Source organism: Micromonospora siamensis, from assembly GCF_900090305.1.
In the GTDB taxonomy this organism is placed as follows: Bacteria; Actinomycetota; Actinomycetes; order Mycobacteriales; family Micromonosporaceae; genus Micromonospora; species Micromonospora siamensis.
Window position 1 is genome coordinate 5,553,604 of record NZ_LT607751.1, and the last position, 111,479, is coordinate 5,665,082.

General features: G+C 73.8%; 112 protein-coding genes, 1 tRNA gene and 3 pseudogenes (2 of these 116 only partly in view). 56 read left to right on the plus strand and 60 right to left on the minus strand.

All coding sequences use genetic code 11. The features are described from left to right. The 3 genes from GA0074704_RS25330 to GA0074704_RS25340 form a co-directional block, all read left to right on the plus strand. Positions 1-156, plus strand: the final stretch of a protein-coding gene (locus tag GA0074704_RS25330; protein WP_088973970.1) for a mechanosensitive ion channel family protein. The gene continues 891 nt to the left of window position 1, outside the view; the window shows 156 of its 1,047 coding nt (coding positions 892-1,047); the start codon falls outside the window, past its left edge; the stop codon is at positions 154-156. A gap of 243 nt (positions 157-399) precedes the next feature. Then, positions 400-1,758, plus strand: coding sequence for an MFS transporter (locus GA0074704_RS25335; RefSeq protein WP_377471875.1), 1,359 nt, complete (start codon positions 400-402; stop codon positions 1,756-1,758). A 61-nt stretch (positions 1,759-1,819) separates the two neighbouring features. Beyond that, positions 1,820-2,242: a globin gene (locus tag GA0074704_RS25340; protein WP_088972804.1), complete on the plus strand. Its 423-nt coding sequence runs from the start codon at positions 1,820-1,822 to the stop codon at positions 2,240-2,242. Between the two features lie 19 nt (positions 2,243-2,261). Here GA0074704_RS25340 and GA0074704_RS25345 read toward each other — a convergent pair whose 3' ends face one another. From GA0074704_RS25345 to ettA, 4 genes are all read right to left on the minus strand, one after another. Continuing rightward, on the minus strand, positions 2,262-2,846 hold the full coding sequence (locus GA0074704_RS25345; protein ID WP_088972805.1) for a type III secretion system chaperone family protein: 585 nt from the start codon (positions 2,844-2,846) through the stop codon (positions 2,262-2,264). A 131-nt stretch (positions 2,847-2,977) separates the two neighbouring features. Next, complete coding sequence (locus GA0074704_RS25350) at positions 2,978-3,691, minus strand: hypothetical protein (protein ID WP_088973971.1); 714 nt, start codon at positions 3,689-3,691, stop codon at positions 2,978-2,980. A gap of 35 nt (positions 3,692-3,726) precedes the next feature. Beyond that, positions 3,727-4,173 carry an acyl-CoA thioesterase gene (locus tag GA0074704_RS25355; RefSeq protein ID WP_088972806.1) on the minus strand — a complete coding sequence of 149 codons (447 nt, stop codon included), beginning with the start codon at positions 4,171-4,173 and terminating at the stop codon, positions 3,727-3,729. Further along, entirely contained in the window at positions 4,166-5,842 is a 1,677-nt protein-coding gene (gene ettA, locus GA0074704_RS25360) for an energy-dependent translational throttle protein EttA (RefSeq protein ID WP_088972807.1), read from the minus strand. The genes GA0074704_RS25355 and ettA overlap by 8 nt, the downstream gene beginning before the upstream one ends. A 300-nt stretch (positions 5,843-6,142) precedes the next feature. Between ettA and GA0074704_RS25365 the strand changes: the two genes are divergently transcribed. Then, complete coding sequence (locus GA0074704_RS25365; RefSeq protein ID WP_088972808.1) at positions 6,143-7,546, plus strand: alpha,alpha-trehalose-phosphate synthase (UDP-forming); 1,404 nt, start codon at positions 6,143-6,145, stop codon at positions 7,544-7,546. Then, positions 7,543-10,149, plus strand: coding sequence for a trehalose-phosphatase (gene otsB / locus GA0074704_RS25370; RefSeq protein WP_088972809.1), 2,607 nt, complete (start codon positions 7,543-7,545; stop codon positions 10,147-10,149). The genes GA0074704_RS25365 and otsB overlap by 4 nt, the downstream gene beginning before the upstream one ends. A 229-nt stretch (positions 10,150-10,378) precedes the next feature. On the opposite strand, the gene cobA is transcribed toward otsB, so the two are convergent. Genes cobA through cobC form a run of 3 tightly spaced genes read right to left on the minus strand, consistent with a single transcriptional unit; the run spans position 10,379 to position 13,850 of the window. Beyond that, complete coding sequence (gene cobA, locus GA0074704_RS25375; RefSeq protein ID WP_088972810.1) at positions 10,379-11,647, minus strand: uroporphyrinogen-III C-methyltransferase; 1,269 nt, start codon at positions 11,645-11,647, stop codon at positions 10,379-10,381. Further along, positions 11,644-12,756: a nicotinate-nucleotide--dimethylbenzimidazole phosphoribosyltransferase gene (gene cobT, locus GA0074704_RS25380; protein ID WP_088973972.1), complete on the minus strand. Its 1,113-nt coding sequence runs from the start codon at positions 12,754-12,756 to the stop codon at positions 11,644-11,646. Before cobT ends, cobA begins: the two co-directional genes overlap by 4 nt. Then, a complete protein-coding gene (cobC, locus tag GA0074704_RS25385; RefSeq protein WP_088972811.1) occupies positions 12,756-13,850 on the minus strand; it encodes an Rv2231c family pyridoxal phosphate-dependent protein CobC in 1,095 nt (364 codons plus the stop codon). The genes cobT and cobC overlap by 1 nt, the downstream gene beginning before the upstream one ends. A 123-nt stretch (positions 13,851-13,973) precedes the next feature. Here cobC and GA0074704_RS25390 point away from each other — a divergent pair, with 123 nt between their 5' ends. Beyond that, positions 13,974-16,106, plus strand: coding sequence for a transglycosylase domain-containing protein (locus GA0074704_RS25390; protein ID WP_088972812.1), 2,133 nt, complete (start codon positions 13,974-13,976; stop codon positions 16,104-16,106). A gap of 205 nt (positions 16,107-16,311) precedes the next feature. Here the strand turns inward: GA0074704_RS25390 and GA0074704_RS25395 are convergent, their stop codons facing one another. Beyond that, positions 16,312-16,881 carry a GNAT family N-acetyltransferase gene (locus tag GA0074704_RS25395; RefSeq protein ID WP_088972813.1) on the minus strand — a complete coding sequence of 190 codons (570 nt, stop codon included), beginning with the start codon at positions 16,879-16,881 and terminating at the stop codon, positions 16,312-16,314. Further along, positions 16,878-18,257, minus strand: a complete 1,380-nt coding sequence (locus tag GA0074704_RS25400; RefSeq protein WP_088972814.1) for a cobyrinate a,c-diamide synthase — start codon at positions 18,255-18,257, stop codon at positions 16,878-16,880. The genes GA0074704_RS25395 and GA0074704_RS25400 overlap by 4 nt, the downstream gene beginning before the upstream one ends. Before the next feature lie 172 nt (positions 18,258-18,429). Here GA0074704_RS25400 and GA0074704_RS25405 point away from each other — a divergent pair, with 172 nt between their 5' ends. Continuing rightward, complete coding sequence (locus GA0074704_RS25405) at positions 18,430-19,248, plus strand: SURF1 family cytochrome oxidase biogenesis protein (protein ID WP_088972815.1); 819 nt, start codon at positions 18,430-18,432, stop codon at positions 19,246-19,248. Positions 19,249-19,340: 92 nt separating this feature from the next. Here GA0074704_RS25405 and GA0074704_RS25410 read toward each other — a convergent pair whose 3' ends face one another. The 5 genes and pseudogenes from GA0074704_RS25410 to GA0074704_RS25430 all read right to left on the minus strand — a co-directional run bounded on the left by GA0074704_RS25410 (position 19,341) and on the right by GA0074704_RS25430 (position 23,597). Next, on the minus strand, positions 19,341-20,957 hold the full coding sequence (locus tag GA0074704_RS25410) for an ATP-dependent DNA ligase (protein ID WP_088972816.1): 1,617 nt from the start codon (positions 20,955-20,957) through the stop codon (positions 19,341-19,343). Positions 20,958-21,014: 57 nt separating this feature from the next. Next, positions 21,015-21,221: a hypothetical protein gene (locus tag GA0074704_RS25415; RefSeq protein ID WP_088972817.1), complete on the minus strand. Its 207-nt coding sequence runs from the start codon at positions 21,219-21,221 to the stop codon at positions 21,015-21,017. A 78-nt stretch (positions 21,222-21,299) separates the two neighbouring features. Further along, positions 21,300-22,652, minus strand: coding sequence for a dipeptidase (locus GA0074704_RS25420; protein ID WP_172880987.1), 1,353 nt, complete (start codon positions 22,650-22,652; stop codon positions 21,300-21,302). Then, a pseudogene (locus tag GA0074704_RS25425) lies at positions 22,642-23,345 on the minus strand (uridine kinase family protein); the annotation flags it as partial. The gene GA0074704_RS25420 and the pseudogene GA0074704_RS25425, both read right to left, overlap by 11 nt. Positions 23,346-23,402: 57 nt before the next feature. Beyond that, positions 23,403-23,597, minus strand: coding sequence for a hypothetical protein (locus tag GA0074704_RS25430; RefSeq protein ID WP_088972819.1), 195 nt, complete (start codon positions 23,595-23,597; stop codon positions 23,403-23,405). 175 nt (positions 23,598-23,772) lie between these two features. Between GA0074704_RS25430 and GA0074704_RS25435 the strand changes: the two genes are divergently transcribed. Further along, the gene (locus GA0074704_RS25435) at positions 23,773-24,174 is read left to right on the plus strand and encodes a rhodanese-like domain-containing protein (protein WP_088972820.1); all 402 of its coding nucleotides are present in this window, start codon (positions 23,773-23,775) and stop codon (positions 24,172-24,174) included. 100 nt (positions 24,175-24,274) lie between these two features. Here GA0074704_RS25435 and GA0074704_RS25440 read toward each other — a convergent pair whose 3' ends face one another. Together GA0074704_RS25440 and GA0074704_RS25445 are read right to left on the minus strand one after the other, a co-directional pair. Then, positions 24,275-25,813: a cobyric acid synthase gene (locus tag GA0074704_RS25440; RefSeq protein WP_088972821.1), complete on the minus strand. Its 1,539-nt coding sequence runs from the start codon at positions 25,811-25,813 to the stop codon at positions 24,275-24,277. After that, positions 25,810-26,874 (minus strand): cobalamin biosynthesis protein, encoded by a 1,065-nt coding sequence (locus tag GA0074704_RS25445; protein ID WP_088972822.1) that lies wholly within the window; start codon positions 26,872-26,874, stop codon positions 25,810-25,812. Before GA0074704_RS25445 ends, GA0074704_RS25440 begins: the two co-directional genes overlap by 4 nt. Positions 26,875-27,079: 205 nt before the next feature. On the opposite strand from GA0074704_RS25445, the gene GA0074704_RS25450 reads away from it, so the two are divergent. Beyond that, on the plus strand, positions 27,080-27,646 hold the full coding sequence (locus tag GA0074704_RS25450; RefSeq protein ID WP_157743796.1) for a MauE/DoxX family redox-associated membrane protein: 567 nt from the start codon (positions 27,080-27,082) through the stop codon (positions 27,644-27,646). On the opposite strand, the gene GA0074704_RS25455 is transcribed toward GA0074704_RS25450, so the two are convergent. After that, a complete protein-coding gene (locus GA0074704_RS25455) occupies positions 27,591-28,313 on the minus strand; it encodes an ABC transporter ATP-binding protein (RefSeq protein ID WP_088972824.1) in 723 nt (240 codons plus the stop codon). The two genes, GA0074704_RS25450 and GA0074704_RS25455, sit on opposite strands and share 56 nt — an antisense overlap. Before the next feature lie 143 nt (positions 28,314-28,456). Between GA0074704_RS25455 and GA0074704_RS25460 the strand changes: the two genes are divergently transcribed. From GA0074704_RS25460 to GA0074704_RS25480, 5 genes are all read left to right on the plus strand, one after another. After that, positions 28,457-29,008, plus strand: a complete 552-nt coding sequence (locus GA0074704_RS25460; RefSeq protein WP_088972825.1) for a TlpA family protein disulfide reductase — start codon at positions 28,457-28,459, stop codon at positions 29,006-29,008. Next, entirely contained in the window at positions 29,005-30,807 is a 1,803-nt protein-coding gene (locus GA0074704_RS25465) for an ABC transporter ATP-binding protein (RefSeq protein WP_197697573.1), read from the plus strand. The genes GA0074704_RS25460 and GA0074704_RS25465 overlap by 4 nt, the downstream gene beginning before the upstream one ends. A 130-nt stretch (positions 30,808-30,937) precedes the next feature. Beyond that, a complete protein-coding gene (locus GA0074704_RS25470) occupies positions 30,938-31,159 on the plus strand; it encodes a hypothetical protein (RefSeq protein WP_088972826.1) in 222 nt (73 codons plus the stop codon). 79 nt (positions 31,160-31,238) lie between these two features. After that, a complete protein-coding gene (locus GA0074704_RS25475) occupies positions 31,239-34,022 on the plus strand; it encodes an ABC transporter permease (RefSeq protein ID WP_088972827.1) in 2,784 nt (927 codons plus the stop codon). A gap of 21 nt (positions 34,023-34,043) precedes the next feature. Further along, positions 34,044-34,517, plus strand: coding sequence for a S26 family signal peptidase (locus GA0074704_RS25480; RefSeq protein WP_088972828.1), 474 nt, complete (start codon positions 34,044-34,046; stop codon positions 34,515-34,517). Between the two features lie 236 nt (positions 34,518-34,753). Here the strand turns inward: GA0074704_RS25480 and ssb are convergent, their stop codons facing one another. Next, the gene (ssb, locus tag GA0074704_RS25485) at positions 34,754-35,539 is read right to left on the minus strand and encodes a single-stranded DNA-binding protein (RefSeq protein WP_088972829.1); all 786 of its coding nucleotides are present in this window, start codon (positions 35,537-35,539) and stop codon (positions 34,754-34,756) included. A 332-nt stretch (positions 35,540-35,871) separates the two neighbouring features. Between ssb and GA0074704_RS25490 the strand changes: the two genes are divergently transcribed. Beyond that, positions 35,872-36,294 (plus strand): HPF/RaiA family ribosome-associated protein, encoded by a 423-nt coding sequence (locus GA0074704_RS25490; RefSeq protein WP_088972830.1) that lies wholly within the window; start codon positions 35,872-35,874, stop codon positions 36,292-36,294. A 95-nt stretch (positions 36,295-36,389) separates the two neighbouring features. Further along, positions 36,390-37,502: an alpha/beta hydrolase gene (locus GA0074704_RS25495; RefSeq protein WP_231926681.1), complete on the plus strand. Its 1,113-nt coding sequence runs from the start codon at positions 36,390-36,392 to the stop codon at positions 37,500-37,502. Positions 37,503-37,524: 22 nt separating this feature from the next. On the opposite strand, the gene GA0074704_RS25500 is transcribed toward GA0074704_RS25495, so the two are convergent. Both GA0074704_RS25500 and GA0074704_RS25505 read right to left on the minus strand, forming a co-directional pair. Then, entirely contained in the window at positions 37,525-38,055 is a 531-nt protein-coding gene (locus GA0074704_RS25500; RefSeq protein WP_088972831.1) for a GNAT family N-acetyltransferase, read from the minus strand. A 69-nt stretch (positions 38,056-38,124) separates the two neighbouring features. Further along, positions 38,125-38,808, minus strand: coding sequence for a serine/threonine-protein kinase (locus GA0074704_RS25505; RefSeq protein ID WP_088972832.1), 684 nt, complete (start codon positions 38,806-38,808; stop codon positions 38,125-38,127). A 144-nt stretch (positions 38,809-38,952) separates the two neighbouring features. Between GA0074704_RS25505 and GA0074704_RS25510 the strand changes: the two genes are divergently transcribed. Continuing rightward, positions 38,953-39,025 (plus strand) — tRNA-Arg (locus tag GA0074704_RS25510). A 17-nt stretch (positions 39,026-39,042) separates the two neighbouring features. On the opposite strand, the gene GA0074704_RS29240 is transcribed toward GA0074704_RS25510, so the two are convergent. Continuing rightward, positions 39,043-39,288, minus strand: coding sequence for a hypothetical protein (locus GA0074704_RS29240; RefSeq protein ID WP_088972833.1), 246 nt, complete (start codon positions 39,286-39,288; stop codon positions 39,043-39,045). A 141-nt stretch (positions 39,289-39,429) separates the two neighbouring features. Here GA0074704_RS29240 and GA0074704_RS25525 point away from each other — a divergent pair, with 141 nt between their 5' ends. Continuing rightward, positions 39,430-39,948, plus strand: a complete 519-nt coding sequence (locus GA0074704_RS25525) for a GNAT family N-acetyltransferase (protein ID WP_157743797.1) — start codon at positions 39,430-39,432, stop codon at positions 39,946-39,948. Positions 39,949-40,215: 267 nt separating this feature from the next. Beyond that, on the plus strand, positions 40,216-40,584 hold the full coding sequence (locus GA0074704_RS29555) for a hypothetical protein (protein ID WP_088972835.1): 369 nt from the start codon (positions 40,216-40,218) through the stop codon (positions 40,582-40,584). Here the strand turns inward: GA0074704_RS29555 and GA0074704_RS25535 are convergent. After that, positions 40,572-40,997 (minus strand): DUF2550 family protein, encoded by a 426-nt coding sequence (locus tag GA0074704_RS25535; RefSeq protein ID WP_088972836.1) that lies wholly within the window; start codon positions 40,995-40,997, stop codon positions 40,572-40,574. The two genes, GA0074704_RS29555 and GA0074704_RS25535, sit on opposite strands and share 13 nt — an antisense overlap. A gap of 175 nt (positions 40,998-41,172) precedes the next feature. Here GA0074704_RS25535 and GA0074704_RS25540 point away from each other — a divergent pair, with 175 nt between their 5' ends. Together GA0074704_RS25540 and GA0074704_RS25545 are read left to right on the plus strand one after the other, a co-directional pair. Beyond that, a complete protein-coding gene (locus tag GA0074704_RS25540; RefSeq protein ID WP_088972837.1) occupies positions 41,173-41,742 on the plus strand; it encodes a GNAT family N-acetyltransferase in 570 nt (189 codons plus the stop codon). A 35-nt stretch (positions 41,743-41,777) separates the two neighbouring features. After that, positions 41,778-42,452 (plus strand): nucleoside/nucleotide kinase family protein, encoded by a 675-nt coding sequence (locus GA0074704_RS25545; RefSeq protein ID WP_088972838.1) that lies wholly within the window; start codon positions 41,778-41,780, stop codon positions 42,450-42,452. A 6-nt stretch (positions 42,453-42,458) separates the two neighbouring features. On the opposite strand, the gene GA0074704_RS25550 is transcribed toward GA0074704_RS25545, so the two are convergent. After that, positions 42,459-43,172 carry an alpha/beta fold hydrolase gene (locus GA0074704_RS25550; protein WP_088972839.1) on the minus strand — a complete coding sequence of 238 codons (714 nt, stop codon included), beginning with the start codon at positions 43,170-43,172 and terminating at the stop codon, positions 42,459-42,461. 116 nt (positions 43,173-43,288) lie between these two features. Between GA0074704_RS25550 and GA0074704_RS25555 the strand changes: the two genes are divergently transcribed. Beyond that, complete coding sequence (locus tag GA0074704_RS25555) at positions 43,289-43,723, plus strand: hypothetical protein (RefSeq protein WP_088972840.1); 435 nt, start codon at positions 43,289-43,291, stop codon at positions 43,721-43,723. 57 nt (positions 43,724-43,780) lie between these two features. Here GA0074704_RS25555 and GA0074704_RS25560 read toward each other — a convergent pair whose 3' ends face one another. Beyond that, positions 43,781-44,944 carry a hypothetical protein gene (locus tag GA0074704_RS25560; RefSeq protein ID WP_088972841.1) on the minus strand — a complete coding sequence of 388 codons (1,164 nt, stop codon included), beginning with the start codon at positions 44,942-44,944 and terminating at the stop codon, positions 43,781-43,783. After that, a pseudogene (locus GA0074704_RS25565) lies at positions 44,941-45,463 on the minus strand (SigE family RNA polymerase sigma factor). Before GA0074704_RS25565 ends, GA0074704_RS25560 begins: the two are co-directional and overlap by 4 nt. 114 nt (positions 45,464-45,577) lie before the next feature. Here GA0074704_RS25565 and GA0074704_RS25570 point away from each other — a divergent pair. The 3 genes from GA0074704_RS25570 (at position 45,578) to GA0074704_RS25580 (ending at position 47,716) form a co-directional block, all read left to right on the plus strand. Further along, a complete protein-coding gene (locus GA0074704_RS25570) occupies positions 45,578-45,853 on the plus strand; it encodes a hypothetical protein (RefSeq protein WP_197697574.1) in 276 nt (91 codons plus the stop codon). 73 nt (positions 45,854-45,926) lie between these two features. Continuing rightward, the gene (locus GA0074704_RS25575) at positions 45,927-46,448 is read left to right on the plus strand and encodes a SigE family RNA polymerase sigma factor (RefSeq protein WP_088972842.1); all 522 of its coding nucleotides are present in this window, start codon (positions 45,927-45,929) and stop codon (positions 46,446-46,448) included. Then, on the plus strand, positions 46,445-47,716 hold the full coding sequence (locus GA0074704_RS25580) for a hypothetical protein (protein ID WP_157743798.1): 1,272 nt from the start codon (positions 46,445-46,447) through the stop codon (positions 47,714-47,716). Before GA0074704_RS25575 ends, GA0074704_RS25580 begins: the two co-directional genes overlap by 4 nt. 170 nt (positions 47,717-47,886) lie before the next feature. Here the strand turns inward: GA0074704_RS25580 and GA0074704_RS25585 are convergent, their stop codons facing one another. From GA0074704_RS25585 to GA0074704_RS25595, 3 genes are all read right to left on the minus strand, one after another. Then, entirely contained in the window at positions 47,887-48,402 is a 516-nt protein-coding gene (locus GA0074704_RS25585; RefSeq protein WP_088972844.1) for a hypothetical protein, read from the minus strand. 203 nt (positions 48,403-48,605) lie between these two features. Next, the gene (locus tag GA0074704_RS25590; protein WP_088972845.1) at positions 48,606-48,968 is read right to left on the minus strand and encodes a hypothetical protein; all 363 of its coding nucleotides are present in this window, start codon (positions 48,966-48,968) and stop codon (positions 48,606-48,608) included. Between the two features lie 62 nt (positions 48,969-49,030). After that, positions 49,031-49,918, minus strand: a complete 888-nt coding sequence (locus GA0074704_RS25595) for an NAD(P)-dependent oxidoreductase (RefSeq protein WP_088972846.1) — start codon at positions 49,916-49,918, stop codon at positions 49,031-49,033. Positions 49,919-50,108: 190 nt separating this feature from the next. Between GA0074704_RS25595 and GA0074704_RS25600 the strand changes: the two genes are divergently transcribed. The 4 genes from GA0074704_RS25600 to GA0074704_RS25615 all read left to right on the plus strand — a co-directional run bounded on the left by GA0074704_RS25600 (position 50,109) and on the right by GA0074704_RS25615 (position 54,192). Continuing rightward, positions 50,109-51,287, plus strand: coding sequence for a sensor histidine kinase (locus tag GA0074704_RS25600; protein ID WP_088972847.1), 1,179 nt, complete (start codon positions 50,109-50,111; stop codon positions 51,285-51,287). Positions 51,288-51,573: 286 nt separating this feature from the next. Then, positions 51,574-52,668, plus strand: a complete 1,095-nt coding sequence (locus tag GA0074704_RS25605; protein ID WP_157743799.1) for a hypothetical protein — start codon at positions 51,574-51,576, stop codon at positions 52,666-52,668. After that, on the plus strand, positions 52,638-53,354 hold the full coding sequence (locus GA0074704_RS25610; RefSeq protein ID WP_088972849.1) for a response regulator transcription factor: 717 nt from the start codon (positions 52,638-52,640) through the stop codon (positions 53,352-53,354). The genes GA0074704_RS25605 and GA0074704_RS25610 overlap by 31 nt, the downstream gene beginning before the upstream one ends. A 76-nt stretch (positions 53,355-53,430) precedes the next feature. Continuing rightward, positions 53,431-54,192, plus strand: a complete 762-nt coding sequence (locus tag GA0074704_RS25615) for a hypothetical protein (protein WP_088973976.1) — start codon at positions 53,431-53,433, stop codon at positions 54,190-54,192. Between the two features lie 69 nt (positions 54,193-54,261). On the opposite strand, the gene GA0074704_RS25620 is transcribed toward GA0074704_RS25615, so the two are convergent. Then, a complete protein-coding gene (locus GA0074704_RS25620; protein ID WP_088972850.1) occupies positions 54,262-55,011 on the minus strand; it encodes a lysophospholipid acyltransferase family protein in 750 nt (249 codons plus the stop codon). A gap of 113 nt (positions 55,012-55,124) precedes the next feature. On the opposite strand from GA0074704_RS25620, the gene GA0074704_RS25625 reads away from it, so the two are divergent. After that, positions 55,125-55,484 (plus strand): VOC family protein, encoded by a 360-nt coding sequence (locus GA0074704_RS25625; RefSeq protein WP_088972851.1) that lies wholly within the window; start codon positions 55,125-55,127, stop codon positions 55,482-55,484. Between the two features lie 39 nt (positions 55,485-55,523). On the opposite strand, the gene GA0074704_RS25630 is transcribed toward GA0074704_RS25625, so the two are convergent. From GA0074704_RS25630 to GA0074704_RS25670, 9 genes are all read right to left on the minus strand, one after another. Further along, on the minus strand, positions 55,524-57,584 hold the full coding sequence (locus GA0074704_RS25630) for an amylo-alpha-1,6-glucosidase (protein WP_088973977.1): 2,061 nt from the start codon (positions 57,582-57,584) through the stop codon (positions 55,524-55,526). Next, positions 57,584-57,955, minus strand: a complete 372-nt coding sequence (locus GA0074704_RS25635) for an SCP2 sterol-binding domain-containing protein (RefSeq protein ID WP_088973978.1) — start codon at positions 57,953-57,955, stop codon at positions 57,584-57,586. The genes GA0074704_RS25630 and GA0074704_RS25635 overlap by 1 nt, the downstream gene beginning before the upstream one ends. Positions 57,956-58,117: 162 nt before the next feature. Then, entirely contained in the window at positions 58,118-58,534 is a 417-nt protein-coding gene (locus tag GA0074704_RS25640) for a CBS domain-containing protein (protein ID WP_088972852.1), read from the minus strand. An 88-nt stretch (positions 58,535-58,622) separates the two neighbouring features. Then, positions 58,623-59,063, minus strand: a complete 441-nt coding sequence (locus GA0074704_RS25645; RefSeq protein ID WP_088972853.1) for a PPOX class F420-dependent oxidoreductase — start codon at positions 59,061-59,063, stop codon at positions 58,623-58,625. A 318-nt stretch (positions 59,064-59,381) separates the two neighbouring features. Continuing rightward, positions 59,382-60,407 carry an aspartate-semialdehyde dehydrogenase gene (locus GA0074704_RS25650; RefSeq protein ID WP_088973979.1) on the minus strand — a complete coding sequence of 342 codons (1,026 nt, stop codon included), beginning with the start codon at positions 60,405-60,407 and terminating at the stop codon, positions 59,382-59,384. A 72-nt stretch (positions 60,408-60,479) separates the two neighbouring features. Beyond that, on the minus strand, positions 60,480-61,826 hold the full coding sequence (locus tag GA0074704_RS25655) for a M16 family metallopeptidase (RefSeq protein WP_088972854.1): 1,347 nt from the start codon (positions 61,824-61,826) through the stop codon (positions 60,480-60,482). Beyond that, positions 61,823-63,115, minus strand: a complete 1,293-nt coding sequence (locus GA0074704_RS25660) for a M16 family metallopeptidase (protein ID WP_088972855.1) — start codon at positions 63,113-63,115, stop codon at positions 61,823-61,825. Before GA0074704_RS25660 ends, GA0074704_RS25655 begins: the two co-directional genes overlap by 4 nt. Before the next feature lie 144 nt (positions 63,116-63,259). Then, on the minus strand, positions 63,260-63,475 hold the full coding sequence (locus GA0074704_RS25665; protein WP_088972856.1) for a hypothetical protein: 216 nt from the start codon (positions 63,473-63,475) through the stop codon (positions 63,260-63,262). Between the two features lie 70 nt (positions 63,476-63,545). Next, positions 63,546-64,697 carry an alkaline phosphatase PhoX gene (locus tag GA0074704_RS25670; protein WP_088972857.1) on the minus strand — a complete coding sequence of 384 codons (1,152 nt, stop codon included), beginning with the start codon at positions 64,695-64,697 and terminating at the stop codon, positions 63,546-63,548. A 315-nt stretch (positions 64,698-65,012) separates the two neighbouring features. On the opposite strand from GA0074704_RS25670, the gene GA0074704_RS25675 reads away from it, so the two are divergent. The 4 genes from GA0074704_RS25675 (at position 65,013) to GA0074704_RS25690 (ending at position 68,155) form a co-directional block, all read left to right on the plus strand. Continuing rightward, on the plus strand, positions 65,013-66,098 hold the full coding sequence (locus GA0074704_RS25675; RefSeq protein ID WP_088972858.1) for a 3-deoxy-7-phosphoheptulonate synthase: 1,086 nt from the start codon (positions 65,013-65,015) through the stop codon (positions 66,096-66,098). Between the two features lie 85 nt (positions 66,099-66,183). Further along, a complete protein-coding gene (locus GA0074704_RS25680; protein WP_088968606.1) occupies positions 66,184-67,287 on the plus strand; it encodes an IS30 family transposase in 1,104 nt (367 codons plus the stop codon). A 356-nt stretch (positions 67,288-67,643) separates the two neighbouring features. Then, positions 67,644-67,868, plus strand: a complete 225-nt coding sequence (locus tag GA0074704_RS25685) for a hypothetical protein (RefSeq protein ID WP_088972859.1) — start codon at positions 67,644-67,646, stop codon at positions 67,866-67,868. A 77-nt stretch (positions 67,869-67,945) separates the two neighbouring features. Further along, positions 67,946-68,155 (plus strand): hypothetical protein, encoded by a 210-nt coding sequence (locus GA0074704_RS25690; RefSeq protein ID WP_088972860.1) that lies wholly within the window; start codon positions 67,946-67,948, stop codon positions 68,153-68,155. A gap of 116 nt (positions 68,156-68,271) precedes the next feature. On the opposite strand, the gene GA0074704_RS25695 is transcribed toward GA0074704_RS25690, so the two are convergent. The 3 genes from GA0074704_RS25695 to GA0074704_RS25705 are packed head-to-tail and all read right to left on the minus strand — an operon-like array spanning position 68,272 to position 69,483. After that, entirely contained in the window at positions 68,272-68,814 is a 543-nt protein-coding gene (locus GA0074704_RS25695; protein ID WP_088973980.1) for a DUF1360 domain-containing protein, read from the minus strand. Between the two features lie 31 nt (positions 68,815-68,845). Further along, complete coding sequence (locus tag GA0074704_RS25700; RefSeq protein WP_088972861.1) at positions 68,846-69,169, minus strand: hypothetical protein; 324 nt, start codon at positions 69,167-69,169, stop codon at positions 68,846-68,848. Beyond that, positions 69,169-69,483, minus strand: a complete 315-nt coding sequence (locus GA0074704_RS25705) for a DUF6158 family protein (RefSeq protein ID WP_088972862.1) — start codon at positions 69,481-69,483, stop codon at positions 69,169-69,171. Before GA0074704_RS25705 ends, GA0074704_RS25700 begins: the two co-directional genes overlap by 1 nt. Before the next feature lie 137 nt (positions 69,484-69,620). On the opposite strand from GA0074704_RS25705, the gene GA0074704_RS25710 reads away from it, so the two are divergent. Continuing rightward, positions 69,621-70,040, plus strand: a complete 420-nt coding sequence (locus tag GA0074704_RS25710; RefSeq protein WP_088972863.1) for a hypothetical protein — start codon at positions 69,621-69,623, stop codon at positions 70,038-70,040. Between the two features lie 26 nt (positions 70,041-70,066). Continuing rightward, positions 70,067-70,393, plus strand: coding sequence for a DUF3817 domain-containing protein (locus GA0074704_RS25715; protein WP_088972864.1), 327 nt, complete (start codon positions 70,067-70,069; stop codon positions 70,391-70,393). A gap of 3 nt (positions 70,394-70,396) precedes the next feature. Here the strand turns inward: GA0074704_RS25715 and GA0074704_RS25720 are convergent, their stop codons facing one another. Continuing rightward, positions 70,397-70,918, minus strand: a complete 522-nt coding sequence (locus GA0074704_RS25720; protein ID WP_088973981.1) for a DUF6232 family protein — start codon at positions 70,916-70,918, stop codon at positions 70,397-70,399. A gap of 496 nt (positions 70,919-71,414) precedes the next feature. On the opposite strand from GA0074704_RS25720, the gene GA0074704_RS25725 reads away from it, so the two are divergent. Then, a complete protein-coding gene (locus tag GA0074704_RS25725) occupies positions 71,415-72,467 on the plus strand; it encodes a C40 family peptidase (RefSeq protein ID WP_088972865.1) in 1,053 nt (350 codons plus the stop codon). A 69-nt stretch (positions 72,468-72,536) separates the two neighbouring features. On the opposite strand, the gene GA0074704_RS25730 is transcribed toward GA0074704_RS25725, so the two are convergent. From GA0074704_RS25730 to GA0074704_RS25745, 4 genes are all read right to left on the minus strand, one after another. Continuing rightward, positions 72,537-73,526, minus strand: coding sequence for a sigma-70 family RNA polymerase sigma factor (locus GA0074704_RS25730; RefSeq protein WP_172880780.1), 990 nt, complete (start codon positions 73,524-73,526; stop codon positions 72,537-72,539). Between the two features lie 443 nt (positions 73,527-73,969). Then, the gene (locus tag GA0074704_RS25735) at positions 73,970-74,926 is read right to left on the minus strand and encodes an N-acetylmuramic acid 6-phosphate etherase (protein ID WP_088972867.1); all 957 of its coding nucleotides are present in this window, start codon (positions 74,924-74,926) and stop codon (positions 73,970-73,972) included. Then, positions 74,923-75,837: a MurR/RpiR family transcriptional regulator gene (locus GA0074704_RS25740; protein ID WP_088972868.1), complete on the minus strand. Its 915-nt coding sequence runs from the start codon at positions 75,835-75,837 to the stop codon at positions 74,923-74,925. Before GA0074704_RS25740 ends, GA0074704_RS25735 begins: the two co-directional genes overlap by 4 nt. 31 nt (positions 75,838-75,868) lie before the next feature. Further along, complete coding sequence (locus tag GA0074704_RS25745) at positions 75,869-76,564, minus strand: dTMP kinase (RefSeq protein WP_088972869.1); 696 nt, start codon at positions 76,562-76,564, stop codon at positions 75,869-75,871. Between the two features lie 120 nt (positions 76,565-76,684). Here GA0074704_RS25745 and GA0074704_RS25750 point away from each other — a divergent pair, with 120 nt between their 5' ends. The 5 genes and pseudogenes from GA0074704_RS25750 to GA0074704_RS25765 all read left to right on the plus strand — a co-directional run bounded on the left by GA0074704_RS25750 (position 76,685) and on the right by GA0074704_RS25765 (position 79,148). Continuing rightward, a complete protein-coding gene (locus GA0074704_RS25750) occupies positions 76,685-77,302 on the plus strand; it encodes a nucleotidyltransferase (RefSeq protein ID WP_269458930.1) in 618 nt (205 codons plus the stop codon). Then, on the plus strand, positions 77,299-77,574 hold the full coding sequence (locus GA0074704_RS25755) for a hypothetical protein (RefSeq protein ID WP_088972870.1): 276 nt from the start codon (positions 77,299-77,301) through the stop codon (positions 77,572-77,574). Before GA0074704_RS25750 ends, GA0074704_RS25755 begins: the two co-directional genes overlap by 4 nt. 10 nt (positions 77,575-77,584) lie before the next feature. After that, positions 77,585-78,359 (plus strand): annotated as a pseudogene (locus GA0074704_RS25760) (metallophosphoesterase family protein). Further along, the gene (locus GA0074704_RS29115) at positions 78,350-78,493 is read left to right on the plus strand and encodes a GPGG-motif small membrane protein (RefSeq protein ID WP_018786997.1); all 144 of its coding nucleotides are present in this window, start codon (positions 78,350-78,352) and stop codon (positions 78,491-78,493) included. The pseudogene GA0074704_RS25760 and the gene GA0074704_RS29115 overlap by 10 nt, the downstream one beginning before the upstream one ends. A gap of 157 nt (positions 78,494-78,650) precedes the next feature. Continuing rightward, positions 78,651-79,148, plus strand: coding sequence for a TspO/MBR family protein (locus tag GA0074704_RS25765; protein WP_088972872.1), 498 nt, complete (start codon positions 78,651-78,653; stop codon positions 79,146-79,148). 45 nt (positions 79,149-79,193) lie between these two features. Here GA0074704_RS25765 and GA0074704_RS25770 read toward each other — a convergent pair whose 3' ends face one another. Next, on the minus strand, positions 79,194-79,970 hold the full coding sequence (locus GA0074704_RS25770; protein ID WP_088972873.1) for a M23 family metallopeptidase: 777 nt from the start codon (positions 79,968-79,970) through the stop codon (positions 79,194-79,196). Positions 79,971-80,247: 277 nt separating this feature from the next. On the opposite strand from GA0074704_RS25770, the gene GA0074704_RS25775 reads away from it, so the two are divergent. From GA0074704_RS25775 to GA0074704_RS25795, 5 genes are all read left to right on the plus strand, one after another. Next, on the plus strand, positions 80,248-81,588 hold the full coding sequence (locus GA0074704_RS25775) for an ABC transporter substrate-binding protein (RefSeq protein WP_088972874.1): 1,341 nt from the start codon (positions 80,248-80,250) through the stop codon (positions 81,586-81,588). A gap of 70 nt (positions 81,589-81,658) precedes the next feature. Further along, positions 81,659-82,711: a carbohydrate ABC transporter permease gene (locus GA0074704_RS25780; protein ID WP_088972875.1), complete on the plus strand. Its 1,053-nt coding sequence runs from the start codon at positions 81,659-81,661 to the stop codon at positions 82,709-82,711. A 1-nt stretch (position 82,712) separates the two neighbouring features. Then, positions 82,713-83,681 (plus strand): carbohydrate ABC transporter permease, encoded by a 969-nt coding sequence (locus GA0074704_RS25785; RefSeq protein WP_088972876.1) that lies wholly within the window; start codon positions 82,713-82,715, stop codon positions 83,679-83,681. A gap of 66 nt (positions 83,682-83,747) precedes the next feature. Continuing rightward, positions 83,748-84,824 carry a LacI family DNA-binding transcriptional regulator gene (locus GA0074704_RS25790; RefSeq protein ID WP_088972877.1) on the plus strand — a complete coding sequence of 359 codons (1,077 nt, stop codon included), beginning with the start codon at positions 83,748-83,750 and terminating at the stop codon, positions 84,822-84,824. An 83-nt stretch (positions 84,825-84,907) separates the two neighbouring features. Next, on the plus strand, positions 84,908-86,578 hold the full coding sequence (locus GA0074704_RS25795) for a glycoside hydrolase family 13 protein (protein ID WP_088973983.1): 1,671 nt from the start codon (positions 84,908-84,910) through the stop codon (positions 86,576-86,578). A gap of 48 nt (positions 86,579-86,626) precedes the next feature. On the opposite strand, the gene GA0074704_RS25800 is transcribed toward GA0074704_RS25795, so the two are convergent. From GA0074704_RS25800 to xylA, 4 genes are read right to left on the minus strand one after another with little or no spacing between them, the layout of a single operon-like run. Continuing rightward, positions 86,627-88,039, minus strand: coding sequence for an MFS transporter (locus GA0074704_RS25800; protein ID WP_088972878.1), 1,413 nt, complete (start codon positions 88,037-88,039; stop codon positions 86,627-86,629). Positions 88,040-88,091: 52 nt separating this feature from the next. Next, on the minus strand, positions 88,092-89,177 hold the full coding sequence (locus tag GA0074704_RS25805) for a DUF5925 domain-containing protein (protein WP_088972879.1): 1,086 nt from the start codon (positions 89,175-89,177) through the stop codon (positions 88,092-88,094). 41 nt (positions 89,178-89,218) lie between these two features. After that, positions 89,219-90,682, minus strand: a complete 1,464-nt coding sequence (gene xylB, locus GA0074704_RS25810; RefSeq protein ID WP_088972880.1) for a xylulokinase — start codon at positions 90,680-90,682, stop codon at positions 89,219-89,221. An 11-nt stretch (positions 90,683-90,693) separates the two neighbouring features. Further along, positions 90,694-91,881, minus strand: a complete 1,188-nt coding sequence (xylA, locus tag GA0074704_RS25815; RefSeq protein WP_088972881.1) for a xylose isomerase — start codon at positions 91,879-91,881, stop codon at positions 90,694-90,696. A 61-nt stretch (positions 91,882-91,942) separates the two neighbouring features. On the opposite strand from xylA, the gene GA0074704_RS25820 reads away from it, so the two are divergent. The 3 genes from GA0074704_RS25820 (at position 91,943) to GA0074704_RS25830 (ending at position 96,017) form a co-directional block, all read left to right on the plus strand. Then, on the plus strand, positions 91,943-93,196 hold the full coding sequence (locus GA0074704_RS25820) for an ROK family transcriptional regulator (RefSeq protein WP_172880782.1): 1,254 nt from the start codon (positions 91,943-91,945) through the stop codon (positions 93,194-93,196). Between the two features lie 131 nt (positions 93,197-93,327). Continuing rightward, the gene (locus GA0074704_RS25825; protein WP_172880784.1) at positions 93,328-95,004 is read left to right on the plus strand and encodes a PP2C family protein-serine/threonine phosphatase; all 1,677 of its coding nucleotides are present in this window, start codon (positions 93,328-93,330) and stop codon (positions 95,002-95,004) included. After that, positions 95,001-96,017: a cobalamin B12-binding domain-containing protein gene (locus GA0074704_RS25830; RefSeq protein WP_088972883.1), complete on the plus strand. Its 1,017-nt coding sequence runs from the start codon at positions 95,001-95,003 to the stop codon at positions 96,015-96,017. The genes GA0074704_RS25825 and GA0074704_RS25830 overlap by 4 nt, the downstream gene beginning before the upstream one ends. A gap of 85 nt (positions 96,018-96,102) precedes the next feature. Here GA0074704_RS25830 and GA0074704_RS25835 read toward each other — a convergent pair whose 3' ends face one another. Next, positions 96,103-96,681 (minus strand): MarR family winged helix-turn-helix transcriptional regulator, encoded by a 579-nt coding sequence (locus GA0074704_RS25835; protein ID WP_231926682.1) that lies wholly within the window; start codon positions 96,679-96,681, stop codon positions 96,103-96,105. A 57-nt stretch (positions 96,682-96,738) separates the two neighbouring features. Between GA0074704_RS25835 and GA0074704_RS25840 the strand changes: the two genes are divergently transcribed. Next, positions 96,739-97,872, plus strand: coding sequence for a PP2C family protein-serine/threonine phosphatase (locus tag GA0074704_RS25840; protein ID WP_088972884.1), 1,134 nt, complete (start codon positions 96,739-96,741; stop codon positions 97,870-97,872). A 10-nt stretch (positions 97,873-97,882) separates the two neighbouring features. On the opposite strand, the gene GA0074704_RS25845 is transcribed toward GA0074704_RS25840, so the two are convergent. From GA0074704_RS25845 to GA0074704_RS25875, 7 genes are all read right to left on the minus strand, one after another. Beyond that, on the minus strand, positions 97,883-99,367 hold the full coding sequence (locus GA0074704_RS25845; protein WP_088972885.1) for a sugar transferase: 1,485 nt from the start codon (positions 99,365-99,367) through the stop codon (positions 97,883-97,885). Positions 99,368-99,597: 230 nt separating this feature from the next. Then, complete coding sequence (locus tag GA0074704_RS25850; RefSeq protein ID WP_088972886.1) at positions 99,598-101,343, minus strand: VWA domain-containing protein; 1,746 nt, start codon at positions 101,341-101,343, stop codon at positions 99,598-99,600. 198 nt (positions 101,344-101,541) lie between these two features. Then, entirely contained in the window at positions 101,542-102,579 is a 1,038-nt protein-coding gene (locus GA0074704_RS25855) for a lactonase family protein (RefSeq protein WP_172880787.1), read from the minus strand. A 115-nt stretch (positions 102,580-102,694) separates the two neighbouring features. After that, complete coding sequence (locus GA0074704_RS25860) at positions 102,695-103,297, minus strand: GTP-binding protein (protein WP_088972888.1); 603 nt, start codon at positions 103,295-103,297, stop codon at positions 102,695-102,697. Continuing rightward, positions 103,278-103,664, minus strand: coding sequence for a DUF742 domain-containing protein (locus GA0074704_RS25865; RefSeq protein ID WP_088973986.1), 387 nt, complete (start codon positions 103,662-103,664; stop codon positions 103,278-103,280). Before GA0074704_RS25865 ends, GA0074704_RS25860 begins: the two co-directional genes overlap by 20 nt. Continuing rightward, positions 103,654-104,073: a roadblock/LC7 domain-containing protein gene (locus GA0074704_RS25870; protein ID WP_088972889.1), complete on the minus strand. Its 420-nt coding sequence runs from the start codon at positions 104,071-104,073 to the stop codon at positions 103,654-103,656. The genes GA0074704_RS25865 and GA0074704_RS25870 overlap by 11 nt, the downstream gene beginning before the upstream one ends. Further along, positions 104,070-106,541, minus strand: a complete 2,472-nt coding sequence (locus tag GA0074704_RS25875; RefSeq protein ID WP_088972890.1) for a sensor histidine kinase — start codon at positions 106,539-106,541, stop codon at positions 104,070-104,072. The genes GA0074704_RS25870 and GA0074704_RS25875 overlap by 4 nt, the downstream gene beginning before the upstream one ends. A gap of 264 nt (positions 106,542-106,805) precedes the next feature. On the opposite strand from GA0074704_RS25875, the gene GA0074704_RS25880 reads away from it, so the two are divergent. From GA0074704_RS25880 to GA0074704_RS25900, 5 genes are all read left to right on the plus strand, one after another. Further along, positions 106,806-107,399, plus strand: a complete 594-nt coding sequence (locus tag GA0074704_RS25880) for a hypothetical protein (protein WP_088972891.1) — start codon at positions 106,806-106,808, stop codon at positions 107,397-107,399. A 12-nt stretch (positions 107,400-107,411) separates the two neighbouring features. Then, on the plus strand, positions 107,412-108,446 hold the full coding sequence (locus GA0074704_RS25885; protein ID WP_088972892.1) for a hypothetical protein: 1,035 nt from the start codon (positions 107,412-107,414) through the stop codon (positions 108,444-108,446). A 141-nt stretch (positions 108,447-108,587) separates the two neighbouring features. After that, a complete protein-coding gene (locus GA0074704_RS25890; protein ID WP_088972893.1) occupies positions 108,588-110,252 on the plus strand; it encodes a sodium:solute symporter family protein in 1,665 nt (554 codons plus the stop codon). 14 nt (positions 110,253-110,266) lie between these two features. After that, positions 110,267-110,602 (plus strand): hypothetical protein, encoded by a 336-nt coding sequence (locus GA0074704_RS25895; protein WP_088972894.1) that lies wholly within the window; start codon positions 110,267-110,269, stop codon positions 110,600-110,602. 104 nt (positions 110,603-110,706) lie between these two features. Then, on the plus strand, positions 110,707-111,087 hold the full coding sequence (locus tag GA0074704_RS25900; protein ID WP_088972895.1) for a hypothetical protein: 381 nt from the start codon (positions 110,707-110,709) through the stop codon (positions 111,085-111,087). Between the two features lie 182 nt (positions 111,088-111,269). Here the strand turns inward: GA0074704_RS25900 and GA0074704_RS25905 are convergent, their stop codons facing one another. After that, a protein-coding gene (locus GA0074704_RS25905) for a glycoside hydrolase family 6 protein (protein ID WP_088972896.1) crosses the window boundary here: on the minus strand, positions 111,270-111,479 show its 3' end. It continues 1,602 nt past the right edge of the window; only the last 210 of its 1,812 coding nucleotides appear in the window; its start codon lies off the right edge, out of view; it ends in the stop codon at positions 111,270-111,272.

A 111,479-nucleotide genomic window follows, 5' to 3' on the forward strand; every position in this document is an offset into this window, starting at 1 on the left:
GCCGAGGGGCAGTTCGCGGTGGGCCGGGAACTGCGCCGACGGCTGGCCGAGGCGCTGGAGAACTCGGGCATCACCGCGCGGATCGCCGCCGCCCGGCTCTATCCGGGCGTACCCGTGGCGGGCGCCGGCGAGACGGGCCGCGGCGGCAGCACCTGACCGGTCACCCGGCGGACCTTGCGGCCGGGGGTCGCGGTCCGTGCGACCCCTCGGGTATCGTCCGTTCGTTCCGTCGGGGATATGACGATCAATCCGTTCGCCCTAGCCAGTCTTCAGACGATCGGGCAGAATCCGGAGAAACGCGCTCCTGCCGAATCGCGATCACGTCCTCGGTGATCGGTAGATCTGACGACGACCCCGGCCCGCCATCACGAGTGGCCTGCGGGGACGATGGAGGCCACGGTGTCCGACGAGCGACCCGATCCGGAAGGGCCAGCCACCTTCCGCGAGGTGTTCGCCCAGGGTGAGTACCGGGCCGTCTTCAGCGCCAGCGTCCTGTCCTGGATCGGCGACTACATCGCCAAGGCGGCGGTCACCGTCCTGGTCTACCGGGAGACCGACTCGGTCGCCCTCTCGGCGGCGGCGTTCGCCATCAGCTACCTGCCCTGGCTGGTCGGTGGACCACTGCTCACCACGCTCGCCGACAGATACCGCTACCGCCAGGTGATGGTGGTCTGCGACCTGGTCCGGATGGCGCTGATGGTGCTGGTGGCCGTCCCGCACCTGCCGGTGCCGGCGGTGCTCGGGCTGCTCTTCCTCACCACGCTGGCCAACCCGCCGAGCCAGGCGGCCCGCTCCGCGCTGATGCCGGTGATCCTCACCGGCGACCGGGTGGTGCTCGGGCTCTCCCTGCACGCCAGCGCCGGCCAGGCCGCGCAGGTCGGCGGCTACCTGATCGGCGCCGCCATCGCCGCGGTGAATCCGACGGCCGCGCTGCTGATCAACGCCGCCACCTTCGGCGCCTCGGCGCTGGTGGTCCGGCTCGGGGTGCGAAACCGCCCGGCCGCGACGGCCGCCGCGCACCGCAGTCACCTGCTGCGGGAGACCGCGCAGGGCTTCCAGCTGGTCTTCGGTACGCCGGTGCTGCGGGCCATCGCGCTGCTGGTGTTCAGCGCCATGCTCTTCTCCATCGTCCCCGAAGGGCTCGCCGCGGCCTGGGCCGGCGAGCGCGACGGCAGCGGGGACGCCGGCCTCGCCCAAGCGCTGATCATGGCCGCCAATCCGGTGGGGTTCATCCTCGGCGGTCTGGTGATCGGGCGCGCCTGCGGGCCGGCCCGACGGTTGCGGGTGATGCGTCCGCTGGCGGTCCTCGCCCCGCTGGTGCTGGTGCCGGCGCTGCTCGACCCACCGCCGCCGGTGGTGGCCCTGCTCGCCGCCGGCTGCGGCTTCGCGGTGGCCGGCCTGCTGCCCACCGCGAACGGCCTCTTCGTCCGGGCCCTGCCCGACGGCTACCGGGCCCGCGCGTTCGGCGTGATGGCCACCGGCGTCCAGGTGATCCAGGGCGCCGCGGTGCTGATCACCGGCGTGCTCGCCGACCGGTTCTCGGTTCCGCTGGTGGTCGGGGTGTGGAGCGCCGCCGGGGTGCTGCTGATGCTGCTGATCACCGTTCGCTGGCCCGACGCGTCCTCGGTCGACGCGGCCGTCCGCGCCGGCGCGCAGGCGCGGACGGGCGGAGCGGCCACCCGGCCGCCGGTCGTGACGCAGCGGTCCGCGCCGGCCCAGGAGGGCCCGGCGAGCGGGGTCAGCGCCGCCACCCGCTGACCGCGCGGGCGCCGGGCCGGCGGGTCCGGCCGCCGGGCGGGACACCTGGCAGGATGGAAGGGTGAATCCCGCAACCGGAGCCGACCGTCCCCGCCCGTCGATCACCCTCTTCGAGGCGGTCGGCGGCGAGCCCACGTTCCGCAAGCTGGTGGACGAGTTCTACGCCGGAGTCGCGACCGATCCGCTGCTGCGCCCGATGTACCCGGAGGAGGACCTCGGGCCGGCCGCCGACCGCCTCGCGTTGTTCCTGATGCAGTACTGGGGCGGCCCCAACACCTACTCGGCCCAGCGGGGGCACCCCCGGCTGCGGATGCGGCACGCCCCCTTCCGGATCGGCACCGCCGAGCGGGACGCCTGGCTGCTGCACATGCGCCGGGCCGTCGACCGGCTCGACCTGGAGCCCGAGGTGGCCGCCGCGCTCTGGGACTACCTGGAGCGGGCCGCGTACTTCATGGTCAACGTGATGGAGGACCCGGCCGGCTGAGCCGCCGGCCCGGCGCCGGTCAGAGCAGGGCGCCCTCGTCGTGCAGCCAGTCCACGAAGGTCGTCGCGACCGCCGCGCCGCAGTCGAGCATCTCGATCAGGAGCGCGTCGTGGGTGCCGGCACCCAGCGGCACCTGCAGCTCCGCGTAGATCGGCAGCTGGCCGCGCTCGGTCGGGTCGCCGATGTACGCCTTGCAGAAGCGGCGGGTGTGGTTCCACTCGTTGACCACCCGGTAGGCGCGGTCGGCCCAGTCCGGCGGGACCGTGGCGTGCGGGCGGGCCCGCATCACCAGGATCTCGTCCTCCGGACCCTCCAGGGTGACCAGGACGGCGTGCCGCTCCCACATGGCCAGCAGGTTGCCGTCCCCGTCGGCCAGGTAACGCACGTCGAGCAGGTCGAGCGCGTCACAGACCCGGCGCAGGGTCACCGGCTCCACGGTGGCCGGCATGTCGGCGAGGGGCGACCGCTCGCCGACCGGCGCGTCGTCCCCCGGCTGGCGTGGGGCCGGTGGACCGACCCGGACGCCGCCCTCCACTGTGACCCCGCTCCGACTGTCCGGATCGCCGCCACCGGCGGGACCGGGGCGCCATGACCACCACGGCATCGCTCGCGCACCTCACTCCCCAGCGGATCCACTCGCATACCGTGCGTTGGATCCGAGGATGGACGGTACCCGGACAGTCGGGATGAGGCATCCCCCCAACGACAGCCCCAACCCAGAAGAATGATCGTGGCTCATCCGTTCGGCCGACCGCCCGTCGGCCGCACCACCAGCTCACCCGGCCGTTGCCACCAGGCGGCCCCGTACGGTCCGACCAGGCCGACCCAGCGGCCGGCGACCCGCACCTGCACCCCCGCCGCCTCCGGCGCGGGCGCGCCCGGGCCGAGGAAGCCCATCCGGACCAGACCCTGGATCAGCCGCTGCGACACCTCCACCGGCGCCGCCGGCGTGTCCCCCTCGGGCGTGACCAGCACCGCGACGTGGTCCAGCAGCGCGTCCCGCAGCGCCCGCTGGCCGACCGCGCGACCGCCCACGCCGTGCGTGGCCGCTTCGCGCAGCGCACCTGCCGCCGCCGCCGCGATCCGCGCCACCTCGGCCGCCGGCAGCAGCTCCACCGGCCGGCTCACCGGCGGCGGCAACGGCCAGCGCCACTGCGCGTCCCGGTTGGTGGGCAGCGTGTCCCGACCGGACTCCAGCTCGGCGAGCAGCTCGCGGGCGGCGACCGTCGCGTCACCGGGCGCCGCGCCGGCCACCGTGCGGACCACCAGCACTCCCCAGGGCAGCCGGGCCCACAGCGCCGTCCGGCCGGCCGTCGTGGCCGGCCGGAGCCGGACCAGGGCGGCCGGGTCCAGCCGGACCAGCCGGGCCAGGAAGGCGCCCGCGTCGGACACCCCGGCCAGCCCGTGCCCGCCGGTCCGCGTGGTGGGTCCGTCGGCCGGCGCGCTCACGCCGGCCGACGTCGCGGGTCCGTCCGCCGGCGCGCTCACGCCGGCCCGGCCGGCAGGGCGTAGCGGGACAGGAACTGCCGCTCCTCGTCGCTGATCCGGCGGGGCATCTGCCGGGACAGGTCGAACGGCACCAGCACCGAACGGGCCCGACTGGCCAGCACCTCGCCGTCGTACAGCTCGTAGTCGACGGTGAACCGGGAGGCCCGGATCTCGGAGATCCACAACTCGATCCGGACGGTCGGCGCGGCCTCCGCGCTGGCCCGGCCCAGGGCGTAGTCGACCGGGCGCAGGTAGTCGACCTCGTGCCGGCGGATGACCACTCCGTCGGCGAGCGAGCCCACCCCCCACGCCCGACCACCGGCGAACATCAACGCCACCCGGGCCTCCTCGTAGAGAGTGAGGAAGCGGGCGTTGTTGACGTGGCCGTACGCGTCCAGGTCGGACCAGCGCAGCGCGCAGTGGTAGACGAACCTCTCAGTCACGGGTGAGCTTGCGGTACGTCACCCGGTGCGGCCGGGCGGCGTCCGCACCGAGCCGGTCGACCTTGTTCTTCTCGTACGCCTCGAAGTTGCCCTCGAACCAGAACCACTTCGACGGGTTCTCCTCGTCGCCCTCCCAGGCCAGGATGTGCGTGGCCACCCGGTCCAGGAACATCCGGTCGTGGGAGATGACCACGGCGCAGCCGGGGAACTCCAGCAGCGCGTTCTCCAGGCTGGAGAGCGTCTCGACGTCGAGGTCGTTGGTCGGCTCGTCGAGGAGGATCACGTTGCCGCCGATCTTCAGCGTCAGCGCCAGATTGAGCCGGTTCCGCTCGCCGCCGGAGAGCACCTTGGTCGGCTTCTGCTGGTCCGGCCCCTTGAAGCCGAACGCCGCGATGTACGCCCGCGACGGCATCTCGACCTTGCCCACCATGAGGTGGTCCAGCCCGTCGGAGACGACCTCCCAGACGGTCTTGTCGCCGTCGAGGCCCTGCCGGTTCTGGTCGACGTACGACAGCGAGACGGTCGGACCCACCCGGACGTCGCCACCGGTCGGCTGCTCCAGCCCGACGATGGTCTTGAACAGGGTGGTCTTGCCGACGCCGTTCGGGCCGATGATGCCGACGATGCCGTTGCGCGGCAGCGAGAAGGAGAGGTCGTCGATCAGCAGCCGGTCGCCGAAGCCCTTGCTCAGGTCGTGCGCCTCGATGACGGTGCTGCCCAGGCGCGGGCCCGGCGGGATCTGGATCTCCTCGAAGTCCAGCTTCCGGGTCTTCTCCGCCTCGGCGGCCATCTCGTCGTAGCGGTCCAGGCGGGCCTTGGACTTGGTCTGCCGGGCCTTGGCGTTGGAGCGGACCCACTCCAGCTCGTCGGAGAGGCGCTTCTTCATCTTGGCGTCGCGGCGACCCTCGACGGCCAGCCGGGCGGCCTTCTTCTCCAGGTAGGTGGAGTAGTTGCCCTCGTACGGGTAGGCCCGGCCGCGGTCCAGCTCGAGGATCCAGTTGGCGACGTTGTCCAGGAAGTACCGGTCGTGGGTGATGGCGATGACGGTGCCGGCGTACTTGGCGAGGTGCTGCTCCAGCCACTGCACGCTCTCGGCGTCCAGGTGGTTGGTGGGCTCGTCGAGCAGCAGCAGGTCGGGCGCCTCGAGCAGCAGCTTGCAGAGCGCGACCCGACGACGCTCACCACCGGAGAGCTGGGTGACGTCGGCGTCCGGCGGCGGGCAGCGCAGCGCGTCCATGGCCAGTTCGAGCTTGGAGTCGATGTCCCAGGCGTCGGCGTGGTCCAGCTCCTCCTGGAGCCGGCCCATCTCCTCCATGAGCTCGTCGGAGTAGTCGGTGGCCATCTGCTCGGCGATGGAGTTGAACCGCTCCAGCTTCGCCTTGGTCTCGGCGACCGCCTCCTCGACGTTGCCGAGGACGGTCTTGCTGTCGTTGAGCGGCGGCTCCTGGGCGAGCATGCCGACGGTGAAGCCGGGCATCAGCCGGGCCTCGCCGTTGCTCGGCCGGTCCCACCCTGCCATGATCTTGAGGAGGCTGGACTTACCGGCGCCGTTCGGGCCGACCACACCGATCTTGGCCCCCGGCAGGAAGTTCAGCGTCACGTTGTCGAGCACGACCTTGTCGCCGTGCGCCTTGCGCGCCTTTTCCAGGACGTAGATGAACTGGGCCACGGTGCGGGCTACCTCCGTCGGTTGCTGTCGCGAGCTTCAGGGCGCGGGCCGCGAGTTCCGCCGGCCGCCGCCGGCCGGGGGCCGGGCGCGCGCACGCCGCCGTCAATCCTGACAGGTACGCCCCGCTCCGCCCACATCACCCCGCCCCAGGAGTACGCGCCGGACGCTGTTGACAAGATCACGATGAGGGTTCGGCCGTCGTGGGACGGGTAGGTGACTCCGGCACGGGGCATCAGACGCCGCAGCTACGCTCAGTACGCTCAACGCGGTGGACCCGTCAGCACCCGGAGGTGGCCGATCGTGACCGTCCGTAGCTCCTTTGTCGTAGTGGCGAACCGACTGCCGGTCGACGAGGTGAGCACACCCGAGGGGCGGCAGTGGCGACGCAGCCCCGGCGGGCTGGTCACCGCGCTGCACCCCGTGCTCGCCGAGCACCAGGGCACCTGGGTCGGTTGGGCGGGCGGCACCGGCGCCGCGCCCGAGCCGTTCGACCTCGAGGGCATCCGGCTGCACCCGGTGCCGCTGAGCGCCGAGGAGCTGGAGCGCTACTACGAGGGCCAGTCCAACGCCACGATCTGGCCGCTCTACCACGACGCGGTGGAGACCCCGGCCTACAAGCGCCGCTGGCGTGAGGCGTACCGGCTGGTCAACGCCCGGTTCGCGGAGGCCGCGGCGGAGGTCGCGGCCGAGGGCGCGACGGTCTGGGTGCAGGACTACCAGCTCCAGCTGGTGCCGGCGATGCTGCGCGAGCTGCGCCCCGACCTGAAGATCGGTTTCTTCCTGCACATCCCGTTCCCGCCGATCGAGCTGTTCATGCAGATGCCGTTCCGCACCGAGATCCTGCGCGGCCTGCTCGGCGCGGACCTGATCGGCTTCCAGCAGCGGCTGGCGGCGCAGAACTTCGTCCGGCTGGCCCGGCACCTGCTCGGCCTGCGCTACGAGGGCCAGATGATCCAGGTCGACGGGCGGCAGGTGAAGGCCGGCGCCTTCCCCATCTCCATCGACACCAGGGAGATGGAGCGGCTGGCCGAGGACCCGGCGATCCAGGCCCGGGCCAAGCAGATCCGCGAGGAACTGGGCAACCCGAAGACCATCATCCTGGGCGTGGACCGGCTCGACTACACCAAGGGCATCGAGCTGCGACTCAAGGCGTTCCGGGAACTTCTGGCTGACGGAAAGTTGACAGTTCCCGAGGCGGTTATGGTGCAGGTGGCGACACCGAGCCGGGAGCGGGTCGAGCACTACCAGGCACTTCGTGTGAAGGTCGAGCGCGAGGTTGGTCGGATCAATGGTGAATTCGGCAGGGTCGGCGTGCCGGCGGTGCATTACCTGCATCAGTCGTACAGTCGCTCTGAACTGGCCGCGATGTACGTCGCAGCCGACGTGATGATGGTGACCCCGCTGCGAGACGGAATGAATCTGGTGGCCAAGGAGTACGTCGCATCGCGCGCCGACCAGGGTGGCGCGCTCGTGCTCAGTGAGTTCGCCGGCGCCGCCACCGAGCTGCGCCAGGCATTTTTGTGTAACCCGCACGACCCGGACGCGGTCAAGGACGCCCTGCTGAAGGCCGTGCACGTCGAGAAACCAGAGGCCCGCCGCCGGATGCGGACAATGCAGCGCCACCTGCGCACCCACGATGTCGGCCACTGGGCCAAGTCCTTCCTGTCCGAGCTCGGGGTGCCCGATACGGAGGCAACCGCGTGACCCCTGCCGTCAACACCCCGGCCACGCCCACAGCCGGGGTGCTGGATTCCGACCTGCGCACCGCCATCGGCCGGATCGCCCGGGTCCCCCAGCTCCTGATCGCCTGCGACTACGACGGCACCCTCGCGCCGATCGTGGAGGACCCGACCAAGGCCGTGCCCCTGCCGGAGTCGGTGGCCGCCATCCGCGCGCTGGCCTCGCTGCCGCAGACCACCGTCGCGGTGGTCTCCGGCCGGGCGCTGCGCGACCTGGCCGCGCTCTCCCGGTTGCCCAGCGAGGTGCACCTGGTCGGCAGCCACGGCTCCGAGTTCGACATCGGCTTCGTCGAGCGGCTCTCCCCCGAGCTGATCGCCGTGCGGACCCGGCTGCGGGACGCGCTGCGCGAGATCGCCGCGGCCCACCCCGGCGTACGCCTGGAACGCAAGCCGGCCAGCGTCGCCGTGCACACCCGCGGGGTGGACCCGCAGGTCGCCGCCGCCGCCATCGAGGCGGTCCGCAGCGGCCCCGCCACCTGGGAGGACGTCACCGTCACCCAGGGCAAGGAGGTCATCGAGCTGTCGGTCGTGGCGACCCACAAGGGCACCGCCGTCGACCAGTTGCGGACCCAGCTCTCGGCGAGCGCGGTGCTGTTCATCGGCGACGACGTCACCGACGAGAACGCCTTCGGCAACCTGCACGGACCCGACGTCGGCATCAAGATCGGCCCGGGCGACACGAAGGCCGACTACCGGGTCGCCGAGCCGATCGAGGCGGCCCGGGCGCTCGCACTACTGCTGGAGACCCGCCGGCACTGGCTCTTCGGCGAGCGGGCCGTCCCGATCGAGCGGCACTCGATGCTGGCCAACGGCCGCACCGTCGCGCTGCTCACCCCCGAGGCCAAGGTCACCTGGCTCTGCCACCCCAAGCCGGACTCGGCGGCGATCTTCGCCGACCTGGTCGGCGGCGGCCCGGCCGGGCACTTCACCGTCGGCCCGGAGCGCGGTGGCATCCCGCTCGGCCAGCGTTACCGCAACGGCACCATGACCGTGGAGACCCGCTGGTCCGGGCTCACCGTCACCGACTGGCTGGACCTGCCCGCCCGGGAGACCACCCCGGACGGCCCGGCCGTGGTCACCGGCGACTCGACCCTGGTCCGGGTGCTCTCCGGCTCCGGCCGGGCCCGGATCGAGTTCGCGCCCCGGCCCGAGTTCGGCCAGGTGCAGGTGCAGCTCCAGCCGCTCGACGACGGGCTGCTGGTGCTCGGCTCCAACGAGCCGGCAGCGCTCTACTCCCCCGGCGTGCAGTGGGAGGTCGTCGACGACGGCGGCTACGAGACCGCCCGGGCCGTGGTCGACCTGCGGGCCGCCGGTGGCCAGGTGGTGCTGGAGCTGCGCTTCGGCACGCAGAGCCTGGAACACCACCGGGTGCCGATCCACGAGCGGCAGGCCACGGCCGAGCAGCCGTGGAAGGACTGGGTGGCCACCCTGCGGCTGCCCGCCACCGCCCGCGACCTGGTCGCCCGCAGCGCGCTCACCCTGCGGGGGCTCGCCCACGAGGCGACCGGCTCGATCCTCGCCGCGGCGACCACCTCGCTGCCGGAGGAGCTGGGCGGCGTCCGCAACTGGGACTACCGCTACTGCTGGCTGCGCGACGCGGCGATGACCGCCCGCGCCCTGGTCGACCTGGGGTCGACCGAGGAGGCCGAGGGGCTGCTGCGCTGGATCGACGGCGTCGTCGAGCGAACCGGCGGGCACCCGGAACGGCTGCACCCGCTCTACACGGTCGACGGCTACGAGCTGGGCGCCGAGGCGGTCATCGACACGCTGCCCGGCTACGCCGGCTCCCGCCCGGTACGCGTCGGCAACCTCGCCAACCACCAGCTCCAGCTGGACGTCTTCGGCCCGATCGCCGACCTGATCGCCGCCGTCGCCGACGCCCGGGGCTCGGTCCGCGAGGACGAGTGGCGGGTGCTGGACAACATGGTCGAGGCGGTCCGCCGCCGCTGGCACGAGCCGGACCACGGCATCTGGGAGGCCCGCCTCCCCCCGCGGCACCACATCTTCTCCAAGGTGATGTGCTGGATGACGGTGGACCGGGCGTTGCACGTGGTGCGGCAGCACGGCGGCGAGGACCGCCCGGAGTGGGTCGAGCTGCGGGAGCGGATCGGCGCCAACGTCCTGGAGAACGGCTGGCACGACGAGGCCGAGGCGTACAGCGTCGCGTACGGGCACGACGAGATGGACGCGTCGTCGCTCTGGATCGGCCTGTCCGGGCTGCTCCCCGGCGACGACCCGCGCTTCCTGTCGACGGTGCTGAAGATCGAGGCGGAGCTGCGCAGCGGTCCGGTCGTCTACCGGTACCACTGGGACGACGGCCTGCCCGGCCGGGAGGGCGGCTTCCACATCTGCACGGCGTGGCTGATCGAGGCGTACCTGCGCACCGGCCGGCGGACCGACGCGGAGGAGCTGTTCGCCCAGATGGTCGACACCGCCGGCCCCACCGGCCTGCTCCCCGAGCAGTACGACCCGCTCGCCGAGCGCGGCCTGGGCAACCACCCGCAGGCGTACAGCCACCTCGGCCTGGTCCGCTGCGCCCTGCTCCTGGACAACATGCTCAAGCACTGAGCGGATCGAGCACGACGGCGGCCCGGGACCGGCTGGTCCCGGGCCGCCGTCTCTTCGTCTCCCGGCCACCGGCGAGGGCCACCGACCGGCACTGCTCTGCTCGCGCGCCTTTGCTCTGCTCAACCCCACGCGACACTCGACCGCCTCCAGTGTCGCGTCCGCCGCAGCAGAGCAAAGGGGGGGACGGAGGGCCTGGTCGGGCCGGCGGGCCGGCCGGGCCCGCACGGTGTCAGTGCCCGGAGAGATCCGGGTCGAGAGCGCCGACCACGTCACCGACCACGACGATCGCGGGCGGGCGCAGCTCCGCGGCGACCACGTCGGCCGCCACCGCGCCCAGGGTCGAGCGGAGGATGCGCTGGGCGCCGGTCGTACCCTCCTGGATCACCGCGGCGGGGGTCGCCGCCGGCTTCCCGTGGGCGACCAGGGTCGCGGCGATCGCCGGCAGGTTCTTCAGGCCCATCAGGATCACCAGGGTGCCGCGCAGCCCGGCGAGGGCCTCCCAGCGGACCAGCGAGGCCGGCGAGTCCGGTGCGACGTGCCCGGAGACCACGGTGAACTCGTGCGCCACGGCCCGGTGGGTCACCGGTACGCCGGCCACCGCCGGCACGGCGATCGCGCTGGTCACCCCGGGGACCACGGTGACCGGCACCCCGGCCTCGGCGCAGGCCAGCAGCTCCTCGCCGCCGCGACCGAAGACGTACGGGTCGCCGCCCTTGAGCCGGACCACGAACCGGCCGGCCAGGGCCCGGTCGACCAGGATCTTGTTGATCTCCTCCTGGGTTCGCGACGGCCCGTACGGGATCTTGGAGGCGTCGACCAGCTCGACGTCGGGGCGCAGTTCGTCCAGGAGCAGCCCGGGAACCAGCCGGTCGGCGACCACCACGTCCGCCTCGGCGAGCAGCCGCCACCCCTTCACGGTGATCAGCTCGGGGTCACCCGGTCCGGCGCCGACCAGCGCCACCCGGCCACCGGTGGCGTCGGCCGGGGTCCCCTGCTCCACCGGAGGCGTCACCAGGAGGCCCTGCCGTGCACCCAGGAGGTCGCGGATCGCGTCGCGGACGGTCATCGCGCGCCGGGGGTCGCCGCCGCCGAGCACGGCGACGGTGACCGGGCCGTGCCGGGTGACCGCCGGGGTCCAGGCGGTGGCCGCCGCCCGGTCGTCGGCCCGGACGCAGAAGATCCGCCGTTCGTCGGCGGCGGCGCTGACCGTGACCGCGGCGGCCGGGTCGTCGACCGCCACCTGGACCAGCCAGGCGCCGTCCAGGTCCTCGGGCGCGAAGCGGCGCCGGACCCAGCGCAGCCGGCCCGCCTCGGCGTGTCCCTGCAGCGCCGGGGTCAGCTCGGGCGAGACGAGCAGCACGTCCGCGCCGGCGTCGAGCAGCGCGGGCACCCGTCGGGTGGCGACCGCTCCCCCGCCGACGACGACCACCCGCCGGCCGGCCAGGCGCAGCCCGAGCGGGTACGGGCTACCGCCCGTACCGCCGCCGGTTCCGCTCACTTCTCGGCCACCCCTGCGGAGTCGAACGTCGCCACCTCGTGCAGTACCCGGACCGCGCCGGTCACCACCGGCAGGGCCAGCAGGGCGCCGGTCCCCTCGCCGAGGCGCAGCCCGAGGTCGATCAGCGGGTCCAGGCCCAGGTGCCGCAGGGCCACACCGGCGCCCGGCTCGGCCGAGCGGTGCCCGGCGACCATCGCGGCGACCGCGTCGGAGGCGAAGGCCGCCGCGGCGAGCGCGGCGCTGACCGCGATCACGCCGTCCAGCAGCACCGGGACCCGGCGCGCGGCGGCGCCGAGGACGAAGCCGGCCAGTGCCGCGTGCTCCAGGCCGCCGACGGCGGCCAGGACGCCCAGCGGGTCGGCCGGGTCGGGGGCGTGCCGGCGCAGCGCGGCCCGCACCACGTCGATCTTGTGCTGGTACGTCTCGTCGTCCACGCCGGTGCCCCGGCCGGTCACCTCGGCGGCGTCCACGCCGGTGAACGCGGCGATCAGGGCGGCGGCCGGGGTGGTGTTGCCGATGCCCATGTCGCCGGTGAGCAGGATCCCGGCCCCGGCGTCGACCAGCCGCCCGGCGACCGCGATGCCGGTCTCCACGGCGGCGCGGGCCTCGTCCCGGGTCAGCGCGGCGGTCACCGTCAGGTCCCGGGTGCCGGGCCGGACCTTCGCCACGATCAGCCTGGGTGCACCGGGGCCGCCCGGTCCCTCGGCGTCCGGGCCGGCAGCGTCCGGGTCGCTGGCGTCCGGGTCGGTGGGCAGCGGGGTGGCGACACCGACGTCGACCACGGTGACCGAGGCGCCGGCCTGCCGGGCGAACGCGTTGACCACCGCCCCGCCGGCCAGGAAGTTGGCCACCATCTGGGCGGTGACCTCCTGCGGCCAGGGGGTGACCCGCTGGGCGTGCACCCCGTGGTCGCCGGCGAAGACGGCCACCGCCGCCGGTTCGGGCAGCGGCGGCGGACAGGTGCCGGCCAGTCCGGCGAGGCGTACCGAGAGTTCCTCCAGGGCGCCCAGCGAACCGGCCGGCTTGGTCAGCCGGCCCTGAAGGTCGCGGGCCGCCGTCATCGCTTCCGCGTCGGGCGGCCGGATCGCCGCGAGCGTGGTTTCCAGCATCATGCCTCCAGGATCCCTGCCAGTGCCTCGACGAACGCGTCGGTGGTCGCCCGGTCCCGCACCGCGAGCCGCAGCCAGTCCGGGCCGAGCCCCGGGAAGGTGTCGCCCCGGCGTACCGCCCAGCCCCGCTCCCGCAGGATCTCGCGCACCCGCGCCGCCCCGGGCAGGTGGATCAGCACGAAGGCGCTGGCCGGGCGGCCAGCGACGCGTACCCCCGGCAGGGCCGACAGGCGGTCGACCAGGTGGTCGCGGTCGGCGGCCAGCCGGGCGGCGAGGTCGCGTTCGGCCGCGACCGCGGCCGGCGACGCGCATGCGGTGGCGGCGGCGAGCGCCGGGGTGGAGACCGCCCAGAGCGGCTGCACGGCGGCCAGCCGGTCGACCAGGTCGGCCGGCGCGAGGAGATAGCCGATCCGCAGGCCGGCCAGCCCCCAGGTCTTGGTCAGGCTGCGGACCACGACCAGGCCGGGCAGGTCGCGCCGGTCGGCCAGCGACTCCGGCTCGCTGTCGGCCCCGGGGGTACGGGTGGTGTCGGCGAACGCCTCGTCGACCACCAGGATCCGGCCGGGCCGGGTCAGGGCGGCCAGGTCGGCGGCGGGGTGCAGCACCGACGTGGGGTTGGTCGGGTTGCCGATCACCACCAGGTCGGCGTCGGCGGGCACCCGGGCCGGGTCCAGCCGGAAGCCGTCGGCGGGGTCGAGCAGCACCCGCTCCACCGGGTGCCCGGCGGCCCGCAGCGCCGCCTCCGGCTCGGTGAACTGCGGGTGCACCACGACCGGCCGGTGGACGCCGGCCAGCGCGCGGGCGAGCAGCACGAAGCCCTCCGCGGCACCGGCGGTGAGGAGTACCTCCTCCGGGGGACGGCCGTGCCGGGCGGCGACGGCGGCCCGGGCCGGCCGGGGGTCCGGGTACGCCGCCAGCTCGCCCAGGGCGGCGACCAGCGGGTCGGCCAGCCAGTCCGGCATCGGGTCCCGGCGGACGTTGACCGCCAGGTCGACCAGTCCGGCTTCGACCTCGGCGTCCCCGTGGTGACCGAGGTCCGGTTCGGGCGCTCCGGGGTCCGTCTGCGGCCCGGCGTCGACGAGTTGACCACGCATGTCCGCGATCCTGCCGGGAAGGCGACGTCGGGGACAGCGGATCCCGGCGTGGGTCGCGTCACCCGCCCGCCGGTTTATGAGTTCTTCTCATTTCTGAATCGGAAATGTCATAGCTTGGGCCTCGTGAGCAACCGACCCTTCGCTGCCGCCGGTCGATCCGTTCCTCTCCTCCGCGCCGGACTCATCGCCGGAATCGTCGTCACCGCCGCCCTCTATCCGTTGGCCGCCCTCACCGGCCTCGGCGCCAAGGCCACCGCGCACGCCGTCGAGCAGAAGACCGACATCCTGCGCACCGCGCTGCCCGCCGAGACCTCCTACCTGTACGCGCCCGACGGCAAGACCGTCCTGACGATGTTCTACGAGGAGTACCGGCAGTACACCAAGCTGTCGGACATGTCCCCGAACATCCAGCAGGCGATCGTCGCCGCCGAGGACAACCGCTTCTACCAGCACCACGGCGTCGACCCGAAGGGCGTCGCCCGCGCCTTCGTGGCGAACGCCCGCTCCAGCGGCGTCTCCCAGGGCGCCTCCACGCTGACCATGCAGTACGTCCGGATGGCCCTGCGGGACAGCGCGAAGACCCCCAAGGAGGTCCAGGAGGCGACCCAGCAGACCAGCCTGCGCAAGGTCAAGGAGATGCGGATGGCGCTGGACATCGAGAAGGAGCTCACCAAGGAGCAGATCCTGGAGCGCTACCTCAACTCGGCGTACTTCGGCCACCGCGCGTACGGCATCTACGCCGCGTCGCAGATCTTCTTCTCCAAGACCCCGGCCACCCTCACCCCGGTCGAGGCGGCCACCCTCGCCGGCCTGGTCAAGTCCCCGTCCGAGTACGACCCGATCACCTCGGACCAGAAGGACGCCACCGGGCGGCGCAACTACGTGCTCGACAACATGACCCGGCTCGGGTTCATGTCGCCGGACGTGGCCGCGGCGTACAAGAGCGAGCCGATCCAGCTCAAGCTGACCGACCCGCCCAACGACTGCGCCTCGATCCCCAAGAAGTACAACAGCTGGGGCTTCGCCTGCGACTACGTCAAGAACTGGTGGAGCGCGCAGCCCGCGTTCGGCGAGAACCGGCTGGAACGGATGGACAAGCTCCGCCGCGGCGGCTACCGGATCGTGCTCAGCATCGACCCGAAGATCCAGGCGGCGGCCGAGCAGAACGTCGGCGCCCAGGACAACACGGGCAGCCCGTTCGCCAACGGGATCGTGGTCTCCGAACCGGGCACCGGCCGGGTCAAGGCGATGGCGGTGAACCGCACCTACTCCCTGGACCTCAGCCAGAACGGCCCGACCTCCAACCCGGAGGCCGACCCCAACGTCAAGGCGAACTACCCGAACACGGTCGCCCCGCTGCTCGGCGGCGGCACCCTCCCCGGGTACCAGGCCGGATCGACGTTCAAGATGTTCCCGATGCTCGCCGCCCTCGACTCGGGCATGAAGCTGTCGACGTCCTTCAACGCGCCGTACACCTACAAATCGTCGGTGTACGACGGCTGGGCCCCGTCGAACGCCAGCGGCGCGATGACCGGCAACCAGACCATGTGGTCCGGCTTCGGCAAGTCGGTGAACACCTACTTCGTCTGGCTGGAGGAACAGGTCGGCGCGGACCGGGCGGTCCGGATGGCCGAGCAGCTCGGGCTGCGCTGGCGCACCGACGTCGACAAGGAACAGGCATCGCCGGCCAAGGCGAAGAAGTGGGGCTCGTTCACCCTGGGCGTCTCCGACGCCACGCCCCTGGAGATGGCCAACGCGTACGCCGCCGTGGCCGCCGACGGCCGGTACTGTGAGGCCATCCCGGTCCTGTCGATCAGCAACCGGGACGGCACGCCCGCCACGTACACCACCCCGGGTGGGGTGCAGCGGGAGATCGCCAAGCCGCGCTGCCGGCAGGTGGTCAGCGCCGACGCCGCCCGGGCCGCCACCGACGCCGCCCGCTGCCCCACCGGCGACACCCCGGCCAAGGGCAGCTGCGGGGGCTGGTCCACGGCGGACAGCGTCCGGGGCACCGTCGGCCGTCCGGTCGCCGGCAAGACCGGTACCACCGACAGCACCCGGTCGGCCTGGTTCGCCGGGTTCACCCCGGAACTGGCGGCAGCGAGCTTCATCGCCGACCCGGACAACCCGTTCAACGCCGTCGGCGACGGGCAGTCCCAGATCCCGGTCAACGCGGTGGCCCGAACGCTGCGCGACGCCCTCAAGGGCCAGCCGGTACGCCAGTTCACCCCACCGTCCGACGAGATCGTCGGCTGAGCGCCGGCAACCGACCACCCGGGGGTGCGCCCGGGTAACGATCAGGAGGTTCGCGTCAGCCGACGCGGACCTCCTGATCGACTCCCCTCCCCCACCCCGCCCCTCCCCGCTGCGCGTTGATCAAGAGATTTTCGTCAGGGAGAGCGCTTCCCGGTGACCAGAACTTCTTGATCAACGAGCCGGGAGGAGGGCCGGAGAGAGGGGGTCAGTGGAGGTCGGCGGCGACGAACGACCACAGCTCCAGGTCGACCCGGGCGCCCCGGACGAAGCCGGCGTTGCGCAGCAACCCCTCGTAGCTGAAGCCGGCCTTCTCGGCGACCCGCCGGGAGGCGACGTTGCCCGGCGCCACCCGCAGCTCCACCCGCTGGAAGCCGTGCTCCAACAGCAACGCCACGGCCGCGGCGTCCACCGCCTCGGCGGCCAGCCCGAAGCCACGGGCGTCCGGCGCCAACGCGTACGAGACCTCCGTCGACCGGGCGCCCCAGTCGGTGCGCCGGGTCCACAGGCAGCCCACCACCCGGCCGTCCTCCCGGCGGACCAGCGCGAAGTGGTCGCCGTCGCCGCTGTCCCGCCGCTGCCGGGCCAGGTCCGTGCACCAGGACCGGCCCTCGATCCGCCCGGCCGGCTCGGCCAGCGGCAACCAGCGCTGCGTCTGCCGGTCGGCGAAGACCTCGTCCACCGCCCCGGCGTCCGCCGGCACGTGCCGGCGGACCTCCAGCCGTGGGGTGGAGACGGTCAGCTCCGGGAACCGGCGGATCGCCACCTGGCCGATCACCGGGTGGCCGCCACGTCGGTCGGTGTGTCGGCGACCGCCGCGGCGGCCAGCCGGCCGGCGATGCCCGGCACGGCGGCCCAGTGCAGGCCCAGCTGTGAGGCGTGCACCCCGCGCCAGACGAAGCCCTCGGGCGCGCCACCCTCCCAGCTCCACGCCGGCGCCTGCCCGGCCCGGGGGGTCAGCACGGCGGCGTGCTGCTTGTGGCCGACCAGCACCGTGCCGGCCGCGGCGACCACGCTGGCCGTCCGGGCCGTCGCCTCGCGGTAGCCGACGACCAGGCCGTCCCGGCGCCGGCCGGTCGCGTCCAGCACCCCGCACATCGGCAGCCCGTCCAGCTCGCGGGCCAACCAGAGCAGGCCGGCCCCCTCGGCGACCACCGGCCGGCCGGTACGGGCCAGCTCGGCCACCGCGATGCAGAGCCTGCGATTGGCGGAGAGCTCCACCGCGTACCCCTCGGGCAGCCCGGCGCCGACGACCAGCGCCCGGGTCCCCGCGGGCAGCTCCTCGTCGCGCAGCGGGTCGACCGTCACCACCTCGGCCCCGGCGGCCCGGAGCAGCTCCGCCGTCTCGGGGTGGCTGTAGCTGCCGCCCGCCGCCCCGGCGACCGCCACGACCGGCCGGCCGGCGACGGGCTCGCCCTCCCCCGGCTCCGGTGACCAGGCGGGGCCGGCCAGCGGCGGCGCCGAGCGGGCCAGCGCGAGCAGCCGGTCCAGGTCGACCGTGGCGGCAACCGCCTCGCCCAGCCGGCGCACCGCCCGGACGGCCTCCCCGTCGCCGCCGATCGCGGGTAGCATCCCGTGCCGGCGGGCCGGCAGCACCGGGGGCAGCTCGTGCCGGCGCAACGCGCCGTAGACCGGCACCCCGATGTCGTCGAGCGCCTCCCGCAGCATCGCCTCGTGCCGGGGCGAGGCGACCCGGTTCAGGATCACCCCACCCAGCCAGAGCTGCTCGTCGTACGCCCGGAAGCCGTGCACCAGCGCGGCCACCGACTGGCCCATCGCCGCCACGTCCACGGTCAGCACGACCGGGCTGCGCAGCCGGACGGCGACCGCCGCGGTGGAATCCTCGTCGGGGCGGCCGGAGACCGAGTCGTAGAGGCCCATGGTGCCCTGCACGACGGCCAGCGACGCCCCGGCGGCGCCGTTCGCGAAGAGCGGGCCGAGGCGTTCCACCCCGGCCAGCCGGGCGTCCAGGATCCGCCCCGGACGGCCGGCGGCGAGCCCGAGGTAGGCGGCGTCGACCTGGTCGGCCCCGACCTTGAAACCGGCCACGGCCAGCCCCCGGTCGGCGAGCGCGGCGAGCAGGCCGATGGAGATCGCGGTGGTCCCGTGCCCCGAAGCGGGCGCGCTGAGCACGAGGCGAGGCACGGCGGTCATCATCGACTCCTCGGTGCGACGGGTGGTGGGTCCGTGGCGGCGCGGTCGCCGGCGTGACGATACCCGTCGGGTGCGACGCGTGGCGGCCGTCGTACGGTCGGTCCGGCGGGCGTGACGCACCGTCACCGGGCCACCGGCCGGGTGGCGTCGGTCATACGGGTAGCCTCGAGGCGTGTACCGGTTCCTGCTGACCCCCCGATGGCTGGGCTATCTCGCCCTGGCGCTCGCTGCCGCCGCGGTGATGGTGCTGCTCGGCAACTGGCAGCTGCACCGCTACCACGCGCGCACCGAGGTCAACGAGCGGATCGACGCGGGCGCGCGGATGGCGCCGGTGCCGCTGGCCGACGCGCTGGCCGCCCCCACCGGCGGTCCCGGCACGGCGGGGCCCGCCCCGGCCGAGAAGGTCACCTGGAGCCGGGTCACCGCCACCGGCAGGTACGACACCGGCAACCTCGTCCTGGTCCGCGGCCGGACCGTCGACGACGGCGTCGGCTTCGAGGTGCTCACCCCGCTGGTGCTCGCCGACGGCACCGCCGTGCTGGTGGACCGCGGCTGGATCCCGCCCGCCCCGGGCGGCGCGATCGCCCGGCCCGACGTGCCCGCCACTCCGACCGGCGAGGTCACCGTGGTGGGCCGGGTGCACCCCAGCGAGGACGGCGGCGCCGTGGACCGGCGCGACGGGCAGCTGGAGACCCGGCGGATCGACGTGCCCCGGCTGGCCCGGGAACTGCCCTACCCGGTGCGCGGGGCTTACCTGCTGCTGGACGAGCAGACCCCGGCCGCCGACCCGACCTTCCGGGCGGTCCCGATCGGGCACACCAACAACTGGCAGAACTTCGGCTACGTGTGGCAGTGGTGGATCTTCGCGGTGATGACGCTGGTCGGCTACGGCTGGGCGGCCCGCCGCGAGGCCCGTGACCGAACCGGCCTGGACCGCCCCGGCCCGCCCGTCGACCGGGCCGCCGAACCCGCCACCGGCACCCCGGCCTGACCCGCCCCACCCGGGTCGTGGCGGTCGCGCCCGGCCGGTTTCGTGCGGTCGCGCTCAGCCGGTGACCCGGCCGGCGTCTCGGGCGGTCGCCCTCAGCCGGTGACCCGGCCGGCGTGGATGGCGCGGACGGCGTCGATGGTGTCCGCCTCGGCGGCGGACTTGTCGTCGCGGTAGCGCACCACCCGGGCGAAGCGCAGCGCCATCCCGCCCGGATAGCGGGAGCTGGTCTGCACCCCGTCGAAGGCGATCTCCACGACCTGCTCGGGGCGGACCCGGACCACCCAGTCGCCGCGTTCCACCGCCAGGGACAGGAACCGCTCGGTCTGCCAGCGCAGCACCTCGTCGGTCAGCCCCTTGAAGGTCTTGCCGAGCATGACGAAGCCGCCGGTGGCCGGGTCCCGTGCCCCGAGGTGCAGGTTGGAGAGCCAGCCCTTGCGCCGGCCACTGCCCCACTCCACGGCCAGCACCACCAGGTCGAGGGTGTGCCGGGGCTTCACCTTGACCCAGGCGGCGCCCCGCCGGCCCGCGTCGTAGGGCGCCGCCGGATCCTTCACCACGACGCCCTCCTGGCCGGCGTCGACCGCGGCGGCGAACGCCGCTCCGGCCTGCTCCGCGTCGTCGACCTCCACCCGGCCGACCAGCAGCGACGCGTCCACCGCGCCGGCCAGGGCGGCCCACCGGTCCCGGCCGGGCCGGTCGATCAGATCCTCGCCGTCGAGGTGCAGCAGGTCGAAGAAGTACGGAGTGAGCACCTGCGCGCCGGTGCTCTCGGCGGCGGCGAGGACCGCCGGGGCGACCGGGACGGCACCCGTGGTGCTGGGCGTGGTCCGCCGGGCGGCGCTGCCGGTGCTCGACGTGCCGCGCCGGGCGGCCCGGCTGGAGGTCTCCTGGAACGGCAGCGGCCGGCCGGTGGCGTCCAGCCCGATCGCCTCGCCGTCGAGCACCAGCTCGCGGGCGGGCAGCGCGCGCACGGCGGCCACCACCTCGGGCACCCGGCCGGTGATCTCGTCCAGGCTGCGGGTGAAGACGGCGATGTCCGACCCGGACCGGTGCACCTGGATGCGGATGCCGTCGAGCTTGACGTCGACCACCGCGGGAACACCGGTGGCGGTGAGCGCCTCGTCCACCGAGGGTGCGCTCTGCGCCAGCATCGGCGCGAGCGGCCGGCCCACCTGGAGCCCGAACCCGGCCAGCGCGTCGGCGCCGCCGGAGAGCGCGGCGACCGCCACCGTACGCAGGTCGCCGGCGAGCAGCAGGGCGCGCCGGACGGCCGTCACCGGCACCTCGGCCGCCCGGGCCACGGCGTCGGCGAGCAGCCCCGCCTGGGCCCCCTGCCGCAGCTCGCCGCTGAACAGCCCGACCAGCAGGCGCTGCTCGTCGGCGGTGGCGGCGGCGAAGAGCCGGTGCAGCAGCTCCCGGCGTCGGGCCTGGGAGCCGGCGCCGGCGACCGCCGCGATCTCGTCGACGGCGGCGTCGACCCCGGCCACGGTCAGCGTCGGAGACTGCGCCGGTGGCGGCAGGTCACGCAGGGCGGCGAAGCCGACCCCGGTCTGCCGCTGGCGCAGCTCGCCGGCGAGCCAGCCGGCACCCGCCGGCACCTCGGCCGGGTCGAGCGACCGGAGGGCGGCGGCGAGCAGCTCCACCTTGGCCCGCCGGCCACTGGTGGCGCCCACGGCGGCCGAGGTGGCCGCCAGATCGAGGAACCGCACGACCTCATCCTGCCAGCCACCCCCGACACCGCCGCCCAGCTCGCCGCACGGGACGGGTCAGGCGGAGACCGGCTCCTCGATCCGCAGGCCCCGGGCGCGGACCTCGTCCGCGACCCGGGTGAGCTGCGAGTCGAGGGCGACCAGCGCGGCGGAGAGCTCGCCGAGCTGGTCCTTGAGCGTGTCCTCGGGCCACGCGGAGACGTCGAGGTCCCCCAGAGCGCTGGCGGCGGCCGTGAGCCGCACCATCAGGTCATTCGTACGCATGTTCGAAAGGCTATAACACCTCTGCGTCCGACACACCGCAAACTTCCCATCGACGGCGGAAGTTACGGTTCCGACACCTCAGACCGGGGCGCCACCGGCCCGGGCCACCTTCGCCAGCAGCAGCGCCTCGGCCAGGCAGACCCGGGCGAACTCGCCCAGGTGCAGGCTCTCGTTCGGCCCGTGCGCCCGGGCGTGCGGGTCCTCCACGCCGGTCACCAGGATCGCCGCCTTCGGGAACATCTCCTGGAAGGTGGCGATGAACGGGATGGAGCCGCCGACGCCGATGTCCACCGGGTCGGTGCCGTCCCACGCCTCCCGGAAGGCGGAACGGGCGGCGTCGAACATCGGCCCCGAGGCGTCGATGACGCACGGGTCACCGTCGTGCTCGAAGGTCACCGTCACCCGCGCACCCCACGGGGCGTGCTTCTCCAGGTGGTCGCGCAGGGCCGCGTACGCCCGCTTCGGGTCGTCGCCCGGCGCCAGCCGTACGCTGAGCTTGGCCTTCGCCGACGGGACCAGGGCGTTCGGCGCCTCCCCGGTGGCCGGGGCGTCCACGCCGAGCACCGCCAGGGCCGGCTTGGTCCAGAGCCGGTCGGTGATCCGGCCGGTGCCGATGAAGTCGACCCCCTCGGCCAGCCCGGCCTCGGCGCGCATCCGGTCCTCCGGATAGTCGACGACCGCGCCCTCCCGCCCGACCAGGCCCTCGACGGCCACGTCACCGGCGTCGTCGTGCAGGGTGGCCAGCAGCCGGACCAGGGCGGTCAGCGCGTCCGGGACCGCCCCGCCGAACATGCCGCTGTGCACCGCGTGCTCCAGGGTGCGGACCTCGACGAAGCAGTTCACGATGCCGCGCAGCGACGTGGTCAGCGCCGGTACGCCGACGTCCCAGTTGCCGGAGTCGGCGATCACGATGACGTCCGAGGCGATCTCGTCGCGGAACTCGGTGAGCAGCGTCTCCAGCGAGTCCGAGCCGTACTCCTCCTCGCCCTCGATGAAGAGGACCACGCCGACCGGGAGCTGGTCGCCGAAGGCGCGCAGGGCGGCGACGTGCGCCATGATGCCGGCCTTGTCGTCGGCGGCGCCCCGGCCGTAGAGGCGCCCGTCGCGCTCGACGGGCTCGAACGGGTCGGACTCCCACAGCGACAGGTCGCCGACCGGCTGCACGTCGTGGTGGGCGTAGAGCAGCACGGTCGGGGCGCCCGCCGGGGCGGCCTTGCGGCCGATGACGGCGGGCTGGCCGCCGCGGCGCACGATCTTGACATCGAGGTCGCAGGCGCGCAGCAGCTCGGCGACCGCCTCGGCGGACCGCTCCACGTGCGAGTGGTCGAAACCCTCGAAGGCGATCCCGGGGATGCGGACGAGACGCTCCAGGTCGGCGCGGACACCGGGCAGCTCCCGCTCGACAGCGGCCCGGATCTCGGACTCGGACATGATCGGTGTGGTCATGACCGGCATCGTATGCCGGCCTTACCGAGCGCCACCGGCCGAGCCGGCCCGGTCGCCCCGCGGTTGGCGTACGAAGTAGCGCCGGCCGTCGTGCGGCAGCCGGGGCGCGCCGTCGACCAGCAGGTCCACGGCCGCCTGCGTACCGTCGGCGGCGAAGTGCGCGCGTTCCCCGGCGTGCCAGCGACCCAGGTCGGGCAGGATCGCCGGCCCGTCCCGGGCCACCGCCCGGTCCCGCCGCAGCTCGGCCGGCGCGCTGACCAGGGCCGACAGCGTCGCCTCCGGCCGGATCACCGCCCGCGCCGCGCTGACCCCCTCGACCAGCAGCACCGGCGCCACCGGCACCGGCACCGGCCGGTCCAGGAACCGCCGGCGGACCCAGCTGTACCGCTGGTAGGACCCGGCTCGCCCGGCGCGCAGCGGCGCCAGCACCCGCTCCTCCAGCCGGGACCAGAAGGTGAGCTGGTCGTCCCACCCGTCGAGCAGGTCGTCGGTGTGCACCACCGGCGGCCGGCCGCCGCCGGTGGACTCCAGGGCGTCCGCGAGGCGGTTCGCGAAGACGCTCTTGCCCGCGCCGCTCGGCCCGTCGACGACCACCAGTCGGGTACGCCCCAGCCGGGCCGGCCGGTCGAGCACCTGCCGGGCCAGCCGGGCGTACGCCTCGAACACCGCCACGGTCACGTCCGAGAGGCTAGCCGCGGCACTTCGCGGCGGATCGGCCGATCCTCGGTCGGCAGCTCAACCGAGGACCACCACCACACCGGCGCCCAGCAGCGCGGCGGCGACCATCAGGTGGACGATCACGACCAGGGGTCTCGCGGCGGCCCGGCCGACGACGGGTTGATACTGCTCCTGCTCGTCCCGGGAGCGATGAACGCCGTACCAGGCCACGGCGCAGGCCGACAGGATCAGCAGAACTCCGACCAAGGACATGTCTCCCCCCCTCCGAACAGCATCGCCCACGGGTCGCCCAGCCGCATCCGCAGACCTCAGTTGCGCGCCGTCGGAGGGCGGTGCGCACCCCCGGGTGAATTGCGAAGTCGTTCCGTCGCACCGGCTCGCGTCCCCCGGTCCCGGACTGCATGATCGGGAGGTGTTCCCTGACGTGATGAGCCCGGGCGTCGACGCCCTGCTGGAGCAGGCCCGGGCCGGGCTGCGCCGACTGACCCCGCACGAGACCGTCGAGGCGGTCCGGGCGGGCGCGCTGCTGATCGACACCCGGACCGACGCGCAGCGTCGTGAGCAGGGCGACCTGCCGGGCGCGATCGTGATCGACCGCACGGTGCTGGAGTGGCGGCTGGACCCGGCCAGCACGTGGCGGATCCCCGAGGCGACCGGGTACGACCGGGAGATCGTGGTGGTCTGCCGGCAGGGCTACAGCTCCAGCCTGGCGGCGGCGAGCCTCCAGGTGCTGGGGCTGCGGGCGGCGACCGACATGGTCGGTGGGGTGGAGGCGTGGCGGGAGGCCGGGCTGCCGATGTCCGACGGCCCCGCCGACATCCGCTACTGACCGCCCGCCGGAGCCACCTCCGCCCGTCACGCCGCTGACCGGGCCCGCACACAGGCCGGGCCCGCACGCCGGCCGGGCCCGCACGCCGGCCGGACGCGGGTCAGGCCCGCGGCGCGCCCGGCGGGACGAACGGCAGGTCGGCCGGCGGGCCGGACTCGATCAGCCGGCACAGCGCGTCGGTGTCGAGGTGCTCCTCGACCAGGTCGCCGAGGAGGTCCAGGGTCCGCTCGCGAGCCGCCGCGAAGGAGTTGGCCGGGGCGACCCGGAAACCGGTCCGGCCCGCCGCCCGGGCCGCCTCGGTGAGGAACCGGCGGCGGAACCCGTCGGACTCGAACGTGCCGTGCCAGTGGGTGCCGTACACCGCACCCAGCCGTGCTCCTTCGCCGGCGCCGTCGGCGTAGGTGAGCAGCGGCGGCAGCGCCGGGTCGGCGGCGGAGACCTGCCCGTGGTGGATCTCGTAGCCGTGCACCGGTTCCCCGTCGGCGACGCCGGCCGACCGGCGGACCGTCTTGCGCCGGTCGAAGGTGACCTCGACCGGGAGCAGCCCGAGGCCGGGTACGCTGCCGCGTCCGCTCTCCACCTCGTCGTGGATGGCGCGACCGAGCATCTGGAAGCCGCCGCAGATGCCGAGCAGCGGCCGGCCGGCCGCGGCGTGCGCCAGCACCGCGTCGGCCAGGCCGGTCTCCCGCAGCCAGGCCAGGTCGGCGACGGTGGACTTCGAGCCGGGCAGCACGATCAGGTCGGCGGCGGCCAGTTCGGCGGGCTCGACGGTGAGCCGGACCCGGACGCCGGGCTCGGTGGCGAGCGCCTCCACGTCGGTGGCGTTGCTGATCCGGGGCAGCCGGACCACCGCGACGTCCAGCCAGTCGGCGCCGTACGGGGCGGCGGGCCGGCCGAGCACCCGGCCGTAGGCGAGCGAGTCCTCCGCGTCCAGCCACAGGTCCAGGTGCCAGGGCAGCACCCCGTACGTGGGCCGGCCGGTGACCTGGCGCAGCATGTCCAGCCCCGGGCGGAGCAGGCCGAGGTCGCCCCGGAACTTGTTGATCACGAAGCCGGCGACCAGGGCCTGGTCGGCCGGGTCGAGCAGGGCCACCGTGCCGAACATCGAGGCGAAGACGCCGCCCCGGTCGATGTCGCCGACCACGAGGGTGGGCAGTCCGGCGTGCCGGGCCAGCCCCATGTTGACGTAGTCCCCCGCGCGCAGGTTGATCTCGGCGGGGCTGCCGGCACCCTCGCAGATCACCACGTCGTACGCGGCCCGCAGCTCGGCGAGCGCGTCGTACGCGGTCCGCGCCAGCCGGGGCCGCAGAGTGCGGAAGTTGCCGGCGGTGACGGTGTCGACGGCCTCGCCGAGCAGCACCACCTGGCTGGCCAGGTCGCTGCCGGGCTTGAGCAGCACCGGATTGAACCGCAGGTCCGGCGGGAGCCCGCAGGCTGCCGCCTGCATGGCCTGCGCCCGGCCGATCTCGCCGCCCCGACCGTCCGGACCGACCACCACGGCCGAGTTGTTGGACATGTTCTGGGCCTTGAACGGCGCGACCTTGACCCCGCGCCGGTGCAGCCAACGGCAGATGCCGGCGGTGAGCACGCTCTTGCCGGCGTCGGAGGTGGTGCCGGCGACCAGCAGCCCGCCGCTCACCGCCCGGCCCGCCCCGCGACCACGACGCGCCGCCCGGCGGCCCGTCCCGCGATCACGGCGCCCCGCCCGGCGGCCCGCGCCGCGCCGGCGACGCCCCGCCCGCCGAGGACGGTGAGCCGCCCGGCGACGGGGGCGGCGGCGACGGCCAGCCCGAGGGCGGCCAGTCCGACCGCGCGGGAGATCCGGGCCGCCCGCTTCAGGTGCCGGGCCTCGGGTCGGGGCCCGTCGCCGAGGAACGGACGCACCTCGGAGCGCCCGAAGTAGACGTTGCGGCCACCGAGCCGGACGCCGAGGGCCCCAGCCATGGCGGCCTCGCACTGCCCGGCGTTGGGGCTGGGATGGTCGTTGCGGTCCCGCCGCCAGACCCGCCAGGCCCGCCCCCGGTCGCCGCGCGCCACCGGGGCGACGGCGATGGTGAGCATGCCGGTGAGCCGCGCCGGGACGAGGTTGAGCAGGTCGTCGAGGCGGGCGGCCGGGGTGCCGAACCGCGCGTACCGGGGTGAGCGGTGGCCGACCATGGCGTCCAGGGTGTTCGCGGCCCGGTAGCCGAGCAGCCCGGGCAGCCCGGCGACGGCGCCCCAGACCAGCGGGGCGACCACGGCGTCGGAGGTGTTCTCCGCGACGGACTCGACGGTGGCCCGGGCCAGCTCAGGCTCGTCGAGGGCGGACGGGTCCCGTCCGCAGAGGTGGCCGAGCCGGCCGCGGGCGGCGGGCAGGTCACCGCGGCGCAGCGCGGCGCCCATCACGGTCGCCTCCCGGCTCAGGGTGCGCCCGCCGAGCACCGTCCAGGTGGCGGCGGCCGTGAGCACCACCCGGGCCACCGGCCGGTTGCGGGTGGCCAGCGTGGCGGCGGCGCCGACCAGCACCGGCACGCCGACGGCCAGCGCGGTGAACGCCGCGCCGGCGACCGGGTCGGGCCGGTACAGGCGGCGCTCCAACGCACCCGCCGCCCGCCCGAAGCCGGCCACCGGATGCCAGCGCCGGGGGTCACCCAGCCAGGCGTCGAGGGCGTACCCCGCCACCAGTCCCGCCGCGTTCGTCACCGCGGTCGACCGTCGCACCCTCACCACCTCCGGCCCGCCAGCCTATGGCCTGCCCGGCCGGCGTCATGGGGACGGGCGGCGAAACGGCGCTCGTCGACCGCCCGAGTGGCACCCGGGCCGCGGCGGCCGGGTGCACGGCTCGGGGTGGCTCGCCGGTCCGCGCTGGCCGGACCCGCCCGGGACCGGGTTGTTGGGCGGTACCGGAGCCGATAGGTTGCGGACTGTGCGGCTTATCGATGTCATGTGCCGGTCCCTGCTCGCGACGGTGTTCGTCGTGGCCGCGCTCAGCAAGATCGCCGGTCGTCCGGCGTGGCTGGGCTTCGTGCAGTCGCTCCGTGAGCTGAACCAGGTGCCGGATGCCGCCGTACGACCCGCGGCGATCACCACGGTGACCACCGAGGCGCTGGTCGTCGTGCTGCTGCTGGTGCCGTCACCTACCGCGGGAATGGTCGGCTCCGCCATCGCGGCCGGCCTGCTCGCGGCCTTCGTCGTGGTGATCGGGCTGGCCATCGCGCGCGGCAACCGCACGCCGTGCCGCTGCTTCGGCACCTCGAACGTGCCACTCGGTTGGCCGCACGTCGTTCGCAACCTGGTGCTGATCGGGGTGGCCGGGCTCGGCCTGTTGAGCGCGTCAGCCGCCGGAACGACCCCGGCGGCGACGGTGTTGCTCGCCGGGGCCGGCGGCCTGGTGGCCGGGATCCTGATCACCGCGGCGGAGGACATCGTGGCCCTGGTCAGGCCGGCAGGGCCGCCCCGTCCGACGTCAGTCTCCCGTCGCGCATCGAGATGACGTAGTCGCAGGACTCCGCGACGTCCCGGTCGTGGGTGGCGACGACCATGGTGGCGGACCGCTCGCGGCCGACCCGGCGTAACAGGCCCAGGATCTCGACGCCGGTGGCGGAGTCGAGACTTCCGGTCGGCTCGTCGGCGACGATGAGCGTGGGATCGCCGATCAGCGCCCGGGCGATCGCCACCCGCTGCTGCTGGCCGCCGGAGAGCTGGGCCGGGGTCGCTGACTCACGCCCGGCCAAGCCGACGGCGTCCAGCAGCTGCCGGGCCCGCGCCACCTTGTCGAACGGCACCCTGAGGGGCACCACCGGCACGAGGACGTTGTCCAGCACGGACAGTGCCGGAAGCAGATGAAAGCGTTGGAAGACCAGGCCGACCCGGCGCCGGTGGTCGAGCAGCGCACGCCGGCCGGCCCGGGCGAGGTCCACCCCGTCGACGACGAGCTGCCCGCAGTCGGGACGCTCGATCCCGGCGAGCAGGTGCAGCAGCGTCGACTTGCCGGATCCGCTGGGACCGCAGAGCGCCACCACAGCACCGGACGCGATCTCCAGCGAGAGGTCCCGTACGGCGGCGATCCGGGCGTCTCCCGCGCCGAAGGACCTGCCGAGCCCGCTGATCCGGATCGCGGCCCCGGCGGTGGCACCCGCCCCTTCCGCATCGACCGCCATGCGCCCGACACCCACCTCTCCGGCCCCAATGGAATCAGCCTGAGCAGCCTACCGTTCCGTACGCGAACGGGGCTGCCCCGCGGCCCAGGGTTGGATTATCCTGGCCGCTCTACCGAAACCTGTCGATGCTTACGGGGACAAACATGCCTATTCTCTGGGCGGCGCTGGCCGTCGTCGGTGCCATCTGCCTCGTCGACCTGCTACTCACCGTCGGCGTGATCCGCCGGCTTCGCGAGCACACCGAGCTGATCAGCCAGCTCAACCGGCAGCCCTCCGTCCAGGGCGAGATCACCAAGCCGGCCGGCTCCGAGGTGGATACGTTCCAGGTCACCACGATCGACGACCGCCCGCTCACCCGCGACGACCTCCGGCAGGGCATGCTCGTCGCCTTCCTCTCGCCCCGCTGCCCAGCCTGCGAGGAGCAGCGGCCGGCCTTCAGGGAGTACCTGAGCCGTCACCCGGGTGGCCGCGGCGAGGCCGTCACCGTCCTACTGGGTACGCCGGCCGACGTCGCCGAGCTGGTCGACGAGCTGAAGGACCTGACGCAACTCGTCATCGAGCCGAACACCGACGGCCCGTTGTCGGCGGCCTTCGCGCTGAGCGGGTACCCGGCCTTCTGCCTGATGGGGCAGGACGGCGTCATAGCCGTGACCGGCTTCCAGGTCGACGTCCTTCCCGAGGCCGCCACCCGGTGACCAGGCTCCTCCGGGTGGCCTCGGCCGCCTGGCTGATCGCCTGGCGGGCGGCGCGGGGCCTCACCCTGGCCCAGGTGGCGGCGGCCGTGCTCGGCGCCGCCACCCCCCTGGCGGTGGCATGGCAGACGAAGGTCGTCTTCGACCGGCTGGCCGCCCCCGGTGATGCGACCCGCCTGGCCTGGCCGATCACCGGGCTCGTCGCGGCCACGGTGCTGACCGCGGTGCCGCCCCAGGTGCTGCGCTACCTACGGGCAGAGCACGGCCGGCGGGTCGGCCTCGTCGCGCTGGAGCGCCTCTACACGGCCGTCAACCGGCTCGTCGGGCTCGGCCGGTTCGAGGATCCGCAGTTCGCCGACCGGCTCCGGTTCGCCCGGCAGGCGGGAGCGGCGGGACCGGGCCACACCGTGGCCGTCGGTCTGAACCTGCTCCAGCAGGTACTGGTGACCGTCGGCTTCGCGGTGTCGTTGGTCGCCGTCCGGCCCATGTTGGCCGCCGTCGTGGTGCTCGGAGCGCTGCCGGCGATCGGCGCGGAGTTCGCCCTGTCCCGACGACGGGCCCACGCCGCCAACCGGGTCGGTCCGGTCGAGCGGCGCGAGCTGTTCTACGGGCAGTTGCTCTCGGACGTGGACGCCGCCACCGAGGTGCGGCTCTTCGCCGCCGGGGCCTTCCTGCGGGACCGGATGCTGGGCGAGCGGCGGGCTGCGGACCGGCTGCTGCGATCGCTGGACCGGCGAACCATGGCTGTGGAAGTGGCCCTCACCGTACTGTCCACCGCCGTCGCCGGCGGGTGCCTCGCCTGGACGGTGTGGGCCGCTGCAGCCGGCCGGCTCTCCATCGGGGACGTCGCCATGCTGGTCGCGGCCGTCGCCGCCGTCCAGGGCGCGCTGCTCGGCATGGTCCGGGACGTGGCCGGGGCGCACACCCAGCTGATCATGTTCGACCACTACCTGACGGTGGTCGAGGCGGGGTCGGATCTCCCGGTGCCGGCGGCGCCGCTGCCTGTCACCGGACTACGGGAGGGCATTGAGTTCCGCGACGTCTGGTTCCGCTACCGGGAGGATCTGCCCTGGGTGTTACGCGGGGTGAGCTTCACGATCCCGCACGGCCGGTCCGTCGCGCTCGTGGGGCACAACGGTGCCGGCAAGAGCACCGTCGTCAAGCTCCTGTGCCGCTTCTACGACCCGGGCCGCGGGGCGATCCTCTGGGACGGTGTCGACCTGCGCGACCTGGATCCGGTCGCGCTGCGGGCCCGGATCGCGGCGGTGTTCCAGGACTTCGTCTCCTACGAGCTGTCCGCCGCGGAGAACATCGGCATCGGTGACGTGGACGCCCTGCCGGACCGGGCGAGGTTGGAGGCCGCCGGCCGGCAGGCCGGTGTCCACGAGGTCCTGCGGGAGTTGCCACACGGCTACGACACCCTGCTCAGCCGCACGTTCTTCGCCGGGGACGAGTTCGACGGCGCCGAACGCGGCACGATCCTCTCCGGCGGGCAGTGGCAACGGGTCGCGGTGGCCCGGGGTTTCCTACGGGGTCGACGGGACCTGATGATCCTCGACGAGCCGAGCGCCCGCCTGGACGCCGAGGCCGAGCACCAGATCCACCAGGGCCTCCAGCAAATGCGCGGCGGCGGCACCACCCTGCTCATCTCCCACCGGCTCGGCTCGATCCGCGACGCCGACCTCATCCTGGTACTCGACGCGGGCGCTGTGGCCGCGACCGGTCGGCACGACGACCTGGTGAATGGGCCGGGTCTCTACTCCGAGCTGTTCTCCCTGCAGGCCGCGGGTTACCACCACTGATCCCGACCGGAACCCGCAGCCAAAGGTCCTGAAAGGATGTTCAGTCGAGTGGCCAGACGGGGCAGCGCAAGCCATTGATGACTGTTAAATTCGGGGCAACAACCACCTCTGCACCAACGGGGAGTGAAAGATGCTGCGTCTTCTCAGCGGGATCGGCGACCGGCTGCTGATGGCCTTCGTCCCGAAGGTCACCGTCCAGGCAACCTGCACCACCTGGAAGCGACTCTGCTACTGCAAGCCCGACTGCACCTCGGTCTCCCAGTGGTGTGACCGGGGCTGCGACAGCACCGGCACGTACTGTGGACCCTGCAACGTCAACAAGGCCAACGGCTGCATCGCGCCCTGCGGCTGACGTCCTCCGTAGCCGAAGCGGTCACTCGGCCTCGGCCGGTGGCCGCTTCCGCGTGACAGGAACGGCATTGATCAGGCTCATGATCCACCAGCTCCGCCGTCGGGCCGGCCGCACGCTGGCGCTGCTCGCGGCGGTCACGCTCGCCAGTACGGGCTTCTGCGTACTGACCGGGGCGACCTCCGCGGCGCGGTTGCAGGCGGTCGGAGTCGTGCAGGCCAACTACCGGTCGGCGTACGACATCCTGGTACGGCCCGCCGGATCGCGCAGTGACCTTGAGCGGGAGCGTGGGCTGTTACGCCCCAACTTCCTCTCCGGCCAGTTCGGTGGCATCTCCACGGCGCAGTGGCGGGCGGTCGAGGCGGTCGACGGTGTGGCGGTGGCGGCGCCGGTGGCCATGGTCGGTTACCTGAGCGTCGACCTCGGCATGACCGTCGACCTGACCGACCGCGTCGACCGGACCGCTCGTCAGCAACTGCTGCGACTCTCCCCCGAGACCCTCGCCGACCAGGGTTTGACCCGTTCACCCGGGACTCCCGCCCTGGTCTACGTCACCCGCAACCGCCTGGTGCCGGTACGTGCGTTGAACGACGCCCGCAGGACGTACGTCTACGCCGACGGCACCGAGTTGCCCGACCGGGAGGTGTCCCGCCGTTGTCCGGCCGCCCTCTTCGCGCCGTTGGAGGTGCTTCCCGACGGGCGTCGTGAGCTGGTCTGCGACGCGTTGCGCGACGACGCCACCAGCCCGCTCGCCCAGCAGGTGCGCGCCTTTCAACTCGCCGCCGACGGCACGTTCCGGGACGCCTCCGTGCTGACCCGGGGGCGACCGCTGCCCACGCTGCGCGCGCTGCGGGTCCAGCTGCCCGTCCGCTTCTCGCTGCTGGCCGCTGCGGTCGATCCGGACCGGGAGGCCCGGCTCTCCGGTCTGGACCGCGCGGTGACCTCCGGGCGCTACCTGCGCGCGGGCGAACGGCCCGTCCCTTCGGGTGGCGAACATTCTGTCCCGCTCGTGCCCCTGGTGGCAGTCGACCGGCTCGCCACTGACGAGCGGGTGCGGGTGCAGGTGCGGGAGCTGGCGGAACCGGCCCGGGTTCGAGCCGGTTCGGCACCACCGAGCCTCGCCGCGATCAGCGCGGACGCCGGCACCGCCCAGCGGCCGCAGACGCGTGGACTCGGTTCCCTCTACGCCGACTGGCTGCGGTCCACCGAGTCGGAACGCAGGGCCTGGGTGGACGTCGACGACCTGGTGACGGTGGGGGCACCGGCGTATCAGCGGGACGGGGACGCGCTCCGGGTACGCGTCACCGACCCGCCGGCCCGGCTGAAGACGCCCTCGGACACCGAACGTTTCTCGGTACTGGCCCGGGACACCGCCCTACGCCAGGTGACCTCCGGCGACAGCCGCCTCGACCGGGAGAGCACCGTTGCCGGCACCCTGGTGGGGACGGTGGACCCGGAACGGGCGGTCCAGGGGCAGCCGTCGGGCGGCGCGCCGATGGAGACCTTCGTCCCGCCCCGGCTCACCGGCGCCGACGAGACCTCGACGGACGCCCTCGGCGGCCGGCCGCTCCTGCCGAACAGCAGCATCACCGGGTACGTTGCGACCCCTCCGCACCTGCTCGCCAACCTGGCGTCCCTGCCCGACCTGCTCCGTGGGGCGGATCCTGCCCAGAACGCGCGACCGTTGAGCGCGGTGCGGGTGCGAGTGGCGGGGATCCACGCCTTCGATGCCACGGCTCGGGAACGCGTGCGGGTGGTCGCCGAGGAGATCGCCGTCCGGACCGGCCTGGACGTCGACATCGTCGTCGGGGCGTCCGGCACGCGGCAGACCCTGGTGCTGCCGGCGGGTCAATTCGGCCGACCGCAGCTCACCCTCGACGAGTTGTGGACCCGCAAGGGTGTGGCGACGGTCATCGTCGAAGCGGTGGACCGCAAGAGCACCATCCTGCTGGTCATGGTGCTGGTGGCCTGTGTGCTGTTCGTCGGCAACGCGGTGTCGGCGGCGGTGCGTGACCGGCACCGTGAACTCGCCATCCTGGCCTGCCATGCCTGGCCTGCCAGCCGGCTGGCGGCCCTCGTGCTCGGCGAGGCGGCGGCGATCGGCACCCTCGCCGGCGTCGCCGCCGCACTGCTGACGATGCCGGTCGCCGCCGCCGCGGGGATCACGGTGCCGTGGTCCCGGCCGGTCCTCGCCGTGGTGGTGGCACTCGCCCTGACCCTGGCTGCCGCGCTGGTTCCGGCGCTGCGGGCCGCCCGCACCTATCCCGCGGCCGCCCTCCACCCGGCCACCGCCGCAGTCACGGGGCGGCCCCGGCGGCAGCGGACCGTGTGGTCGATGGCGGTGGCCGGCGCCCGCCGGATGCCGGGGCGGACGGCCCTCGCGGCGCTCAGCCTGGCCATCGCCATCGCGGCGTCGACCGTGGCCCTGGCCGTCGACGTGGTCTTCACCGGGCGAATCGTCGGCACGGTGCTGGGAGACGGCGTGTCGCTGACCGTGCGGGGTGTGGACCGGTTCCTCGTGATGGGTCTGGTCTTCTTCGGCGTGGCCGGTGTGGTGGACGTCCTCTATCTCGGCATCCGCGAGCGGGCGTCGGAGTACGCGCTGCTGCGGGCCACCGGCTGGTCGGAGCCGGACGTCGGCCGGCTGGTGGCCGGCGAGGGGGTGGTCATCGGTGTCCTCGGCGGCGTGGCGGGTGGCCTCGCCGGGCTGCTGGCGATCTCCGTCTTCGTTGGTGCCGTGACCCTCGGGACGATCGCCGTGGCGGTGGCCGCCGCACTGGCGGGAGCGCTGCTCGCCGCCGTTGCCGGGACTGTCACGGCGGTCCTGTTGGGCCGCATGCCGGCAGCCCAGCTCGCCGACCAGTAGGGAGTTACGGTGCGTCTCGTCATGGCATTCGTCGCGGTGGCCCTCGGAGGCACCGCTGGCATCCTGCTTCTGCGCAAGCGTTTCCTGATGGCCACGGTCAGCGGCTTCAGCATGGCTCCGACCCTGCACCCGGGCGACCGCCTCCTGGTCCGCCGGGTGCCGCCGGCCGCCGGGCGACCGGGGGACATCGTCGTCGTTCGCCCGGACGCCCGGATGGCCGGTCCCCGGCCGCGCCCAGGCTGGGTGATCAAGCGGCTCGTTGCTGCCCCCGGGGACCCGGTTCCCGCGGGTGTGCCGTCGTCGACGGGCTCGCACGTCCCGCCCGGACGGATGGCCATCCTGGGGGACAACCCCGACGCCAGCCGCGACTCGCGCGACTACGGGCTGGTGGCGCACGACCAGTTCGTCGGCGTCGTCGTCCGGACGCTGCACCGCGCCCCGCGCTCGGGCGCGCTGGTCGTCCCCGAGGTGCCGCCGACGGCCGACCGCCGCTGAGATCTGGGGCGGAGGATCCCGTGCCGCGGTCCGGGCCATGGGGCGCAGCCGCCCGGTCAGGTCCGGCGGAACGGCGGGGGTCAGGAGCGGCAGGCGGGTCGCGACCGGATGGCCCGCTCGCCGGACCGACCGACGTGCCGGCCAGCCGGCCGCCCCCGTCCCTCTACCCGTTGCCGGCCCTGTCCCCCGCCCGACGGCCCCGCCACGCGGATCGCCGGGTCGGGACCGATGGTCCCTCAGGCCGATGCCGGGACCCGGCCACGCCCACGGCGCCCCCGTCCGGCGGGCGGGGTCGCCGGTTCCTGCGGGACCGGACCCGGTTCGCCGCCCAGGGACTCGCCGCCCAGGGGGCCGAGGTCGTCGGCGAACTCGTCGTCCTCCTCCTTGTCCTCGTCGTCTCCGCCGGCCGGGTCAACGCCCTCAGACAGATCGTCGAAGGAGTTGGAGAGGTCGGCGAGCGCGGAGGTGGCTCCGGACGCCCGCATGGCCCCGCCGGCCCTCCCGGGCGGTGCGCCGAAGTCCGGTCCGCCGAAGTCGTCGTCGAACGGGCGGTCGTCGGGCCCGGCCGGCGCCTGGTCCGGCGGGACCGGCTCGGTCGGCTCACCGTGCACCCGGGCCTCGGCCTCGGCGTCCTCGACGGTGCTGGTGGTCAGGCCGGGGCGGTTGCGCTCGAAGCGGGACTTGCCCCGGGAGAGGTCGTGACCGACGGCGACCGCCTCCAGCTCGTAGAGCGTCCGGTGGTTGCCGGCGTCGTCGGTCCAGTCCCGGGTGTAGAGCCGGCCGACGACCACCACCGGGTCGCCGACCATCACCGACGAGGCGACCCCCTCGGCGAGCTTGCGCCAGCAGTTGACCCGGACACGGAGGCTGTTTCCGTCGACCCAGCGGCCGCTGTCCCGGTCGAGCCGCCGGGCGGTCGAGGCGACCTTGAAGTTGGCGACCAGGGTGTTGCTCTGGGTGGTGCGGCGCCACTCGGGCGCGGTCAGCACGTTGCCGACGATCGTGACGTACGTATCGAACATTCGTTCCTCCAGGGGTGAGTACCTGGTGGCAGCCTCGGCCGCTCAGGGCGGCGGCACCAGCGGCCGGCACCCGTCCTGTGGACGACGGAGCGGGCTGTGGACAACGACCTGATCAAGGTCCCTTCTGCTAGGGCCGCCCGGCCCTGGGGGCCTCGACGGCGGCCCGGTCAGGATCGGTTTCGCCGGTCGGTTCCGAACGGAGCGTGACTGGGTATGGATTTGATCAACCGAGCGACCACCACCGCTCGACGCCCGACGAGAGAGGCAGCGCTGATGACTTTCCGCCCGTCCCGTACGACCCGCACCGTCCGCATCGAGGGCGAGGTCCGGCGATGAGCGCCGTCGCGAACCCGGCCACCGTCGCCGAGTGCCTGCGCGTCGGCGCCGGTTTCTCCCAGGGTGACCGGAACTGGATCGCCGAGCAGTTCGCCACCCTCGACGCCCGGCTGGCCGGCTTCCACGCCGACTCCACCGAGCTGGAGGTCTCGGTGAAGGACCGGGAGGCCCGGGGGCAGAAGGTCACCCTGGAGTGCTGGATCGCCGGCCGCCAGAAGATCGTCACCACCTCCTCCGAGGAGGACCTGCACGCGGCGCTCAACGACTGCCGGGACGACCTGCGCCGGAAGCTGAACGACGCGAAGACCCGGCAGGAGCCGCGGCACAACAAGCACGTCCGGGAGATGGGCCAGCCCGTCCCGGACCAGCCGGCGGAACTCGACGTCGACGCGCTGCGCGCGGACGCCGAGACGGCCTGAGCGACGCGCCGTCCGTCCCCGCCCGCGCGGTCGCGCCCGGGTGGGGACGGACGGAGGGCTACCGCTCGGTAGCCTGCCGGCGTACCGTCGCGGTCGTGGAACCGGACGTGCTGGGGCCGCCGTACGAGCGGCAGACGATCGACCTGGGCACCGACGACGAGGGGCCGGTGCTCGCCACCCTGGTCCGCCGCCGCGCGGAGCGACCCACCGGGCGGGCCGTGCTCTATGTGCACGGCTTCGTCGACTACTTCTTCCAGACCCACGTGGCCGACTTCTTCGCCGAGCGGGGCTGGGACTTCTACGCTCTCGACCTGCGCAAGTACGGTCGCAGCCTGCTGCCGCACCAGACGCCGAACTTCTGCCGGGACGTCAGCGACTACTTCCCCGAGCTGGACGCCGCCGCCGAGATCATCCGCGACCAGGACGGCCACGACACCCTGCTCGGCATGGGCCACTCGACCGGCGGCCTGATCCTGTCGCTCTGGGCGCACGCCCGCCGCGACGCCGGTCTGGTCGACGGGCTGGTGCTCAACAGCCCGTTCTTCGACATCAACGCCCCCTGGCTGGTCCGTCGGCCCCTCGCGGCCGCCGTCTCCCGGCTGGGCCGCCGGGCGCCGCACCGCGCGCTCCCCATGGGCCTGGGCACCGTGTACGGCGAGAGCCTGCACGCCGACCACCGGGGCGAGTGGAGCTACGACCTGGCCTGGAAGCCGCTGGCCGGGTTCCCGGTGCGGGCCGGCTGGCTGAACGCGATCCGCACCGCCCAGCGGCAGCTCCGTGCCGGCCTGGAGATCCCGGTGCCGGTGCTGCTGGCCTGCTCGACCCGCAGCTTCCGGGGCACCCGCTGGCACGAGTCGGCCGCGCTGGCCGACGCGGTGCTGGACGTGGAGCACATGGTGCGCTGGGCGCCCCGGCTGGGCCGGCACGTCACCCTGGCCCGCTTCGACGGCGGCATGCACGACCTGACGCTCTCCGGCCCCGCCGTACGGGAGAAGGTCTTCACCGAGGTGGGTCGCTGGGCCGAGGCGTTCCTCGGCGCCGGGCCGACCGCCCCGGCCGGCGACTCCGCCGCCGTGCCACCGGCGACCCGCCGCCCGGTCGACGGTCCGTCCCTGGCCGACGCCCCGTCCGCGGACCACGCCGCGACGCCGGCGGAGGCACCTGCCGAGGCCGACGCCGCGCCGGCGGACAGCCCCGCCCGCTCCTGACCGGTACCGCCGCCCGCCGGGTTCACCGCCCGGCGGGCCCGGCGGCGGCGGACCCGGCGTCGGCCAGCGCCAGCAGCCGGTGCGCAGCCTCGCCGGTCAGGTCCAGCTCGCCGACGATCTGCTCGCCGCTGCGCTCGCCGGTGCGCCGGAAGCCGAGCCGGAGATAGAACTCCTCCGGGCCGTCCTCCCCCTCCTCCCAGGTCGTGAAGATCCGGTTCTCGCCCCGCCGGCGGGCCTCCGCGCAGACCGCCGCGACCGCGTACCGACCGAGGCCCTGTCCCTGGCGGTCGGCGGCGACGTTCAACCGCCACAGGCCGGAGCGCAGGTCGGCCGGGTCGTCGGGGCGCCAGGGAATCCGGAAGAAACCCATCAGGAAGGCCACCGGACGGCCGTCGTCGACGACCAGCCTCGGCCAGGCGATCTCCCCCCAGGCGTACGCCTCGGCGAGCGAGCGGGCGACCGGCTCGATCAGGTGCTCCTGGTCGGGGCGGACCCGCACCTCGCAGGCGGCTTCCACGTTGTCGGGGGTGATCTTCTCCAGGCGCGGCGACATGGCGGGGACCCTATCGGGCCGGTCCCGCCACCCGCGCCGGCATTCCCCGCCGGCCGCGGCCAGCGCCGGTCAGCCGGCCGGGGGCAGTTCCGCGACGGCGGCGCGGATCCGGTCGAAGGGCGCCACCGGGTGCCGCGCGCCGTCGGCGGGCAGCAGCACGCCGAGGCAGTGCACCCCCAGGTCCCCGTCGGCGTCGGTGTCGACGCCGAAGACGGGTGCGCCGACGTACCCCTCGGGCAGCGCCGCGTCGACCACCAGCAGGTCCCCGTCGCGGACGACCCGCTCGACGGCCACCTCCAGGGGGCGCGGGGAGCCGGGCTCGGGGCGTACCCCGTGGGCCAGGACGAAGGCGGAGCCCGGCTGCGCGCCGACCCGGGCGAGCGTCGCGGGCCCGGCCGCCAGACCGTCGGTGACCGGCTGGGTGCGCCAGCGCCAGCCGTGCTCCCGGGCGTACGCGTGCGGGCCGGCCATCGGCAGGATGGCCACCCCCAGGTCGGGTCGGCGGCTCCAGCCGGCGGCGGCCGGCGTGATCGAGTCCGCGGCGCCGGGCGGTTCGGTCACGCTGGGTCGCAGCCCGACCTCGGCGGCGCCGGCCAGCAGGTCCGCGGTGAGCAGGTGGTCGACCCCGGCCGCGTCGGCGAAGAGGAACGCGGTGCCGAACCGGCTGGCCGTCCGCAGCGGCAGCAGGGCGCGGCCGATGATCTGGCACAACTCGTAGGCGACGTCGTCCTCGATCTCCGGTTCCAGCAGCACGCCCCCGAGGGTACGGGCCCGTCCGCCCCCTGGCCGGGGTGACGGCGGGAGTCGATCCGTGGGATTCTGATCAACGGCCGAGCACCCGTTGTGCCGCGGAACGGCCGGTCGGCGGTACCCTCTTGGCGCGACGTCGCGTCGTGCGCGCCCGTAGCTCAGCGGATAGAGCAGGGGACTTCTAATCCCAAGGCCGCAGGTTCGAATCCTGCCGGGCGCACCGTTCTTCACCGCAGGTCAGCGGCTTTCCGCTCCCGTGGAGACGATCACCACGGGCCTCCGTACAGCCATTCGTGCAGCCAACCCGAAGAGGTGCTTCGCGGCCTCGGCCACGGCGGCCCGCTCGATCTCCGGCAGGACGTGGGGGTAGGTGTTCATCGTCAGCCCGATCTGGCTGTGTCCGAGCACCTTCATCACGGTCCGGTGCGAGGCACCGGAGACGAGCAGGAACGTCGCGCTGGAGAAGGTGATCGTGAACGGCATGTGCCGGGAGGTTGAGGAGGAAACCGGAGTACGGGTCGAGCCGGTCCGGCTCACCGGCGTCGACAAGAACATGAAGCTCGGCGTAGTCACAAGGAAGTGGAGTCGAGTGTGCGGAAAGGATCGACCGGGTACGGCATGGGGGTGAGTGAATATCCCGAGATCGAGACGGCACGATTGCGGCTGCGTCAGTTCCGTGCCGAGGACTTCGCCGTCCATCGCGCCCTGGTCGACGATGACTCCGCAGTGACCTGGTCCCACCGACGCCGTCCGCTCGCCGCGAGTCTGCGTAGCTGGGCCGACCGTATCGACGGCTGGCAGCGCAACGGGTTCGGTATGTGGATCGCCGAAGTCGTCGCCACCCGTGAGGTGATCGGTCACTGCGGTCTGCAGCGGATGGAAGGTGGAGACGAGGTCGAGCTCGGCTACTACTTCGGCCGCGCGGCGTGGGGCCAGGGCTACGCCACCGAGGCGGCCCGCGCCTGCCTGGCGTACGGGTTCGACCAATGCGACCTGCCGTCCATCGTCGCGGTCGTGCGCCGCGAGAATGCGGCTTCCCGCCGCGTGGTGCAAAAGGTGGGCATGCTTCCCGAACGGGACGGAACCTTCTACGACGCCGACGCCACACTGTTCCGCCTCACCTCCGGCGATTTTCGCCGATGACAACCGCTGGTGGCGTCAGATGGTCATGCAGGCCCCCCGTACGGCCATGTCAGCCGACGGGATGCTTCGCGGCTGGTGGTAATCCGATTCAGTCGGGACGGACCGGCCTGCGAGAGTGTGGCCATGAGTGACGTTGTCATTCGGCGGGCCGGGCTCCGAGATGCGCCAGTGGCGCCCGTACCGGAACTCACCTCGCTTCGGACCTCGGTGGACGCGGCAGAGCAGTAGCCGACCCTCAGTCCCACCGACGCTGGCAAACTTCCCCGCATGAGTTACGACCTGGCGGTGTGGGAAGGCGACCCGCCCTCCGACGACGAAGCGGCCGGTGAGACGTACGACGCCCTCTACCACCGGTACTTCGAGAACGAGGCACAGCCGCCCACACCTCGGATCCTCGCCTACGTCGATGCCGTGTCGACCCGATGGCCCGACCTCTACGGCCACGAAGCCCAGCTCTTCCCCCTGTCGAACGGGCTCATCGACGAGGCGTCAGGCCCCATGGTCTACTTCACGATGCCGTTCAACCGGGCCGATGAGGTCTCAGCGGCAGCGGCGCAGCTGGCCGCCGACCATGGCCTTGTCTGCTACGACCCGCGGTGGGCACACGCCCGGCCCGCCGCCGGTCACGAACACTGAGCCCGCTCTTGACGCGGTCCCGCGGTGACGGCACGGAGAAACGGGAGATCGGCCCGGTCCACCGCCAGCTGGACGGGACCATTCCTCGTTTCACAGATGAGAACCTTGAACGCCGCGTTCACGAACAGTTGCTCCCACGGCTTCACGTCCCGCTCACGAACGATGCGGATGTCCGCAAGGCTCACGGGTGATCGCCGGATCGAGCGCAACCGATCGGGAACCCATCCCAGGCCGTCGCCGCTCCGCCGGAGGGAGCCATGGCGCCATCGCCCGGCGAAGCATCGCCTGGAGCGGTCCCGATACGCGGCGGCCACGCGGCGCTCGCCAGCGGCCTCCCTGAACAGTCGGCCCAGCGCACCACCGATCGCCCCGCCGACCAGGTCCGCGACGAGGTCGCTCAGCAGGCTCAACACGCCACCACTGTAGAGACGTGTCACGATGTGGCCGTACAGCCGTCCGTACCGTCGAAGCCACCTGGTATTTCGTACGTGTCGAGGGCTCCGAGCAGCGCGCCCGGCGACCGCAAACCGCTTGCGGGGCGGCCGGCACCCGATGTCTGGTTGGTCGGCCATCGAGCAGGGAGAGAACATGACGCGCGGGTCCCTACCCACCCCCACGCTGCACACCCCCAGGCTGACCCTGCGTCCCTTCGACGAGGCGGACAGCGACGACCTCTTCGCGCTCCAGAGCAACGCCCACGTGCTGCGCTACTGGGATTCGCCACCCTGGACCGAACCGACGCGCGCCGAACGGTTCCTGGCGGTCTGCCGGCAGATGGCGGAGGAGGGCACCGGGGCGCGACTGGCCGTCGATCGCGTCTCCGACGGCGCGTTCATCGGCTGGTGCACCGTGGGCCGGTGGAATCCGGGGTTCCGCAGCGCCTCGCTGGGCTACTGCTTCACCGAGGCGGCGTGGGGTCACGGCTACGCGACGGAGGCCGCCCGCGCCCTGCTGGGGTGGGCCTTCGACACGCTGGAGCTGAACCGCGTCCAGGCCGAGGTCGACACCCGCAACGCGGCATCCGGGCGGGTGCTGGAGAAGCTCGGCTTCGTCCGGGAAGGGACGTTGCGGGAGGACTGCGTCGTGAACGGCGACGTCTCCGACTCGTGGGTGTACGGCCTGCTCCGGCGGGAGTGGCGGCCGGATCCCGCCCGCTGAGTCCTTCGACGGCGAGAATCGGGCGGGAGCAGGACATGGAGCAGGGCCACCGCGACGAGCTGATCCGCCACCTGGCCGAGGCGGTCGGGTCCGTCACCGTGGCCCACCCGACGCGGGTGGCCGTCGACGGGCCGCCCGCCGCCGGCAAGACCACCCTCGCCGACGAGCTGGCCGTCGTCCTGCGCGGGCAGGGCCGCGAGGTGGTACGCGCCACGATCGACGACTTCCTCTTTCCTCGCGCTCGGCGTTACCGGCGCGGTGAGTACTCGGCCGAGGGCTGCTACGTCGACGCCCACGACCACGGCTCGCTGAACCGGGTGCTGCTGGATCCGCTCGGCCCGGGCGGGGACCGCCGCTTCCGGACGGCGGTCTACGACCACGGCACGGACACCGTGTTGTCCCCGCCGGTCGGGACCGCCCCCGCCGACGCCGTGCTGATCCTCGACGGCGTGTTCCTCATGCGCCCCGAGCTCGTCGACCGGTGGGACCTGAGCATCTTCGTGTCGACCGCGCTCGACACGACGGTGGATCGGGCGGTGATCCGGGAGCGCCGGGTGTCGTCCCGGGCCGACGTGGAACGGCGCTGGCGCGAGCGTTACCTCCCCGCCCAGCGGTTGTACCTCGCCACGGCCCGACCGACCGATCACGTCGACATCGTCGTGCGCAACGACGATCCCCGGCGGCCGGTCTGGGAGTCCCGGGCACGCTGACCGCGTTCAGTCCCTCGCCGCTCCAGCAGCCGTGCAGGCGTCCGTGACGGTGCTGGTCCACACGTCGGGGTGGGTGAACCAGAAGTCGTGCGGTACGCCGGGCACGGTCGAGAATCGCCCGCGCGGGACGAGCGCGGCGAGCTGCGCCAGCGGCCATGACGGACGGATGTCGTCGCCGGCCGCGATGAAGTGCATCGGCACGTCGCAGGCGGCCAGGTCACGCCACAGTCCAGGGCGGTGGATCCACTCGGTGAACGACTCGCCGAGGGACGCGTGCACCTCGGGCGCCCAGGCGATGTCGACGACGGGCTCGGCGGCCCTGCCGGCCTCGTACGCCTCGGACCAGGTGCGGTCGCGCTGCGGGCCCCGGCCGGCGATGCCGACCATCGCCGTCACCGCCTCCGGATGCTCGACCGCGTAGCGCACGCCCAGGTCGCAGCCCCACGAGTGGCCCAGCACGATCCAGCTGCGGACACCGACCGTCTGTCGGACAACCTCCAGATCGGCGATCGCCTCCGCCATGTCGTGGGGGCCGCCGCCGGAGCGGCCGACGCCGCGCGGCTCCGGGTACCAGGCGCGGTGGCCCCGCGGGGAGATCTCGTCCCGTTCCAGGTACTGCACACACCCCGGGCCGCCGGTCAGGACGACGACGTGGGGACCCTGGCCCGTCACGCCGACGTGCAGTGCGGTCGTCCCCACCTGAACCGTCCGGGCGTCCATGCCCGACGACGCTAGTCGGGTGGACGGGGTCGCGGTGTACCGGCGCACCGGCATACGTGCGCCGGCCGTGCCCGACCGGTCACCGTGCGGTCGCCCGAGGCACTACCGTCGGGCCGATGGTTGCCACCGCAGCGGGAGCTTTCCGTCGTACGCCGATCGAACGCGCGGACCAGCGCGTCTCCTGGGAGCGCTCGGACCAGGCGTTCTTCGCCGCCGGCGCCTGTCACATCCTCGCCTGGACGTGCCGGGACGCCTTCCCCGACCGGCCGATCCGGCTGGCCGGGGTGCGCTACGCGGGCGACCCGCAGGTCTTCCACGTCTGGGCGTTCTGGGACGGCTGGGCGTTCGACCACTCCGGCTGGAACCCGGAGCCGGAGCTGTTGGCGGCCAACGCGGCCTTCGAGGCCCGGCCGCTGGAACGCGTCGCGCTGACCGACGACCTGGCCGAGTTCTGCGCTGCGCACCACTCCCGCATGCCGCACCAGTACTGGCGGGACCCGCTCCCCCGGGCTCGCGCCTACCTCAACCGACACACCCCGCCCCGGGCGTGAGCCGCCCCCCGACCGGCGTCGGTGACACCGGTCGGGGCACTCGGTCCGGCTGCGGGTTCAGGGCACGCTGATCGGGATGACCGCCTCCGGCTCGTCGATCGTCACCTGTCCGTCGAACGGCGGCACCTGCGAGATGGACACGTAGTGGTTGCCGAGGTCGACCGGCTCGTCGAGCAGTACCGGACGGTCGTCCGAGACGAGCGTGAAGGGCACCGAGATGCGCGACCGCGCGCGTGGTCCGGGGACGGTGCAGACGAGTGCCGTCTGGTCGCTGGACGGACGGACGGCACAACCCTTCCAGCCCGCACCCGCCGGCCGGACCTGACTCGGCAGGACGAGCAGGATCTGCAACCGGGCGACGTCGACGTCGCCGTCGTTGCTCACCGCCACCGTCAGCCGGCCGGTGAACCCGTCGCCGGCCGGCCGGATCGGCAACGTGGAGGGGACGACGGAGAGCCGGGCCACCGGTGACCGCCCCGGGAACGTCGTCGGGCCCCCCAACTGCTGGAACCGGCCGTTTCGCCAGGCGTACGTACGCCACTGGTTGGGCACCGAGTTCTGCCCACCGTCGGTGTACTCCTTCGAGACCAGCACGGCGACCCGCCCGTCGCCGCGCGCCTCGAGATGGTCCATCATCGCGAGTCCGTCCTGCGTTCCGACGACCCGGCCGAGCGGCACGAAGTTCCGGCCGTCGCGACGGAACCCGACGATCTGACTGCCTCCCGACTCCGGCCCCTCGCCACACATCAGGTGTGCCACGTAGTCCTCGGTGCCGTCCCGGTCGACGTCCGTCGCGACGTACGACAGGACGTTCACCGCCCGGTGCGGGCCGTCACCCGGCGACTGGCCGCCGGTCAGGGTGACGCGGCCCGTCGTGCAGGTGGTGTCCGCGGTGGCGCCCCAGGTGGGCACCGTGATGGTGGCCGCTGCGAGGGGGCCGAGATCCGGCTGCCCGCTCTGCTGCTCGGTCGGCAGCGTGGTCGGTTCCGGCGCCGTCGGCGCCGGGGTGGTTCCGGACGGTGCGGGTGAGCGGTCGGTGCGGACCCCGACGGCGGCGCCCAGTGCCACGGCGACGATGGCGAGGCCGGTGACCACGGCGGACGCCGTACGCCGGACACGGACGCGGTGGGAGGTGGCCAGGGCCCGCTCGCGCAGGTCGACGGCGTCGGCCTCGGCGGCGATCTCGCTCAGTCCTCGGCGCAGGTCGTCGATGTCGATCATCGCGCCCCTCCGGTCTTGTGCAGGCCGTCGAGTTCCGGTGCGAGGATCCGCAGCCGCTCGAGCGCCTTTCGCGGTCTGGCTCTTGATGGTGCCCACGCTGACCCCCATGGTCTCCGCCGCCTGCGCCTCGGTCAGATCGTCGAAGAACCTCAGGATGATCACCGCGCGCTGCTTCGGGGTGAGCCGGGACAGCGCGCTGCGCAACGACAGCCGCAGCACCGTCTGATCGGCGTGGTCGGACTGCACACCGGACCAGTCGGGCAGGTGGCCGGTGAACGCCTCGACGACGCGGCGCCGCCGCCAGCGGGTCACCTGCAGGTGGTACATCGTCCTGCGGGCGTACGCCTCGGCGTTCCCGGTGGCGTGCAGGTTCCGCCAGGCGCGATGGGTCAGTCCCAGCGCGCTCTGCACGAGGTCCTCGGCCAGATGCTGATCGCCGGTGAGCAGGTAGGCCGAACGGATCAGGGCCGGCGTCCTGGCCCGGACGAAGGCGTCGAAGTCAGCGACGGAAGCGTCCACCATCGCCCCCTTCCGACCGGTCGTGTGGAGGTGACATACCACCTAAGACGACGACCGGCGGCGAAGAGTTGGGGCCGGGACGGACAATTGTGCGGTCGGCGGAAGGAGCAAGCGATGCACGACGAGCCGCGGCCGGGCTTGGCGCCCCCTGAGCACTCCCCCGCCTACCAGGGTGAACCCGTCCTGATCACCGTCGACGGACAGGACTTCCGGGTCCGGCGGCGTGCCGACTCCCCCGGCACGTACGACTTCGACTGGCTCACCGGGCCGCACCCGTACGGCTTCGGCCTGAGCCAGCCCGGCCACGAGCTGACCCGGCCTGAGCTGGAGCGGCACATCCGCGACTTCCTCGACCAGATCGACCCCGCCACGGGATACCTGGGCGACTGACCGCCAACGTGCAACCTTCCACCGGGCTCGCCACGACAAGGAGATGACAGCAGCCGGTTGGCAGAGGAGCAGGATGCGGCCCGACCTCGAACGGGAGTACGTCGAGTACGTGACGGCGCGGCTACCCCGCCTGCACCGCACGGCGTACCTGCTGTGCGCCGACGCCTTCCAGGCCGACGACATCGTGCAGGCGACCCTCACGGCGCTCTATCTGAACTGGTCGCGGGCCGTGGGGGCCGACAACCTCGACGGGTACGTGCACCGGATCCTGATGCGGCGTTACCTCGACGAGCGGCGTCGCCGGTGGTCGCGGGTGCTGCTCGGCGACCGGGTCCCGGAGCTGACGGCGGCGCCGGACGGCGACGTGGAGGCGCGCGACGAGCTGGTGACGGCGTTGCGGGCGTTGCCGAAGGGGCAGCGGGCGGTCGTGGTGCTGCGCTACTTCGGGGACCTGTCGGTCGAGGCGACGGCGGCGGCGCTCGGCTGCTCGACGGGCAACGTGAAGAGCCAGTGCGCGCGGGGGCTCGCCGCGCTCCGGGAGGCGCTCGGCCCCCGGCATCCGGTCGGTACCGCGAACACCACGAAGGGTCGATGATGGACGAGGAAGAGCAGCTGCGGGAGCGGCTCGCGGCGGTCGACGTGCCGGCGAGCCGGATCGAGGTGGAGGCCCTGCTCGGGGCCGGACGCCGGGCCGCCTTTCGCCGCCGCTCGCTCCGGGCGTCCGGCGGGGTCGCCCTGGCCACGGCGGCGCTGCTGGCGGTGCCGTCGGCCCTGACCGGCGGGACGGGCCGACCGGCGGACCGGTCGGCCCTCGGGACGGCCGCCACCACCCCGGCGGCGACCACCCCGGCCGCGACCAGCCCGGCGAGGGCCACCCCGGCCGCGACCACGCCGGCGAGGGTGACACCGCCGGCCACGCCCGCCACCGCGGTGGCCGACCCGGCCACCGGCTGCCGCCCGGCCGAGCTGCCCGTGCCGCCGGGGATGCGGAGCGTCGAACCCGCCGCGGTGGACCCGACCGGCCGGTACGTCGTGGGCAACGGCAGCGTCGGGCAGGACTTCCGGCCGATCCTGTGGACCGACGGGAAGCCGCGGGCGCTGCCGGTGCCGGGGACCTCGGTCCAGGCCACCGCCGTCAACGCCGGTGGCGTCGTGGTCGGCCTGGTCCAGAACGGCAGCCAGGAGTACGTCGCCCGCTACGCCGACGGCGTCTGGACCCGGCTGCGTACCCCGCCGGGAAAGTGGCACCCGTACCCGACGCCGAAGATCAACCGAGCGGGCGATGTGGTGATCAACGTGGAGCCGAGCGGAAACTCCGGCGGCGAGGGCAGCTTCGCCCTGCTCTGGAAGGCCGGCTCGACCACGGCGGTCCGGCTGCCGCTGCCGGCGGGGGCCAACGTGCACGACATCACCGACGACGGCACGTTGGTCGGCGGCACCTACGCCGACGGCGTCGGGGTGGCGGCGTACGTCTGGAACCAGCGGGGGGACGGCCGCAGGTTGGCGGTGCCGGCCGGCCAGACCGGCCTGGCGTACGCGGCGCAGGGCGACTGGGTGACCGGCGGGGCCTGGCCGTCGGAGTCCGTCGCCCGGTGGAACCTCCGCACCGGTCAGGTGATCGTGGGTCCCCGGTGGACGCACGGTGCCGGCTCGGAGCCGTACGGACCGGGTACGGCGGTGAACGCCTCGGGTTGGGCGGTCGCCCTCGGCACCGTGTTGCGGGCCGAGGAGCCGGTCGAGTTGACCCTGCCCGACGGGCAGATCGGTCGGGCGGCGGACGTGTCGGACGGCGGGCTGGTGGTCGGTTCGGCGTTCACCGACCCGGGCAGCCGCCACCTGGGGCCACGCGCCTGGCGGTGCTGAGCGGGCGGCGTACCGGATGCGGTGCGCCCGCTGCGAGGTGACGGCCGGGGGGCGACCGCCACCTCGCGTGCGCCGTGGGGGGTACGGCGCTGCGGGGCCCGGCACCGTACGGTGCCGGATCGCCGCCGCCGGGGCGCGGGGGGGGGTGCGCTCGCCCGGCGGCGGAGTCCTCAGCGGGTGGGGCGGGCGGTGGATCGGTGGTCGGCGCCGGTGGTGGGCCGGCTCTCCGGCGCGCTCGGCCGGGTCTCCGGCCGGCCGGTGGACTTGGTGGCGGGGCGGGCGGTCGGGGCGTTGCCCTTGTCGGCCTTCTGCGCGACCAGCAGGGTGTCGCAGTAGGCGGCCACCTTCTCCCGGTCACCGGCGGTGGTGACCAGGACCGAGAAGGCGGGGTTCTCCAGCGCCTTGCCGGGGTTGTCGCCGGCACCGGCCCGGTACGCGCGGCAGAGGCCGACCAGCGACGGCGAGGGGCTGCCCTTCGGGGCCGGCGCGGTCGACGGCCTGCCCCGGTCCGCGTCGGCGGGCCTGCCGGTGGCGTGCGCCGCCGCCGGCTTCGGGGTGCCGCCGGTCAGCGGGGTGGGGAGGGCGCCACCGGCGGCGGCGAGGGCCACCCCGCCGGTGGCGGTCACGGCGAGCACCGTGGCACCGGCCTTGAGGGTGAGCAGTTTCGCCAGGGCGGTCTCAAGCATCGCGGATCTCCATGTGGGGGGTGGTGAACGGACGCGCCGAGGGGGCGGCACGTCCACCCGGCGGGGCCGCCGGGTGCGGAGAGGGCGCGGGATCCTCGCGCCCTTCTCGTGGCTCTCAGCGCCCGCACCGCGCCGGATGTCACACCGGCGACCAGCGGGTACGGTGGGCTACCGCGCGAGCACGCCGCGTCCGCCGGGACGGCTCACCGGCGACCTCCGGCGTCCCCGCCGAGCAGCCCGATCGGGATCTGCAACGCCCCGGCCACCAGCATCATCAGGTCGGCGACGAGGAGTGCCGTGGGTTGCGATGGCCCCGACAGCAGAACGGGGATGCCGAGCAGGGCCAAAAGGACGATGGCCACCCCGCCGGCCGCGTACCCGGGGGTCCGCCGGCCCCGGGCGATCGGCCCGCGCCCCCACCGCAGCGCGCCCAGCGCGGCGAGCGCGCAGAGCACCGGCACCCCGACCAGCAGCGCCGGCCGGGGTGACCGCCACGCGCCGAACAGCACCGTGAGGGCCAGCCCGAGCAGCGCGACCTGGAGGACCCAGAGGGCACGACGAGGCATGCCGCGCTCGTACCCCCTGGTGTTCCTCCACAAACGACGGACGGCGGCGGGACGGACCGGCCTCAGCCGCGGTCGGTGTCGCGCATCCAGAGCGGCAGGGCGCGGGTGTCGTCCTGGCCGTGTCCGTCGGCGTGGGCGGCGTCGCCGACGCCGACGGCCGCCTCGACCAGCGGCAGCCGCGGCTCGGCGGCGAGACAGAGCCGCAGGTCCTTGCTGAGCATGTCGACGGTGAAGCCGGCCGTCGGTGGCGCTCCGGCCGACAGGATCTGACGTACGCCGGGGAAGGCGGCGCCGAGCGGGCCGTCGGCGATCAACTCGTCCACCACGTCGGCGGGCAGGTCGAGGGTGGCGGCCAGGCGCAGCGCGTCGCCGATGCCGGCCAGGGCCAGACCGAGGGTGAGATTGCGGACCAGCTTCGCGGCGCTGCCCGCCCCGGTCGGGCCGACGTGCCGCACCTGCTCCGGGTCACCCCAGAGGTCCAGCAGCGGGCGGGCCACCGCCACGTCGGCGTCGGCGCCACCGGCCAGCACGCCGAGGGTCCCCTCGGTGGCCGGGCCGACCGACCCGTACACCGGCGCGTCGACGTAGCGCAGGCGGTGCTCGCGCAGCCGGCCGGCCATCCGCCGGGAGGCGTCCGGGCCGATGGTGCTGGCGTCGACCACCAGGGTGTCCGGCGCGGCACCCGAGGCGACCCCGTCCGGCCCGAGCAGCACCCGCTCCACGGCGTCCGGGTCGGCGAGCATCAGCACCACCACGTCCCGGCCGGCGGCGGCCTCGGCGGGGCTGCCGGCGACCGTGGCGCCGGCCGACCCCAGGGCCTCCGCCTTGCCGGGACTGCGGTTCCACACGGCCAGGTCGTGACCGGCGGCCAGCACGTGCCGGGCCATCGGGGTGCCCATCCGTCCCAGGCCGAGGAAGGCGACCCGCAGTCGCCGGGAATCGTCAGTCATGCCGCCAGTCAACCGCACCCCCGGCCGTCCCGCCCGGCGGACGAGGCCGTCGAGCAGGATCCCCCGCCCGCCCCGGCGACGGCGTGAGCACCGAGGGTGACCAGGGCGGATGTCGCGTGTTATTCTCCGGCGTCGATCTACATCCGCGCGGACCCGTCCCGGGTCGCTGCCGGAAGGACCGCCTCTCCCGATGCCGGCCGTTGCCGTTTCGACCGCTCCGCCGACCGCGCTCGACCGGCCGGCGGGCGGCGCGTTCGGTCTGGTCTTCACCACGCTGCCGGCGCTGCTGCGGGTCACCTGCGGCCTGGCCGGCGCGGCGGTCGCCCTGGCGGTACGCACACCCCCGGTCCGGCCGTGGCTGCTGCTGCCCGTGGTGGCCCTGCTGACCGCCTGGTCCGTCGGGTACGCCGTCCGTGCCCTGCGGCACGGCGTCGGCCCCGCCCTGGTCGCCGGTGACGTGGCGCTGACCACCGCCACCTGCCTGCTGATCCCGTGGCTGGTGGCGCCCGAGGTGCTCCCCGGCGAGGGCAGCTGGGTGGCGGTGCTGGCCAGCACCACGGTGATCAACACCCAGGCGACCGCGCCGGCCCGCTGGTCGGTGCCGGCCGGGGTGCTGCTCACCGCGGCCTACGTCACCGGGGCGTACGCCGCCGGCAACCCGGCCGAGGGGCGGGCCCACGCGATCACCCTGCTGGCGCAGACCGTCTGCACGGCGATGATGACGCAGGTGATGCGCCGCCGGATCGGCCGCGCCGACCGGGCCTTCGCCGACTACCAGCGGCTGGCCCGCGAGGCGCTGGTGGCCCGGACGGCCCGGCAGGAGGAGCGCCGGCAGAACCGCGACCTGCACGACACGGTGCTCGGCACGCTGACCATGGTCGGCCTCGGCGCGGTCGCGCCCGGGTCGGCCACGCTGCGCGCCCGGTGCGCCGCGGACCTGCGTACCCTCGCCCGGCTGGCCGACGCCCGGTCCGCGCCGGTCGACGCGCCGGTCGCGGTGGACGCCCTGCTCCGGGCCGTGCTGGACCGCCACCCCGAGCTGCCGGTCGACGCCGACCTGCCGGCGTGCACGGTTCCCGGCCCGGTCGCCGAGGCGTTGACCGAGAGCACCGCCGCCGCGCTGTCCAACGTCACCCGCCACGCGCCGCACGCCGCGGTCACGCTACGGCTCACCGCCACCGCGCACGGCGTGGCGGTGGAACTGGCCGACGACGGTCCCGGCTTCGACCCGTCCGCCGTACCGGCCCACCGGTACGGCCTGCGCGAGTCGGTGCACGGCCGGATGGTCGCGGTCGGCGGGGCCACCACCGTCGAGTCCTCCCCCGGCGCGGGCACCCGGATCCGGCTGGAGTGGCCCCGTGCCGGCTGACCTCGCCGTCGACCCGTGGCCCGCCGACCAGCGACCGGCCGGTGCCCCGGAGGCAGCCGGCGTCCCCGGACCGGCCGGCACCCCTGGCGGGACCGGCGCCCCCGGACCGGCCGGCACTTCTGGCGCGACCGCCGTCCCCGGGCGGGCCGGGGTCCTCGGGTGGACCGGTGATCCCGGGCCGGCGGGCGTCGCCCCGGCTCCCCGGTGGCCCGGACGGCCGGGCGCGGTCGCGGCGGCGCACCCCGGCAGGTCGGAACCGGACGCGGCGGCCGGCGACCCCGCGGCCGTGGCCCGCGCCTCGGACCGGGGCGCCCGGGTCGCCGCGGTCGCGATCGCGTTGGGCTGGCACGTGGCGGTCGGGCTGCCCGGCCTGCTGGCCGCCGGCCCGCAACTGCCGGACGCGCCGCTGGCCGGCGCGGCCTGGCTGCTCGTCGCCGGGATCGGCCTGCTGGCCGGCTACCGCCTGCTGCGCGCCGATCCGCTGCCGGCCGTGCCGGTGGCCGGGCTGCTGCTGGTGTGCGACGCGGCGGTCTTCGCCGCGGTCGGCGACCGGCACCTGTTCGCCGCCGCCAACTGGGTGTGGAGCGGGCTGGGCTGGTTCCTGCTGCTCGCCGTCTGGGGGCGGCGTACCTCCCGGCTGCTCCTGCTGCTCACCGCGCATTCGGCCATCGCCCTGGTGACCCTGGTCGCCCGCGGGGTCAACGCGCCGGCCGACCTGGCCCGGTTCGCCATGTACGTCTACGGCACCTCGTCCTTGCCGGTAGCTGTCTTCGTCGGCGCCGCGGCAATCGCCGGGATGGCCCGGGAACGGGCGGGCACCGCCGCCGCCGCGCTCGCCGTGGAGGCGGAACGGGCCGCCGCGGAACGCGCCCGGCGGGACCGGCAGGCCCGGCTGGCGCTGGTCAGCGCCGCGGCCGGGGCGGTCCTCGACGACCTCGCGCAGGGCCGCGCCGACCCGGGCGACCCGGTGGTGCAGCGACGCTGCGCGACGGCCGCCGCCCGGCTGCGCCGGCTGATCGCCGAGTCCGACGACGTGCCGGATCCGCTGCTGCACGAGCTGCGCGCCGCGGCCGACCTGGCCGAACGCGGCGGCCTGACGGTCGACCTGGTCAGCGTCGGCGTGCCACCGCCGCTGCCGGTACCCGTGCGGCGGGCGCTGGCCGACCCGCTGACCACCGAGCTGGCGGGCGCCCGGGACTGGGCCCGGCTGACCGTGGTCGCCGGCCCGGACGAGGTGACCGTCGGCCTGGTCACCCCGGACCGGGAACCCGGGGACGGGGACGGCCCGCCGGCGCCAGGTGTCGACGACGAACAGGTGGACCACGTGCACGAGCGGGACGGGGGGATCCGGTGGACGCAGACCCGATGGCGGAAGGGGTGACCGGCGTACCGCCGGTGGGAGTGGCGATCGTGGACGACCACCCGGTGGTGATCGACGGGGTGCGGGCGTGGCTGGCCACCGAGCCCCGGCTGCGCGTACTGGCCACCGGGGACGATCCCGACGAGGTGCTGCGGGCCGCCCCGGAGGCCGACGTGGTCCTGCTGGACCTGCGACTGCACGGGCGGATGGTGCTCGACCGGCTGGCCGAGCTGAGCGCCGCCGGCCGGCGGGTGGTGGTCTACTCCGAACACACCGAGCCGGCGACGATGCTGGCCGCCCTGGACGCGGGCGCGGCGGCGTTCCTGGCCAAGCACGAGGGGCGGGAACACTGCGTGGCCACCGTGCTGGCGGCGGCGCAGGACCGCCCGTACGTGCCGCCGGCGCTGGCCGGGGCGATGGTCGGTGACCCCCGGCCGGACCGGCCGGCACTGTCCGACAAGGAGCGCGAGGCGCTGCTGCTCTGGTTCCAGTCGATGTCGAAGGCGTCGGTGGCCCGGCGGATGCGGATCAGCGAGCACACCGTGAAGCAGTACGTCGACCGGGCCCGGATCAAGTACACCCGGGCGGGCAGACCTGCCCGTACCAAGGCCGCGCTGCTGGCACGGGCGATCGAGGACGGCCTGGTCCGTCCGGAGGACATCGGCATCTACCGGTCACATGCGGCCGCTGACCGGCCGACCCCCTAACGGCGGTCATGACACCCGGTACCGCTCTCCGCCACACTCGATGACAGAGGCCAGCTCTTCCCGGGAGGTCGTGCGGATGCCCGAGAACTCGTCGCCCTTCTTCATCGGGCCGCACCGCTTCGACGCCACCGAGGACAGCCGCGGTCCCCTCCTCGACCGGCGGTACGCGCTGGTCCCCGAGCCCGGCGAGCAGCTGATCGGGCAGCACCGGTTGCGGGTCTGCGGCTACCTGCTCGGCCCGACGGTGACCTCCCGCCAGTGGACGCTGCCGGCGGCGGCGACGGTGACCGTCACCGACCGGCGGGTGGCGTACGTCTGCGCCGGCTCGGAGCTGGCCCTGGTCTCCGGGCGGGACGGCCCGGTCGGCGCCCGGCACCGGCGCCCGGCCCGGCCGTCCCGCCTGGTCAGCGGCGAGGTCCGCTGGCAGTGGCCGTCCCGGCTGGAGCTGCTGGCCGACGACGGTGACCCGGGCGGCACCGCGGAACTGCTGGTGGTCTGCGACGCGCTGCGCACCATCCGCCAGCCGGCGCTGGCGCTCGGCGGGCCACCCGCCGTCGTCACCGAGCTGGGCCGGCAGGTCCGGCGGGCCGTCGCCACCTTCCGGCTGGTGCACCCGGAGCTGGTGGACCTCTCCCCGCCGGAGCGGGACGAACTGTCGACGCGGCTCACCGCCGCGCCGTGCGCCGGCCGGGTGACCCTGCCGGGCGCGCTGCCGGTGGAGTTCCTGTCCCGCGACGACTACTACCGCCCGTACGCCGACCCGGAGCCGGCCTGGCCGCTGCGGACGGCGACCGGTTCCGGCGGGCAGCGGCGGGGCCGCCCGGGGTCCGCCTGCTGACCGGCGTCCCCGCGTCGGGGGCGGCCCGGGTGCGGTTGCCGACCGGCGTCCCCGCGTCGGGCGGCCCGCTCAGGAGGTGGTGGTGCGGCGGCCCCGGCGGTCCAGCTCGACGGCCTGCTCCAGGGTGGGCGCGCTGCCGCCGAGGTGTGCCGGCAGCCACCAGGTGTCGTCGGGGCCGGCGGGCTGGTCCGGGTACTCCCGCTGGGCCCGGTCGACCAGCGCGCTCAGCCGCGACTTCAGGTCGACGGTCATGGCGTTGGCGTCCGGGTACGCCGCCGGGTCCATCGGCTCGCCGATCAGGATCGTGATCGGGGTGTGCCGGCGGGTCAGGGTCTTGGGTCGGCCCTTGGTCCAGAGCCGCTGGGTGCCCCAGAGCGCCACCGGCAGCACCGGCACCCCCGCCTCCTGGGCCATCCGGGTGGTGCCGCTCTTGAGCTCCTTGACCGTGAACGACCGGCTGATCGTCGCCTCCGGGAAGACGCCGACCACCTCGCCGCGACGCAGCGCGTCCACCGCCGTGTTGTAGGAGCCGGCGCCGGCCGCCCGGTTGACCGGGATGTGCTTCATGCCGCGCATCAGCGGGCCGGAGACCTTGTGCGCGAACACCTCGTGCTTGGCCATGAACCGGACCAGCCGGCGGGACTCGTGCGCGCCGTAGCCGCAGAAGATGAAGTCCAGGTAGCTGACGTGGTTGCTGGCCATCACCGCGCCGCCGGTACGGGGCACGTGGTGGCTGCCCTCGACGGTCAGGCGCAGGTCGAGGACCCGGAACATCGTCTTGGCGGCGGTGATGACGGGCGGGTACACGAGTTCCGGCATCCGGCAACTTTACCCCGCGTAGGTTACGGCACCGTAGGGGCGCGGGGCCGGCGCTGGCGTGAACCTCGCCGGACCCGGCGGCGAGCAGCCGGTCGCCCGGTTACCGTCGGCACATGCCCGACCTCGCCGCCGTCGTCATCCACTGCCGCGATCCGTACCTGCTCGCCGCGTTCTGGAGCGAGGTGACCGGGCTGCCGGTGGCCGAGGAGGACCGGGTGAAGCTCACCGACCGTACGCTCGGGCCGACCGAGTCGGTGCTGCTGCGCGACCCGCACGGCCACCGTCTCGACGTGTGGATCAGCCCCACGCCGGAGCTGGCGGCGCCCGGCCGGATGCACCTGGACCTGGTCGGCGACGCCGAGGAACGGGCCGCCGTGCTGGACGCGGGCGCCACCGTGGTCCGGGAGCTGCCCGGCTGGACCGTGCTGGCCGATCCGGAGGGCAACGAGTTCTGCCTGCACCCCCGCGGCTGAGGGTCGGAGAGGCCCGCGTCGGGCCCCTCCGACATCCGGTCAGGCGGCCAGGTTGTGCAGGTCGAGGCGGCCTCGGGCGAAGGCGTCCACCCGGCCCCACCGGCCCGGGATGTCCAGCACCTCGATCCGGCCCATGCCCACCGGCAGCCGCGGGTCGACCGCGAGGTGCCCCTCGTGCGGCTCCAGCCCGAGCATGGTGCGGATCAGCAGCAGCGGGGTGCCCGTCGACCAGGCCTGCGGGCTGCACGCCGTCGGGTACTCCACCGGGAACTTCGTCAGCTCCCGCTGGTAGCCGCCGAACGCCTCCGGCAGCCGCCCGTCGAAGTAGGTGGCCGCGTCGAGGATGCCGCTGGCGATCGTGGCCGCCTCCTCGGCGAAGCCGTACCGGCGCAGCCCCCAGGCGATGAAGGAGTTGTCGAACGGCCAGATCGTGCCGTTGTGGTAGCCGATCGGGTTGTACCGGACCTCGCCCTCGGCGAGCGTACGCACGCCCCAGCCGGAGAAGAGCCGCGGCCCGACCAGGTGCTGGGCGACCTGCTCGGCGCGGGCGTCGTCGACGATGCCACTCCACAGCAGGTGGCCGATGTTGGAGCTGAGCGTCGACACCTGGCGGCCCTGCGGGTCCAGCGCCAGCGCGTAGTAGCCGCCGTCGTCGACCCACCAGTCCCGGTTGAAGCGCTCCTTCAGCTCGGCCGCCTCCCGTTCGAGCTGGTCGGCGTAGCCGGGGTCGCCCCAGAACTCGCGGGCCATCCGCGCGGCGCGCACCTTCGCGTCGTACGCGTAGCCCTGCACCTCGCAGGTGGCCCGGGGGAACCCGGGCAGGGTGCCGTCGCGGTAGGAGATGGAGTCCCAGGAGTCCTTCCAGCACTGGTTCTCCAGGCCGGTGTCGGTGTTGCGCCGTTCGTACCAGATGTAGCCGTTACCCACGAGGTCGGCGTAGTCGTCGATCCACCGCAACGCCGCCCGGCACTCCGCCTCCAACTCCTTGACCAGCGCGACGTCCCCGCTCCACTTCTCGTACTCGTCGAGCAGCACCACGAACAGCGGGGTGGCGTCGACCGAGCCGTAGTAGGGCGAGTGCGGCTGCTCCTCGAAGGCGGCCGTCTCGCCGTACCGCATCTCGTGCAGGATCCGGCCCGGGTCCTCGTCGCGGAAGTCGTCGAACCGGGTGCCCTGCAGGGCGCCCAGGATCCGCAGCGTGGTCTTGGACAGCTCCGGCGCGAACGGCAGCACCTGGAGGCAGGTGAGGATGCTGTCCCGGCCGAACATGGTCATGAACCAGGGCAGCCCGGCGGCGGGCAACGTCTGGCCGCCGAGCGACAGCGGCGAGAAGCGCAGCGCCGCCAGGTCCACGATGCTGCGCCGGTAGGTGGCGGCGACCCGGCCGTGCTCGCTGTTCACCTTCGGCGCCTTGGCGATCCACTCCTCCAGGTCGTTCTGCAGGGCGAGCCGCTCGGCGCCGTGCGCCCGCAGCCCCATCCGCAGGTCCCGGCCGCCAGGGCCGACCGCGAACGTCTGCACGTCGATGTCGGCGTCCCACTGCTGGTTCGGCTCCAGGTGCACCGAGTACGCGAAGCCGCGCTGGTCGTACCGGGCCGGCTCGGACGAGGAGATCACCGTCTCCCGGCGGAAGTTCCCCCGGCGGTAGCCCAGCCGCAGCCGGTCCGCCTCGGCCTCGGTGTAGAGCTCGCCCTTCTTGTTCAGGATCTCGTCCTTGACCTGGAACAGGTCGGCGAAGTCGGAGGCCGCCTCCATGCGGATCTCCAGGTCGACCGGCTTCTCGTCGTGGTTGAGGATGGTCAGCCGCTCCCGGAAGCTGCCGCCCACCGCCCGCTCCCGGATGATCGACAGCTTGGCGTCGACGTAGTGCGTCGCCATCCCCGGCACCAGGAAGAAGCGGGCCTCGTAGTACTGAAGGTCGTCGTAGGAGAGCGCGTTGAGCCGTTCCCCGTTGACGGTCAGCACCCACTTCGACAGGTATCGGATGTCGAGGGAGAACAGGCCGGTCGGCTCGCTCGGCGTCGCCTCGATGTCCCCGGTGTCCTCACAGACCACGAAGGTGTTGCCGTCCAGGATCCGGACCGTGTTGCTCGTAGCCATCAGCACATCTCCCTCTGGAACGCGCGGCGCGGACCCCGCGAGTCCGCCGGGCCGGGGAACAACCGCTCGACCTGGAGCACCAGCCGCAGGTCGCCGGCGACCGTCATGTCGCCGCGGAGCAGGGCCGCGATGGCGTTCTCCTCGCCCGCGACCAGGTCACCGAAGAGGCGGGGGGCGGTGCCCACCACCGTGTCGGCCTCCCGGTCTTCCTGGGTGACCTCCAGCCGGCCCCGGTCGATCTGCAACAGCCAGTGCGTGGTCTGCGCCCCCTCGTGCAGGTCGAAGCGCAGGGTTCCCGAGGTCTTCGCCAGCAGGGGCTCGTACCCCCGCCGGTCCAGGTCCTCGAAGAACCGGGTGGTCGCGTCCACCATCGGGTCCACTCCTCCCGCCGGTCCGCGGCGTCTCGACGTCCGCAACCGGGTCCCCGTCGGGTACGGCGTCAACCTCACCCGGTTCGGGTGAGGCCGGCCGGCGGACGAGGGACGGCGCCGGCCCCGAGGGGACCGGCGCCGTCGTCGCGTCCGCGGCGGACGTCAGTTGTTGGGCTCGTCGGCGCTGATGTCCGCGAGCACCGACTGGGGTTCACGCTCGACCGCCAGGTCACCCATGGAGACCAGACCCACGAGCCGGCCGTCCTCGATCACCGGCAGCCGGCGTACGGCGTAGGTCCGCATCAGGTCGGCGGCGGCCACCGCGTCGTCGTACTGACTGACGGTGATCACATCCTTGCTGGTGATCTCGTTCAACCGGGTGGTGTCCGGGCTCCTGCCCTCGGCGACGCCCCGGACGGTGATGTCCCGGTCCGTGACGATGCCCACCACGTTGTCGCCGTCGCACACCACGACGTCCCCGATGGCGCTGTCGCGCATCTCCTGGGCCGCCGCGGTCAGCGTGTCGTTGCCGTCCATCGTCACCAACCGGGTCGTCATGAACTCTCCGACCGTTGTCATGGTGCTCCCCTCTCGGTGTCGGCACGGCCCGTCTACCCGGGCGCCCGCAGCGGTTAACGCGTCGCCGGGGTGGCCGGACCGGCGGCGGTCAGCCGCGCGGTGGCATGCCGTAGACCCGCTCCACGTGCAGGCGCAGCACCAGCCGCCCCTCGGCGACCATCGCCGCCCGGAAGTCGTCCCAGTCGGGGTGCTCGCCCTGCACCGCCCGGTACAGCCCGACGAGTTCCTCGACGGTCGGGTCGTCCGGCCGGCTCGCCACCGGGGTGAGTTCGGCGCGCGCCTCGGCCACCGCGTACGCCCAGCCGTCGTCGCTGCTGACGTGGAAGCTGGCCCGGGGGTCGCGGCGCAGGTTCGCGGTCTTGGCCCGCCCCTCGGTCACCGACACCCGGATCAGCGCCCGGTCCCGGTCGAAGGAGTAGACCACGTTGGACAGTTGCGGTCGGCCGTCCCGCTTGATGGTGGCCAGTACGCCGAGCCACTTCCCGGCGATGAGGTCGGTGAGGGCCTGCTGGTGCTGTTCGTCCGCCATGGTTGTCCTCCGCTGTCCGGCGCCCGGTTCGGGTCTCCATCACACCCCGCCCCCGGCCGCCCGGCACGCGGGAAGACTCGGCGTGTCGGACGCAGGCAGCGCGGACACGGAACGAGCGTGATACCTCAGAGGTATCAAAATGCCCCTGGGGTATCACGCTCGTGAGGTGATTCGCCGCCGGCCAGCAAAGACCGCCGGCCAGCAATGGCCGCCGGCCAGCAATGGCCGCCGGCCCAGCAAAGACCGCCGGCCCGGCAACGCCGCCGGCCCGGCAACGCCGCCAGCCCACAGCGGCCGTCGGCCCGCGGCGGCTCCGGCTCAGCCCAGCTCGGCGGCCACCAGCTCGGCGAGCTGCACCGCGTTCAGCGCCGCCCCCTTGCGCAGGTTGTCGTTGGAGCAGAACAGCGCCAGCCCGTGCTCGACGGTCTCGTCGACCCGGATCCGGCCCACGTACGTCGGGTCCTGGCCGGCCGCCTGAAGCGGCGTGGGCACGTCGGAGAGGGCCACGCCGGGAGCGCCGTCGAGCAGCTCCCGGGCCCGCTGCGGGGTGAGCGGCCGGGCGAACCGGGCGTTGATCTGCAGCGAGTGGCCGGTGAAGACGGGCACCCGCACGCAGGTGCCGGAGACCTTCAGCTCGGGCAGCTCCAGGATCTTGCGGCTCTCGTTGCGGAGCTTCTGCTCCTCGTCGGACTCGTTCGAACCGTCGTCGACGATCGAGCCGGCCAGCGGCAGCACGTTGAACGCGATCGGCTGGGCGAAGGAACGCGGCGCCGGGAACTGCACGGCAGCACCGTCGAAGGCCAGCGCGGCGGCGTCCTCGGCGACCTTGCGGACCTGCTCGTCCAGCTCCGCCACGCCGGCCAGGCCGGCCCCGGAGACCGCCTGGTAGGTGGAGACGACCAGGCTGACCAGGCCGGCCTCGGCGTGCAGCGGGCGCAGCACCGGCATCGCGGCCATGGTGGTGCAGTTCGGGTTGGCGATGATGCCCTTGGGGCGGTCGACGATCGCGTGCGGGTTGACCTCGGCGACCACCAGCGGGACCTGCGGGTCCATCCGGTAGGCCGAGGAGTTGTCGATGACGACCGCGCCGGCGGCGGCGACCCGGGGAGCCAGCTCCTTCGACGTGCCCTTCCCGGCCGAGAAGATCACGATGTCGAGCCCGCTGTAGTCGGCGGTGGCCGCGTCCTCGACGGTCACCTCGCCGTCGCGCCAGGGCAGCGTCCGCCCGGCCGACCGGGCGGAGGCGAACAACCGCACCTGCTCCGCCGGGAAGTCGCGCTCCGCCAGCACCTGCCGCACCACGCCACCGACCTGGCCGGTGGCCCCCACAATGCCAATCCTCATGGTGGCGAGGCTACCCAGCCGGCCGGCCCGGGTGGAAAGGCTTTCCCACCGCCCGGGCCGGCCGGCCACGATCTAGAGGGTGGCGTCGGTCACCTCGCCGAGCCCGGCGGCCCGGAGCTCGTCCCTGACCACCGCGACGTCACCCTCGATGACCAGGGTCAACGCCTCCGGGTGCAGGTGCTCGGCGGCCGCCGCCGAGACCAGTGCGGCGTCCGCGGCGAGCAGCGACTCGCGCAGCCGCGCGTGGTAGTCGTCCGGCAGGTCGTGCACCACCAGCGTGGTCAGCGCCGCCGCGATCGCGCGCGGGCTCTGCAGCTCGACCGAGAGCTGCCCGGCCCGCCAGGAGCGGGCCACCGCCACCTCGTCCTCGGTCACCCCGCCCAGCTGGGTACGGGTGATCTCACCGACCGCCTCCACCAGGGCCGGAGCGGTGACCGCGGTCTGCACCCCCGAGGCGACCGCGAAGCGCCCGAACCGGCGGGAGGGGGCGAAGTCGGCGCGGATGCCGTACGTGTAGCCGCGTACCTCGCGCAGCAGGTGGTTGAGACGGGAGGTGAACGCGCCGCCGAGGACCGTGCCGGTGAGCATCATCGCCATGTGGTCCGGGTGGGCGCGGTGCGGCGACGGGTGACCCAGCCGCAGCGTGGACTGCACCGAGCCGGGCCGGTCCACCAGGATGATCCGCCGCTGCCCCGGCAGTGGCACCTCGATCGGGCCACCCCGCTCCACCGGCCCCCCACCGGCCCCGGCGAACGCCGCCGCGCCGAGCGCGTCCAGGTCGAGCCGGTCCAGGTCGCCCACCACGATCAGGGTGCCCGGCCGGATGAACCACTCGGAGTGGAAGACGGTGACGTCCTCGACGTCCAGCCCGGCCACCGACTCCGGGTCGCCGTACATCGGTCGGCCCCACCGGTTCTCCGCGCCGAACAGGGCGCCGCGCAACGCGGCGTCGGCGCGCGGGCCCGGGTTCGCCCAGTCCATCCGCAGCGCGGTGGCCTCGTCGTCGCGGACCCGCCGGACGTCGTCCGGGTCGAGTCGCGGTGTCCGGACGGCCTCGGCGAGCAGCTCCACCGCCGCGGGCAGCCGGTCCACCGGCACCTGGACGCTGACCTGGAAGGTGTCCCAGTCCAGCGCGGTCACCAGCTCGGTGCCGAGTCCCTCCACCGCCAGCGCGAAGGCGGTGGCGTCGCGGTGCGCGGTGCCCTCCTCCAGCGCCTTGGCGAGCACCCCGCCGAGCCCCTCCTTGCCGACCGGCTCCCGACCGGCGCCGGCGTCGAGCAGCAGCAGCGCGACGGCGAGGTTCTGGCCGGGCAGGTGCGCGGCGACGACCTGGCCACCGGCGACCTGGCGGCGGACCACCGACGGGAACCGGTACGGGCGGGCGGCGCCCGGACCGGGGCGGGCGGCGATCAGCGTCATGAGGTCTCCTCCGGCAGGTAGGTCAGGGTCACCCGGTCCTCGGCGCGCAGCACCTCGGCGGCCGCCTCGGCGATCTGCTCGGCCGTCACCGCCAGCCAGGCCGGCAACCGCTCGCCGACCTTCGCCGGGTCACCGAGCTGGGTGGCGTACCGGCCCAGGGCGTCGGCGCGCCCCTCCACGGTGGCCATCTGCCGCCACCACTGGGTGCTCAGCATGGCCTTGGCGCGGTCCAGCTCGCTCGCCGTCACCGGCACCGTGGCCAGCTCGTCGACCACCTCGGCCAGGCCGGCGGCGAGCCGCTCGGCGCCCACCCCCGGGCGGGCGGTGGCGGTGGCGATCAGCGGCGCCGGCGCGTGCGCCAGGTCCACTCCGTACGCCCCGACGCTGTCCGGCTGGGCGAGCCGCTCGCCGTCGGCGAGGCGCTGGTAGAGCCGGCTGCCCCGGCCGTCACCGAGGACGGTGGCGAGCACGGTGGTCACGTCGTACCCGGGGCTGCCGTAGGGGTGGGTGCGGTGCGCGACGTACACCCGGGGGGCCGGGACGTCGCCGGTGACCCGCTCGACGGCGGGCCGGCCGGTCGCCGCGACGGTACGGCCGTCCGGCGCGGCGGGGATGTCGGCGCGGCGCGGGATGCCGCCGAAGTACCGCTCGGCCAGCTTGAACACCTCGTCTGCGGAGGCGTCCCCGGTGACCGTCAGCACCGCGTTGTTCGGCGCGTAGTAGGTCGTGTGGAACGCCTGGAAGGTGGCCAGGTCGGCGGCGTTCAGGTCGGCCATCGAGCCGATCGTGGCGTGGTGGTACGGGTGGCCCGGCGGGTAGAGCAGCGGCAGCAGGCGCAGCCAGGCGTCGCCGTACGGGACGTTCTCGTAGCGCTGCCGCCGCTCGTTCTTGACCACCTCACGCTGGTTGTCCAGGGTCTCCTGGGTCAGCGCGGGCACCAGCCCGCCCATCCGGTCGGCCTCCAGCCAGAGCGCCAACTCCAGGTGCTCGGCCGGGACGGTCTCGAAGTAGTTGGTGCGGTCCGGGTTGGTGGTGGCGTTGAGCGTGCCGCCCGAGCCCTGGACGAGCTTCATGTGCTCGGTCTTCGCCACGTTCACCGAGCCCTCGAACATCAGGTGCTCGAAGAGGTGGGCGAACCCGGTCTGCCCGTCCGGCTCGTGGCGGGAGCCGACGTCGTACCAGAGGTTGACCGCGACCGCCGGGGCGGTGCGGTCCTCGCTGACCACCACGCGCAGGCCGTTGTCCAGTTGGGTGGTCTCGATGGGCCAGGGGTAACCGCTGTCGGGCATGTCCCGACGCTATCCGATCTCCGGGGCGGAAAGGTGACGTGTCGCGCCGGCATCCTCGGGCCGCCGGGATGGGCGGCAGCGGGCGGCGGGTCTGCTCGCCTGGCTGCGCGAGCAGACCCACCGGGGGTCCCGCCGGGCGTCGGCTCAGTCGGGGGGCTCGATCGGGGTGACGGTCTGATCGGAGGTGCGGTGTTCCAGGACGGTGTCCGGCGCGGCGTTCTGGTCCTCCTCCCGGATGTCGGACTCGGTGAGGATGGCGTCCGCCTGGGCCTGCGGGTCGTCGCTGCCCACCGCCGCCTCCTCGGGCAGCAGGTGCGCGCGGGACTCCACCCGGTCCTGGTCGTTCTGCTCGTGGGTCATGCCGGGGGTGTTACCCCGGCGGCCCGGCCGGCACGCCGGCTCAGCGGAACGGGCCGCGCGGTGCGCCGGCTCAGCGGAACGGGCCGCGCACCTCGTAGGTGATCCCGCCGGAGGAGGCGCCGGAGGTGCCGCGCTGCGACGAGAAGTAGAGCCGACCGCCGTCCGGGGAGAACGCCGGGCCGGTGATCTCAGACGCGCTCTGCCCGGTGATCCGCAGGAACGGCGTGACCACGCTGTCCGGGGTGATCAGGCAGATTTCCATGTTGCCGCCGTCCTCGGCCACGTAGAGGTCGCCGTACCGGGAGCCGGTGATGTTGTCCACCCCGGTCAGCGGCGCGGTGCCGGTGGTCACCAGGGAGTCGTCGTACGCCAGGTCGATCCGCTGGTTGACCGCGTCGTACGCCCAGACCCGGTTGTCGCCCTTGGTGGTGAACCAGCAGGTGCCGTTCGCGTACCAGCAGCCCTCGCCGCCGTTGAACTTCTTGGCGGAGGAGACCTGCTGGCGGGTGTAGGTGGGCGAGCCGTCCGGGTCGGGGACCCGGGTCCAGCTCACCGGGCCGCTGGTGGCGGTGCCGCCCACCAGCACCTCCAGGGTGCCGGCGGACAGGTCGCCCCAGACGGTGGGCCGGAACCGGTAGAAGCAGCCGCTGGTCTCGTCCTCGGTCAGGTAGATCACCCTGCGGTCCGGGTCGGCCGCCGCCGCCTCGTGGTTGAACCGGCCGAGCGCGGGCCGGCGCACCGCCGCGGTGCCGCCCTGCGGGTACGTCTCGTAGACGTAGCCCCGGCTGACCTCCTCGCAGGAGAGCCAGGTCCCCCACGGGGTAGCCCCACCGGCGCAGTTCCGGTTGGTGTTTCCCAGGATCCGGTACGCCGACGAAATCGTTCCGTCCGAGTTGAAACGGATCGCCGAGGCACCACCGGTGGTCGAGATCTCAGAGTTCGAGACGTAGATCCAGCCGGTGCCGGCGGTGAAGCAGGCCCCGCCGTCGGGGGCTGCGTGCCAGGCGTACGAGGTGCCGGGGACCACCTGCCGGGAGCGGGCGACCACCCGGCTGGTGAAGCCGGCGGGGAGCTGGATCCCGTTGGCGTCGGCGCTGCCCAGCGGCCCGTAGGGCCCGGTGCCGGGCTGGGCCGGGGCGGCGAGCGCGGCGCCGGCCCAGAGGCTTCCCGAGAAGGCGGCGGCGCCGGCGACGGTGGCGCGCAGGACGGTACGACGATGCATCGGTCTCTCCCTTTGCGGGGACGACAGGTGTCAATGAAACTACCCTCCGTTGCATCGACGTCGGTAAACTTATGGGGTGGCTTTCCCGACGGGACGGCGAGAACCGGCCGACGAGTCGGGTACGCTGGCCGACGTGACTCGCTCGTATCGATGGTTTAGGCAGCCGGCTCCGACGCCGGTGACCTCACCATGAGCTGACGTCACCACGTTTCGAGCCGGCTGGGCAGGAGCTTCCGCTCCTGCCTTTTGCGTACGAGCAGCCGGCTCCACCCGGGCACCGGCCCCGGGCGACGGTCGGCGGAAGGAAAGCCCACCGTGACGACCCCGGAGACCGACGCCGTCAGCGATCAGCGGATCGACCGAGTCGTGCCGTTGACCACCCCGGCCCTGCTCCACCACGACCTGCCCCTGGACGCCCCGCTCGCCTCGGCCGTGCTGGCCGGCCGACGCGCGGTCGGCCGGGTGCTGGACCGCGCCGACGACCGCCTGCTGGTCGTGGTCGGCCCGTGCTCGGTACACGACCCCGCCGCAGCCCTGGAGTACGCGGGCCGGCTGCGCGAGGCCGCCGACCGGCTCTCCGACGACCTGCTGGTGGTGATGCGGGTCTACTTCGAGAAGCCACGCTCGACCGTGGGCTGGAAGGGCCTGATCAACGACCCGCGGCTGGACGGCTCCGGTGACGTCAACACGGGCCTGCGGATCGCCCGCACCCTCCTGCTCGACGTGCTGCGGCTGGGCCTGCCGGTGGGCTGCGAGTTCCTCGACCCGATCACCCCGCAGTACATCGCCGACACGGTCGGCTGGGGCGCGATCGGCGCGCGGACCGTGGAGAGCCAGGTGCACCGGCAGCTCGCCTCCGGACTGTCCATGCCGATCGGGATGAAGAACCGCCCGGACGGCAGCATCGCCACCGCGGTGGACGCGATCCGGGCGGCCGGCGTACCGCACGTCTTCCCCGGCATCGACGTCTCCGGCACCCCGGCGATCATGCACACCCGGGGCAACGCCGACGGGCACCTGGTGCTGCGCGGCGGCAACGACGGCCCGAACTACGACGCGGAGTCGGTGGCCGGCGCGCTGGACCTGCTCCGGGCGGCGGGGCTGCCCGAACGGGTGGTGATCGACGCCAGCCACGCCAACAGCGGCAAGGACCACCGCCGTCAGCCGGTGGTCGCCGAGGACGTGGCGGCGCAGCTCGCCGCCGGCCAGCGGGGCATCGTCGGCATCATGCTGGAGAGCTTCCTGGAGCCGGGCCGCCAGGACCTCGACCCCACCCGGGAGCTGGAGTACGGCAAGTCGATCACCGACGCCTGCCTCGGCTGGTCCCAGACCGAGCAGGTCCTCACCGGCCTGGCCCACTCCGTCCGCGCCCGCCGCGCCACCCTCCCCACCCCCGCCTGACCCACCCCACCCCACCCCACCCCGCGCGCCACCCCGTTGATCATGAAGTTAGCGGCACAAACGGAGGGGCGGTTTCTAGGCTTCAGTGCAACTGATCTTGGTTGGGCTGGAGGTGCTGGTGGCGAGGCCGGGTGTGTTGACGTTCGGGCATCGGCAGGTGTTGGAGCATCTGTGGGGGGTTGGTCGGACGATCTCGCAGATCGCGGGGGTTCTCGGGGTGCCGGTGTGCACGGTGTCGCGGGAGGTGGCGCGGAACAACAGTGCGCGGCACGGGACGAAGAACCCGCTGGGGCGGTCACTGCCGCATGGGCGGGGGCGCCGCCCGTATCGGTGGGGTTATCAGGCGCAGTGGGCGCAGCGGCGGGCTGACGCGGCCAGGCGGCGGCCGGCGAGGGCGAAGCTGGCGGTCGGTACGCGGCTGCGGCAGGTGGTGGCGGGGAAACTGGCCCGTAGGTGGTCTCCGAAGCAGATCGCCGCGTGGTTGCGGACCACGTTCGCCGACCGGCCGGAGTTGCAGGTGTCCCACGAGACGATCTACCAGGCGATCTACGTGCAGTCGCGAGGCAATCTGAGGGCCGAGTTGACCCGGCAGGTAGCGCTACGGTCGGGACGCACCCAGCGGCGTCCGCAGTCACGTGCCGCGGGCGCCGCTCGCCGTCGGCGGCCCTGGATCGCAGACCTGCACATCAGCACCCGGCCCGCGGAGGTCACCGACCGGGCGGTGCCCGGGCACTGGGAAGGTGACCTGGTCATCGGCAAGGCCGGCGCCTCAGCGATCGTGACCCTGGTGGAACGAGCCACCCGTTACGTGATGCTCGGCGCCCTACCCCACGGCCGCGACAGCGAAGCCGTCATCGGTGTGCTCACCAACCTGGCCACCCGCATGCCCACGCACCTGCGCCGGTCGCTGACCTGGGACCAAGGCGTGGAAATGGCCACCCACCCCGTGTTCACCGTCGCCACCGGCTGCCCGGTCTACTTCTGCGACCCCCACAGCCCCTGGCAACGCGGCACCAACGAAAACACCAACGGGCTGCTACGCCAGTACTTCCCCAAGAGCAGCTACGACTTCCGCACCATCGACCAGAACGGCTTGGACGAGGTCGCCCACGAACTCAACACCCGCCCCCGACAGACGCTGGACTGGAACACCCCAGCCCAGCGTCTGGCTCACCTCATCACCGCCTAACGATTGCACTCACCCCTTGACCCCGCCAGATCCACTTCGCCGCAAACTTCATGATCAACGGGGGCTGGGGGGTGGGTCGGGGTGGGGAAAGCGCGGCGCCGCCCGGTCCCTGAGGACCGGGCGGCGCCGGGTGTCGATGTGCAGGTCGCCTCTCGGCGCGTGGCGCGACGCGGCTCCAGCCGGACGGTATTCCGCGAAGGCATTTCAGGTGAGGCCCGGGGACACTGGGCACACCGACGCTCTGCACAACCGGCCGCACGGCCCAGGTGTTCCGGCACGGTGGGTGTCCGTCGTCACGTCGGCGGGGGCGGGCGCGGGTGACGTTTGACCGATTCGACCCCGGGTAGCTGATCGTCGTGACCGACGACGCGCCCGTGACCGAGCAGCCGGACACCCGGCCGCTCGACGAACTGCTCGACGAGATCTACCACGGCCAGGAGCGGATCAGTCAGGCGGACATCTACCGCCGGGCGGTCGCCGCGGAACTGCCCGCGGAGCTGCTGTCCCGGATCGCCGCCCTCCCCCAGGGGGAGTACGCGGCCGACGAGGCGGCCGACCTGCTCGGCGGGACGGTCGGCTGAGCCGCCCCACCCGACCATCACGCCGCACGGCGCGGCGACGATCCCAGGCGGACCCGGAACCATCGGAGGGACAGGCGATGACCGACCGTAACCAGGAACACGAGCATCTTCAGGCGCTGGGCCAGCCACCGGAGGGCCTGGACACCCTGCCGGAGCCGGACTTCGCCAACGAGCACGACCGGACGGCGGTGGACCGGGACGTGATCACCGGCGAGGACGAGGACGAGCGGGAGCCCGAGGCGTCGCGCGGCTGGGCCGGCGAGGACCACGGCACCACCCCGACCTGACCGGCGGGCCGGCGGCGACGCCGGCCGGACACAGACACCGGGGCCGGCGGCGACGCCGGTAGACGGAGACGCAGCGAAGGGGCCGGCGAACCGCCGGCCCCTTCGTGCTGAACAGGTCACTTCTCGTCGTGGTGCCCGCCCTCGGCGGCCTGCTGGGCCACCGCGTACCCCATCTGGAGGAAGTCGGAGGCCGCCACGGCGGTCAGCGCGGTGGCCACCAGCCGGGTCAGCCGGGGGGCCAGCACCAGTCCGGCGGTCATCCCGGTGGCCACCCAGACCGCCAGGCAGAACGGGCAGCTGACCAGCTCGCCGAGGGCGTGCCGGGTGGGGCTGCCCTCGTCGCGCACCTGCTCCATCACCTCACCGCTGCCGATCGGGTGGTCGTAGCGGGTGAACGGCGCCCGCAGCGGACTGGTGATGGCGTCCTTCGAGATCAGCCGGCTGAGCTTGTGGGTGGCGACGGCGAGCAGCAGCACGTCCTGGGTGGCGGGCCGCTCCGGCACCGGCCGTCCCGTCGCCTTGACCAGACCCACCAACGAGCCGGTCACCGCCGCGTACGTGCCCATCGCCTTGAGGTAGCCCTCCAGCGGCCGGTGCTCGTGCGGCGCGTACGCCCGGCGCAACCGCGCCACCTTCTGCTTCAGACCACCGTCGGCCACCGGCTTCTCCTCGGTTCTCGTCACGGGGCGCTCAGCCCGCGGTCAGGTTGTCGGCGACCTCGCGGGCGAGGTTGTCCAGGATCTCGTCGGCCAGCCCGTGATCGGGTCCGGCCAGGTCCAGCAGCACCCGGGCGCCACCGGCGTCCCCGGGCTCGACGTCGATGTCGGCGGCCCAGCCGGCGGAGTCGCAGGTCCAGCGGGCCCGCATCTCGTCGGCGTCGACGTTCTCCAGGCGCTGCGTGCCGGCGCGTCGCAGCTCCTCCGGCAGCCAGGCCGCCGCCCGGTCCGGGTCGGTCGCGGTGTTGAACACCACCTCGGGTGGCGCGGACATGCCGCGCTCGGCGTGCTGCGCCATCAGACGTCCCGCAGCCGACTCGGGTCGACCTCGCGGCCGGGGTGCCGGGCGAGGTACTCGGTCTCCAGCTCCGCCGTGCGGCGCAGGTGGTTGGCGAGCGCCGAGTCGGCGGCGTGCCGAAGCGTGTCCAGCCGGGTGCGGTGCAGGCTGTGCATCTCTCGGATCAGGTCGTCGTCGGCCAGCTCGGCGGGGTCCACCCCCAGCAGTTCGCCGTCGGGGTCGGCGGTGGCCCGCTCGTCGAGGTGGTCACCGTCCCACTCGGGCATCCGCTGCTCCGGGCTGGCGTCACCGGTCCGGCGTACTGATTCGGTCATCGTCGCCCCCTGTTCTCGTTCGGGCTGGCGACTAGACGGATGCCCACAGCGCGTGACACCAAACCCCACGACGCACCGCCGGACACGGCTACGACGCCGCGTCGGAGAGGCCCGGTCGTCCCGGTACCCTCGATGGCATGAAGCGGCTCTGGACACCGGCGTGGATCGCCCGCCACGTGGCCATGGTCGTGCTGGTCGTCGGCTTCCTCGGGCTGGGCTGGTGGCAGGTCAACCGGGCCGCCGAGGGCAACACCCTGAGCTTCGGGTACGCGATCGAGTGGCCGGTCTTCGCCGGCTTCGTGATCTTCGTCTGGTGGCGTGAGGTGCGCCACACGCTGCGTGACCGGCCGGAGGCGCCGGCCACACCGGCCACCCCGCCGGCCGCCGCGCCGGCGCCGGTCGCCGACGTGCCGGGCGTACGCCGGCCGGTGCGGGTGTCCCGCGGCCCGGCCCGCCCGGTCGACGGCCCGGAGGACGGCGACCTCGCCGCCTACAACCGCTACCTGACCTGGTTGAACGCCAATCCGGGCGCCCGGCCCGGTGACTATCCCGGCTGAGGCCGGTTTCGGAAGGACGGACGACGGTGGGCGGAGCCCTTACCCGGTACCGCGTTATCGCCTGGATCGTGGGCGTGGCGCTGGTGGTGCTGGTCCTGATCGGCATGCCGCTGAAGTACGGCTTCGACGAGCCGACGGTGGTGGCGGTGGTCGGTACCGCGCACGGCTGGCTCTACATGCTCTATCTGGCGGCCACGTTCGACCTGTCCCGCCGGCTGAACTGGCCGTTGAAGCGGATGCTGCTGGTGATGCTGGCCGGCACAGTGCCGTTCGTCTCCTTCTACGCCGAGCGCCGGGTGAGCCACTGGCTGGCCGCCGAGCGTCCGCGTACCCCGGAGCCGGTGGCCGGCTGACGGTCAGCGGTCCGGCCGCCACGGGCCGGCCCGGTCGGCGGTGCCTTCCCAGTCGGCGTACCGGATCCGTTCCCGGGCCCGGTCCAGCGCTGCGGTGACCTCGTCGAACTGATCCGGGTCGTCGCTGCTGAACAGCAGCGTCTCGACGCCCCGGCACCAGCCCCACAGCTCGTACGGCGGCGGTCGCCACCAGTCCCCGGCGAGTGCCAGCAGCACCGGCAGCGCGGCGAACGCCCCGAGCGCCAGGTACGCCCCGGCGGTCAGCCGTTCCAGGCCACCGGTGAAGCCGAGCAGCACTCCGGCGGTGCCGATCACGGCGGCGGTGGCGGCGACCACCCGGACGGCGAACCGGTCGTGCGGGCCCCGGTCGGTGCGCAGGTGGGTGAGCTCGGCGATCGGGTAGCTCTGCCGGCCGACGCTGAACCGGGCGGCGGTGACGACGATCCCCGGTCGGGCGTAGAGCAGGTGTCCCTCCCCCGCCTCGGCGGGACGGGTTCGTCGGTTGGCACGGTGACGGGTCTGCACGTGGACCTCCCCCACGGCGCGGAACGCGGGCCCGCGGACCGTCGGCCACCGCGTGCGGTGTCCCCCCGACGGAGTGCCGACCCGACTCCCCATTCTCGGCCCGTCGCGCACCGGCCGCCCGGCGGTTTACCGGCGGCCCGTGGCCACCGGGCCGCCGGGTACCTCCCTCCCTCCCGGTTTTGTCCCGGTTATCGGCCGACATCGGTGCGGCATCCGCCCGGAACGACGTATCCGACGGATCGCCCGGGTGGGCCGTGATCGTCCGGGAGGCACCTCCCGGACCGCGACCGGAACCCGTACGCAACGTGTTTCGCGTTGGTCACATCGACGCCGTTATGCAACATTCGCCCCTGCTTCCCCTGCGGTTGACTCCCACCACGGGTTACCTTGGGCGAGCCGGACCGGTCGACCGCCATCCACCCGGATGGCCCCGGCCCGGTGCCGCCCGGGGCGTCAGCAGCTCCCCGGCGGCTGGTGGGAGAGGAGCCCTCCGCTCTTGTCGTCCCTACGGATACTGCTGCGCTCCCTCGCGGTCACCGGCCTCGCGGCCGTGCTGATCGCACCGGCGTCGGCCGTCCGGGCCGAGCCGACCCCCGCCGAACTGACGGCGCAGATCGAGAAGTCCTCGCTCCAACTGGAGCGGGTGGTCGAGGCGTACAACGGCCTCACCGAGAAGATGAAGGCCAACCAGGCCACGGCGGCCACCCTGAAGACCCAGCTCGGCCCGCTGGAGACGCAGGCCGAGCAGAGCCGCGCGGACGTGGCCGAGATGGCGGTGACCGCGTACAAGACCGGTGGGCTCCGCGACGTCGAGGCGCTGCTCGCCCCGGGCGGCTCGGGTGCGCTGGCCGACCGGCTCAGCACGATGGACCGGCTGACCCGGCAGCGGCAGGACCGGATCGCGGGCTACACCGCGAACCAGCGCCGGCTGCTGGCCCAGAAGGCCCAGCTGGACACGACGGTGGCCCGCCAGGCCGCCCAGGGCCGCGAGCTGGCCGCCACCAGGAAGCGGATCGAGACGGACCTGGCCCGCCTCTACGAGCTGCGCCGCCAGGCGTACGGGCGGGCGACCGAGGCGGCCGAGGCGGCCCGGGCGGCCGAGGCCCGGCAGGCAGCCGCCGACCGGGACACCAGATCGACGTCCACCTCGAAGTCCACCTCGAAGTCCACCTCGACGTCGACCGCGTCGGCGCCACCGGTCTCCGGCGCCGCGGGCACCGCGGTGCGGTACGCCTACGGCGCCCTCGGCAAGCCGTACGTCTGGGGCGCCGACGGCCCCGAGGGGTACGACTGCTCGGGGCTGACCCTGGCTGCCTGGCGGGCGGCCGGCAAGTCACTGCCGCACAACGCGGCGATGCAGTGGGACAAGGTCAGCCACATCAGCCGCGGCGAGTTGCGCCCCGGTGACCTGGTCTTCTACTACGACCTCGGGCACGTCGCCATCTACGTGGGGGACGGGCAGGTGATCGACGCGCCGAGCGCCGGCCGGAACGTCCGCAAGCGGTCGGTGGACATGGCCTCCCCGTACGGCTACGGCCGGGTGCGCTGACCCGGGAGCACGACGAACGGCCGGCGTCCCCGCGAAGGGACGCCGGCCGTTCGGTGTCTTCGGCTCGGGTCAGGCCGCCTGGAGCCCTTCGGCCCGGGCCAGCTCGCGGAGCCGGCCGAGCGCCTGGATCTCCAGCTGCCGGATCCGCTCCCGGGAGAGCGAGAAGCGCGACGCGACCTCGGTCAGCGAGTGCTCCCGCCCGTCCTCCAGGCCGTACCGGGCCCGCATGATGCCGGCGGACCGGTCGTCGAGGTGGTTGAGCAGGCCCTCGATGCGCTGCCGCTCCAGCCCGCTGAGGACGATGTCCTCCGGCGAGGGGGCGTCGCTGTCGGCCACCAGGTCACCCAGGTTGGTGTCGCCGTCGTCGCCGACCGGCGTGTCCAGCGACACGGTGTCCTGCGACCAGCGGCGCAGCTCGTTGACCCGCTCGACGGTGACGCCGAGGGACGCCGCGATCTGCTCCGGCTCCGGGTCGCTGCCCAGCTCACGGGTGAGCTGCCGGGCCACGTTGCGCATCCGGTTGACGTCCTCCACCAGGTGCACGGGCAGCCGTACGGTGCGCTCCTGCTGGGCGATCGCCCGGCTGATCGCCTGGCGGATCCACCAGGTGGCGTAGGTGGAGAACTTGTAGCCCCGCTCGTAGTCGAACTTCTCGACCGCGCGGACCAGGCCGGTGTTGCCCTCCTGGATCAGGTCGAGCATGGGCATGCCCGAGCGGACGTAGCGCCGGGCGATCGACACGACCAGCCGCAGGTTGGCGCGGATGAAGAGGTCCTTCGCCCGCTCGCCCTCGGCGACCAGCCGCCGCAGGTCCTCCCGGTCGACGCCGGCCGGGACCTGGTCCTCGCCGAGCAGGTGCTCGGCGTAGAGCCCGGCCTCGATGGCCTTGGAGAGATCGACCTCCATGGCGGCGTCCAGCAGTGGCGTCCGGGAGATCTCGTGCAGGTAGACTCCGACCAGGTCGCGCTCCTCGGCCACCTCGTCGGTACGCATTCCGATGTTCTTGTCCACGTTGCCCACGGTCCCCTCGCTCGCGCCGGTTGCCCGGTTCCTTGCCATCCCCACATCCATCGGCCAGCCCCTCCTGCGTCTTCCGCAGTGCCCCCCGGTGCTGACCTGACACCTGCACAACAGCCGGGACGTGTCGGGGATTCCATGTCGTGAGTCGAAAGTGTCACGAATGCCTGAGTAGTAGCTGGGAGCACGGTCGATGTTTGCTGTCAGCGCCGTCGCCTTGACGTGCCGCCCCACCTGGGACGACGCCGGATCCGCAGTTCGTCGCACCCCTACGGGCATCGCAACACCGCGCGCCCGGGGAGCGCAGCGGCCCGGGTCACCGCCCAGCTGCGATCCTCGTCACTAGCCACATACGCGTCGGCGTACCGGCCGGTTCATCCATGGGGAGATGATTACCCCCACGCCTGCTCAACAATCGCCGGACGGGTGGCACGTCCCATCGACGAGGTGTTCCGCGTCTCATTCCCCGGGCGCGGGGCGGTGACTCAGGAGGCGAGCAGGGCGAGCGCGCCGCGGACCTGGTCGGCGGAGCGGGCCAGGGCGGCCCGGGCGGCCGGGATCTCGGCGCCGGAGACCAACGCGACCAGCGCGGTCTTCAGGTCGCCGTCCGCGTCGTGCAGGGCCCGCCGGCAGATGTCCTCGGCGCAGCCGGTGGCCTCCTCCAGGATGGCGATCATCCGCCCCCGGAGCTTGGCATTGGTGGCGACCACGTCGATCATGAGGTTCGAGTAGACCCGGCCGAGGCGGACCATGACGGCCGTGGAGAACATGTTCAGCACCAGCTTCTGCGCGGTGCCCGCCTTCATCCGGGTCGACCCGGTGACCACCTCGGGTCCGGTGTCCACCCCGACGAACACGTCCACCGACGTCGCGGCCGGGGCGTCCGGGTTGGCGCAGACCAGCGCCGTCGCGGCGGCCTGGGCCCGGGCGGCGGCGAGCGCGCCGAGCACGTACGGCGTGCGTCCGCTGGCCGCCAGGCCCACCACCAGGTCACCGGGGCGGACACAGTCGGCCGCCTCGGCGGCGCCAGCCCGGGCGTCGTCCTCGGCGTCCTCGACCGCGCGCCACATGGCCTCCGGCCCGCCGGCGAGGTGCGAGCAGAACCAGTGCCGCGGCGAGTTGAAGGTGGGCACCAGCTCCGCGGCGTCGAGCACCCCGAGCCGGCCGGAGGTGCCCGCGCCGAAGTAGTGCACCCGCCGCCCGGTGCGCAGCGCCGTCACGGCCAGGTCGACCATGGTGGCGATCTCGTCGAGGACGGCGGCGACCGCGGCCGGGACCCGACGGTCCGCGTCGTTGATCACGGTCAGCACGTCCCGGGTCGACATCAGGTCGAGGTCGGCGCTGTGCGGGTTGCGCCGCTCCGTCGGCGCACCGACCCGGACCACGGGACGGACCGGACGGGGGGCGGCGAGTTCGTGGGGGTCGACCCGGCCGGCGGTCACCCGCGCCTCCGCCCGGAGCCCACCCGGTGCGACTGGACGGCCTCGGCGGTGGCCTCGAGGGCCTTGCGGGCCTTCGCCCGGTTGCGGGCCGCCACCCCGACGAAGAGGCAGTCGACGACGGTGAGCTGGGCGAGCCGGCTGGCCATCGCCCCGGAGCGGTAGGTGGTCTCCCGGGCGGCGGTGGTGAGCACGAAGTCGGCCACCTCGGTGATCGGCGAGCGGGGGAAGTTGGTCAGCGCCACCGTGGTGGCGCCTCGCGCCCGGGCCTGTTCCAGCACCTCGATCACGTCGCTGGTGGTGCCGGTGTGCGAGATGCCGACGGCCACGTCGCCCCGGCCGAGCAGGGCCGCGGAGGTCAACGCGGTGTGCACGTCGGGAAAGTAGAAGGCGGTGCGACCGATCCGGTGCAGCTTCTGCTGGAAGTCGGAGGCGACGAAGCCGCTGGCGCCGGCGCCGTAGACGTCGATCCGGCCGGCGGCGACGATCGCCTCCACCACCTGCTCGCAGACGGCGGGGTCGAGCTGCTCGGCCGTCTCCTCGACGGCCCGGGCGTCGTTGAAGGCGATGGTGGCGATGATCTGGGCCAGGTCGGCGCCGGGCGGGATGTCCCCGCCGACGACCCGCGCGTCCGGTGGCTCGACCCGGCGGGCGGCCTCGGCGGCGAGCCGGATGCGCAGCTGGGGATAGCCGTCCATGCCGACCGAGCGGCAGAAGCGGATCACTGTCGCCTCGGAGGTCTCGGCGGCGGTGGCGAGGTCGGTGATCGTCCGCCGGGCGGCGTCCGCCGGATCCGCGACGACCAGGCGGGCCACCCGCTGTTCCGCCGGGGACAGCGACGGGAGCAGGCCGCTGATGTGGACGATCAGGCCACCGGGCTCGTGACTCGCGGAAATCTTCGGACTCTTCGCCACGGATGAAACTTACTTTCAGCAGGCCCGACCGTCAACCACGTCTGCGCGTTTCCGACAAAAGTACGCCCACCTCGTGGGCCCCGTCCGGGCCACCCTCGGGCAGCCATCCGGCCAGGTGCTCGCGGATCCGCCGGGTGACCTCGTCCGGCGGGCCGGCGGCGTCGACCACCACGAAGGAGGCGTACTCCGGCAGGGTCCGGTAGGCGGTGGCCGCCGCGGTCAGGTAACCCATCGTCTCGTGGTCGGTGCCCCGCCGCTCGATCCGCTGGTACGCCTCGCTCGGGTCGACGGCGAGCAGGAAGGTGACCTGCGGCGGCGGGAAGACCCGGTAGCCGGCCCGGGCCAGCCGCTCCCAGCGTTGCCCCCCGTGCGCCCGGATGCTGGCGTACTGGCAGGCCGCGTAGCGGTCCATCACCGCCGTCCGGCCGGTCACCAGGCAGCTCAGCAGCGCGGCGGCGATCGCCAGCCAGCGCAGCACCGACTCGACGGCGAGCAGGCCGCCCCGGCCGACCAGGCGTTGGGCGTCCGGCCGCCCCAGCCGCTGCGCGAGCCGGCCCAGCCAACGCCGGCCGCCGGCGTTGCGGTGGTAGGTGGCCGGCCGCCCGGCCGCGGTGAGCGCCTCGGCGAGCCGGTGCGCCTGGGTGGTCTTGCCCGATCCGTCGATGCCGATCAGGGCGACGCGGCGCAACCGGGAGCGGCGGCGCCGGGCACGCGGTGTGGTGGCCACCCTCCACAGATTATCCGAGCGACGCACCCCTGGCGTGGTTTGTCCCCTTCCGCGAGGTCCACCACCGGCCCAGGTGTGGACGGCCCGAATGCCGGGTACGCCATCGGCGGATCCGACCGCCTGTCCCTCCACCACGACCGACGGGAGACGCAGATGGCCGAGCGCGGTGACGAGACCCTGCTGCACACGCTCAAACGCGTCGCCGCCGTGCTCAAGCAGTCGGACATCCCGTTCGCCCTGGGCGGCAGCTTCGCGGTGTACGCGCACGGCGGCCACTCCAGCGAACACGACGTGGACTTCCTGATCCGTGAGGAGGACGTCGACCGGGCGCTGGAGGCGCTGGTCGCCGAGGGCTTCCGGGCCGAACGGCCGCCGGAGGACTGGCTGGTGAAGGTCTACGACGAGGGCCGGATGGTGGACCTGATCCACCGGCCGATCGAGACCCCGGTCACCGCGGAGACCTTCGCCGACACCATCGTCCGGCCGGTCGACGCGATCCACATGCCGGTGCTGTCGGCCAGCCAGCTGATGGTGCACAAGCTGCTGAGCTTCTCCCAGCACTACTGCGACTTCGCCCGGGCCCTGCCGCTGGCCCGCTCGCTGCGGGAACAGATCGACTGGGAACGGGTACGCAAGGAGACGCAGCACTCGCCGTACGCGGAGGCGTTCCTGGTGCTGCTCGACCGGCTGGACGTGGTGCCGGGCGGCGGCACGGCCGAGGGAAGGGAGACAGCGTGACCGAGCGACACGGCGGCGGCGCCGGACCACCCGACGAGTACGTCGAGGCGGAGATCCACCGGCTGCTCGCCGAGGACCCGGCGGTCGCCGAACAGGGCATCACGGTGGTCCGCCGCGAGCGCGGCCTGGTGCTGTACGGCGAGGTGGAGAGCCCGCACCGACGCGAGGAGATCCTGCGCCGGGTGGCCGAACGCTTCCCCGACGTGCCGATCACCAGCGACATCGGGGTGATCCGCGCCCAGGCGCCCACCCAGGTGGAGGAACTGCCGTGAGGAGAACCCGATGATCCGCATCGCCGCCGTGGGCGACGTGCACCTGGACCAGGACGTGGTCGGCCGGTTCCGGCCCGCGCTGGACGAGCTGCCGGACTGCGCGGACGTGCTGCTGCTCGCCGGCGACCTGACCCGGCACGGCACCGAGTCCGAGGCGCGCTGCGTGGCGCAGGAGTTCGGCGACCTCGGGGTGCCGGTGGTCACCGTGCTGGGCAACCACGACCACCAGTGCGACCAGGTTCCGCAGGTGGTCAAGGTGCTGGAGGACGCGGGGATTACCGTGCTGGAGGGGACCGGCGTCGTGCTGGAGTTCCCGGCCGGGCGGCTCGGGGTGGCCGGGGTGAAGGGCTTCGGTGGCGGGTTCGCCGGTCGGTGCGCCAGCGACTTCGGGGAGCCGGAGATGAAGGCATTCGTCCGGACCACCAACGAGAGCGCCGACGCGCTGGGCGACGCGCTGCGCGGGCTGGACTGCGACCTGCTGGTCGCGCTCACCCACTACTCCCCCGTGCCGGACACCCTGGCCGGGGAGCCGCTGGAGATCTATCCGTTCCTCGGGTCGTACCAGCTGGGTCAGGCGATCGACTCGGCGCCGACGGCGCTGGCCCTGCACGGGCACGCGCACGCCGGCACCGAGCGGGGCACCACCCCGGGCGGGGTGCGGGTCCGCAACGTCGCCCACCCGGTGATCAAGCAGGCGTACAGCATCTTCCACCTGGGAGATCATCTGATCGGGTGACCAGGTTTTGCGGTTGTCCCCCCGGGGTATTCAGCAGCCATGGAGCTGATTCTCTGGATTCTCGCAGTTGTACTGGTGGTCGCCGGCATCCTCGCGCTGTTCCGTCGGCAGATCCTGTGGGGCATCGTCCTCATCGTGGTGGGGCTGCTGGTCGGCCCGGGTGGTGTCAGCATCTTCAGCTGACGAGGCGGCTACATGCCGCCGTACCGGACCCGCCGGGGTCGTCCGTTCCGGTTCTCCGTCCTCCCAGACAGGAGAAAACCGGAACGGACGACCCCGGCGCTTCGCTGTCCGGACCGTCCGACGTTTGCTCCGCCCGTCGAGCGGAAACATCTCGACCATGGAGATAACGCAGAGCGCCGGCCGGCGCACCTCTGGAGCGCGCAAGTGGTGGGCCCTGGCCGGCTTCGGCGCCGCCACGTTCGCCGCGGCCGCCATCGGCGGGCTGGGGGTCCGGGGCACCTCAGCGGAGTACCAGAGCCTGGAGCAGCCCACCTGGGCGCCGCCGTCGTGGCTCTTCGGCCCGGTCTGGACGGTGCTCTACGCGCTGATCGCGATCGCCGGCTGGCTGGTCTGGCGCCGGGTGGGCTTCGGCCCCGCGCTCTGGGCCTGGGTCGTCCAGCTGGTGCTCAACGCGATCTGGACCCCACTCTTCTTCGGGGCCGGCCGGTACGGCCTGGCGTTCGCCGAGATCGTGGCGATGTGGCTCGCCATCGGGGTGACGGTGGCGCTGTTCCGCCGGATCTCCCGGCCGGCCACCCTGCTGATGCTGCCGTACTGGGCCTGGGTGACCTTCGCCGCCGCGCTCAACCTGGCGATCTGGCGGCTCAACGCCTGACGCCGGTCGGTCGCCCCGGCGGACGGGGCGGCCGACCGGGCCGGTTCAGCAGCGTGGCAGGTTGGGGATATAGCCGTCGTAGCCGGTGTAGACGTAGGCGTCGGCGATGTAGCGCCCCGAGCCGATCCGGTCCCAGATGCTGCTGGTGCCGTACGTGCCGGTGACGCTGGTGCCGGAGGTCTGGCAGTAGATCGTGACCTTGGTGCCGTCGGCGACCGAGCCGACCGCGGAGTAGCCGGTACCGGGACCGGAGCGGACGGTCAGGTCCGCGCCCGCGGTGTTCACCGTGCCGGTGGCGGTGCCGGACGAGCAGTTGTTGTCGCTGGTGTAGGTCTTGGTGCCCCAGTAGTACGCCAGCGTGCCGTTGAACCGCGCCTGGATGTCGTTGCCGTTAAGGCGCTGCTCGTAGTGCAGGTGCGGACCGGTCGAGCCGCCGGTGCTGCCCACCCAGCCGATCACCTTGCCGTAGCCGACGCTCTGCCCGACCGAGACGTTGAAGCCGTTGAGGTGGGCGTAGTAGGTGGTGTAGCCGCCGCCGTGGTCGATCCGGACGTACTTGCCGTAGCTGGTGCCGCCGAGGTCGGTGACCCGGTCGACGGTGCCCGGCGCGCTGGCGACCACCGGGTCGCCGAGGTCGTCGGTGCGGTTGAAGTCGATCGCGTACGCCGGGCTGTGGTCGGTGCGGGTCTGCCCGGACCAGGACTGCCCGCAGGGGAACGGCACCTTGAACGTGGGCGCGGCCAGCGCCGGGCTCGCCGGCACCAGCAGGCTCCCCGCGACGACCAGGGCGGCCGCCAGCAGGCTCGACCAACGTCTACGCATCCAGCACCTCCGATGTTGAGATCCTTCAATGTGTAGCGCCCAGCTTGGCAGAAACTTCCATCAATGGGAAGGGCGTCCCGCGCCGGCGCGACCGGCCGTGGACCACTGCGCGTGGGAGCGCGCCCACGGCCGGTGAGCGGGTTTCGCGATTGTTACCGGGCCGTGTCCGGCTGGGGGTGGATCCGAAACCGTGCAAGCGCTTACATGTGAGGACGACCCATCGGACCGGCGTCCGGGCTCCCCAGCCGAGACCGCGCCGGCAAGGAAGGAGAACGGCATGGCGTATGCCAGATCACGCCAGGCTCTCGCGATCGCCGGCGTCCTCGGCCTGACGCTCGGCGCCACCGCCTGCGGCACCGGAGACGACAAAGGCAACGACAAGGCGGGCTCCGCCGAGTGCGCCGCATACGAGAAGTACCAGGGCAACGACGGCAAGAAGGTCAGCATCTACTCCTCGATCCGGGACATCGAGGCCGACCGCCTCGCCCAGTCCTGGAAGGAGTTCGAGGACTGCACCGGCATTACGATCGACCACGAGGGCTCCGGCGAGTTCGAGGCGCAGCTCGGCGTCCGGGTCCAGGGCGGCAACGCCCCGGACCTCGCCTTCATCCCGCAGCCGGGCCTGCTCAAGCGGTTCGCCGACGCCGGCAACCTCAAGCCGGCCGGGGCCGACACCAAGGCGATGGCCGAGCAGAACTACTCCCCCGACTGGCTGAAGTACAGCACCGTCGACGGCAAGTTCTACGGCGCGCCGCTGGGCTCGAACGTCAAGTCGTTCGTCTGGTACTCGCCGAAGACCTTCAAGGAGAAGGGCTGGCAGGTCCCGCAGACCTGGGACGACCTGATCAAGCTCAGCGACACCATCGCGGCCAGCGGCACCAAGCCGTGGTGCGCCGGCATCGAGTCCGGTGACGCCACCGGCTGGCCGGCCACCGACTGGATCGAGGACCTGATGCTGCGCACGGCCGGTCCCGAGGTCTACGACCAGTGGACCACCCACGGCATCCCGTTCAACGACCCGAAGGTCGCCGAGGCGGTCGACAAGGCCGGCACGATCCTCAAGAACGAGAAGTACGTCAACGGCGGCTTCGGCGGCGTGAAGAGCATCGCCACCACCTCCTTCCAGGAGGCCGGCGTGCCGATCACCACCGGCAAGTGCGCCCTGCACCGCCAGGCGTCCTTCTACGCCAACCAGTGGCCCGAGGGCACCAAGGTGGCCGAGGACGGCGACGTCTTCGCGTTCTACTTCCCGGGCATCGACACGGCCAACAAGCCGGTGCTGGGTGGCGGCGAGTTCGTCGCGGCCTTCGCCGACCGCCCCGAGGTCCAGGCGGTGCAGACCTACCTGGCCTCCGGCGAGTACGCCAACAGCCGCGCCAAGATCGGCGACTGGGTGTCGGCGAACAAGAAGCTCGACATCAACAACGTGCCGAACCCGGTGGACAAGCTCTCCGTGGGCATCCTCCAGGACCCGAAGACCCAGTTCCGGTTCGACGGTTCCGACCTGATGCCGGCCGCGGTCGGCGCGGGCACCTTCTGGAAGGGCATGGTGTCCTGGATCAACGGCAAGGACACCAAGACCGTGCTGAACGACATCGAGGGCAGCTGGCCGAAGTGATCATGCCCGGTGGCCCGGTTCGCGCACGCGGGCCGGGCCACCGGTCCACCCGACCCCGAAAGGAGGGTTGATGGACTTCGATTTCGCGGCGGAACAGCCGAAGTTCCTCATGTTGATGTACGGGCTGATCGCCTTCGTCCTGGTGGTGGGTGGCCTGCTCCTGCTCCTCGACGTGGTACCGGCCTTCTTCGCCCGTCGGCGCGAGGAACGGCTGGTCGCCGCGGCGGCGAACGGTGTCACGCTGCCCGCCCGTTCGCGCAGGCCGGGAGAGGGGATCTTCGCCCTCTTCTTCCTGCTGCCCACGGTGCTGCTGCTGCTCATCGGTCTCGTCGTACCGGCGATCCGCACCACGCTGCTGTCGTTCATGGACGGGCGCAGCGAGAACTTCGTCGGCCTCGACAACTACTCCTGGATGTTCTCCGAGGACTCGATCGTCCGGGTGCTGATCAACACGCTGGTCTGGGTGCTCCTGGTGCCGCTGGCCGCCACCACCATCGGCCTGCTCTACGCGGTCATGGTGGACCGGGCCAAGTTCGAGGCCGTGGCCAAGTCGCTGATCTTCATGCCGATGGCCATCTCGTTCGTCGGCGCCAGCATCATCTGGAAGTTCGTCTACGCCTTCCGGGGCGCCGAGCAGGACCAGATCGGCCTGCTCAACCAGATCGTCGTGTGGTTCGGCGGGGAGCCCAAGCAGTGGCTGCTCGACTCGCCGCTGAACACGCTGCTGCTGATCGTCATCATGGTCTGGATCCAGGCCGGTTTCGCGATGGTGGTGCTGTCCGCGGCAATCAAGGCGATTCCGGCAGACATCGTCGAGGCTGCCCGCCTCGACGGCGTGACGGCCTGGCAGATGTTCTGGCGGGTGACCCTGCCCAGCATCCGGCCGGCCATGATCGTCGTCGTGGTGACCATCACCATCGCCACGCTGAAGGTCTTCGACATCGTCCGTACCGCCACCAACGGCAACTACGAGACGAGCGTCATCGCCAACGAGATGTACAACCAGGCGTTCCGGTACGGCCAGAGCGGGCACGGCGCCGCACTCGCCGTCGTGCTCTTCGTCCTGGTCATTCCGATCGTGATCTACCAGATCCGCAACCTGCGGCAGCAGCGGGAGGGCTGAGATGACCACTGCCACGCCCACCGTCCCCGCCGGCACCCAGCGCGTCGACGGCCCTCGTAGGAGTCGAGCCGCAAGCGTTCGAAAGCGCCTCAACACGCGGGCCGCGACCCTGGTCTCGATCATTCTCGCGATCGTCTGGACGGTGCCGACCTTCGGCCTCTTCGTCTCGTCGTTCCGGCCGGAGAACCAGATCAAGACCACCGGCTGGTGGACCTTCTTCAGCGATCCGCAGTTCACCCTCGAGAACTACCGACAGGTGTTGTTCGGCAGCTCCTCCTCGGCCGGTCAGCTCGCCAGCTACTTCATCAACTCGCTGGCGATCACCATCCCGTCGGTGCTCTTCCCGTTGGCCTTCGCCGCGCTCGCCGCGTACGCGCTGGCGTGGATCAACTTCAAGGGACGGGACTGGGTCTACATCGCGATCTTCGCGTTGCAGATCGTGCCGCTGCAGATGGCCCTCGTGCCGCTGCTGAAGTTCTTCTCCACCGGAGTCACCGTCGCCGGCGTCCAGGTGCTGCCAGCCTGGGACCTGGTCGACGAACAGCGGTTCGTGCAGGTCTGGTTCGCACACACCTGTTTCGCCCTGCCGTTGGCGGTGTTCCTGCTGCACAACTTCATCTCGCAGCTGCCCAAGGACCTGATGGAGGCGGCCCGGGTCGACGGGGCCACCCACCCGAAGATCTTCCGCACCATCGTGCTGCCGCTGATCACCCCGGCCCTGGCGGCCTTCGGCATCTTCCAGTTCCTCTGGGTCTGGAACGACCTGCTGGTCGCGCTGATCTTCGCCGGGGGTGGCGACGAGACCGCCCCGCTGACCGTCCGGCTCGCCGAGCTGGCCGGCACCCGGGGCAACGAGTGGCAGCGACTCACGGCCGGCGCGTTCGTCTCGATCGTCGTACCGCTGATCGTGTTCCTGTCGCTGCAGCGCTACTTCGTCCGCGGCCTGCTCGCCGGCAGCGTCAAGGGCTGACCCGGCACGTCCGCCGCCGCCCGGCCTCGCCGGCGGCGGCGGACCGGGACGCGGAGCGGGGGTGCGATGACCAGGATCGACGACGTGGCGCGGCTGGCCGGGGTGTCCACCGCCACGGTCTCCCGGGCCCTACGAGGGCTGCCGACGGTCTCCGCCGCGACCCGCCGCCGGGTGCTCGCCGCCGCCGAGCAGCTGCACTACTCGGTCTCGCCCAGCGCCTCCCGGCTGGCCGGCGGGCGGACCGGCACCGTCGCGGTGATCGTCCCCCGGATCACCCGGTGGTTCTTCAGCACCGTGGTGGAGGCGGTCGAGGGCTTCCTGCACACCGCCGGCTACGACCTGCTGCTGCACAACCTCGGCGGCCGGGAACAGAACCGGCAGCGGGTGCTGCGCACCGCCAACCTGCACAAGCGGGTGGACGCCATCATGCTGGTCGCCACCCCGCTGCGCCCCGCCGACCGCTCGGCGCTGGCCGCGCTGGACCTGCCCGGCGTCACGGTCAGCTCCGGCACCGACGTGCCCGGCTGGCCGTGCGTACGGATCGACGACGTGGCCGCCGCCCGGACCGCCGTACGCCACCTGATCGACCTCGGCCACCGGCGGATCGCGCACATCTCCGGCGACCCCGACGACGAGCTGGCCTTCACCACCCACCTGGACCGGCGACAGGGCTACCGGGAGGCGCTGCGGGCTGCCGGCATCCCGCTGGACCCGAGCCTGGACGTGGAGTCGCAGTTCAGCATCGACGGCGGCAACCGGGCCGCCGCCGAACTGCTCGCCCGCGGCGAGCCGCCCACCGCGATCTTCGCCGCCTGCGACGAGATGGCGATGGGCGCGATGACCGCGCTGCGCGACGCCGGGCTGCGGGTGCCCCAGGACGTCAGCGTGATCGGCATCGACGACCACGACCTGGCCGGCGTGCTCGGGCTGAGCACCATCGCCCAGCCCGCCGCCGAGCAGGGGCTGCTCGCCGCCCGGCTGCTGCTCGACCCACTGGTCGTCCGGGCCGTCGAGCCGTACACCGGGCTGGTCGCCCGGCCCCGCAGCGGCGCGGAGCCGGACCGACCGGCGCCGCTGGCCCCGGTGATCCTGCCCACTCGGCTGGTCGTGCGCGAGTCGACCGCCCCGCCCCGGGCAGACTGAACGGATTCACCCGCCGCAGCGGCGGGCAGAGGAGAAGGAACCATCCGGCACCGCCCGCCCGGCTCGACACACGGGAGAACGCCCTGAACACGAACTCGACGACCCAGGAGACCACCGGAGGCCCGGCCACCGGCTGGTGGACCGAAGCCGTCATCTACCAGATCTACCCGCGCTCCTTCGCCGACTCCGACGGCGACGGCATCGGCGACCTGCCCGGCATCACCGCCCGCCTCGGTCACCTCGCCGAGCTCGGGGTGGACGCGGTGTGGCTCTCGCCGTTCTATCCCTCGCCGCAGGCCGACGCCGGGTACGACGTGGCCGACTACCGGGACGTCGACCCGCTCTTCGGCCGGCTGGAGGACGCCGACAAGCTGATCGCCGAGGCCCGCGCCAAGGGCCTCAAGGTCCTCGTCGACCTGGTGCCCAACCACACCTCGTCGGCGCACCGCTGGTTCACCGCCGCGCTGGCCGCCGGACCGGGCAGCCCCGAGCGGAACCGGTACGTCTTCCGCGACGGCCTCGGCGCGGACGGCGCGCAGCCGCCGAACGACTGGCAGAGCGTCTTCGGCGGGCCGGCCTGGACCCGGGTCACCGACCCGGACGGCCGGCCCGGCCAGTGGTACCTGCACCTGTTCGACACCGCCCAGCCCGACCTGAACTGGGACAACCCGGAGGTCCGCGAGGAGTTCCTCGACGTGCTGCGGTTCTGGCTGGACCGCGGCGTCGACGGCTTCCGGGTGGACGTGGCGCACGGCCTGATCAAGCAGGCCGACCTGGCCAACTGGGAGGAGCCGCAGGAGATCCTCTCCGGCAGCGAGGTGGAGAAGCCCCGCCCACCGATGTGGGACCAGGACGGCGTGCACGAGATCTACCGGGACTGGCGGCGGCTGCTCGACACCTACGGCGGGGACCGCATCCTGGTCGCCGAGGCGTGGGTGGAGCCGGCCGAGCGGCTGGCCCGCTACGTCCGCCCCGACGAGATGCACCAGGCGTTCAACTTCGAATACCTGCTCGCCTCCTGGACGGCCCCGGCCCAGTACGCGGTGATCACCCGTTCGCTGGAGGCCACCGACGCGGTCGGTGCGCCCACCACCTGGGTGCTCTCCAACCACGACGTGGTGCGGCACGCCTCCCGGCTCGGCCTGACCGTCGGCGGTGGCCGGCCCAACGGCATCGGCATCGGCGACCCGCAGCCGGACGCCGCGCTCGGCCTGCGCCGGGCCCGGGCGGCCACCCTGCTGATGCTCGCCCTGCCCGGCTCCGCGTACCTCTACCAGGGCGAGGAGCTGGGGCTGCCCGAGCACACCACGCTGCCGGACGAGGCCCGCCAGGACCCGACCTGGGAGCGCAGCGGGCACACGGTACGTGGCCGGGACGGCTGCCGGGTGCCGATCCCGTGGGAGGCCGACGCCCCGTCGTACGGCTTCGGGCCGACCGACGCCAGCTGGCTGCCCCAGCCGTCGAGCTGGGCCGAGTACGCCCTGGACCGGCAGCGCGGGGTGCCCGGCTCGACGTACGAGCTGTACCGCACGGCGCTGCGGCTGCGCCGCGAGCACGGGCTCGGCCGGGGGACGCTGCGTTTCCTGGAGTCGGGTGACGAGGTGCTCAGCCTCACCAACGCGGGCATCACGGTGCTGACCAACTTCGGCGCCGCGCCGGTGCCCGCCCCGGCCGGCGAGCTGCTGGCCGCCAGCGCGCCGCTGGACGCCGACGGCCGGGTCCCCACCGACGTGACGGTCTGGGTCCGCGGCTGAGTCGAACCACCGAGAAGGGCCCCCCGGCGCTCGCCGGGGGGCCCTTTCTCACAGTCGGTCGGCGCGGGCGTGCAGCAGCTCGTGGACGGCCTCGATGTCGCCCGGCGAGGTGCGGGCGGCCCGCCAGTACATCAGCCCGGTGGGGATGAAGAAGAGCTGGAACGCGGCCAGCCCCACCGCGTAGTTCAACGGCGGCGGGAAGGCCGCCCGCAGCGCGTGGAAGGCCACCCCGACCAGCCCGTTGCCGGCCGCCCGGCCGACCCCGTTGACCAGGTTCCCCAGGCTGTAGACGGTGCCCCGGTGCTCCGGCGGGTTCACGTCGGCGATCAGCGCGAACCAGTTCGGCGAGTTCGCCGAGGTCAGCGCGAGCGCGACCACGGCCGTGAGCAGGCTCAGCCCGACCGTCGGCTCGGTCACCACGCTGGCCAGCACCGCCCGGATCACCGCGCCGGAGCCACCGCCGTCGGGCACGTCGATCCGCATCGGCACGAAGAAGAGCACCAGGTAGAAGGGCACGGCCGCGAGGACGCCCACCGCCGCGACCAGCGCCCGTCCGCCGGGGGTACGCCGTTGCAGCGCGTCGCCGGCCAGCCCGCCGACGATGGACAGCACCCCGCCCAACTGGAACAGGGTGGCGAAGACGCTGCCCACCACCACCGCGGTGGCCGCCGAGTAGCCCTGCTCCCGGGCCCGCTCGGCGAAGAGCACCGGCAGCCAGACCAGCGACCCGAACGCCGCCTGCGCGGTCAGCCCCTGGAGGATCAGCCAGCGGTTGGTCCGCCGGGCCAGGATCCGGGGCAGGTCGGCGCGGCTGATCCGGTAGTCGTACTCGGCGCCCGCGTCGAGCGCCGCGGCCAGCTCCGGCTCGCTCTGCCCGCGCCGGATGTCGTAGGTGAACAGGTACGCCACCGTGGCCGCCAGCCCCACCACGGTGAGCAGCAGGAACGGTCGCCGCCAGTCGGTGGCCCCGAGGATGCCCCCGGTCAGCGTCCCGGCGAGGGTGCCGACGCCCTGGGAGAGCCCCCAGAAGCTCATCACCAGCCCGCGCCGGCGCGGCGAGATCAGGTCGGTCACCACCGAGAAACCCACCGAGCCGACCGCGCCCAGGCCGACCGCCGCCACCAGCTGGGCGGCCAGGAAGCTCGGATAGTCCTGGGCCAGCGCGCTGCCGCCGGTGCCGGCCGCCCAGATCAGCGTGCCCACCATCAGCAGCGGCTTGCGGTTGGTCCGGTCCCCCACGTACGCCCAGCCGACCGCGGCGACCGCGCTGGCCAGGAAACTGACCGCGGTGACCAGACCGAGCATCCGCTGCGGCACCCCGAGGGCCCCGGAGATCGGCTCGTAGAGCGGCGGCACCAGGCCGATCGCCACGTTGTCCAGCGAGGCGAGCACCACGAACACCAGGACGCTGTACGTCCGGTGGAACACCGTCCCGCCCCGGGAGATCCGCGTGCCGCTCATGCTCGGCAGCCAACCAGCCCGAGATCACGGCCTGGTGACGGCCCCGCCGGCCTCAGAGGTAACCGCCGAGCTGGGCCGGCACCGTCGGGGCGGGGACCGCGCCGGAGCGCAGCGCGTACAGCTCGGCGAGGGTGGCGCCCTGCGGGGGGATGCCGGCCGAGGCGCCGAGCCAGCCGGTCGCCTCGGCGTACGACAGCGGGCCCACCTCGATCCGGGCCAGGCAGCGCCCCGGCCGGACCACCGCCGGGTGCAGCCGGGACAGGTCCTCGTTGGTGGTGATCGCCACCAGCACCTCCCGCCCCTGGCCGAGCAGCCCGTCGGTGAGGTTGAGCAGCCGGGACAGCGCCTGCCCGGTGGTCTGTTTCGCCTCGCCCCGGATCAGCTCGTCGCAGTCCTCCAGGATCAGCAGCCGCCACCGGTGGCCCGCGCCCTCCTCGTCCTCGTCGCCGACCGCGATGTCGGACAGGTACGCGGCGTCGCCGAACAGCACGTCCGGGTCGAGTACGGCGTCCACCTGGCACCACTGCCGCCACTGCCGGGACAGCGCCCGCAGGGCGGTGGTCTTGCCGGTGCCGGGCGCGCCGTGCAGCAGCACCAGCCGACCGGTGACGGTCTGCGGGGTCACCGCCATCAGCGCGTCCAGCGCGGTCCGCGCCGGCGCGGTGTAGTTGGCCCGGATGGCCGCCCACTCCGGGGCGGCGATCGACCGCAGGTCGCGCCGCGCGCCCCGGCGCGGGTCGTGGTGCCAGAAACCGATCCGGCCGGTGTCGGGGTCCTCGGGCTCGGCGGCGCCCTCGATGATCCGGTCCAGGGCGGCCTGCCCGGTCCGGTCGTCGACGGCGGTCACGGTGACCTCGCCGGAGCGCCCGTTCCAGGTCACCACCCGGGCGGTCCAGCCGTCGCCGGCGATCAGCCGGAACCGCTGGCGGTGCTCGACGGCGGTCCGCAGCACCCGCGCGTCGGCGGGGGCCAGGGTGGCGTCGTCGCGCAGCCGGGCCAGCCGGACCGTCCGGGCCCAGGGGTGCCGGCCGGTGACGAAGTCCGCCAGCGCGAGCGCGTCGACGACGTCGCACGGGCTGTCGGAGTCGTCGTACTGGAGGACGGAGGGCAGGGTGGCGTCGGCCGGCGTGGTCCGCATCCTCCGATGATGGCGATCGCCGACGCCGCCCGTACACCCCTTTAAGCTACGAATTGATCCAGTACGTGGTCGCGGGCCCGGGCGTAGCGGTCCCGGATCGCGGGAACGGGCTCCGCGACGTACTCCTGCGCGCCGTCCAGTGGCCACGCCGGCGGCGTCGCGCCACCCAGGGCGACCCAGGCGGCCTGGCGGGCCGCGCCGTCCGCGACGTACTCCCCGGCCGGGGGCGCCACCACCGGGCAACCGAAGACCTGCGGCGCGATCCGGCGGACGGCGAGCGACCGGGCGCCACCGCCGACCAGCAGCACCCGGTCCACCCGGGCGCCCTGGGCGCGCAGCGCGTCCAGCCCGTCGGCGAGCGCGCAGAGCAGCCCCTCCACCGCCGCCCGGGCCAGGTGGGCCGGGGTCGACGTGCGCAGGGTCAGGCCGTGCACCGAGCCGGTGGCGTCCGGCCGGTTCGGTGTCCGCTCCCCCTCCAGGTAGGGGACCATCACCAGCCCGTCCGCCCCGGGCGGGGCGGCCAGCGCCAGCTCGGCCAGCTCGGCGAGGTCCACGCCGAGCAGGGTGGCGGCCGCGTCGAGCACCCTGGCGGCGTTCAGCGTGCAGACCAGCGGCAGGAAGCGGCCGGTGGCGTCGGCGAACCCGGCCACGGTGCCGGACGGGTCGGCGGCCGGGGTGTCGGCGACCGCGAAGACGGTCCCGGAGGTGCCGATCGAGACCACCACGTCGCCCGGGCCGGCGCCGACGCCGAGCGCGGCGGCGGCGTTGTCCCCGGTGCCCGGTCCGAGCAGGACCCCGGCCGGGTCGGCGCCGGGCACCCGCCCGCCGGTGCCGGCGAGGGCCGCCGGGTCGAGCCGGCCGGCCGGCTCCGCCGGGCCGAGCACCGTCGGCACCGTCACCCGCCGGCCCAGTGCCTGCTCCAGCAGGTCGAACCGGTATTCGCCGGTGCGCGGCGACCAGTAGCCGGTGCCGCTGGCGTCACCCCGGTCGGTGCGCAACGCGGTGAGCCCCGGCGCACCGGCCAGCCGCCAGGTCAACCAGTCGTGCGGCAGGCAGACCGCCGCCACGCGGGCCGCGTTGGCCGGCTCGTGCCGGGCCAGCCAGCGCAGCTTGGTGGCGGTGAAGCTGGCCACCGGCACGCTGCCTGCCGCCTCGGCCCAGGCCCGCCGGCCGGACTCCCCGTCGCCCGCCTCGGCGACCAGGTCGCTCGCCGCGCCGGCGGACCGGGTGTCGTTCCACAGCAGCGCCGGCCGGACCACCTCCCCCGCCTCGTCCAGGCAGACCATGCCGTGCTGCTGGCCGGCGACCGAGACGGCCACCACGTCGGCCAGGCCGCCCGCCTCGGCGACCGCGGCGCGCAGCGCCGCCCACCAGGCGGCCGGGTCGACCTCGGTGCCGTCGGGGTGCGGCGCGCGGCCCTGCCGGACCAGCGCGCCGGTCTCCGCGTCCCGGATCACCACCTTGCAGGACTGGGTCGACGAGTCGATTCCCGCGACGAGCGGCATGCCGGCCCGCCTCAGCGCGCGCCGAGCAGGTGCTCGACGGCGAGCTGGTTGAGCCGCACGAAGCCGTAGCCCTTCGCGCCGGCCGCCTCCGGGTCGAAGTCCTCGAACGCGGACCGGTCGGCGAGCAGGTCGGCGTAGCTCTCCCCCGGGTTCAGCGTCGGGGTGGCCAGGTCGCCGACCTTGGCGGCGGTGAGCGCCTCGGCCACCTCCGGGTCGGCCCGGAACGCCGCGGCCCGCTCCTTGAGCAGCAGGTACATCCGCATGTTGGCCTCCGCCGAGGCCCACACCCCGGTCATGTCCTCGGTGCGGGACGGCTTGTAGTCGAAGTGCCGCGGCCCGTCGTAGGCCGGACCGCCGTCCGGGCCGCCGTGCTCCAGCAGGTCGACCAGGGCGAACGCGTTGAGCAGGTCGCCGTGGCCGAAGACCAGGTCCTGGTCGAACTTGATGCCACGCTGGCCGTTGAGGTCGATGTGGAACAGTTTGCCCTGCCAGAGTGCCTGGGCGATGCCGTGCGCGAAGTTCAGTCCGGCCATCTGCTCGTGGCCGACCTCGGGGTTGAGCCCGACCATCTCGGGGCGGGCCAGGCCGGAGATGAAGGCCAGCGCGTGCCCGACGGTGGGCAGCAGGATGTCGCCGCGCGGCTCGTTCGGCTTGGGCTCGATGGCGAAGCGCAGGTCGTAGCCGGAGTCGACGACGTACTGGCAGAGCAGGTCGACGGCCTCCCGGTAGCGGTCCAGCGCGGAGCGGACGTCCTTGGCCAGGTCGTACTCGGAGCCCTCCCGGCCGCCCCACATGACGAACGTCTTCGCGCCCAGCTCGGCGGCGAGGTCGACGTTGCACAGCACCTTGCGCAGCGCGTACCGGCGCACGTCGCGGTCGTTGCTGGTGAAACCGCCGTCCTTGAACACCGGGTGGGTGAACAGGTTGGTGGTCACCATGGGCACGACCAGGCCGGTCTCGTCGAGGGCCTTGCGGAACCGGGTCAGCCGGGCGTCGCGGGTGGCGGCGTCCGCGCCGAACGGGACCAGGTCGTCGTCGTGGAAGGTGATCCCGTACGCGCCGAGCTCCGCCAGCCTGTGCACGGCCTCGACGGCGTCCAGCTCGGGTCGGGTGGCGTCGCCGAACGGGTCGCGGGCCTGCCAGCCCACCGTCCAGAGACCGAAGGAGAACTTGTCGGCGGGGGTGGGGCGGGGTGCCATGGTGACCTCCGGGGTGGTGGCGTGGCCTCAATTTGTTCAGTGATTGAATTATTTGGCGGCGATGTGGCACTGTCAAGAGGTGACCAGCACCAGCGCCGTCGGGGCGGTGCGCCAGGGCAGCCTGCGTGAGCTCAACCTCGCCCTGGTGCTCGGCCGGATCGCCGCCGCCCCCACGCCGCCGTCCCGGGCCGACCTGGCGGCCGACACCGGGCTGACCCGGGCCACCGTCTCCGCCGTCGTCGACGACCTGATCAACGGCCGGCTGGTCAGCGAGGCCGCACCGGCGCCCCGCACCGGCGCCGGCCGACCCGCCCGGGGCCTGGTCCTCGCCGACCACGGCCCCGCCGGGCTCGGCCTGGAGGTCAACGTCGACTACCTGGCCGCCTGCGTGGTCGACCTGGCCGGCACGGTCCGGCACCACGTCGTACACCGGGCCGACCTGCGGCCGGTCTCCCCCGCCGACGCACTGACCCGGCTCGCCGGCCTGGCCGCCGGGGCCCGGGCAGCGGCCGACCGGGAGGGCCTGACCCTGGTCGGCGCGACCCTCGGCGTGCCCGGCCTGGTCGGCGCCGACGGCCTGGTCCGGCTGGCGCCCAACCTCGGCTGGCACGACGTCGACGTGCCGGCCCTGCTCGCCGGCCATCCGCCACTTGTCGAGCCGGTCCCCGGCGTGCCGCACCTGGTGGTCGACAACGAGGCCAACCTGGCCGCCCTCGGCGAACTGCACGCCGGCCCGCCCGGCCCCCGCAGTTTCCTGCACATCTCGGGCGAGGTCGGCATCGGCGCCGGCATCGTGCTCGACGGCGCGCTCTTCCGCGGCGCCCGCGGCTGGAGCGGCGAGATCGGTCACATCCCGATCCGCCCGGACGGCCCGCCCTGCCGCTGCGGCGGCCGGGGCTGCCTGGAGCGGTACGCCGGCCAGGAGGCCATCCTCACCGCCGCCGGACTGGCCGGGGCCGACCTGCCGGCCGACACCGCGACCACCCGGCTCGCCACCCTGGCCACGGCGGGCGACCTGGCCACCTGCGGCGCGCTGCACGACGCCGGCACCGCCCTCGGGGTCGCGGTCTCCGCCGTGGTGAACCTGCTCGACCTGGACACCGTGGTCCTCGGCGGCGGATACGCCACCCTGGCGCCGTGGCTGCGCCCACCGATCCTCACCGAGCTGTCCCGGCGGGTGCTGACCACCCCGTGGGCCGAGGTCACCGTGCGCCCCGCCGTCCTCGGCCCCCGCTCGGCGGCCGTGGGCGGAGCCGGCTCGGTGGCCCGCTCGATCATCGCCCGACCGGCCGGCTGGCTGGCCCGCTCCGGCTGAGCCGGTCTCGCTCGATGGGCGATCGCCGGATCCCGTCGGTACGCTTGCCTCTAGGCAACGACCCCGATCGAGGAGCGCACTACCAGCATGGGCACAGGTCGCGGAGAGACCGACTCGCCCCCTGAGCAGCGGTGACCGCCGCCCGCCGGGGAGGTGTCGCCGGTCCGGTCAGCGGAGCTGGGCGAGCCGCACGCACCCCCTCCCGCGCACCGGCCGGCACGCCGCTGCCCGCCGACTCCCGGCTCGCCCGGGAACTGCTGGACGGCCTCGCCGAGGCTGTCGTCACCACCGACCACGCGGGGGTCGTGACGCTGGTCAACGCGATGGCCGGCGAGCTGCTGCCCGAGATCGTCGCCGGCACCGACCTGACCCGCTGCGCCGTCGCGGCGCTGGCCCGGGCGGTCTCCACCGGCGCGGACGGCTTCGACGACGAGCACCTCGGCCGGCGGCTGCGCGGCACCCGCCGGAGCCTGGCCGGCGGCCGCTGGGCCTGGTACGTCCGGGACGTCACCGAGGAGCAGGCGCGCACCGACGCGCTGCTCGCCGAGCGCTCCCGTACCGCCTTCCTGGCCCAGGCCGGCAGCCGGCTCGGCCTCTCCCTGCACCGCGACCAGACCCTGCGGGCCACCGCGTCCCTGCCGGTGCCCTACCTCGCCGACGCCGCGATCGTCGTCCACGAGCCACCACCCCCCGCCGATCCCTACCCGCACTGGCTCCGGTACGCCGACGGCGACCCGACGCCCGAGACCGGGGTCGGCTCCTGGGAGCTGGCCGGCACCGTCCCCGGCCTGGCCGAGGCGCTGGACGGCGACACCACCGAGCCCAGCCCGTGGCTCGACGCCGAGCTGGCCGACCTCGCGCCGCTGCTGCCGGCCGACTTCGGCCGGCCGGGCACCGTGCTGGTCAGCCCGATGCTCAGCGCCGGCGGACCGGCCGGGGCGCTGATCCTGATCCGCCGCGCCGACCGGGCCGGCTTCGACCGCCGCGAGATCGAGCTGGCCCGCGAGTTCGCCGCCCGGGCCGGCGCCGCGCTGGCCGCCGCCGAGCTGTACGGCGAGCAGACCCACCTGGCCCGGGTGCTCCAGCAGAGCCTGCTCCCGCCCGAACTGCCCCGGGTGCCCGGCGCCACGGTGGCCGGCGGCTACCGGGCGGCCGGCGACAGCCTGCGCATCGGCGGTGACTTCTACGAGGTCTTCCCCACCGCCGACGGCGCGATGTTCGCCCTCGGCGACGTCTGCGGCAAGGGCGTCGGCGCGGCCGTGCTCACCGGCCGGGTACGCCAGTCCCTGCAGACCCTCCGGCTGGTCGAGCAGCGGCCGCTCGCGCTGATGAACCTGCTCAACCGGGCGCTCTTCGACTCTCCCGACGCGGCCCGGCGCAGCCAGTTCACCACGCTGCTGCTCGGCACCCTCACGCCCGACCCGGAGGGCGGCCTGCGGGTCCGGATCGCCGGCGGCGGGCACCCCTCCCCGCTGGTGGTCCGTCCCGACGGCACCGTCACCGCGGTCAAGGTGGGCGGGATGCCGATCGGGGCACTGACCTCCGCCCGCTTCGTCGAGACGGAGTTCCGGCTGGCACCGGGCGAGCTGCTGCTGGCGTACACCGACGGGGTCACCGAGGCGCGCGGCGGCCCACGGGGCGGGGCGATGTTCGGCGACGCCCGGCTGCGCCAGGCGCTCCTGCCGGTGACCGGGCTGCCCCCGACCGTGGTGGTGGAGCGGCTGCTGCAACTGGTCGACGAGTGGCTCGACGGGCAACGCCACGACGACATCGCGATGCTCGCCATCAGCGCCGCGGCGGCCGGGTGACGCCGGACGGCGCGACGCCGGCCGGGACCGGGGGCGGCGTCGACGCGGCGACCGTGCAGGCGTACCTGGACTGCCTGGACCGGGCCGACCAGACCGCGGCGGTACGGCTCGCCACCGACCTGCTGGACGCCGGCGCGTCCGTGGCGGACGTCCTGGTCGACGTGGTCGCGGCGGCCCAGCAGGAGATCGGCCGGCGGTGGTTCACCGGCCGGTGGAGCGTGGCCCAGGAGCACGCCGCGACGCACATCAGCGAGCTGGTGGCCGCCGCCGTGGCCGCCCGCACGCCCGCCCCGACCGGCCGCGGCCGGGTCGTGGTGGCCTGCGTGGAGGGCGAGTGGCACGCCCTGCCGGCCCGGATCGTCGCCGAGGTGCTCCGCGCCGACGGCTGGCAGGTGACCTTCCTGGGGGCCAGCGTGCCCGCCCGGCACCTGGTCTCCTACCTGCACCAGGCCGGGCCGGACGCCGTACTGCTGAGCTGCCTGCTGTCGACCCGGCTGGTCCGCGCCGGCCGGATGATCGAGGCCTGCCGGGCGGCCGGGGTGCCGGTGCTCGCCGGCGGCCCGGGCTTCGGCGCGGACGGGCGGTGGGCGGCGCCGTTGGGGGCCGCCGCCTGGGGGGCCAGCGCCCGGGACGCGGCCCGGTTGTTGCGCCGGCCGCTGCACCCGGCCGGGCCGTTCCCGGCAGCCGCCGACGACGAGTACGTGGCGGTGCTGCGGCATCGGCGGACGATCGTGCAGCAGGCCCTGTACGCGGTGGATCCGGCCGAGGAAGACGCCGACGAGGTGGCCGGGGTGGCCGCCCAGCTGGTCGACGCGCTGGCCGCGGCGATCCGGGTCGGCGACCCGGCGCTGCTGGCGGAATTCGTGGGCTGGCAGTCCGGGGTGTCGCGGGCCCGGCCCGACGGCACCCCGCTGCTGGACGTCCTACTGGACGTCTGCGCCACCGCGCTGGCCGAGCATCCCCGGGCCGGCGACCACCTGCGCCGAGCCCGCCGGACCGCGACCGCCCGCTGAGGCCCGGCTGCTCGCCGGCCCCGCTCACCCTTCCGCCCGGCGAGCCGGGTGCGCTCGGCACCGGCGGCGAAAGGGAAGCCTGCGGTCAGGCCGAACGGGTCGTCGTGGGGCCACCCCGCCGCCAGTCGACCCTCCGGTCGACCGGAGCGGCCGGGGCCGGAACGGTCCGGGCGGCCGGGGCCGGTAACTCGCGCGGCGGCTCAGCGGCCTCCTCGCGCTCGCGGGCCATCTCGTCGAACTCCCGCATCCCCACCAGCAGGGCCTGCCGGCCCGCCGGGCTCATCGCCCTCAGCACGCCGGCCAGCCCGCGCCGGCGGTCGGTGCGCAGCTCGGCCAGGAGCCTCCGCGCCTCGGGGGTCAGGTGCAGCGAGATCTCCCGCCGGTCGGTGCGGCTGGGCTCCCGCTCCAGCATGCCGGCCGCGACCAGCCGGTCGCAGAGCCGGCTGGCCGAGGAGAGCAGCATGTCCAGCCGGGTGGCGAGCCGGCGCAGGTTGATGCCGTCGTGCTGCTCGACCACCATCACCGCCCGCAACTGGGCGCTGGAGAGCCGGCTCGTGGTCCGTTCCCGGGCGGCCTCCCAGACGGCGAGCAGGGTCGCCGCCGCGTCGTCCAACGCGGCGGCGATACTCGCTTCTGGTCCTTCCGGACCGGATACGTCGGCCATGGTGGAACCGAGACTACCCCCAGTAAGTGACCATGGGACCTGTGCAGAGGAGCAACGATGAGCGGAGCTGAGGACCAGGCACGCCGGGTGCTGATCGAGGCCCCCGCCGACCTGCTGCTGGACCGGCTCGCCACGGAGCTGGAACGGACCTACGGGATCACCGGCGCCGAACTCCTCCAGGTCGACTACCGGTTGTCGGTGCTGCTGCCGTTCACCAAGGGTGAACCGATCACCGCGCCCGGGCACCCGGCCTGGCGTTGCTTCGACCACCAGGAGCCGATCGTCACCGAGGACGGCACCGGGTACTTCCCGGTCGGCATGCGCGGCGAGCGGCGCGGCGTGCTCCGGCTGCACCCGGTCCCGGCGGACCCGGCCGCGCTCCACGAGCTGGCCGGCGTCGCCACCGCGTTCGGGCACGAGCTGGAGGCGGTCACCGCCAGCACCGACATCTACCGGGTGGCCCGGCGCAGCCGGCGGCTGACCCTGGCCGCGGAGATGCAGTGGGAGCTGCTGCCGGGGCGCAGCCGGGTCCGGCCCTCGTTCAGCCTCGCCGGTCAGCTCGAACCGGCGTACGCGGTGCGCGGCGACACCTTCGACTGGTCCGACGACGGGCGCCGGGTCTGCCTCGTGGTGATCAACGGGATGGGCGAGGGGGTCGCCGCGTCGCTGCTCAGCTCGCTGGCCACCCACGCGCTGCGCAACGCCCGCCGGGCCGGGTTGGCGCTGGCCGACCAGGCGGCGCTGGCCGACCAGGCGATCTACGCCATGCACCGGGGCGAACAGCACCTCTCCGCACTGCTGATGGAGCTCGACCTCGCCTCCGGCGTGCTGACCGTGGTCGACGCGGGCTCGCCGAGGCTGATGCGGCTGCGCGACGGCGAGGTCAGCGAGCAGGAGCTGGACAAGCAGTTCCCGTTGGGCATGTTCGACGGGACGGACTACCGGCCGCAGCGGTTCGAGCTGCGCCGCGACGACCGGCTCTTCGTGGTCAGCGACGGGGTGGTCGACGCCACCGGCGGGGACGTCCGATACGGCGAGACGGCGCTGGAGCGGTTCCTGCGGCGTACCACCCCGATGCCGCCGCTGGACGCCGTCCGTTCGCTCCTGGGGGACCTGCGGGCCTTCGTGGCCGGCGACCTCATCGACGACGCCGTGGTGGTCTGCCTGGACTGGACGGGCCCGCAGGGCTGACCGGCCGGTCTCAGTACGCCCCTCGGCCCTGCACCACCGCTCCCACGGTCTTCCAGAGGATGGTCAGGTCGGCGGCGAGCGACCAGTTCTCGACGTAGTACAGGTCGAGCCGGATGCCGTCCTCCCAGCTCAGGTCGGACCGGCCGCTGACCTGCCAGAGCCCGGTCATGCCCGGCTTGACCAGCAGCCGGCGGGCCACGTCGCCGTCGTAGCGGGCCACCTCGGACGGCAGCGGCGGGCGCGGCCCGACCAGGCTCATCTGCCCGAGCAGCACGTTGACCAGCTGGGGCAGCTCGTCCAGGGACCACTTGCGCAGGAGCCGGCCCACCCGGGTCACCCGGGGATCGTCGCGCATCTTGAACATCAGGCCGTCGGTCTCGTTGCGGGCGGCCAGCTCGGCCAGCAGGGCGTCGGCGTTGACCACCATGGTGCGGAACTTGAAGACCCCGAACTCCCGGCCGCCCTGGCCGACCCGGACCTGCCGGAACAGCACCGGGCCCCGGCTGTCCAGCTTGACGGCCAGGCAGATCACCGCGATCAGCGGCATCAGCAGGGCCAGGGCGAGCGCCGCGGCGGCCCGGTCGACGAGCCCCTTGACGAGTTTCCGGGCGCCCCGGAACTCCGGGGCCTCGACGTGGATCAGCGGCAGGCCAGCCACCGGCCGGGTGTGGATCCGCGGGCCGGCGACGTCGGTCAGCGCCGGGGCGACCACCAGGTCGACTCCCGTGCCCTCCAGCTGCCAGCCCAGCCGACGCAGCCGGGCGGCGGTCAGCTCGCCGGAGGCGGTCACGGCGACGGTGTCCGCGCCAATCGCGGTGGCCGCCTCGGGGATGCCGCGGAACGAGCCGACCACCGGCACGTCGTCCAGCCGCTGCGGCACCGGCGCCAGCAGCGCGTCCGGGATGCAGGCGCCCACCACCTGGTAGCCGGCGTACGGTTCCCGGCGCAGGGTGTGCACCAGCTCCAGCACGTGCGCGGTGTCCCCGACCACCAGCACCTTGCGGGACCAGCCGGCGCCCCGACTGCGCGCCCGGTGCAGCCACTTGCGGGCGCCGAACCGGGCCACCTCCAGCCCCACCGTGCCGAGGGCGAAGGTGTACGCCAGGAAACCCCGGGAGACCCCGACCTCGGCGATGTAGCCGGCGATCGCCACCCCACCGGCCAGTCGCAGGCTGGCCGCGCTGACCCGGCGGTATTCCTCGGCGCCGTAGCCGAGCACCCGGTCGTCGTAGCAGCGCATCGCCCGCAGCGACACCAGCCAGGCCAGCACCAGACCGGGTGCCACCACCTCGTACGGCACCTCGGCGCCGGACGGCGCGGTGGGCCCGAAGCGCAGCAGGTAGCCGGCCAGGACCGCCACGGAGAGCACCGCGGTGTCCAGCACCGCCAGGTTGCGCAGGTAGGTGCGCTGGGCGGCGCGGGCCGCCGAGCCCGCCGGTTCGTACGCCGACCGCGGCGACGTGCCGCTCGGGGTCAACAGTGTCGCCGTGCTCAACCGGCCCTCCCGTTTCGTCAGACCGCCCCGGCCGGGGTCCGTCCCGGGTCGGGGCGGGTGGCTGCGGAGCACTTCCGACATCCTGCCGGACAATTATCAGCGCCGATTGCTTCCGACGGGTTGCCGTCTGTTCACCTCGGCACCCTCCGGACCACGCAGTGCCCCGGTGGTGAAAAGCGTTCCGCCGCACCGGCGGGCCGGAGCGGCGGAAATGCTGTCACGGCGAAGGCTCAGCGGGGGGCGTTGGGCCGCAGCGCGATCGCCTTCAGGAAGATGTCGCCGATCTTGGACGGGTCCTCGGTGACGAAGCTTCCGCCGCCGGTGACATCGGTGACGGACTGCAGCTCGGCCTTGTTGACCCCGCTGCCGATGCCGATGATGACCACCTGCACCGGCTTCTCCGGGTCGGCGATCCGCTTGAGCTGGGCCAGCAGCTGCGCCCGGCTGATCCCGTTGTCGTCGTCGTTCTGACCGTCGGTGAAGAGCACCACCGAGTTGACCCGGCCGGGCTCCCACTCGTCCTGCACGTTCTTGTACGCGGCGAGCAGGGTGTCGTAGAGGCCGGTGTTGCCCTTCGACGGCCGGATGGTGGCGAGGCCCTGCTCCAGTCGGCTGCGCTGGCTGGACAGCGGCCCTATCGGGACCAGTTCCTGCCAGTCGCGGGTGCCGACCAGGTTGGTGGAGAAGGTCCACAGCCCGATCGACCACGAGTCGTCGAAGAGCCCGAGACCCCGGCTCGCGGCGGCCACCGTGACCTGCTCCCGGCTGGCGTTGTCGGCGCTCGGCACCGGGTCCTTCATCGAGCCGGAGACGTCGATGACGCAGAGCATCCGGCCGGACTGGGTGGCGATGGACCACGCGGAGACGGCACGCTCTATGGCCACCGGGTCCAGGCCGCCCGCCGCGGTACCGCCGGCCGGGGGCGGCGCGGCGCTCGCGCCGTCTCCGGCCGGGCTGGGGGCGCCCTGGGGGGCCTTGAAGCCCTCACCCCAGTTGCCGTCGGGCGCCCGCAGCGACTGGACCGCCAGCCGGTTGCGGAAACCGGGGGTGGTCAGCAGCTCGTAGAGGACCCGGGCGGCGGACGCCTTGGCCGGCTCGATGCCGGGCAGGACCGCGTACGGGTAGTCCAGCGACATCGGCGTGGGCTTGAGGTAGAGCGCGGCCAGCGGGATCGGCGGCTTGGTGCCGTTGTAGGCGATGACGTCCTCTTCGGAGAGCGCCGCGGCACCCAGGCCACTGGCGACCGCCGTCGGGTCGGCCGAGCGGGGGAACCGGGCGAGCAGGTCCTGCCGCAGCGCGGACCGGCCGGTGGCGAGCGCCCGCAGCGCGGCGGTGGTCGCCTTCTGGCCGTCACCGCCGGCACCGCTGGCCGCCGCGGTCAGCGAGAGCAGCCCGGAGAGGCCGGCCGCGTCCTGGGTCGGCTCCACGATGCCGGCCCGCAGCGGCCGGTCGGTGCTGACCGCCCTGAGCAGGTCGCTCCAGCGGAGCTCCTTCTCCGGCCAGCCCAGCCGCGAGGCCACCGGCTCGGGCATCGCGACCACGACCGGGCTGCTGGCGATGGAGGCGCCGTTGCCCGGGGCGAAGGCCGTCGCGCCACCGGTCTTCAGCCGCAGCAGCCACATGGAGGAGTCCGGCACCCAGACGTCGGGGGTGACCGCTGTGCCGCTGGCCTGGCCCACTCCGGCGAGGCGGGCGCCGTGCTTGCTGGCCACGGCGGCGGCCACGTCGACCGGGTCGGAGGCCGCGACGTTCACCGCGATGCAGGTGCCACCGACCGCGGCGCCGTCGGCGACCCACTGGGTGGCGGCCGCCTGGATGGCCGGGGCCAGCTCGGGCGCCGCGGCGACCGAGAGCTGGATCGACCCGGAACAGGCCGGCTGGGCCAACTGCTGGTAGCCGAACCAGGAACCCGCGACGACGACGACGAGCGCGGTGGCCGCTGCTGCGGCACCTGCTCCGCGGATACTTGAACGCATGCGATGGCGGCCTGACACGCTGACCATCTTGCGTATCTCGTGGGGTTACTGCCACAACCGTTCGGACGAAAGTTACGCAGGAGAAACAGTTGACCGCCAAATAGCAACAGTGAGTGACCAGTCAGTGTCGCGCCGTCGCCCAATTCCACTCCGGACAGTGCCGCCGCGGTGGCTCGGGGTGGATCGACCACCGCCCGCTCAGGGCAGTACGCAGGTGGGGCTGGGCAGCGGCACCGGCTCACCCACGGGCGCCGGCACCCCGGTCGTCGGGTCCACCCGGAACACCCGCACCATGTCGGCGCGCTCGTCGGCGACGTACAGGTGCTCCCCGGTCAGCGCGAAGTGCCGCGGCCACTCGCCACCGGTCGCCACCTCGGCCACCAGCTCCGGCAGCTCCCCCGCCAGGCCGAAGACCGCCACCGTGCCGACGCCCCGGTTCGCGACGTAGAGGAACCGGCCGTCCGCCCCCACGGTGACCTCCGAGGGCTGCACGTGCCCGGCCCGCTCGCTGGCCCGCACCCGGCCCCGCTGGTGCAACGCCCCCTCGCCGGTCAGCTCGTACGCGGTGACCGTGCCGTCCAGCTCGCCGACCAGCCAGGCGCGTCGCCCGTCGGGGTGCCGGGCGAGGTGGCGGGGCCCGGTGCCGGCCACGGTCCGCACCCGGGGCGCGCGGGGCACCAGCCGACCGGAGTCGGCGTCCAGGTCGTACCGGTACACCGAGTCGGTGCCGAGGTCGACCGCGAGCAGCGGCCCCGCGCCGGGATCCGGCGACACCATGTGGGTGTGCGCGTGCTCCTGGCGCTGCGGATCCGGCCCGTGCCCCTCGTGCCGGACCAGGTCGCTGCGCTCGCCGGGCACGCCGTCCGGGTCCAGCGGGAACACGGCCACGCTGCCCCCGCCGTAGTTGGCGACGAAGAGGTGCCGGCCGTCCGGGGCGACCGCCAGGTGACAGGGCTCGGCCCCGCCGGTGGCCCGTGTGCCGAGCGGGTCGAGGTCGCCGTCCGGCCCGACCCGGAAGGCGCTCACCTCTCCCTCGGGCAGTTCGTTGACCGCGTACAGCACGGGTCGGGTGGGGTGCCGGACCAGGAACGACGGCGACGGGGTGACCGCCACCGTGCCGAGCGGGGTCAGGGCGCCGGTGTCCCGGTCCCGCCGGGCGGCGACGATGCCGTCGCCCCGCCCGCCGCTGTGCGCCGTGTAGCCGCCGATGTGGACGATCGTGCCCTGATCCGTCACCGGACCCACCTTCCGCCGAGCTTCTCCGTCGTTGCGCCACAGGCTTTCCCAGGATGGCCGATCGTCAGCCCTGTTTCCGCGGAATCCGTGACCGGGTGGGGCGGCGGCGATCCGGTCAGGCCACCGGCACCGGCTCCCCGCGCTGCCGCGCCACGTGCTCGACCAGGGAGATCAGCAGCAGCTTGCCGGACTGCCGCTCCCGCGCGTCGCAGAGCAGCAGCGGCACCTGCGGGTCGAGGTCGAGGGCCTGCCGCACCGCGTCCAGCCCGAACCGGCGGGACCCCTCGAAGCAGTTCACCCCGACCACGAACGGGACGCCCCGCTGCTCGAAGTAGTCGATCGAGGGAAAGCAGTCGGCGAGCCGCCGGGTGTCGGCCAGCACCACCGCGCCGAGCGCGCCGAACGCCAGCTCGTCCCAGAGGAACCAGAACCGGTCCTGCCCCGGGGTGCCGAAGAGATAGACTTGGAGGTCCTCGTTGATGGTGATCCGGCCGAAGTCCATCGCCACCGTGGTGGTCGACTTGCCCTCCACCCCGGAGAGGTCGTCGGTCCCCGCGCCGGCGTCGGTGAGGATCTCCTCGGTCTGCAGCGGCCGTACCTCGCTCAGCGCGCTCACCATCGTCGTCTTGCCGGCCCCGAAGCCCCCCGCGATGAGGATCTTCAGTGCCAGCGGGATCCGGTCCGCGGATCCCTGCCGGTCATAGCGCACGGAGTCCATTGACCACCGCCTTGAGGATGTCGTTGTCGGGAAGATGGGCGGCGGCCGGCGGCTCGTGCACCGCCACCAGTCCGCGGGAGACCAGGTCTCCCAGCAGCACGCGGACCACGCCGACGGCGAGGTCGAGCTCCGCGGCGAGTTCGGCCACCGGAACCGGGCGCCGGCACGCCACGACCAGCCGGCGGTGTTCGGGCAGCAGCGACGGCGGGCCGGTCGGGTCCGCGTCCGGGTCGGCCACCACCAGGGCGACCAGGTCGAAGGCGACCGCCGGCCGGACCCTGCCGCCGGTGAGGGTGTACGGCCGCACGACCGGGCCGGCCGCCGCGTCCAGCCACTCGTGGTGCGGCCCGGGTGGGTCAGCCCGCATCGCCGGCACCGGACGCCGTACGGGCCGGCGCGCTGAGGTGTTCGCCGACCCGGACGACGAGCATCGCCATCTCGTACGCCACCAGGCCGATGTCCGCGTCGGCCTCGCTCACCACGGCCAGGCAGGCGCCCTGCCCGGCAGCCGTGACGAAGAGGTACGCGGACTCCATCTCCACCACGGTCTGCCGGACGGCTCCCCCGTCGACGTGCCGGGTCGCGCCCTTGGCCAGGCTGGAGAAGCCGGAGGCCAGCGCGCAGAGGTGCTCGGCGTCGGCGCGGTCGAGGTCGGCGGTGGCGCCGAGCAGCAGCCCGTCGGCGGAGAGCACCACGGCCTGCCGTGCGGCCGGTACCCGGGCCACCAGCTCGTCGAGGAGCCAGTCCAGCGCGGGGCCCGGTGCGGTCCTGTTCATCTCCGGATGTCCCTCTCGGTCGCGGGCGGGGTTTCCGCGCTGGCCGCCGGGACCGGCGGAAGCGCTTCGGGCGCCGGCGTACCGGCTCGGGGTCGGTGGCTGGCCGGCGCGGCCGGGTCGGGCGCCGGGACGGGCGGCCGGGCCGGGTCCGGCGCCGTGGTGACCGGCACGGACGGGTCCGGTGCCGGAACGGCCGGCTCGGGTGCCGCGGTGACCGGTGGGGCGCCGGGTCCGGAGTACCCGTCCGGGGTGGTGGGCGGGGCACCGGGGTCGGCGTACCCGGCCGGGGCGGGGAGCCGGGCGCTGTCGCGGCGGCCCCGGGCCGTGCCGGCCTGGAGGGCGGCCATCGCGCGGCGGGCCTCCTCCGGCGTACGCCCGGCCGCCTCGGCGACCGGCCGCACGGGTGCCACCGGGCCGCGCCGGCGGACCCGCCGGGGCAGCCCGTCGGCGTCGTCCGGGGGCGCGACGGAGGAGGTCCCGGTGGTCGGCGGGCGGGTCGGGGACGGGCGGGTGGCGCGGGGACGAGGGACGGTGGTCCGCCCGGGGGCCGGGGTGGACCGGGGCGGCCCGGTCGGCGGCGGCGGCTCGTCGGTGACCAGGTCGACCGGGAGGACCGCCACGGCGGTCACGCCGCCGCCCGGTCCGGCCGACCGCAGCCGGACCCGTACCCCGTGCCGGGCGGCGAGCCGGGCCACCACGAACAGGCCCAGCCGGGCCGAGTCGGTTGGGTCGAACTCCGGTGGGCGGGCCAGCCGACGGTTGGCGTCCTCGACGGCCCGCGGCGCCATCCCGAGCCCGTGGTCGGTGATCTCCACGGTGTAGCCGTCCGGACCGTCCCGACCGGTGACCTCGACCCGGGTCTCCGGCGCGGAGAAGACGGTGCCGTTCTCGATCAGCTCGGCGAGCAGGTGGATCACGTCGCCCACCGCCCGGCCCACCACGCCCGCCGGTTGCACCGTCGTGATGTCGACCCGGTCGTACGACTCCACCTCGGAGATGGCGCCGCGGATCACGTCCACCATGGCGACCGGTTCCCGCCAGCCCCGGCCCGGCGCCGCGCCGGCCAGGATGACCAGGTCCTCGGCGTGTCGACGGAGCCGGGTGGAGAGGTGGTCGACCTGGAAGAGCCCGGCCAGCTCGTCCGGATCCTCGGTGTGCCGTTCCATCCGGTCGAGCAGGGCGAGCTGCCGGTGCACCAGCCCCTGACTGCGCCGGGCGATGTTGAGGAACACCTCGTTGAGGCCGCGGCGGAGGGTGACCTCGTCGACGGCGGCCCGCACCGCGGTCCGGCGTACCTCGTTGAACGCGCGCCCGACCTGGCCGATCTCGTCGCCGCCGTGGTCCAGCGGGGGCGCCTCGCGGTCGACGTCCACCTCCTCGCCGCGGCGCAGCCGGGCCACCACGTCGGGCAGCCGGTGCTCGGCCATGTCCAGCGCGGCGGTGCGTACCCCGGACAGCCGCGTGACCAGGGACCGGCCCACCCGCAGCGCGACCAGGACGGAGACCACCACGGCCGCCAGCCCGAGCAGCCCGGCGACGGCCAGCCGGGTGAGGATGCCGACGGCGACCGGCACCGAGCGGTCGGCCAACTCGTCGGCCTCGGCCAGCTCGTACTCGCGCAACCGCTGCTGCACGGTGTCGTAGTCGGCCTGCCAGACCCGCACGTCCACCGGCGGGCGGGCGTCGGGCCGGGCCCGGAGCAGGGCGTCCTGCATGGCGCGCAGCCGGACGAAGGCGGGCTGCCCGGCCACCCGCTGGTAGGCGGTGCGGTCCCCGGCGGGCAGGTCGACCAGCGCGTCCAGGACCAGGAACCGTTGGCTGCCGACGGCGAGGACCAGTTGCTCGTGCTCCCCCTCGGCGAACCGGCCGGCGGTGACCGCCCCGGCGAGCAGGGTGTCCACCTGGCCGAGCAGCTCACGGGAGCGGCCCAGCGCCGTGACCGCCAGCGCCTGCCGGTTGAGGTCGTTGTCGGGGAGCGAGGCCATTCCGGCGAACGCCTCGAAAGCCGCGGATACCATGCCGCTGTAGAGGCTGGCCGCACCGGTCCGGTCGATCGCGCGGCGGTCGACGGCCCTCCGGCCGGCGGGCAGCCCGTCCAGGGCGGCGGCGAGCGTGTCGAGGCGGGCGTCGAGCAGGTCGTCGGCGGCGTCCCGCAGCCGGTCCCCGGCCATCCGGCGGCGCAGCTCGGCGACCGCCCGGTCGGTCCGCGCCCGCTGCTCGGCCAGCACCGGCAGCCGCTGCTCGCCGGCCAGTTGCACGGCGGTCAGCCGGCGCTCGCGTTGCAGCTCGGCCACCACGGTCTCGCCGGGGCGGCCGAGGTCGTAGAGGAGGGTCCGGGCGGAGAGCAGGTCCAACGCGGGACCGAAGGCGAGCGAGGTGGCGAAGATCCAGAGCGCCAGCAGCGCGGTCACCGGGACCACGACCAGGGCGGTCAGCTTCGAGCGGATCGGCCAGTCGCGGGTGTTCATCCAACCTCACCGGAAGGGGTGACAGGGGTGGCGCCGGCTGCGGCCGGGGCAGCGTCCCGGCCACGGCGCCGGGGGCCGCCACGACCGCGCCCCGGGCAGGATACGTAATCACCGCGGGATGCACTACCGGCCGTCGGGCCGATGATCACCGCCGGCGGGGCGCGCCGACGCCCGACCGGGCGGACCGGAACCGGTCAGGAAAGTCGCCGGGAACGGGATTGGCGATCACCGGCGGGAGGGAATACGGGTGGCGAAGGAGGAGCCATGTCGCCCACGCAGGTAGTCGTCATTGTCGTCGTCGTGTTGGTGCTCGTCGCGCTGGCCGCGCTCGCCGTCAGGGCGAGCCGACGCCGCGCGCTCAAGCAGCGCTTCGGCCCGGAGTACGACCGGGTCGTCGCCGAGCAGGACAGCCGCAGCGCCGCCGTGCGGGAGCTGCGCGACCGGGAACGCCGGCACGCCGAGCTCACGCTCACCCCGCTCGCCCCCGAGTCCCGGGCCCGGTACGCGGCCGCCTGGGAGGAGCTCCAGGTCCGCTTCGTCGACTCCCCCGCCGAGACCGTCGGCGACGCCGACGAGCTGGTCAGCCGGCTGATCGCCGAGCGTGGGTACCCCACCGGGGACTTCTCGGAACAGATGGCCCACCTCTCGGTGGAGCACGCCCGCACGCTGACCCACTACCGGGACGCGCACGAGATCCGGCTGCGCAACGAGCGCGGTGAGGCCAGCACGGAGGAGCTCCGCCAGGCGCTGGTCCACTACCGGTCCCTCTTCGCCGACCTGCTCGGCGAGGAGCCGGTCGGCCAGCAGCGGCCCGCAGCGCACCACCCGGACCAGTCCGACGACGTCACCACCCGCTGAGAGGATCGCGCGATGCGCCACGACGAGCAGGGCAACACCGACCGCCCGGAGGCCGTACGATCCGCGCCGGTGGCGGTGCCGCCGCCGGGCACGACGGACGCCGACGAGCCGTACCGCGACCGGGACGGCCGCACCGACGTGCCGGAGGAGGCGCTGGACGACCGGGGCACCTTCGGTGACCCGGTGCTGGCCCGGGAGCCGATCGGCGACCGCCGGGAGGCCGGCGAACTGGACGACACCCGCCGGCACGACGTCCGGAACGCCGACCGCGACCACGACGGCCGCCCGGACGGCGACCTGGACGGCGACGGGCGGCCGGAGTTCCACGAACCCGCGCCGCTGCCCACGGCCTTCGGCGCGGCCACGGTCGGCGACGCCGTCGCGGCCTCCGCGCTGGCGAGCGGCCGGCCGGCCGACGAGCGGGACGCCCGGGGCGAGGACACCGCCCTGCCGGGCGACGGGGCGCCGGGCCGCACGGACGCCTTCGACGACGAGCGGGCCGACCCGACGGCCGGGGACCGGCTGCACAGCCGGGAGCGCCGGGCCGGGGAGCACGCCGAGGGCGGGCACCCCACCCGGGACGACGACGTGGCCGGCTACGGCAGCGCCACCCCGACGATGGTCGACCCGGACGCCGAGGACCGGGACGCGGACGCCGGCCGCGACCCGCGTACCTCGCCGGAGGCGGCGGTCGCCACGGCCGGAGCCGGGACGACCGGCGTGGCCGGTGCCGGGCTCGCCGGGGCGGCCCGACCAGCCGCCGGAAACGTCCCGGCCGACGCCGCGACGCTCTTCGAGCCGGAGACCGCCCAGGGTTTCCGGGACCGCTGGCGCGACGTGCAGCTGCGCTTCGTCGACGACCCCAAGGCCGCCGTGGGCGAGGCCCAGTCGCTGGTGGAGGAGGCCATCCAGGCGCTCTCCTCGGCACTGGCCGCGCAGAAGGACAAGCTGGGCGGCTGGCAGGACAACGGCTCGGTCGACACCGAGCAGCTCCGGGTGGCCGTCCGCCAGTACCGCGACTTCCTGGACCGCGTACTGGGTCGCTGACCAGCACGCGGAACGCCCCGGCCGGGTCCCGGCCGGGGCGTTCCGCGTTCCAGGTCGGATCTGTCCGGACGGGGAGGCATGAAACCTCACACGGAGGGTAATAGCGCGCTCACGCTCCCGGCACGGACGGAGGTACGCAGGATGGACGGTGGCGGCGGTCTGCGGCTGAACATGAACACGCTGGACTACCTGATCCTGGCGCTCTACTTCGTGACGGTGCTGGGGGTCGGGTTCGCCGCCCGGCGGGCGATCCGCACCAGCGTCGACTTCTTCCTGTCCGGCCGTTCGCTGCCCGCCTGGGTGACCGGTCTGGCGTTCGTCTCGGCGAACCTCGGGGCGCTGGAGATCATCGGGATGGCCGCCAACGGCGCCCAGTACGGCGTGATGACCGTGCACTACTACTGGATCGGCGCCGTACCGGCGATGGTCTTCCTGGGCATCGTGATGATGCCGTTCTACTACGGCTCCCGGGTCCGCAGCGTCCCCGAATACCTGCGCCTGCGGTTCAACCGCCCCACCCACCTGCTCAACGCGCTCAGCTTCGCCGCCGCCCAGGTGCTGATCGCCGGGGTGAACCTCTACGCGCTGGCGCTGGTGATGCAGGCGCTGCTCGGCTGGCCGCTCTGGATCGCCATCGTGGTCGGCGCGTTCATCGTGCTGGCGTACATCACCGTCGGTGGGCTCTCCGGCGCGATCTACAACGAGGTGCTCCAGTTCTTCGTCATCCTGGCCGGCCTGATCCCGGTCACCGTGATCGGCCTGGTCAAGGTCGGCGGCGTCTCGGGTCTGATGGACGCGGTGAAGGGCTCGAAGCTCGGCGAGGCGGGGCTGCACGCCTGGCAGGGCACCGGCAGCACCGACAACCCGCTCGGGGCGCACTGGCTGGGCATCGTCTTCGGGCTGGGCTTCGTGCTCTCCTTCGGCTACTGGACCACCAACTTCGCCGAGGTGCAGCGGGCGCTGTCGGCGCGGAACATGAGCGCCGCCCGGCGTACGCCGATCATCGCCGCGTACCCGAAGCTGTTCATCCCGCTGGTGACGATCATTCCCGGCCTGGTCGCCCTGGTCACCGTCAAGGGGCTGGGCGCGGAGAGCGGCTCGCTGGTCTACAACAACGCGATCCCGCTGCTGATGCGCGACCTGCTGCCCAACGGGGTGCTCGGCGTGGCGGTGACCGGCCTGCTCGCCTCGTTCATGGCCGGCATGGCGGCCAACGTGAGCGGCTTCAACACCGTCTTCACGTACGACATCTGGCAGGCGTACGTGCAGCGGGACCGCTCCGACGAGTACTACCTGCGGATCGGCCGGCTGGCCACGGTCGGCGGGGTGGTGGTCGGCATCGGCACCGCCTTCATCGCGGCCGGTTTCAGCAACATCATGAACTACATCCAGGCGCTCTTCTCGCTCTTCAACGCCCCGCTCTTCGCCACCTTCATCATCGGCATGTTCTGGAAGCGGATGAGCGCCGTGGCCGGCTTCTGGTCCCTGCTGCTGGGCACCCTGGCCGCCCTCTTCACCTACCTGGGCTACAAGTTCTTCGGCTGGTTCGACTTCAACTCCGACCTGGAGGAGAGCTTCTGGGGCGCGGGGATCGCCTTCGTCACGGTCGCCGTGGTCGCCGCGATCATCACGCCGCTCACCCGGCCCAAGCGCCGCGACGAGCTGGAGGGCCTGGTCTACGGCATGGCGGACACCACGCTGGCCGACGACTCGCTGGCCGGCGACGCCGCCTGGTACCGCTCGCCGGTGCTGCTCGGCGGGATCGCCGTCCTGCTCGCCATCCTGTTCTACCTGCCGGTCTTCTAGGAAGGGACGACCCGATGTCCGAGCACAGCGACCGCGACCGGCACCACCGTCCCCCGCACGAGGCGCACGACCCGATGGTCGAGGAGACCGAGGAGGAGCGGTCCCGGTCCGCCGCGGCCCGGCTCTTCGACATCCGCCGGGTGATCGGTGGTCTCTTCGTGGCGTACGGGGTGATCGTCGGCCTGATCGGGCTCTTCGACTCGCAGGCGGAGATCGACAAGGCGCAGGGCGTGCGGATCAACCTGTGGGCGGGGCTGGTGATGCTGGTGTTCGGCCTGCTCATGCTCGCCTGGCAGCGGCTCAGCCCGCCCGAGGCGCCGGCCCCGCCGCGCGACGACGACGGGCGCTGACCCGGCCCGACCGCGGATCGGCCCGGCTCGGCCCGCATGGGCGGGCTCCGCCCGGGTACGCCTGGGGGATCAGGACGCCCCGCGCGGACAGGAGGGCAGCAGACATGACGGATCGGGACCGGCAACGGCCGCTGGAGGAGAGCCCGGAGGTGGCCGCGGCGGTGGACGACGAGAGCACGGTGCCGCAGCTGGCCACCGGTGGAGGCCCCGATCGGGATACCCCGTCCTTCACCGGGCCCGGTGACACCCCGACCGGCGCGCCGACCGAGGATCTGCTCGGTGACCCGTACGCGGCCGGGACCGGCGCGACGGGGACCGGCACCGGGGCGGGCGGGGACAACATCCGCACCGGCGCGGAGCAGCCGTGGGAGCCCGAGGACCTGGTCCAGGCCCGCGGTCAGGACATGACCCCGGAGAACCTGGAACGGGCCCGGCGTGACCTGGCCGAGCTCGGGGCCGCGGCGATCGAACGTACCGTTCCCTAGACCGCGACCGGCGCCGGTCGGACCCGGCGGAGGCGCTGGAACGAGAGCGCCCCCGCCGGGCCCGGACGTGTCGGGACAGGGGTGGGCCCCCGACACGGACCGGAGGGGTCGTGTCGGGGGCCCGGGGGAACCTGCCGCCGCGGTGCCTCACTCCCGCGGCGGCGGGCAGGCCGACCGGCTGGTCAGAGCGCCGGGTAGGCGTTCTTCATGAGCTCCTGGAACTGGGCGGAGAACCAGGCGCCGGAGATCGGCGCGTTCGGCAGGGCGCCGCTCATGCTGTTGCCGTTGCGAGCGTTGCCGGTGTAGGTCGGGTCGCACATCCGGTCGAAGCCCTTGCCCTCGTCGTTGGGGATGAGGGTGCTGGAGCCGTCCGACTCACCCGGGGGCTTGAC

Bases quoted from the DNA above. Each gene is read 5' to 3' on its own strand.
- GA0074704_RS25345 (WP_088972805.1), bottom strand. From the start codon at position 2,846: ATGCCGTGGTGGTCATGGCGCCCCGGTCCCGCCGGTGGCGGCGATCCG.
- cobT (WP_088973972.1), bottom strand. From the start codon at position 12,756: ATGCTGGAAACCACGCTCGCGGCGATCCGGCCGCCCGACGCGGAAGCG.
- cobC (WP_088972811.1), bottom strand. From the start codon at position 13,850: ATGCGTGGTCAACTCGTCGACGCCGGGCCGCAGACGGACCCCGGAGCG.
- GA0074704_RS25400 (WP_088972814.1), bottom strand. From the start codon at position 18,257: ATGACCGCCGTGCCTCGCCTCGTGCTCAGCGCGCCCGCTTCGGGGCAC.
- GA0074704_RS25415 (WP_088972817.1), bottom strand. From the start codon at position 21,221: ATGCGTACGAATGACCTGATGGTGCGGCTCACGGCCGCCGCCAGCGCT.
- GA0074704_RS25420 (WP_172880987.1), bottom strand. From the start codon at position 22,652: ATGTCCGAGTCCGAGATCCGGGCCGCTGTCGAGCGGGAGCTGCCCGGT.
- GA0074704_RS25430 (WP_088972819.1), bottom strand. From the start codon at position 23,597: ATGTCCTTGGTCGGAGTTCTGCTGATCCTGTCGGCCTGCGCCGTGGCC.
- GA0074704_RS25435 (WP_088972820.1), top strand. From the start codon at position 23,773: ATGAGCCCGGGCGTCGACGCCCTGCTGGAGCAGGCCCGGGCCGGGCTG.
- GA0074704_RS25455 (WP_088972824.1), bottom strand. From the start codon at position 28,313: ATGGCGGTCGATGCGGAAGGGGCGGGTGCCACCGCCGGGGCCGCGATC.
- GA0074704_RS25460 (WP_088972825.1), top strand. From the start codon at position 28,457: ATGCCTATTCTCTGGGCGGCGCTGGCCGTCGTCGGTGCCATCTGCCTC.
- GA0074704_RS25470 (WP_088972826.1), top strand. From the start codon at position 30,938: ATGCTGCGTCTTCTCAGCGGGATCGGCGACCGGCTGCTGATGGCCTTC.
- GA0074704_RS25475 (WP_088972827.1), top strand. From the start codon at position 31,239: ATGATCCACCAGCTCCGCCGTCGGGCCGGCCGCACGCTGGCGCTGCTC.
- GA0074704_RS25480 (WP_088972828.1), top strand. From the start codon at position 34,044: ATGGCATTCGTCGCGGTGGCCCTCGGAGGCACCGCTGGCATCCTGCTT.
- ssb (WP_088972829.1), bottom strand. From the start codon at position 35,539: ATGTTCGATACGTACGTCACGATCGTCGGCAACGTGCTGACCGCGCCC.
- GA0074704_RS25490 (WP_088972830.1), top strand. From the start codon at position 35,872: ATGAGCGCCGTCGCGAACCCGGCCACCGTCGCCGAGTGCCTGCGCGTC.
- GA0074704_RS25500 (WP_088972831.1), bottom strand. From the start codon at position 38,055: ATGTCGCCGCGCCTGGAGAAGATCACCCCCGACAACGTGGAAGCCGCC.
- GA0074704_RS29240 (WP_088972833.1), bottom strand. From the start codon at position 39,288: ATGCCGTTCACGATCACCTTCTCCAGCGCGACGTTCCTGCTCGTCTCC.
- GA0074704_RS29555 (WP_088972835.1), top strand. From the start codon at position 40,216: ATGAGTTACGACCTGGCGGTGTGGGAAGGCGACCCGCCCTCCGACGAC.
- GA0074704_RS25540 (WP_088972837.1), top strand. From the start codon at position 41,173: ATGACGCGCGGGTCCCTACCCACCCCCACGCTGCACACCCCCAGGCTG.
- GA0074704_RS25545 (WP_088972838.1), top strand. From the start codon at position 41,778: ATGGAGCAGGGCCACCGCGACGAGCTGATCCGCCACCTGGCCGAGGCG.
- GA0074704_RS25550 (WP_088972839.1), bottom strand. From the start codon at position 43,172: ATGGACGCCCGGACGGTTCAGGTGGGGACGACCGCACTGCACGTCGGC.
- GA0074704_RS25555 (WP_088972840.1), top strand. From the start codon at position 43,289: ATGGTTGCCACCGCAGCGGGAGCTTTCCGTCGTACGCCGATCGAACGC.
- GA0074704_RS25560 (WP_088972841.1), bottom strand. From the start codon at position 44,944: ATGATCGACATCGACGACCTGCGCCGAGGACTGAGCGAGATCGCCGCC.
- GA0074704_RS25570 (WP_197697574.1), top strand. From the start codon at position 45,578: ATGCACGACGAGCCGCGGCCGGGCTTGGCGCCCCCTGAGCACTCCCCC.
- GA0074704_RS25575 (WP_088972842.1), top strand. From the start codon at position 45,927: ATGCGGCCCGACCTCGAACGGGAGTACGTCGAGTACGTGACGGCGCGG.
- GA0074704_RS25580 (WP_157743798.1), top strand. From the start codon at position 46,445: ATGATGGACGAGGAAGAGCAGCTGCGGGAGCGGCTCGCGGCGGTCGAC.
- GA0074704_RS25585 (WP_088972844.1), bottom strand. From the start codon at position 48,402: ATGCTTGAGACCGCCCTGGCGAAACTGCTCACCCTCAAGGCCGGTGCC.
- GA0074704_RS25590 (WP_088972845.1), bottom strand. From the start codon at position 48,968: ATGCCTCGTCGTGCCCTCTGGGTCCTCCAGGTCGCGCTGCTCGGGCTG.
- GA0074704_RS25595 (WP_088972846.1), bottom strand. From the start codon at position 49,918: ATGACTGACGATTCCCGGCGACTGCGGGTCGCCTTCCTCGGCCTGGGA.
- GA0074704_RS25600 (WP_088972847.1), top strand. From the start codon at position 50,109: ATGCCGGCCGTTGCCGTTTCGACCGCTCCGCCGACCGCGCTCGACCGG.
- GA0074704_RS25615 (WP_088973976.1), top strand. From the start codon at position 53,431: ATGCCCGAGAACTCGTCGCCCTTCTTCATCGGGCCGCACCGCTTCGAC.
- GA0074704_RS25620 (WP_088972850.1), bottom strand. From the start codon at position 55,011: ATGCCGGAACTCGTGTACCCGCCCGTCATCACCGCCGCCAAGACGATG.
- GA0074704_RS25625 (WP_088972851.1), top strand. From the start codon at position 55,125: ATGCCCGACCTCGCCGCCGTCGTCATCCACTGCCGCGATCCGTACCTG.
- GA0074704_RS25630 (WP_088973977.1), bottom strand. From the start codon at position 57,584: ATGGCTACGAGCAACACGGTCCGGATCCTGGACGGCAACACCTTCGTG.
- GA0074704_RS25635 (WP_088973978.1), bottom strand. From the start codon at position 57,955: ATGGTGGACGCGACCACCCGGTTCTTCGAGGACCTGGACCGGCGGGGG.
- GA0074704_RS25640 (WP_088972852.1), bottom strand. From the start codon at position 58,534: ATGACAACGGTCGGAGAGTTCATGACGACCCGGTTGGTGACGATGGAC.
- GA0074704_RS25645 (WP_088972853.1), bottom strand. From the start codon at position 59,063: ATGGCGGACGAACAGCACCAGCAGGCCCTCACCGACCTCATCGCCGGG.
- GA0074704_RS25650 (WP_088973979.1), bottom strand. From the start codon at position 60,407: ATGAGGATTGGCATTGTGGGGGCCACCGGCCAGGTCGGTGGCGTGGTG.
- GA0074704_RS25655 (WP_088972854.1), bottom strand. From the start codon at position 61,826: ATGACGCTGATCGCCGCCCGCCCCGGTCCGGGCGCCGCCCGCCCGTAC.
- GA0074704_RS25660 (WP_088972855.1), bottom strand. From the start codon at position 63,115: ATGCCCGACAGCGGTTACCCCTGGCCCATCGAGACCACCCAACTGGAC.
- GA0074704_RS25665 (WP_088972856.1), bottom strand. From the start codon at position 63,475: ATGACCCACGAGCAGAACGACCAGGACCGGGTGGAGTCCCGCGCGCAC.
- GA0074704_RS25670 (WP_088972857.1), bottom strand. From the start codon at position 64,697: ATGCATCGTCGTACCGTCCTGCGCGCCACCGTCGCCGGCGCCGCCGCC.
- GA0074704_RS25690 (WP_088972860.1), top strand. From the start codon at position 67,946: ATGACCGACCGTAACCAGGAACACGAGCATCTTCAGGCGCTGGGCCAG.
- GA0074704_RS25700 (WP_088972861.1), bottom strand. From the start codon at position 69,169: ATGGCGCAGCACGCCGAGCGCGGCATGTCCGCGCCACCCGAGGTGGTG.
- GA0074704_RS25705 (WP_088972862.1), bottom strand. From the start codon at position 69,483: ATGACCGAATCAGTACGCCGGACCGGTGACGCCAGCCCGGAGCAGCGG.
- GA0074704_RS25710 (WP_088972863.1), top strand. From the start codon at position 69,621: ATGAAGCGGCTCTGGACACCGGCGTGGATCGCCCGCCACGTGGCCATG.
- GA0074704_RS25730 (WP_172880780.1), bottom strand. From the start codon at position 73,526: ATGGCAAGGAACCGGGCAACCGGCGCGAGCGAGGGGACCGTGGGCAAC.
- GA0074704_RS29115 (WP_018786997.1), top strand. From the start codon at position 78,350: ATGGAGCTGATTCTCTGGATTCTCGCAGTTGTACTGGTGGTCGCCGGC.
- GA0074704_RS25765 (WP_088972872.1), top strand. From the start codon at position 78,651: ATGGAGATAACGCAGAGCGCCGGCCGGCGCACCTCTGGAGCGCGCAAG.
- GA0074704_RS25770 (WP_088972873.1), bottom strand. From the start codon at position 79,970: ATGCGTAGACGTTGGTCGAGCCTGCTGGCGGCCGCCCTGGTCGTCGCG.
- GA0074704_RS25775 (WP_088972874.1), top strand. From the start codon at position 80,248: ATGGCGTATGCCAGATCACGCCAGGCTCTCGCGATCGCCGGCGTCCTC.
- GA0074704_RS25780 (WP_088972875.1), top strand. From the start codon at position 81,659: ATGGACTTCGATTTCGCGGCGGAACAGCCGAAGTTCCTCATGTTGATG.
- GA0074704_RS25785 (WP_088972876.1), top strand. From the start codon at position 82,713: ATGACCACTGCCACGCCCACCGTCCCCGCCGGCACCCAGCGCGTCGAC.
- GA0074704_RS25790 (WP_088972877.1), top strand. From the start codon at position 83,748: ATGACCAGGATCGACGACGTGGCGCGGCTGGCCGGGGTGTCCACCGCC.
- GA0074704_RS25800 (WP_088972878.1), bottom strand. From the start codon at position 88,039: ATGAGCGGCACGCGGATCTCCCGGGGCGGGACGGTGTTCCACCGGACG.
- GA0074704_RS25805 (WP_088972879.1), bottom strand. From the start codon at position 89,177: ATGCGGACCACGCCGGCCGACGCCACCCTGCCCTCCGTCCTCCAGTAC.
- xylB (WP_088972880.1), bottom strand. From the start codon at position 90,682: ATGCCGCTCGTCGCGGGAATCGACTCGTCGACCCAGTCCTGCAAGGTG.
- xylA (WP_088972881.1), bottom strand. From the start codon at position 91,881: ATGGCACCCCGCCCCACCCCCGCCGACAAGTTCTCCTTCGGTCTCTGG.
- GA0074704_RS25820 (WP_172880782.1), top strand. From the start codon at position 91,943: ATGTGGCACTGTCAAGAGGTGACCAGCACCAGCGCCGTCGGGGCGGTG.
- GA0074704_RS25835 (WP_231926682.1), bottom strand. From the start codon at position 96,681: ATGGCCGACGTATCCGGTCCGGAAGGACCAGAAGCGAGTATCGCCGCC.
- GA0074704_RS25840 (WP_088972884.1), top strand. From the start codon at position 96,739: ATGAGCGGAGCTGAGGACCAGGCACGCCGGGTGCTGATCGAGGCCCCC.
- GA0074704_RS25850 (WP_088972886.1), bottom strand. From the start codon at position 101,343: ATGCGTTCAAGTATCCGCGGAGCAGGTGCCGCAGCAGCGGCCACCGCG.
- GA0074704_RS25860 (WP_088972888.1), bottom strand. From the start codon at position 103,297: ATGGACTCCGTGCGCTATGACCGGCAGGGATCCGCGGACCGGATCCCG.
- GA0074704_RS25865 (WP_088973986.1), bottom strand. From the start codon at position 103,664: ATGCGGGCTGACCCACCCGGGCCGCACCACGAGTGGCTGGACGCGGCG.
- GA0074704_RS25870 (WP_088972889.1), bottom strand. From the start codon at position 104,073: ATGAACAGGACCGCACCGGGCCCCGCGCTGGACTGGCTCCTCGACGAG.
- GA0074704_RS25875 (WP_088972890.1), bottom strand. From the start codon at position 106,541: ATGAACACCCGCGACTGGCCGATCCGCTCGAAGCTGACCGCCCTGGTC.
- GA0074704_RS25880 (WP_088972891.1), top strand. From the start codon at position 106,806: ATGTCGCCCACGCAGGTAGTCGTCATTGTCGTCGTCGTGTTGGTGCTC.
- GA0074704_RS25885 (WP_088972892.1), top strand. From the start codon at position 107,412: ATGCGCCACGACGAGCAGGGCAACACCGACCGCCCGGAGGCCGTACGA.
- GA0074704_RS25890 (WP_088972893.1), top strand. From the start codon at position 108,588: ATGGACGGTGGCGGCGGTCTGCGGCTGAACATGAACACGCTGGACTAC.
- GA0074704_RS25895 (WP_088972894.1), top strand. From the start codon at position 110,267: ATGTCCGAGCACAGCGACCGCGACCGGCACCACCGTCCCCCGCACGAG.
- GA0074704_RS25900 (WP_088972895.1), top strand. From the start codon at position 110,707: ATGACGGATCGGGACCGGCAACGGCCGCTGGAGGAGAGCCCGGAGGTG.